Here is a 115,343-nt window from a genome sequence, read left to right on the forward strand (position 1 = left end):
CAGCGTGCAGGTCATCGACATGCGTCCGACGGTCTCGGAGTCGACGGTCCAGCCGCCGCCCGCGAAGTCACCGATCGTGAAGGTCGGGCGCGTGTCGAACTTCCAGGTCACACCGGAGGGGGTGAAGCCGGTGTCGTTGCGGATCTCGAAGGGGCACCCCTCCGGGGCGAGCTCCGTCGCCGCACCGCAGCCGTCGATGTACGCGTTGACGGCCTCCTCGACGGCGGTCGTCCCGGCGTCGGTGAGGGCGACGGCGAGCGTCGCGGGTTCCGCGGCCTGACCGAAGCCCACGGCCGTGGTGGTCGTCGCCTCGGCGGTGTACCAGTCGCTCTCGCTGAGGGCGACGTCGTAGGTGCCCGGGAGGGCGCGCAGCTGGTACGAACCCTCGGCGATCGGTTCGACGTCGGTGAGGTCGACGCCGCCGACCGTCGCCACCGCGTCCTCAGGGGCGACCACGTCGACCTGGACCGTGCTGAGTTCGGGAGCCTCGAGCTTCCACTTGTCGAAGAGCACGGCGTCCTTGCCGACCTTGGTGAGCGTGAACTCCTGGTCGACGCTCTCGCCGCCCTGGGTGAGACGGGCCTCGACGGTCGCGGTGTTCCCGCTGGTCGTCGTCTTCCCGATCGTGTAGCCGGAGACCTTGCCGGACGCCGCCTTGTACGCGTCGTCGGTCAGCAGCACGTCGGCCGCCGACACCTCGGTACCGGAGAGCTTGAGCGCTTGTTCGGCGTCGCCCGACTTGAGGGCGTCGAGGTAGCTCTTGACCGTCACCTCCGGGGCGTGGAGGGCGTTGCCGACGCTGACGCCGACGATGCCACCGACGATGATGAGGAGGAGGGCGCTCCCGCCGGCGATGATGCCGGTGAGCCCCTTCTTCGAGAGCTTCTTCTTGGGCGGCTGCTGGCCGCCGCCGTACCCGCCGGCGCCCTGCGCGTAGGGCGCCTGGCCGTACTGCTCGGTGGGCTGCTGGCCGTACTGCCCCGTGGGCTGCTGGCCGTACTGACCGGTTCCCTGCTGACCGAACTGCTCGGTGGGCTGCTGGCCGTACTGCGCCGTCTGACCGTAATGACCGGTCTGTTGGCTGTACTGACCGGACTGCTGCCCGTACTGGCCCGTCTGCTGGTCCTGCTGGCCGGACGACTGCTCACCGTACTGGCCGGACTGCTGCCCGTACTGCCCAGACGGCTGCCCGTACGGCGACTGCTGTCCGTACTGCCCCGTCTGCTGCTGGCCTGAGCCCGACTGCTGCGGGCCGTTGCCCTGCCACCCCTGCTGCGGGTCGGGCTGAGCGGGTGGTCGCTGCCACTGGGGCTGCTGCGGGTTCTGATCTCCGGGATCGGTCATGGTGTTGCGCCCCCAATGAGCATGGATCGTGCTGATGACAAGTGCTCGAAAGTATAGTGACGGGTGTCGGACAGCACGATGGGGAGATCTCCCCTCCTGCGTCCAGGTGAACCCCGACGGCTACCAGGGCGAGGTGGGGGAATCCAGCTCCAGCGCGAGGTCGTCGAGGAGCGCGGTGACCTGCGGTTCGACGTACCGCTCCACGGCGTCGTGGATGGCGAGGCGGTGCCCGACGAGGAGTTCGCAGATGCGGCGCCCGGTCTCGTTCGCGCACTGGTCGGCGAGGGCGATCTCGGTGCGCAGCGCCTCCTTCGCGTCGTCCGACAACGGCGGAGGTGGCGGGACCGTCCTCGCCTGGGATTCGCCGAGCTCCGCGAGGGTGAAGAGGTAGGGCTGCTCGGGATCCGGGTCGGGGTCGAGCTGCAACCCGTCGAACTCCGGGTCGAGCCCCTCCCCGGGGCGGTAGGAGCGTTGCGCCTCGCGCAGGTCCGCCGCGCGCAGTTCGGCGCGGAGGACAGGGAGGTTCCGCTCGGTGTACTCCGCCACCGCGTGGTCGACGATTGCCTTCATCCGGGTGGCGAGGCCGTGCTGCACCTGGTGCGGGACGTCGTCCACGAGGCCGGCCGCCCGCAGGATCGGCGACCCGATGCACCGGCGGCAGATCCGGGTGCGTCCACGGTGGGCGGCGGGGTGCCAACGCGGCAGCCACCGGAGCCAGGCGTCGACGGCCTGGCTCACGCTGGTCTCGAGCGAGCGCTCCATACTCACCGAGGGTAGCGCCTCGGCGGCTGTATCGGCCTCAGCGACCTCCGGTGGCGCGCTGGTCGCGTGCTGCTCGCCGGGCGAGCGAACCGGACGGCTGCAGCCGACTCACGAGACTACGCTTCGCGCGGTAGCGGAAGCGGCTCCGCTGGCGGGCGAACCAGCCGAGCGCTCCCTGCGCCCGGGAGGCCTCGGCCTCCGACCGCTGCCACAGCTCGTCGGCCGTCGTGTCGTCCACGTCACGACCGGAGAAGACGACATCGTCGGTCGTCCCCGCGAGCGCGGTGAGCGTGGTCGCGCCCTCCGGTTCCTGGGCACCGAGCATGGACGCCGTGGCCGACCGCGTGGCGGCCGGGGGCACCATGTACCCGAGTTCGGCGTAGCGGTCGATCAGCTCGTCCCACGCACCGGCGGCGCTGCGGTCACCACTGCCCGCGCGGCGACGCTTCGTCCGCCGACGCTTCGCGCCGGAGATGGCGAGGAGCGGGATGAAGTACAGCGACACCGGGACACCCACGATCAGCGCGAGCCACCAGACCCACTCCGGGATCACGAGTCCGTCGTTCTTGTCCTTGTCGTCGCCATCGTCGATCGAGGCCTCGGTGAGGAGGCTGTCGTCGAGGTTGTCGCTGCGCGGCGGCTGACGCACCTGCGGCTGCGGCTCGGTCTTGGGCTTCGGGTCCTGGTCCTGCGGGATCTCGGTCTCATCGGGGGTCGGTGAGAACGCCACCCAGCCGTAGCCCTCGAAGGGCACCTCGACCCACGCCGTCACGTCGTCTCCGACGACCTGCACCGAACCCTGGCCCTCGGTCACCTCGGGCGCGAAGCCCATGACGACCCGCGCGGGGTAGCCGAGCGAGCGGGCCATGAGCGCGAACGCCGACGCGTACTGCTCCTCGTCGCCGACCATCGGTGTGCGGGTGAACAGCTCCGACATCCGGTCGGCGCCGTGGCCGGCGCGCGACGGAGAGCTGTCCGAGGCGAGTCCGTGGCTGAGGAACCCGGTGGTGCGGAGCGTCTGCTCGATCCTCCGCAGCTGGGCCATGGGCGTCGTCTCGGTGCCGACGAACTCCGAGGCCTTCGCGACGACGATGTCGGGGATGTTCGTGACGGGCGGCAGCTCGACCGCTGCGGTCGGTGTCGTCGCGAGGGCCGTGTCGCTCGGGACGGCCTGCGTCGTGGTCCGCTCCTCGTAGTCGTCGCCGGTGCCGATCCCCGAGGTGACGACGGCCGCGCCGCTCTCGGCGTTGTAGCGGATGTCCTCGGATCGCTCCGCCGCCTTGCCGTCGAGGGTGAGCGCGCTCGGATATCCGACGCTGGGCACCCAGATGTCGTCGTAGCCCGTGATGTCGATCGACACCCGGCGGTCGCCACCGGCCGTGATGAGCTCCGGTCCGGGCAGCTGGTCGCCGACGAGTTCGAAGGCACCGGAGCCGTCGGTCGCCGTGGACGGTCCCGAGACGGTCCACAGGCGTCCGTCGTAGCTGTCCATGGCCGCCAGACGGATCCGATCCCCCGGCTCGAGACCGGTGGCGGTGAAGAGCTTCGTCTCGGCGAGGTCCTTCGTGTACTCGCGGAACCCGGCGAGCGGGCTCGGGTACTCCAGGGGGTCGAACGGCGGGGTGACGACCTCGCGGAGGACGAACCGGGAGTCCGCGGGCGGCGAGGCGACGACGGCCGCGCCGCCGCCGACGACGACCGCGACGGCGGCGAGGACGGCCGTGCCGATGATCTTCTTGCGACGGAGGACGGCGGTGGTCGACGCCGCAGCGTTCTCGCCACGACCGGCGCCCGGCCGCCACCCCAGCCAGAGGAGGGCGATCAGCGCGAATGCGATCCCGCGGACGGCCGCCAGGAACGGCGTCTGCGTGCCGAGGAGCACACCGAGCGCGTACAGTGCGGTCGGGCCGACGAGCAGGACGGCGCAGCGCACGGCGACCTGCGGACGGCGCGGGAGCCAGCGGACGGCGAGCACGGCGGAGACGACCCCGACGAGCATCCCCGCGACGTAGGGCAGGGTCATGATGTAGGCGGGCGCGCTCAGCGGGGTCTGCAGGGTGACGAAGTCCTTCCACCCGAACACCGCCCCGATGCTGATCCCACCGAGGGTCCGCAGGTTCGGGAGGACCGCGAACGTCGCGACCGACGGCATCGCCAGGGCACTGCCGAAGACGTAGAAGACGAGGACGGTCGAGAGACCGGTCAGGAGGGCGTTCAGCCGGAGCGCGTGGGAGGCGACACCGACCGCCATGCCGAGCGCGAGACCGCCGAGGCCGGCGAGGAGGAAGCCGGTGCCGCTGAGCGCCGCACCGAAGCCGAGCAGGCCGAGGGCCGCGAGGACGAAGACGACCACGAGGTCGATCCAGGAGCGGCCGGGCAACGGCCACGGCGCGACGAAGGTCGGGACGATGCCCTGGACGTCGACGTCCGCGGCCGAGCCGGCGGGAACGCGTCCGGGGCGCACGGTCGTGCGCTCGTCGACCCCGCTCACAGGGCCCTCGACATGACCTTGGCGAGGTCGCTCAGTGCCCCGACCGTCATGACGTTCATCCCGGCGACGTCCTTGATGCCGGCCCGTGCACCGCGTTCGACGCGGATGCCGAACACGTTGACGTCGGGACCGAAGAGGCGTTGGATCCCCCGGTACTCCTGTGCCTCGAGCCGCGAACCGGCGACGATGATGACGACACTCGGTGCAGGCAGACGCTTCGTGGTCTCCCGGGCGAAGGTGCGTGGGGTGTCGAAGGTGCCCTCGGCGAGCTGCAGCCTGCAGCTGTCGTCGAGGAAAGAGGTCACGGTGTGGGTCCGCAGCGCGAGCCGGTCGGTCACGACGCTGATCGGCACCTGGTCGAGGATCACCTGGGTCGCGATCGACGCGGTGAGCGACACCGCCAACTCGAACTCGTCCTCGTCGTCGGCGTAGTAGCGGGAGTCGGTCGTCATCACCATGGTGAGCTGCGACCGCCGAGTCTCCTCGAACTGCCGCACCATGAGCTGGCCCGTCTTCGCGGAGGACTTCCAGTGGATGTAGCGGCGGTCATCACCGGGGACGTACCCGCGGAGCGCGTGGAAGGAGATGTCGTTGTTCGTGATGGTCTTCGTGACGAGGCCCTCGAGGTCGCGGATGAGACCGGCGGCCGTCGGGTGGAGCCGCGTGGTCTCAGGGTGCACGAAGAGCTCGACCGGTTCCGTCCAGCGCACCTCGCGGCGCAGCAGACCGAGCTGATCACCACGGACCGATACGGCAGGCCCGGCCGGGATGACGGCTCGCCGGTTCGTCGGGACGGCGAACAGCTCCTCGTGCTCGCCGTCCTTCGGGATCGCCGGGATCGCGAACTCCGCGAGGCCGTAGCCCACGGGGACCTCGAGGCGCGTGGGCGTCGTGGCGCGGTTGCCGGGGTTGGCGATGAGGACCTGCCCGATCGCGCGCTCCCCGACGGTGACGCGGCTGGGGTTCAAGTGGATGGAGATGCGGAAGGTCGACCGCCCGAAGAGGTACGCGACGGAGGCCAGCAACGCGGCCAGCGGCACGAAGCCGAGGAAGACGAGCTCCGCCCACCCCAGGATGAAGCCGGCGACGGTCGCGATGACGCCGATCGCGAGCACGACCCAGCCGAGGCCGCTGACGACAGCGAGCACGGGCTGCGCAGCCGACCAGACGACCCTGGCCCAGGGCACGACGACGGCACCGACGCCGTCGAGCGCGCTGCGGAACGGGTTCGGCCGTCGAGCGGGAGCCGGCGCGCCATCGATGTGCGCATCGGGACCCTCGGGCCCCGCCTCGGCAGGCGCGCCGACCGTCGCCGTGCGGACCGGATCGGATCCGTCCGGCGCGGCGGCGGCGCGCTGCTCGAGGGTCTCGCTCATGCTGCGCGGTACGCCGGCGGAGCGATGCTGACGAGGACCCGGGCGACGACGTCCTGCGCGGTCACGCCGGCGAAGTCGGACTCGGGGTCGATGATGATGCGGTGCGCGAGGACGGCCTGCGCGAGGTCGTTGACGTCGTCGGGGGTGACATAGGTGCGTCCCTGCGAGATCGCCCAGGTCTTCACCGCGCGTACGAGGGCGAGCGCACCACGCATGCTCACGCCGAGCGCGACGTCCTGGTCGTCCCGCGTCGCCGCGACGACGTCGGCGACGTACTCGAGGATGCTGCCGTCGACGTGCACCTCGGTGGCGAGCTGCGCCATGGTGATGACCGCGCTGGAGGCGATGATCGGCTGGACCTTGGTCGCGCGCGCCCGGTTCGAGGCGTCGAGGAGCAGGTTCACCGAGGTCTGGCGGTCGGGGTAGCCGAGCGTCGTCTTGATGAGGAAGCGGTCGAGCTGCGCCTCGGGCAGTTTGTACGTCCCGGCCTGCTCGATCGGGTTCTGCGTCGCGATGACCATGAACGGCTGGCCGGCCTCGTAGCTCGTGCCGTCGATCGTGACGATGCCCTCCTCCATGACCTCGAGGAGTGCCGACTGCGTCTTCGGCGAGGCACGGTTGATCTCGTCCGCGAGCACGATGGAGGCGAAGATCGGTCCCTTGTGGAACTCGAAGATCCCCTTGCCCTGGTCGTAGATCGTCACACCGGTGACGTCGGACGGCAGGAGGTCGGGCGTGAACTGGATCCGCGAGCTCGTGCCGTCGAGCGTGTTCGCGAGGGCCTTCGCGAGCACGGTCTTGCCGGTGCCCGGGTAGTCCTCGAGGAGCACGTGGCCCTCCGAGAGCATGGCCGTGACGACGAGCTTGATGACGTGCTCCTTGCCGAGGATGGCCTGCTCGACGTTGCCGACGAGCTTGCCGAACGCGTCGGCGAACCAGGTGGCCTGTTCCTGCGTGACAGTCATGGAGGTGTTGGATGCTTTCGTGTAGGAGGGAGAGGTGGAAGGTCGAGCCGCTACATCGCGTTCCATGCGGCTGCTGAGGTGGCCCCGATGCTGAACGTCTCGCCCGTCGCCGTGTTCCGGAAGAACGCGGTGATCGTCTCACCGGCGGGGATGACGCCCAGGTGGTTGTTGTGGACGAAGCTGCCCGTCCCGCTGGCGTTGATGTTCGAGGTCGAACCCACCGCCGAGCCATTGCGCTGGATCTGCACGTCGTAGTTGCCGTTCGGGACGTCGGCGTAGCGGACTCCGACGTCGTAGCAACCGGTACCGCCGCTCTGACACGCGTGCGGTTGACCGGACTTGTACAGCGATCCGCTCGGCTTCGGCGGTGGTGGGTTGTTCACCGTCACCTCGGCCGGCCCGCCTTCGGGTCCGGTACCTCCGGGACCCTCCGCGGAGACGTAGACCTGGTAGGTGCCGGCGCCGATGCCGCCCACCGAGTCGCTGGTGCCACCCGTCGTCCCGGTCTGCACCGTGCTGGAGCCGCTCATGATCCGCCAGTGGTACTTGTCGACCTGTCCGCCGGTGTCGGCGGGAGCGTTCCACCGCATGGTCAACGTTGCCGGCGCATCGCCTGACGACTTCAGTGAGACGTTCTGTGGCGCACTCGGCACGCCGTAGGCGGTCGCAGCGATCCCATTCGAACCGGCACTCGGACCGACGGAGTTCTGCGCATAGGCGGTGAAGGTGTAGTTCTGCCCGTTCGTCACGTCGAAGGTGCAGTCGTTGCCGGGGGCGCACTGCTTCTCCCCGCCGCCGCTCCACTTCACCGCGTGGTACTCGATGGGTGCGCCGTTGCTCGCCGGCGAACCGCCGACGACGACGGTGATCTTGCCGCTCTTCGCACTCTTCAGACTGAGCGACGGTGGATCGGGAACGTCCTTCACGACGACCGTGATGCGACCCTGGACCTTCCGGTTCGGGTCGTTCGTCGCGTCCTGGACCGTGTAGATGACGCTCACGGTCCCGCTCTTCGACGAACCGGGGGTGACCGTGACCGTGCCACTGGAGAACGTGGCCGTCGCCCCACCGGCCGGCGCGCTCTCCACGGTGGCGTCGACGATCTTGAGCGGGGTGTCGGGGAACGGGTTGTAGTCGTTCGCGAGCACGCTGATCGACTCGGCCTTGTTCTTGCGGCCCTCTTCGACACGGTCGTCGATGGCACGTGGGAGCGGCCTGGTCGAGGAGACGACGCGGACGTTGATCGACCCCGGGACGGAGTACTCCTTGTAGTTCACGGTGAACGTCAGCGTGGCCGAGGTGCCGGGTTGCGTCCCCTGCGGAGCGGAGATCGAGACCTGAGAACCGGAGAGGCTGCCCTGGACGCCCGCGGTCGTGCCGCCGAAGCCCTGGTAGGTGAGCGCGGCGAGGATCTTCGGGTTCGGGTGGTCGCTCGACGCCCGCAGGTCGACGGTCACCGGCGCCTCGCCGGCCTCGATCGTCACCGTCGGCGGGGTGAACGTCGGCGGGACGTCCTCGAGGTTCGGGTCGCCGACCGTGATCGGCAGCGTGAGCAGCTTGCTCTCTCGGCCGTCCGTGGCCTCGAAGCTCACCGAGGCGGGTCCGCGGTAGTCCTTCGCCGGGGTGAAGGTGATCGTGGCGTCGTCGACGTAGCTCGACGTGCCGTTGCTCCGGAAGTTGACGACGCTGCCCTCGGAGGCGATCGTGACGGGCTTGCCGGACGGCGCCTCGGTGATGTCGGAGAGCTTCCAGGTGCGCGTCTCGTTGACCTTGACGATCTGCTCCGGCAACGGACTCTTCATCCGCGGCGGCTCGCCGTCGGTCGCAGCCGGCACGATGATGAACGCGGCGCCGCTCAGCTGCGTGACCGGGTCCGTCAGGCGGTAGGCGATCGCCTGGCGTCGGTCGGTGAGGGTCACCCGGATGGTGCCACCGTCGCGGACCTCGCCGGAGGCGGCGTTCACACCTTCGAGGCTCGGCTGCAGGTCGTCGATCAGCCCACCGGGGTTCTGCGCGCCGTCGAGCACGTCGATGTCGATGGTCTTCTTGCCGACGATGTCGGCGTCCTCGAGGACGTGATCATCCGCCTCGGGGAACTGCGGCTTCGCGTCCTTCGTGACCTTGACCTGGATGTAGGCGCTGTCGATGCCACCCTTGCCGTTGGTGATCTGGTACCGGACCGTGAAGAACGCCTCCTCCTCCGGCACTTCGATAACGACACGGCTTTTGCTGACCTCGGCGGTGAGGCCGTCGTCCACCGAGAGCAGCTTCGGTTCGAGTTTGAGCTTGTACCCGTTCGGATCGGAGTCGTTCGAGAGCACCGGTACGGACGCGACCTTGCCCGGGAGGACCTCGATGTAGTCGTCGACCGCGTTCGGCTGGCCGTCGACCTCCGGGCGTCCGATGACCCCGATCTTGATCGTGCCGACGGCGACCGCACCGTAGGTGTCCTTGACCCGGTACTGGAACGTGTCGGTGCCGGAGGAGTCCGGAGCCGCCTCGTAGACGAACCAGGTGCTCCCCTGCTCGATGACGCGACCGAGCAACGGTGCCGAGGCGATGTCGTCGACGACGACGGAGTCGCCGTTCGGGTCCAGGCCGTCGAGCGGGACGTCCACGCGGACCGTCGCACCCGCGAACACGCGCGAGGTCAGCAGCTGTGGCACGGGCGGCTGGTTGTTCTTCTTGTCCTCGCCGACCACGTTGAAGGTGACCGTCGCCGTGTCGGCCTCGCCGAACGTGTCGTACACGCGGTACGTCGTCGTGTAGGTGCCCGGTTCGCTCGGCGCCTGGAAGCGGACCTCGTCGTCGTCGACGAAGGCGAGGCCGGCGGTCGGGTCGTCGACGAGCTGGCGGTCGACGAGCATGACCGCCGCGTCCGGGTGGTAGTCGTTCTCGAGCACCGCGACGTTGGCGATGTCGCCCGCGCGGACGACGACCGCATCGTCGGTCGCGACCGGTGCCTGATGCTTCGGCAGCGGTGGCACCGGGACGACCGTCACGGCCGCCGTCGCGGACGAGGTGCCGTCGGACACGACGTAGGTGAACTGCAGCTGCTGTTCGATCGGCGCGGACGAGGAGACGCGGATGACCGCGCTGTCGAGGACCTCGACGGACAACGAGGTCGACTCGTCGGGAACGGAGACGGACTGCACGGCGAGCACCTGCCCACCCGGCGACTCGTCGTTCGCGAGGACCGGGATCGTGATCGTCTCGTTCGGACGCAGATAGCCTTCGTCCTTGACGGCGACCGGCGGCCGCACATCGGTGGGCTTCTCGAGGACGTCGACGCGGATGAGCCCGATGCTCGAGGCGATGCCGGCACCGAGCGTGTACTTCAGGTAGTAGGTGCCGGGCTCGTTCGAGGACACAGTGACGGACTGCTTCTCGAGGCTCGGTGAGGACACGAGACCGCCCTGCAACGCGTCGACGCCGATGAGCCCGAGCGGGGCCCCACTCGGTGACTGATCGTTCGCCAGCGGCTGGACGAGAGCCGACTCGCCGACGAAGGTCGAGACGAAGTCGGGTGTGCCGATCGGACTCAAGGCTCCGGCGGGTTGCACGTCGACCTTGAGGGTGCCCTCCGCCGAGTTGACTCCGTCGGACACGACGAACTTGACGTCGCGCGGGCCCATTTCGGGCGAGGCGTGCGTGAACGTGACGAAACCGTCCGGGGTGAACCGGACGAGGTCGCTGGACGCCGGTGAGGCCGACTGGAGGAAGATGTCGTCGCCGTCGGGATCACGCCAGTCGGCGAGCACGTTGTAGGTGACCGTCTGCCCGGCCTCGACCGAGACGGCGGCCTCGCGATGGGACGTCGGCGGCTCGTTGACCTCGGGCGGTTTGATGGCGATGCTCACGTTCGCTTCGGCCACGCCGCCTGGTCGTCCATCGTTGACGGAGTAGCGGAACGACGTCGTCCCGGCCACGAAGCCCTCGGCCGGGGTGAACTGGAGCGCGCGCCCGCCGTCGATGGATTCGAGCTTGCCCGTCTCCGCGGCGAGCTCCGGCGGGTTCTGGATCGTGAGGACGTCGCCGTCGGCATCCGAGTCGTTGTCGAGCAGCGGCAGCACCGTCGCGCGACCCTGGCGGACGCCGAACGCGTCGTCGCGGGCGATGGGCGGGCGGTTCTCGTCGGTGCGCTCGGCGAGCGTGTCCTCGAAGGACTGCTCGGAGGCCTTCTCGTCGCCGTCCTCGCCGTCCTCCTCCTGCGGAGGCGTCACCTCGTCCCAGTTGTCGACGAGGCGCATGTTCGCCTGCACGAGCCAGGAGTTGCCGGTCTGGACGTTGTTCAGGGCGATGACCGAGCGGTTGACCCGGAAGACGAGCTGCTGGCCGATGGTCTCCGGGTTGATGTCCTCGATGACGGGCTTCTTGTCGGCGCACTCGGCGGCGTACCGACTGGAGGAGGCCCAGGCTCCGTGCATGCAGCCGTCGAGGTTGACCGGTGCCGTGACCTCGGCCGCGGTCGTCGCCGCCGTCGTGACGTCCGCGTCGAGCACCTCCGGGTCGCCGCCGCCGAGCGGGACGCGGACGAGCGAGTCACCGGTGGCGATGACGGCGGCGTCGTCCGACGCCGACGGCTCCTGGATCTTCAACGGCTTGCCCGGCAGCTCGACGACGGAGCCGTCCTGCTTCACGAGGTCGCCGGACTTCAGGTCGAGGATGACCGCCTGCTCACCGGCCGCACTCAACTGGTAGTCGTCGAGCTTCGGGAGCTTCGACTCGGTCTTCGTGCCGTCGGGCAGGATGCGGTAGAGCCGCCCCTTCGCGGGTGCGACCGCGAGGATGGTGCCCGTCGAGGTGACGACCGCTTGACCGGCCTTGCCGATGGAGACGATCGGCTTCGTCTCCGTGGGGTCGAAGCGGAGCTCCCCCGCGGCGTCGACGGACCAGAGCTTGCCGGTCTCCCCAGCCACGACCGAGAGTCGGTCGCCGCCGTAGTGCACCGTCGCGCCGGTCGGCAGCGAGACACGCTGGATGAGGCTCGTGAAGGCCGGGTCGATCCGTTCGAGCGAGGAGAGCGCCTTGTCCTGGAGGAAGACGTCGTCGCCGTCCTGCAGCACGTCGGCGTTGTTGGAGGCCGTCGACACCGCTCCGTCGAGTTCGGAGATCTGATCGTTGAGACGGCCCGCGAGGAGCGATTCACCGTTGGTGACCCAGACGTCGCGGGACTCGAGGTCGACCTCCGTGACCGGGAAGCCCTGGTGGATGAGCGCGGCGGTCACCGGTACGGCGACGAGGACCGACAGGGCCGTGATCGAGGCCGCGGTCTTGCGTTTGCGCAGCCAGGCACTCCAGTTGCTCACGGTCCCCCAGGTGATGTTCGGTCAAGCATCGGTCGATGCGCCACGCTGCAAACGCGGAGTCACTCTAACAAAGAAGTCCGTCATGGAAAACGGTTGCGAGGGTCAACCACGAACCGGTTGTCCCCCGTCGACGTCCGCCTGATCGGCGTGGTCGAGGAGCGGGAGGTCACTGGCGTCCACGAGTCGGGTCGAGACCGCGTACTCGACCAGCCGTGCACGACGGCCGGTCGCGAGCTTCCCCGGCCCACCGCGGAGCCCCTGCACCCCGAACTTGTCGAGCTTGTCGCAGACGTTGTCGAGCTTGCGGTTGAAGGTGGTCTGGCTCCAGCCGAGGCGGGCGGCAGCGGCGGCCGACGCCGGGATCTCGCCGCGACCGGGCGACGCCTGGCGCAGGACGTCCTCCGCCAGGGCGACGATGAGGAGGCGCTGGCTGCTCGTCAGGTGGATCGGCCCGACCGTCGTGGTCCCGGCGGTGGTCGTCGAGAGCTGCGACGGACTGAAGTACTCGAGGTCCGAGGTGATCGTGAAGTCGTAGGTCGTCGTCCCGGCACTGAACAACACCTGCAGCTCGGGGAACACGATCGGGAGCCGGGCACCGGGCGCGAGCCACGCCTGCACGTTGCCGGTCGTATCCGTCACCGTCGCGGAGAGGGTGTTCCCGATGTTCGTGAGCCACCAGAGCCCGGCATCGAAGGTGACACTGAGGAAGGTGCGATGCAGGAAGGGGTTCTCGTCGACGACGAGGTCGCCCTCGCGCCCGATCAGGAACGGCTTGCGTGCGTCCACGGCGTACTCCTCGCCGCAGAACTCGACGCGCACCGCCGTCTTCGTCGTCGCCGTGTCCGTCGCCTCGTCCGTGGTCATCGTCTGGTCCCCCTGTGGTCGGTCATCGTCTCGCTCCAGCTACTGCTGCGAGCACATCTCGAGTGGATCGGGTGAGGTGACGCCGCCTCGGACGATCACCACCTCGATGCACAGCTGCGCACCCGGAGCGCTCGGCTTCAGGTCGACCGCGTACGTCGAGGTCGGTACCTTCGGCGAGTTCTTGCCGCTGCTCGTCACCTGGTAGATGTACGAGTCGCCGTCCTGCGGATCCGGGTTGTCCCAGATGAACGTCACGACGCTGCCGTCCTCGCTGATGTTCACCCCGAACGGCTTCGGCGAGGGGACGTCGCTCAGTTGGATGGGCGCCCCGGTCGCCGCGGCCGTCGGCTTCGGGTCGGCGGCGGCGCCCTGCCAGATGATCCCGGCCGCGATACCGCCGACCGCAAGCACCGCGACGCCGCCCGCGACGAGGAGGCGGGTCAGTCGGCGACGTCTGGCCCGTCCGGCGGCGTCGGCATCGGGATCCTCCGTGGGAACTGCAGCCGCGGTCTCGAGGCGGTCGCGGCGGATCGTCTCGGAGGGCACCGAGGCCGCTCCGACGGTGATCGGCGCCGACGGCTGGATCGGTTGGACGAGCGGTCCGGCCGAGCGCACGACCGTCTCGTCTCCGATGGACGGCTGCACACTCGGCACGCCGGGTCGGGGCTGGGCCTCGACCGTCGGGACCTGCCGGACCCGCGTCTCGTCCGACGCGCTGCTGGACGTGTCCGGTCGGGGGGCCTGCGACTGCGGCTGTACGAGGTTCGGGATGTCGATGGGCGTCGGCGCGTAGGCCAGCTCCATCTCGACACGCTGCAGCGCCCGCGCGAAGTCGACGGCGCTCTCGAAACGGTTGGCGCGGTCCTTCGCGAGGCCCTTCTGCAGCGTCGCGACGAGGGACGCCGGTGCGTCGTCGCGCCCGAGCGGGGTGACGGTCCCGCGCTCGATCCGGCTGATGAGGTCGGCCGCACCGTTCGACTGCCCGGGAATCTCGAACGGCGTGCGTCCGGCGAGCAGCGTGTAGACCGTCGCGGCCAGGGAGAAGACGTCGGATCGGACGTCGGGATGCGGCTCGTCCTCGAACATCTCGGGCGGTGACCAGGGGATGGAGAGACCCACCGTCTGGGTACCCGAGGCGCCTGTCGAGCCGACGTCGCCCGGCCGCCCGGGGCCGGGCGTCGACGGCACCTCGAGTTCGACGGCCTGCGAGATGCCGAAGTCGGTCAGCGCCGGCCAACCGTACGCGTTCGTGAGCACGTTGGCCGGCTTGATGTCGCGGTGGAGGATGCCGGCGGCGTGTGCGGTCGCCACCGCACTGGCCAGGCGGACGCCGGTCCGCAGCGCGTCGGCGACGGCGAACCGCCGCAGCTTCGCCTGCTCTGCGAGGCTCGGCCCCGCGCAGTACTCCATCGCGAGGTACGGTCGGCCGTCCGGGGCGACGTCCGCCGTGTAGATCGTGACGATGTACGGGTGCGCCGAGAGCTGCGCCATGAGGTTCGCCTCGGCGACGAAGGCCTCGCGGGTCTGCTCACTGAGGTGCTCGGCGAGAAGCACCTTGACGGCGACCTGACGCCGCGGCAACTGCTGCTCGTACAGGAAGACGTCGGAGAACCCACCGGCTCCGAGCTGTCGTTCGAACCGCAGCCCGGGGATGGCCGGCGGTTGCGAAGGTGAGCGGCGCACGTCAGCCCTCTCGGACGCGCAGCGCGACGCCGCCGCCGAGGTCGATGACGGTCCCGACGATCACCGGTGTCGGCTCCCCCGGTCGCAGGGACTGCGGCGCCTGACCGGGCAGGACGACCTGCGTGCCGTTCCGCGAGTGGAGGTCGGTGACGACGACCGTGCCGCCCTCGACCGCGACGCGCACGTGGCTCCGCGAGATGTCGTCTCCCGTGAGCGTGACGAGTGTCGGGACGACCGACGCCGGGACCTGCGAGACGCTCGGCGCCCGGCCGAGCACGACGGGCGAGGCGAGCGACTGGCGAGTCCCGCCGGGGAGCTCGAGGTAGGTGAGCGGCGTGGCCGACGGGGTGGACGACCGTGCGGGCGGGGTCTCGGCCGCGCGACGCGCACGCAGCGCGGCGAGATCCTCGGCGAGGATCGTGTGGCCGTCGTGGTCGCCGAGGTCCGATGGTCCGGCTGCCGCGGGTTCCGGTGCGGCGACCGCGGTGGCTGCCGCCTGCTGGTGCGCCGACGCCTCGGCCGCCGCGCGTTCGGCGTCGCCCGCCTCGTCGACCGCCGCCGCACCGACCGGACGGAGCACGGTCTGGCCGAACAGGAAGTCGTAACCCTCGTCGACGGGCTCCTCCGGGGTCGACGGGGTCTCGTCCGGGTCGTCCTCGTCGTGGAAGAACTGGGTGTCGGAGACGGACGGCACGACGTGGAGCGGCTGAACGGGCTCGACGTGCGCAACCGGGGTCGCCTCGTCGCCGTCCGTCTCGTCGTCCGCATCGTCCGAGGTCGCCGCGGATGCAGCGGGCTCGGCGGGGGCCGGGACGGGCGGGGCCGCGAGCTGCTCCGCCGCGGTCGGCGTGCTCGTGGACGACTCGGTCGGCCGGCGCTCGTCGGTGGTCGGAGTGGCGAGGGAAGCCGTGGCCTCCTCGTCGAGGGTCGCCGTGATGGAGGTCGTCCAGACGGCTCCCGACCCGAGCGGGAGGCGCACGCCGGACGGGTTCGGCTGGTCGCTCCGGAGCGTGACGCTCACCGCGTCGGCGTGGTGTTCCTCGACCCAGGTGGTCGCGCGGGCGCCCAGGACCGTCTCGGTCCCGGCGGCGCTCGTCACGACGGCGGCCGCGAGCCCGCGCACGATGACCGTCGCGCCCGATCCGTCCCAGACGGCCGCGGCGAACGCGGGCGTGTTCGAGAGACCGCCGGCCGCGAGGCGGTCGACGATCAGCGACAGCGACGCGTCGCCCGGGAGGTCCGCGGCGAATGCGGCAGCGGCGGTGTCGTCTCCCTGGGCGTCGACCAGCACCAGTCTGCCGGGCCCCGCCACAGCGAGCCAACGGCGGACCTCGGCCGGTTCCATTTCGTACGAGTACACGGCCACTCCTCTAGCCTCGCGGCATCGTCTCTTCAAGATACCCGAGACCACCCGCGTCATCGTAGCCGGGGCCGCTGGACATCAGCGAGGTCGACACGACGTCGACGACGAGCGCGGTCACGTTGTCCCGTCCGCCGGCGGCCAGCGCGAGCTCCACGAGGCGGTCTGCGGCTCCCTCGAAGCCCTGCGACAGGACCTCGGCGATCCGTTCGTCGGACAGCTCACCGGTGAGCCCGTCCGAACACAGCAGGAAGCGCTGCCGCCCGGCGACGGGGAGGAGCCAGACGTCCGGGTCGATGCCGGCCTCGACGCCGATCGCCTTCGTCACGATGTTGCGGTCGGGGTGTTCGCGCGCCTCCGCCTCCGTGATGGAGCCGGCGTCGACGAGTTCCTGGACGGCCGAGTGGTCGACGGTGATCCGACGGAGTGCGCCGTCGGCCCAGGTGTAGACCCGGGAGTCCCCCACGTTGAACACCATCCAGTGGAGGTCGGTCTGCGGCGACAGCGCCACGAGCGCGAGGCCCGCGACGGTCGTGCCGATGACCCCGTTCGGCGTGGGGATGCTGCGGATGACCGCGTTGGCGGCGACGATCGTGGTCACGACCGCCTCGGTCGTCGTCGGCATGCCGATCGGGATGCCGCGTTCGAGCGCCGCCGCGACCTCACGGCTCGCGACCTCGCCGCGTTCGTGCCCGCCCATGCCGTCGGCGACCACGAAGGCGGGCGCGCCGGCGTAGAACGCGTCCTCGTTCAGGCGTCGGACCAGCCCGGTGTCGGTCCGGCCCTCGCTGCGCAGGGTGTGCGTGGACCGCGCGGTCTCGATCGTCGTCATCCCGCACCGCCCAACGCGGCGGGGAGGGTCGGTACCTCGCCCGGCCAGCTTCCGTACCTCGCGTCGAGGTCGGAGCTCGAGAGCTCCACGGAATCGCCACCGGCGTACTGCTCGGAGGCGATGTCCAGCGTCGCGAGGATGGCGATCGTCGACTCGACGGTCTGCCCGGGGGCGTCGAAGGCGAATCGCACGAAGCGCCCGCGGTCGACCTCGTCCTGGGACGCGAGCTGCGCGAGGGAGTAGTCCACGAGGGCACCGGGGTCGCCGGTGAAGGCGTCGGTCGCCGAGAGCGTCGCGGTGACGTACGCCGTCGTGCCGTCCCAGGCGCGGGCGGCCGTGAAGTCGGCCCCGGGGATCTCGGCGACCGCTTCCTCGACGGCGGCCAGCGTCCGGTCCGAGGTGCGGGCCGGGGTGCGTTGCGCCGTCGGCGCTGCGGTCCCGCAGGCGGTGAGGAGCCCCAACAGGACGACCGACACGGCGCCGGATCGGACGATGGTGCTGATGCGCATGGAAGGCCTCACGGTCGGGAACGGGCTGTGGACGGGCGACCCGGTGTCGGGCCGCGGTCGATCATCTCCGCGTAGGACTGTAGTCGGTCACCTGTTGATCACCGCTGAAGAAGCCGCTCGCCGAGTCCAGGTAGGCGTCGACGCTCGGGTCTCCCGACGACGACGTCTCGTCCGCCATCATCTCGTACCGCTGCGCGTTGTGGGCACTCGCGATCCCCGGATCCTGCTGTTCCGGGTTGACGCCGCCCAGTCGCGGGGCGTCACCCTGGACCGTCGTCCAGTTGGCCGAGTCCGGGTTCCCCTGTCCGTCGAGCCGGGCGACCGGATCCTCGTTGAACTCCATCGAGAGGACCTGCACGTCGTCGGGGATGTCGAACCGTGCGATCGGCGAGCCCGCCGTGACGACGTGCGTGACGTTGTAGCCGAAGTCCGGGTCCGAGGCCAACGACCCGGCGGTGATCCCGCCGAGGCTGAAGCCCTCGAGCATCACCGGGTCCGTCGGAGGGATGCCGGCGGCGGCCATCGCGTCCTTCACCGCCTGTCCGAGCGCCGTCTGTTCACCCTGCATGGCAGCGATGTCCGAGGTGAGGTCGTTCGAGATCGCGCCACCGTGCGGATCCCAGACCTGCGTGCTCGGGATCTGCACGATCCAGCTCGGCGGCGGTCCGGCCGACTGGATCACGCGGATGTTGCTGAGCTCGTCCTCACCCTTGTCGATGTCCGCCGAACCCTGCAGGAGGTCGCCGAGGTCGGTGACGGTTCGGTCCCGAGGCACGGCGAGCGGCTGTGAGGGGTCGTCGGGATCCATGGCGAGGCCGCCCTGCCCGTCGTCGAAGAGGCCGAACCGGCCGCCACCGGTGGCGATGGCGTCGATCGCCTGCTCATAGGTGAGCGGCGGCCAGCCCTGGCCGGTGACGACCGACATGAGTCCGTTGAAGCCGGGCAACAGCCCGGGGAGGAAGGTGAGGCCGGTCAGCAGGCCTGGGGCGCCGTCCGTGAGGATGTCCTCGATCCACGCGTTGTCGCCCAACCATTCGTTGGCCGCCTGACCTGCGATCGGAGCGAGTTCCTGCAGTCTCGCGAGTGCGTCCGCATACGTCGCGGCGGTCCGGTCGATGACCTCCTGCGGTGAGTAGGCGGCGATCGAGTTGGCGGTGAACAGTCCCGCGACGCCGGCCGGCGAGAGCAGCAGCCAGGGGTTGTCGCCGATCTGGTCCAGCGTCTGCTGGGCGCCCTCGACGAGCGAGTCGACACCCTCGACGACGACGTTGACGCCTGCCACGGTGAGCATCCACGCCCCGCCCACCACCGCCACGCCCGCCGCTGCGACGAGGCCGACCGGCACCGCGAGGACGCCGATGACGAAGGCGACCCCGTTGTGGAGTGCGACGGTCGCTGCGGCGATCAGCTGGTCGGCGGTCTCGTAGGCGACCACGGCGCCCTCGAGGAAGACGGCGGAGACGCCGGTCTCGGTCGCCACGAGGAGCAGGGAACCGGAGGCGAGGACGATGGCGCCTTCCGCAGCCGCCCCCGTCACCGGCGACAGGATCATGGATTCGAGCAGGTCGCCGTCGACCGCTTTCGCAGCGGCCGTGCCCGAACGCCCGATCAGCTCGGTCGACAACGTGGCGAGTTGCTGCGCCTGCAGTCGCATGTCGTCGAGCCTCGCGCCGACGCCGCCGGCTCCACCGGAGACCGTGATGCCGCTCATGCCCGTGCTCCCTGGATGGTCGCGGCGATCGCCAACACCTCGGCGACGATGTCCGCGCGACGGACGGCCCGGAGCGAGACCCGGGTCCCCTCGGCGACGGTGGACGGGTCCATACCCGCCGCTTCGACGTCCGGAGTGTCGACCGCCACGGCGACCCAGCCGTCGGCACCACGGAGCCACGTGTCCGTCCAACGTCTCATGGGCTCCCCGCTCCGGGAGAGTGCGTCGAGCCGGAAGCCGCCGTCGATCCGCTGGGCGACGCCGCCGAGGAGCACTGCGGCCTGCGGGCTGTGGAGCTGTTCGACGACCGCGCCGACGACGTCCGGTCGGTCCTGGCGGAGCGCGAGGACGAGCGCCTCGGCGTCCGCGAGCGGGAGGACGACCACGTCGGTCGAACGACCCCGCGCGTCGGGGACGTCGTGGAGCGCGGAGAGGGGTCGCAGGAGTTGCTGGGCCAGCCCGGCGGTGTCGAAGGCGCGGATCTCGACGGCGTCCTCGTCGCGCGCGGCCGTGCCGTGCTCGGCGACGGACGCGTCCGAGTGGTCGACCCGCTGCGTCCGCAACAGCGCCAGGGCGTGCGCGCCGATCACGGAGACGGACTGGATCGCCGTCCGGTCGAGGGTCCAGCAGGAGGCGTCGACGGCCGCCGTCGCGAACTGCGGCATCGACAGGAAGGCGGCGAAATCGGGATCGACGTCAGCGGTGAGGTCGTCCGGGAGGCTGTCGTCGCCGCGGGCGAGGAGTCGCCGCTCCCGGAGCCGCGCGACGGCTCGCTGCTCGCGCTCACGGACGTCAGCGGGCGACACGTCCGAACCCCATTCGGTGTGGAAGGCGGGCGGCAGCACGATGTGCGGGGTGCGGTGCTCCAGGACGTGGAGTTCGTCCGCGGTCAGCAGGAAGGCTGCCGTGGCCGGAGCCGGGCGGGTACGGGTCATGGGCATCAGGGGGTCCATCCTCGGCTGCGGTAGAGGTCTGCCAGGTCCAGCCAGCTGCGGTCACCGGGTGTCGGAAGCGATGGCGTGGAGGCGACGATGTCCTTGGCCTGGTGCACGAGGAAGTCCGGGACCTCCTGGCCGAAGAACTCGAAGACCTTCGCGGCGCCGTCCTTGACGGTCTCGACCGCGCCGGAGACGAGGTTCACGGCGTCGTTCCAGCGGTCGCCCACCCAACGGGCTGCGTCCTCGATGAGCTGCTTCACGTGCTCGACGGCGGTCGCGTGCGCGTCGAGCTTGTCGGCCGCGTCGTCGAGCTGCGTCGCCGAGTTCTCGAGCGAGACCGCCCGGGTGCCGAGCTGCTCGATGAAGGTCTCCGCCGCGGTGGAGGTCCACGCGAGCTCGGCGGCCGAGCGGAGGTCTCCGGCACGGCTACGGACCTCGGTCGCGAGCGTTCGTAGCTCCGTCGCGCGGAGGCGGATCTGTTGGGTGTCGCCGTACACTGCTCGCTCCTCGTCGCGTGGTGCTGCGTCGCTGTCGCCGTGGGTCGCCTTCGCCGGAAAACCCGCGCGCCCTCACCGACACCTGGTCGGGAGGGCGCGCAGAGCGAAGCCGACGGTGGTGACTACTGGCCGGCGCCGGCAGCGAGAGCTGCGTCGGTCTGCTCGAGCGTGGTCACGGCGTTGTTGAGGTAGCCCGACAGCTTGTCGAGGTGCTGAATCGTGACCGTCGCGCTCTGCGTGAAGGCCGTGTAGGTCTCGTTGAAGGTGCCGGACGCGGTGTCGGTCTGGAACCCGGAGGACACGAGGTTGTTGATGAGGGTCTGGAGGCGGGTGAGCGTGGTCTCGACCTCGCCCTTACCCGTCGTCAGGTTGACGGCGGCCTGCTTGATCTCGCTGTAGTTGACGTTGATGTTGGCCATGAGTCTTGCTCCTTCGTTGTGGTCACCGGCACCGTCGGTGCCTTCATCATGTAACCACAACGCCTCGCGGGAGCACATGGGGAGCACTCCCCATGCAGTCCCCATCCGGGGACGACGCCGCTCAGGAGACGGGGAACTCGGGCGCGATCGGCAGCTGCACGCGCGACAGCGCACCGCGGTTCGCGTACATTCCGCGCCCCTGCGGGAAGTCCTTGCGTGCGAGCCGGGGGAAGGTCGTCCGGAGGACGAGGTCGCCCTCCATCTGCTCCGGCTGCAACAGGATGCCCCGCCTGGCGCTCTTGATCTCGCCCATGAGCGGCCAGGACGACGACCAGCCCGACACCTCGTTCTCGGCGATCACGAGATGGTCGCTGCGCTTGATGGCCTTGATGAGCTCCACGAGCGGTGGGTCGGCGATGCCGTTGAGGTAGTCCGACAGCGTCTCGATGACGACGACCGTCCGGCCGGTCACCGTCTCGGCCGCGATCGCCGCGGACAGCGCCTTCGCCTGCTCGGCGATCGTCTCGGGGGTGACGGCCGACTCGTCGAAGCGAAGCTCCCGCAGCAGTTCCGAGCGCTTGGAGCCGAAGTAGACGAAGCGCGTCGCCGGATCGAAACGTCGCATGGCACCGACCAGGGATGCGACGGCGTTCGTCCGACCGCTGCCGGGAGGGCCGCCGACGAGGAACGCGCCGGTCGGGTCGAACCCGATCGGTGCGAGGTCGGCGTCGCCGATGCCGAGTACGGGGCGGTCGCCGACCCGCTCGGGCAGTTCGCGCGCCTCGATCTCCTTCGGCAGTGCGCCGATCGGCGGGGCCGTGATCGTGGCTCCCGCACGGGACATGGCCTCCGCGAGCCGGACCGTCGCGACCGACTGGTCCGACAGCACCGGAGAACCACCGAGGATCGCGACCTGGACCTCGAGTCCGTCGACGATCGCCCGGCCGGCGGGCGACTCGGGGCCGAGGATGTCCTTGGGCACGCCGAGGAGCTGGTAGCCGGTCTCGTCCGCGAGGCGCAGCACCACGCGTCGCTGCACACCGGAGCTGATGTTCGTCGGGACGGAGCCCGGGCGGTCGGCCGAGAACGCGATGTTCACGCCGAGCTGCCGGCCGTCGGTGATGAGCTGCTGGAACAGCGTGTACCAGGAGGACAGGCCGAGCGTCGTCTCGTACTCCTGCCGGAAGGACTGGAAGCCGTCGACGAGCAACAGGATGCGGCGCTCGTCGTTGCGACCCGAGACGCGGCGATAGTCGGTGATCGAGGACGCGTTCGCCTCGGCGTACCGGACGCTGCGCTCGTCGACGATCTCCTTGATCCGGCGGAGCAGTCGGATGACGCGCTCCTGGTCGTCGCCGGGGATGATCGAGCCGACGTGCGGCAAGGCCTCCAGCATGCGGAGGCTGCCCGCGCCGAAGTCGAGGCCGTACACCTCGACCGGACCGCCACGCGGCGTGATGCCAGCCGCCGTGGCGAGGGTGCGCAGGACCGTGCTCTTGCCCGATCCGCCGGTGCCGAACACGGCGATGTGGCCGTCGACGTCCGGCCGGAAGTAGACCGGGCGCTGCTCCTGCGAGTCCGGGAGGTCGGCGACACCGATGAGCAGTTCGGCGTCGGACCGCTGACGGAGCTTGCTGAGGTCGTAGACGGGCGCCAGCTCGTCGAGCCAGGGCCGTCGTGGCGCCGGGATCGATGCCCGGTCGGCTGCGGCGATGATGCTCGCGACGAGCCGCTGCTGGTCGGTGGGGCCGAGGTCGCGCTCCTCCTCGGCGTCGGCAGCGCGGGGCTCCTCCCAGCGCGTCTCACCGCCGAAGCGCAGCTCCCGGACCTCGATGTCGGAGCGCTTGGGCTCGTCGCTCGTCCAGCCGCCCGCATAGCCGGACTGGAAGATGCTCAGGCGGCCGGGACCGGTCTTCGCGATGCCTCGCCCGGGGACACCCGGATCGAAGTGCGCCGCGTCCTTGACCCCGACCACGTCCTGGCTGTCGGACTCGTCGGCCATGCGCAGCGCGACGCGGAGGTTGGTGTTGGCGCGCAGGTTGTCCTTGATGACGCCGGCAGGCCGCTGGGTCGCCATGATGAGGTGGATCCCGAGCGAGCGACCACGCTGGGCGATGTCGACGACGCCGTCGACGAACTCCGGGACCTCGCCGACGAGGGCCGCGAACTCGTCGATGACGAGGACGAGGGCGGGCGGCGAGTCCGGGTCGCCCCGCTTCTCGAGCTCGAGGAGGTCCTTGGCCTTCTTCCGGTTGAGCAGGTGCTCGCGGAAGTGCAGCTCGGCGCGGAGGCTCGTGAGCGCCCGCCGGACGAGGTGCGGGCTGAGGTCGGTGACGAGTCCGACGCAGTGCGGGAGGGTCACGCAGTCCGCGAAGGCCGAGCCGCCCTTGTAGTCGACGAAGAGGAACGAGACGCGGTCGGGGCTGTACTCGGCCGCCATCCCGAGCACCCAGGCCTGGAGGAACTCGCTCTTACCGGCACCCGTCGTCCCGCCGACGAGGGCATGGGGGCCCTGGGCGCGGAGGTCGAGGTGCATGGCGTCGACACCGCCCGATCCGACGGTCGCGCGCAGCTGGCCGGCCCGGCGAGGCTTCGGCGGGAGGCCGGGCGTGCGGTCGTGGATCGAGGAGTTCTGTCGCCAGCGGTCGACCACGGCGTCGCTCGAGGTCGTGAGCTCCGGGCCGAGCAGCGTCACCATGGACACCGACCGCGGGAGGTCGCTCGAGTCCTCGACGAGGGCACCGGCGTCGATCACGGACGCCATGCGTCGCGCGTAATCGAGGGCCGTCACCGGGTCGACGAACTCCGGGCGCGCGTCGTCGACGGAGTAGCCGAGGCGGACCATGCCGACCGTCGCCGGTGCGTCCACGCCGGCCCCGGACTCCGGGACCTGCAGGAAGGTGCGGCAGGCGGCGGGGAGTGAGACGACGTCGTCGGCGATCCAGATCGGGAAGACACCCGCGTCCGCCGCGATCTCGGCGAGCTGGACGAGGCGTGCGCGGTCGACGCCGACGTCGTCGGAGATGAGCAGGACGATCGCGGGGATCGGGGACTTCGTGCCGGTGTCATTGGAGCTCTTGGTCCCGATCTCCGCGCCGCGCTCCTGCGCCGCCTGCTTCTCGGAGATGGCTCCGCGTCGGGCGTCGCCGGCCCGGGCCGCCTGCAGGCGGGTCTGGACGAGTTCCTCGATCGCGGCCAGCAGTAGGTTGCCGCTCGACACGCTGTCGGCGAGGTGACCGACGTCGAGCGGGCTGTTTGGCGACGACGCGTGCGGGAGCCACTTGACCCACGAGAGGGCGTTCGACCACGCGGGCGAGACGATCGCCGAGACGACGACCTCGGCCGGCGAGTGGAGGGCGGTGAGCTGGACGAGGATGCCGTTCACGGCTCCCCCGGCGGTCTGCGGTGAACCGGCGATGCCGAGCGCGCCGGCGTCGTAGAGGTTGTCGATGATCGGCACGTCGGCGACGGTGGCGTACTGGTCCTTGAGCTGCTCGAGTCGTTCCTGGAACTCCGGCAGGAAGCTGTCGCGGGCCTTCGCCGAGACCTCGTTGCGCGACGGCATCGTGCCGACGCCGAGCCGGAGGTTCAGGAAGGACCAGTGCTCCGGGCGCCTGGTCCACAGCAGCGGCCCCCGCGTGAGCGCGTGCTTGAGCGCCTCCGAGGTGGACGGTGCCTCACGCATGCGGACGTCGTGCTCGATCTCCCGCTCGGCCGCGAGCTGCTTCCCGAGGGACTCGAGCCGTTCGTCGAAGATCTTGATCTGCTGCTTGAGCTTGCGCTTGTTGCGCCCGCGACCGGTGAAGTAATTGCCGATGAGCATGAGCGGCGTCATGGCGATGAAGATGAGCGACAGCGGGTTCTTCGTGAAGAAGTACATCGCGCCACCGAGGAGCATGGGCGTGAGCATGCCGAGGAGCGGGAACGGCTGGTTCTCGCGCTCGGTCGGCGGCTCGGGGGCGGGGAAGGTCTCCCCCGCGTAGCGCTGTTCGACGCGCGGCGAGCGGTTGAAGTACACCGGTCCGGCCTTCGGGACGACGCCCGCGCGACCGACGGTCCCGGCGAAGCCGATCTCGACCTCAGTGTCGCCGATGAGCACGCGCTCCGGCTCGATGACCTTGAGTCGTGGGACGATGCCGCCGTCGACGACGATGCCGTTGGCCGCGCCGAGGTCGACGAGTTCGATCTCGCCGCCGACCTCGAGGCGTGCGTGACGCTTCGAGACGAGCGGATCGTCGAGGACGATGTCGCAGCTCGCCTCGCGACCGATGGTCCAGCTGCCGGCCGGCAGGGTGAACTCACGGCCGGCGTCGTCGCCGGAGAGGACCCGCACGACGGCGACGGCAGGCGCCTGGCCGGTGCGCGCCGCGGAATAATACACACCCGCGTCGGCGAGCTCGATGACGGCACCCGAACCGACCCACGCCTCGCCGATGGGAGCCTCCGGCGGGAGCGGCAGGGTCTCGGTCGAGCCCGGCAGACGCGCGTGCAGCGTGAAGTCGGCGTTCGCGGAATCGGGCCCCTGCGGGTCGACGCGCGCGATGGTCGACGCGACCTCGGCGATGCTCGCCGCCGCGTCCGTCGTCACGACGATGTCGGCGGACGACCCCGACGGCCTGGTCAACGTCAGCTTGATGCGCATGCAGGATCCCCTTGGAAGTGCGGGCCGCTCGACGCGACCTCGATCAGCCTAGCGACGACGGAGCGAGCCAGGATCCGGAGTGCGCCGTGTCCGACGTCCGACCAGATCAGTCGGTCTGTGGGCGGACGATCTGATCGACATCCGTCACAGAAGACTCCTTCGGGGCCGGATCGAACAGCCCGACGGCGGGATCAGCAGTCGCGCAGTCGAGGTTCGGCAAGCCGACGATGGCGTCGAGGACGGTCCGGCCGTCCTCGGTGCGCTCGAGGCGGTACTCCGCTCCGGCCGTGTCGAAGGATTCCGGAGGAGTGCCCTGGGGCGACGACCAGTCGAGCGCGACGCATGCCTGGACGCTCGCACTTCGACCGTCCGCCGACACCTCGACGCTCTGCGGTTCCAGCGGCTGCGGTCCGGGGTGCACGTCGGTCCGCTCTCCGGCCTCGACACGATCCCGCGCGCCGCGCCAGGCGGCCGACCGCACCTCGTACGTCGTGGATTCGACCAGCTCCGGCAATTCGAAGTCGTTGCGGTTCTGTGCCACAGCGAGGGCGGTCAGCGCCGACCGAGCCGCTTGAACCCAAGCATCCTGTTCGAATTCGCCCGAAGGCTCTCCGTCAGCCCAGACGACATCCGGGAACGGTTGTCCGGACGTCGATGGCGCGGTCGGTGTGCACCCGGTCAGCGCGATGAGGATGGCGGTGAGTCCTCCGACAGCAGTCAGGCGCAATCGAATCGTCACTCCGGATCCTCCGGTCCGCCGGCCCCGCGATAGGCGTCGCTGTAGCGGCTGGCGAAGCCGTCGATCTTGAACCCGCCGTCCTGCGAATCGAGCGCCGCATTGATCTTCGTCTCGTTCTCCTGGAACCAGTCCTCGAGCGCCTCCGTATCGAGTCCGGACGGGTCGGGCACGCCTTCCGGGCGCTGTGATTCCCACACGATCTGAGCGACCATGATCCGGATCGCCTGCCGGTTGTCGGCCGCCTCCCCACCGAGTTCCTCGGCCAGGGTCGCGTGGTTGTTCGCGAACGCGGCGACGTCATGTGCCTCGGCGGCACCGATCAGTTGTCCGAGCACATAGCCCTGTGCGATGTCCGCGGCACCGCCGAGTCCAGGCACGGGGATGAGACCGATGGCGTCGGAGAGCATCCCGAGTGCCGCCTCGATGGCCTCGTCCTGGCGGGTGGCCTCGCCGAGTGCAGCGCCGTCCGCCGCGCCGTCGAGCAAGCCTTGGAGGACGACGACACGCTGCGTGAGGCCGGGCACGGACGCGTTCTCCGCCGAAGCGGCCTCCGTGAGAGCGACCTGGTAGCTCGACACCACGTCCCGCAGCGCCTCCGCACCGGCGGGGTGGTCACCGACCGCTCCGAAGATTTCGGCGAGGACCGACTTCGAGACGCGGGCGTACTCTCTCGGATCTCCCGTGCCGAACACTTGCGACACCAGCGTCGAGCCGCCGTCATCGCCCTCCGCGTTCAGCGGATCCTCGACGAAGCCCGGGATCTGCGGTGTCAGGGCGGCGACCATCTTGATCGACGCGATCTCGCTGATGTTCTCAGTGAGGAACTGGTCGTTGCCGGCCAGCGCGTTCATCACGTCGTGAGTCAACGTCGCGGCACGCCCCCACACTTCCGGGGAGTAAGCACCACTCCCGTCCGCCGGCCCACCGGTGGCGTTCTGGGCGCCTGCCCAGAGGCCGGCCGGGCCCTCGAACTGGTCATACGTCGACCAGTCGCGCTCGCCGTACCAGTAATCGACCCGGTTCTCACCGAGCGTCCCTTCACCCGTGACGCCGTCCGCCTCAGTGCTCGTCAGCCAGTCGAGCGCCTCGTCCGGGTATTGACCCAGCGTGTCGAGCACACGGCCGGCGAGGTCGACGACCCGGAGACCGGAGAGACCGGTCTGCTCCTCCTCGAGCAACGCGAGCGTCGTGCCACCCGGCATGGGCGAGCCGTCCTGCCAAATGTGGTAGTTCCCGCGCTCCTCCTGATCGATCATGTCGGCGAGCGCGAGCGTGGTGGTGACACCGATCGGGGCGTTCGTCGGGTCGCCGAACAGGAAGCCGATCGCCGCGGGGTCACCGCCGACGGTCGTGCTGGCGTTCGCCATCATCTCTTCGGCGAAGGTCTGACCGGTCAGGGGCGACCAGCGTTCCGAGCCGACCGACAGGCCGCCACGCACGCTCTGCGCCAACGCGAGAGCTGCGGCGGCCGGGATGCTGCCGTCGAACGCGCCACGGCCCAGCTCGTCGACCAGGCTCACGACGTTCTCGCCACCCATGGCGAGGTTCATCTGCGCCATCACCTGCGGGTTCTTGCCGTACAGGTCGTAGAGCGTCTGCAGGTTCGAGACGTCCGCCTCGGAATAGTCGCCGGAGGCGATCTGGTTCCCGAGCTCGGCCATCGCCTGTGCCACTGCGGTCGGCGTCAGCGAGCCGGAGTCGGTGATGCCGATGGCGGCGAGTGCCTGACGCTGTGCCTCCCAGGCGGTCGCGTTCGGTGGGGTCAATGCGAGCACCAGAGTGCTGTCAGCCAGGGTGCGCTCATCGGCCAACCCCTCGAGCGCGTTGCGGGCCAGCGTGAGGTCGCCCATCGCCGCCTGCTCCTGCAGCTGGCGGTGCTGCGCCTGCTCCGGAGTCGGGCCACCTGCGGGGTCCGCGTATTGGCGGTTGATGACCTGGTTCGACTCGAACATGGTCTGCTTCACCGACGTCGCACGCGTGGCGATTCCGGATACGGTCTCGGAATACGCGCCGATGGCCGTCCGAGCTGCGCTCAGGGCGGTGGTGACCGCATCGATCGTCGCGGCCGGGGTGTCGAGCGAAGCGATCCACGTGGTCGAAGCATCCCCGCCCCACACCTCGGGCGTCACACCCGCCTGCGCGTTGGTCGCGGCCGTCCGAGCCTCGCCGAGGGCCGTCTCCACGGTCTGCAGGCCGGTCGCGGCCGTTCCGAGCGATCCGGCGTCGAAGAGTCCCGGATCCTCCCTCGTCCAGTTCCCCATCAGTTGGCTCCTTCTGCCATCAGTGCCTCGGTCTCCTGCCACGTGGCCGCGGCGTCCCTGGCGATCTGCGCGGCGTTCGTGATCTGACCCGACGCGAGCATCGTCTGCACGGTCGCCCACATGGCGAAACTCTCGGCGGCGCCTGAGACAGTCGAGCTGGAGCTTCCACTCAGGTCGACGGCCACCTCGGTCGGGAGGGCGTAACCGCTCGTCTCCAGTCCGGACGCGATCGTCCGAATGGTGTCGACGTCGACTCTGAGCTGATCCCCGGCCATAGTTCCCCTTGGGTCGTCACGGAACCGGCGACCGTTTGACGGTCACCGACAGCGGGTTTCGCCCCGCCGGCCACCAGCGTATCCGAGAGCTCGGGAGGCGACGATGGGGAGCACTCCCCATGCCCGACGACGTTCTCAGCCGACGACGACGCGGATCGGGAACTCGCCGATCCCGATGGTCGAACCGGCTTCCGCGACGTAGGCCTCGCCTGGCTGGCAGACGGTGACCGCGCCGGACGCGTCCGTGATCGTCGTGCCGTTCGTGGAGTGCAGGTCCGTCACGCGGAGCGACCGTCGTCCGGGTACGACGACCGTGTGCGTCTTCGAGACGGACATGCGCGGGTCGACGAGCGAGCGCAGCTCGGCGTCGGGCTGTTCCGGCCGCGCCGCAGGGTTGCGTCCGAGCAGGATCGGCCCGCGGAGCGGGATGCGCTCGCCGTCGGGCAGCTCGAGCGCGAAGTCCCCGGCTCGCAGCGACGCCGAGACGACGGTGGCACCGAGATCTGCTTCCGGCGTCGGGATCACGGCGTCCGCCACCGGCCGCGCCGGCGCCGGCGCGTTCGGCTCCGGCGCACCCGGGGATGCCGGTGCACCGGCGAACAGTCCCGGGGGAACGGTGATCTGCAGCTCCGGTGGGACCGAGGACGTCGATGCGGCCGGGGCGCGTGTCTGAGCGGGTGCGACCGGCGGCTCGCGGAACTGCGGCTCGGCAGCAGGTGGCGTGACGACGACCGGGGTCCCTTCATGCGCGGAGCCCGCGGGAGCCCACGTCGGTTCGGGAGCCGGAGCTGCGGGAGCCGGGGCCCCAGGGACCGGAGTCTCGGGAACGGCACGCTCAGGAGCCGACACCTGGACCGCCGGAGCCTCGAAGACCGGAGCCGGCTCGGCGGACGTCGGTGTCGAGACGGCAGGGGACGGTGTCGGCGCATCGGCGGTCATCGGACCCCATCCCGGGGCGACCGGTCCGTCCGTGACGGGGACGTATGTGGGCGCACCTGCAGGAGACGCTTCTGCGCTCGTCGGCGCCGCTGCGGGACGCGGAGCGAGGACGGTCCGAGCACCGTGCACGCGCAGAGTGGCCGAGGCGTCAGGATCGGACTCGCTCACCAGCTCGGCGAGCGCGCGCAGGAAGGTCAGGAACGGCTCCTGTCCGAGCAACGAGCGCTGACGCCGGCGCTTCTGGACGCCGTGCTGCATGATGAACGTCGCGGCGGCCGTTCCCCGTGCGGACGGGGCGGTCGTGATCGCGAAGGCGAGCAGTGGAGCCGGATCGTCGACCGAGACGACCCGCAGGCGGATGTCCGCGCTCGTCCCACCGTCGATCGCGACGTAGTGCCTGGTCTGCTGCGCATCCTCACCGGAGGCGGCGACCGCACGTTGGACGAGCGCGACGACGTCGTCGGCGGTCCCCGCGAGGTCGAGATCCAGACCGGTGTCGGTCAGGTCGGGTGATCTCATCGGTGGTTCCTCCCCAAGCGCCGTCGGCCGACGACGGCAACGGCAACGGCAACGGCAACGGCAACGGCAACGGCAACGGCAACGGATCGATTATCGCCTACGCCGTCGCCCTCGTGGGGAGGGACGAGAGGCGCACCTCGCGCGAACCGGGGCGGACGTCGCATCGGCTCACCGCGCGTCGTGCTCCCACGGCCAGCGCGGGGTCGGACGTCGGCCGGTCGACGACGTCGCGACGGCGGCGGCAGCGAGGACGATGACGACCGCCAGCACCCCGACGGTGACCGAGAACGGCCCGGTCAGTGTCGTCACGGCGAAGGCGGCGGCGTCCGCTCCGTCCCGGCTCGCGATCGCGTCGAACACGCCGCCGCTCAGGCCGTACGCGAGCCAGGCGAGGAGCCCCGCGAGGACCGCGGAGCCGACCGAGACGCGCAGCGGTGTGCGGCGCGTCTCACGGATGATCGCCCAGAGGACCACGATCGTGGCGACCACGACCATGAGCGGACCGGTCAGCGGGCCGGCATCCCGGTCGGTCACGACGTCGAGGTCCGCCAGCAGGCTGATGAACCCGAACGCGCAGACGACGAGCGCCACGTAGGTGACCGCCGCGAACGGGGCGATCCACCAGGGACCGCGCGCTCCGTCCGCGTCACCGGTCATGCTCAGCGGGCGGTCGTCGGTCCGGCCTCGAGGACGCGCTCGTACTCGGCGCGGGCCTCGAGGTTCGCCTCGCGCACCTTGCGGCCGCGGGCGGCGATCCAGCCACCGAGCCAGACGGGGATCTCGCGGGCGACGACGAAGGCGAGGACCGGCCCGAAGGTGAAGGCGACACCGGTGACCTCGGCGAGGATCTCGTCGACGCTGAGGGTCCACGCGCGCTCCTGGATCAGGAACCCGCCGACCCACGCGAGGAAGACGACCAGGCCGATGATGAAGCCGCCGAGCACCCAGTGCACCCAGCCGGAACGGTTCACGATGGTCGCCGTGACGACCCAGGCCAGGAAGAAGCCTGCGGCGGCCATGAGGAACGGCCAGCTCGTGGCGATCTGGATGAGGTTCTCGACGAACGTGCCGTCGCCTTCCAGCACCAGCTGAAGGCCCGCGACGGCTGCTGCGTAGAGGGCGGCGAAGATGATGGTGCCGAGGAGACCGATGAGGATGCCGAAGCCGCGGTTGCCGCGGACCTCCGGCTCGGACGGCGCCTGGACGTACAGCGGGAAGGCCTGCTGCTGCTCGGTCTCCGCTGCGGTGGCGGTCTCGGTCGCGCCGGAGCGGGCGACCGGCTCGTATGCGGCGGCGGGGTACGGGTGGGCACCGGTGTCGGCCTGTCGGGTGGTCGCCGTCGACGTCGGGGTACCGGAGGTGTCGTCGTCGTCGAAGTCGATGTTCGAGTACGCGCGCTGCGGCGTATGCGGCTGGTACGGGCGGGTCTCCCGCACGCCGGCATCCGACGCCGTGTCGTCGCGGTCGGCGACCCGACGGTCGTCGACGACCGGGTCCGCTCCGACGCCGTCCGCCGTGGTGATGATGTCCTGCTGCACGGTGTCCTCGGAGAGGATGTCCCGCTCAGCTCCGGGCCGCTCGGCCACGGACTGCTCGGACGCGGTCGCCGGACGCTCGGAGCCAGCCGCGGTCTGGGCAGCCGCCGGAGTGCTCGGGTCGGTCGGCGATCCGGGCTCGGGGTTCTGGGTGCTCATCGCGTACTCCTTCGGCGGAAGCCAGTTCAGGAGCGCCCTCACGGCGCTCCGCTCGCCACGGTAGCAAGCCGGGGCACCGATGCCCGGCAAGCTCGCCGGGACTCGCGCACTCCCGTCGACGCGATTCAGGTCTGATTCATATCCGGAGGAAACGGTCTCCTCAGCTCCGCGCGCTTGAGTGGGAGCGATAACAGACACCTGTCGGATCACTGCCGATCCCGCGACGCCGATCCCCCGACGGCGCATCCCCCGGAAAGGCCCCATGCCCGAGCAACTCCCCCACGACCGTCACGTCGAATCCCGCTCCCCCTTCAAGCGGCTCTCCTCCCGCTACCGCGCCCTCCCCCTGCGCGGGCGACGCGTGGTCGCCGGTACCGCTGCCGGAGCCGTCCTCCTCCTCGCCACCGCGGTGATCACCCCGGTCGCGCTGCAGCACTCCGACGCGACCGGATCCGAGCCGGCCGCGCAGGCTCTGGACGGGACGACGTCCACGGTCCCTGCCTCCACGGTCAACGCCACGGCGGTCACCGCGATCTCCGCCACGACCGGATCCGTCGCAGGCGGGAGCACCCTGACCGTGAGCGGTGTCGACGTGGACGGCGTGACCCGCGTCGTGTTCGGCGAGGAGGAAGCCCGGATCCTGTCGGCGACGAGCACCGAGGTGACCGTCGCCGTGCCGGCAGCCACCGGCTTCTCCCCCGCCGACGTCGGCATCGCCGTCTACGCGGACGATCTCCGGGTCGACGGTGATGCGCTGAGCTACAGCTACGACATCACGAGCCCCGTCGACGCGCAGATGGCCTACGTGTTCACGCACTGGAACGACTACAACCTGGCTGAATACGGCTCACTGGTCGACACCGACTGCGCGAACTTCGCCAGCCAGAGTCTGCTGGAACGCGGGTGGACGATGGACGAGGACTGGTGGGCCGAAGGGACCGGCGACGACTTCGACTTCTCGAAGACCTGGGTCAGCTCGACGTTCTTCATGAACTACGTCGAGGAGCACCCCGAGCTCGCCACCGCCCTCGACGACACCCAGCGCGACCAGGTCAAGGTCGGCGACATCGTGCAGTTCGACTGGGACAACAGCGGCGACCGCGACCACACGGGCATCGTGTCCAAGGTCGAGACCACGGACGCCGGCACCCAGGTGTACTACGCGGGGCACACCGACGACACCGACTACCGAACCGTCGACGAGGCGATCACCGTCATCCACCCCGGCGCCTCCGTGTACTACTGGAGCATCGCCTAGCCCGCTGTTCGGTGTCAGGCGGGGAACAGCGTCGAGACGATGGTCTGCGTCCAACCGGTGATGGCGACATTCGCCCAGCGGGTGGCCACCCAGGTGCCGTCACGCAGGAAATGGCGCTCACCGACGGTGTTCCCTGAGGGGTCGGCACGTTCCGTGAAACACATCGTCCCGCCGGTCTCCTCGGAACAGGTGAACCCGGCTTCGGACATCCTGGCCACCGCCGCCGCTTGGACGTCCCCCTCCACCTGGGCCACGTTCGTGAGAATGAAGACCTCACCGGCACCACTCGCCTTCGTGAGGTCACACGTGAGTCGGTCCGTCGGGGTGAGCAAGGCCACCAGGGCCTCGTCGTTCGACCCGAAACTCTCGGACAACAGCGGCTGCGACCAGGCGGGATTCAACTCGAGGAAACCGTCAGCGGTCAGTGACTCGATGTAGCCGGCGGGGAAGAGCTGTGTGCACTCGGTCGGACGCACCGGTGCAGCAGGGGTCTCGGCGGCGTCCGTCGTGGTCGGAGCAGGAGTGGAGCCGGCGGTCGCCGTCGCGCTCGGTGTGCGGGTCGAATCGGCTGCGGGAGTGCCGCCTGGGCCGACGACCAGGAGCCCGATGACGACGATGAGCGCGATCGCCAGCACGCCGGCGAGCACGCTCAAGCCGATCACGACCGGATTGCGCTTCCGCTTGGGTGCCGGAGCGCCGTAGCGGACGTCTGGCTGCACCGGGGTCGCGTCCGGCTCCAGCGGCTGGAACTGGCCGGTGGGCTGCTCGGGCTGATCACTCATCGGACCAGCATGTCGTGCAGAGACCCGCCACACAACTCACCGATGCCCGATTCGTTCGCCCATTCCGGGGCGAACGGGCATTCGCTCGCCCCGGAATGNTTCAGCCCTAGTTGTAGTTACCGGGGGTGAAGTCGTCGGAGCTGAAGCTGTCGAAGTCGACGAAGCTCAGGTCGGACTCGTTGAACGCGCCGTCCTCACCGAAGATGCGGTTCGGGTAACGCTCCGCCTTCGCCTCCTCGGTCGCCTCGACCGTCACGTTGCGGTAGCGCGCCAGGCCGGTACCGGCCGGGATGAGCTTACCGATGATGACGTTCTCCTTGAGGCCGACCAGCGGGTCGCTCTTGCCTTCCATGGCGGCCTGCGTGAGGACACGCGTGGTCTCCTGGAAGGAAGCGGCCGACAGCCACGACTCGGTCGCGAGGGACGCCTTGGTGATACCCATGACCTCCTGGCGAGCCGATGCGGTGCGACGACCCTCCGACACGGCCGAGCGGTTGAGCTCGGCGTAGCGCAGGCGGTCGACGAGCTCGCCGGGCAGCAGGTCGGTGTCGCCGTGGTCGACGACGGTCACCTTCCGCAGCATCTGGCGCACGATGACCTCGATGTGCTTGTCGTGGATCGGGACACCCTGCGAGCGGTACACGCCCTGGACGCCACCGACGAGGTGCTTCTGGACCTCGCGGACGCCCTGCACGCGCAGGACCTCCTTGGGGTCGACCGCACCGACGTGGATCTTCTGACCGAGCTCGACGTGCTGTCCGTCCTCGACGAGGAGGACCGCACGCTTCAGCACCGGGTAGACGACCGGCTCGTCGCCGTTGTCGGGCGTCAGGATGACCTTACGAGCCTTGTCGTTCTCGTCGATCGTGATGCGACCGGCGGCCTCGGCGATCGGGGTCGCACCCTTGGGGGTACGAGCCTCGAACAGCTCCTGCACGCGGGGCAGACCCTGCGTGATGTCGTCCGCCGATGCCGAACCACCCGTGTGGAAGGTACGCATCGTCAGCTGGGTACCGGGCTCACCGATCGACTGGGCCGCGATGATGCCGACGGCCTCGCCGATGTCGACGAGCTTGCCCGTGGCGAGCGAGCGGCCGTAGCAGGCTGCACACACACCGACGGTCGACTCGCAGGTCAGAACCGAGCGCACCTTGATGTTCTCGACACCCGCGGAGACGAGCTTGTCGATGAGCACGTCACCGACGTCCTCGCCGGCCTCGGCGACGACCTCACCCTTCGGGTTGACCGCGGCAGCGGCCAGCGAACGGGCGAACACGGAGTTCTCCACGTTCGGGTCGCGCACGAGCTCACCCGAGCTGTCGGCGTTCGCGATCGCGAGCTCGAGACCCTTGGTCGTGCCGCAGTCGTCTTCGCGGATGATGACATCCTGCGAGACGTCGACGAGACGACGCGTGAGGTATCCCGAGTCGGCGGTACGGAGCGCCGTGTCGGCCAGACCCTTACGAGCACCGTGGGTCGCGATGAAGTACTCCGCGACCGACAGGCCCTCACGGTAGGAGGAGATGATCGGGCGAGGGATGATCTCACCCTTCGGGTTGTTCACCAGGCCTCGCATACCCGCGATGTTGCGGATCTGCAGCCAGTTACCACGAGCACCCGACGACACCATGCGGTTGATGGTGTTGTCCGCCGGGAAGTTCGCGCGCATGGCCTCGGCGACCTTCTCGGTGGCCTCCGTCCAGATCTTGATGAGCTCCTGACGACGCTCGGCATCCGTGGTCAGACCCTTGTCGAACTGGCTCTGGACCTTGGCGGCCTGCTTCTCGTAGCCCTGCACGATCTCGCGCTTGTTCGGCGGGGTCAGGACGTCGCTGAGCGCAACGGTCACACCGGAACGCGTCGCCCAGTGGAAACCGGCGTCCTTGATGTTGTCGAGCGTGGCGGCGACGACCGTCTTCGGGTACCGCTCCGCGAGGTCGTTGACGATCGAGGACAGCTTGCCCTTGTCCGCCACGTCTTCCACGTAGGGGTAGTCCGCCGGCAGCGCCTCGTTGAAGAGTGCGCGACCGAGGGTCGTCTCGACGAGCGCGACACCCGAACCCTCGTAGCCCTCGGGACCCGTGCCCTCGGCGAACGTCACGTCGGTCAGACGGATGCGCACCTTGGCGTTGAGGTCGAGCGAGCCCTGGTCCTTCGCGAGGATGGCCTCGGCGACGGACGAGAAGGCACGGCCCTCACCCTCGACACCCTCCTTGAGGGTGGTCAGGTGGTGGAGACCGATGATCATGTCCTGCGTGGGCAGGGTGACCGGACGGCCGTCGGACGGCTTCAGGATGTTGTTCGACGCGAGCATCAGGATGCGCGCCTCGGCCTGGGCCTCGACGGAGAGCGGGAGGTGGACAGCCATCTGGTCGCCGTCGAAGTCCGCGTTGAACGCGGCACAGACGAGCGGGTGCAGCTGGATGGCCTTGCCCTCGACGAGCTGAGGCTCGAACGCCTGGATGCCGAGACGGTGCAGCGTTGGCGCACGGTTCAGCAGCACGGGACGCTCGCGGATGATCTCCTCCAGCACGTCCCAGACCTCGGGACGGCTGCGCTCGACCATGCGCTTCGCGGCCTTGATGTTCTGAGCGTGGCTCAGGTCGATCAGGCGCTTGATGACGAACGGCTTGAAGAGCTCCAGCGCCATCTGCTTGGGCAGACCACACTGGTGCAGCTTCAGCTGCGGGCCGACGATGATGACCGAACGGCCCGAGTAGTCGACGCGCTTACCGAGCAGGTTCTGACGGAATCGACCCTGCTTCCCCTTCAGCATGTCGCTGAGGGACTTCAGGGCACGGTTGCCGGTACCGGTGACGGGGCGACCACGACGACCGTTGTCGAACAGTGCGTCGACGGCCTCCTGCAGCATCCGCTTCTCGTTGTTGACGATGATCTCGGGAGCCCCGAGGTCGAGCAGACGACGCAGACGGTTGTTGCGGTTGATCACACGACGGTAGAGGTCGTTGAGGTCGGAGGTCGCGAAGCGGCCACCGTCGAGCTGCACCATCGGGCGGAGCTCCGGCGGGATGACCGGGACCACGTCGAGCACCATCGCGGCCGGCGAGTTGCCGGTGATGAGGAACGAGTTGACCACGCGCAGACGCTTGATGGCGCGGATTTTCTTCTGACCCTTGCCCTCCGCGATCTGGTGGTGGAGCAGCTCGGACTCGGCCGCGAGGTCGAAGGACAGCAGGCGCTTCTTGACCGCCTCGGCACCCATGTAGGCCTCGAAGTACAGGCCGAAGCGGTCCTGCAGCTCGTGGAACACGGAGTCCTCGGGCTTGAGGTCGCCGACCTTGAGGTTGCGGAAGTCCTCCCAGACGCGCTCGAGGTGAGCGATCTGCTCGTCGTAGGACTTGCGGGTCTGGCTCATCTCCTTCTCAGCGGCGTCCTTGGTGCGACGCTTCTGCTCGCTCTTGGCGCCTTCCTCCTCGAGGGCGACGAGGTCGTCCTCGAGCTTCTTCAGGCGGTCTGCGATGCGCGAGTCGCGCTGGTCGCCGAGCGTCTTGATCTCGAGACGGAGCTCGTTCTCAAGGCCGGGCATGTCCTGGTGACGTGCGTCCTCGTCCACATCGATGACCATGTAGGCCGCGAAGTAGATGACCTTCTCGAGGTCCTTGGGCGCCATGTCCAGCAGGTAGCCGAGGCGCGAGGGGACACCCTTGAAGTACCAGATGTGCGTGACCGGGGCGGCGAGTTCGATGTGGCCCATGCGCTCACGGCGCACCGACGACTTCGTGACCTCGACACCGCAGCGCTCGCACACGATGCCCTTGAAGCGGACCCGCTTGTACTTGCCGCAGGCGCACTCCCAGTCGCGGGAAGGACCGAAGATCTGCTCACCGAACAGACCGTCCTTCTCGGGCTTGAGGGTGCGGTAGTTGATGGTCTCGGGCTTCTTGACCTCTCCGTGCGACCAGGCACGGATGTCGTCTGCGGTGGCCAGACCAATGCGAAGCTCGTCAAAAGTTGTGACGTCGAGCAATGTATCTCCTATGAAAGGTTTCGTCAGTCTCTACAGTGGTCAGGCTTAGATCTCGTCGATGGACGACGACTCGAACCTGGAGGAAATGTTGATCCCGAGCTCCTCGGCGGCGCGGAACGCGTCGTCGTCGGTGTCGCGCAGGCTCACCGCGGTGCCGTCGGCCGAGAGGACCTCGACGTTCAAGCACAGCGACTGCATCTCCTTGATGAGCACCTTGAAGCTCTCGGGGATACCCGGCTCCTGGATGTTCTCGCCCTTGACGATGGCCTCGTACACCTTGACGCGGCCGAGGATGTCGTCGGACTTGATGGTCAGGAGCTCCTGGAGCGCGTACGCGGCTCCATAGGCCTCGAGGGCCCAGACCTCCATCTCACCGAAGCGCTGTCCACCGAACTGAGCCTTACCACCGAGCGGCTGCTGCGTGATCATCGAGTAGGGACCCGTCGAACGCGCGTGGATCTTGTCATCCACGAGGTGGTGCAGCTTGAGGATGTACATGTAGCCGACCGAGACCGGCGCCGGGAACGGCTCGCCGGAGCGGCCGTCGAACAGACGGGCCTTTCCGGAGGAACCGATGAGGCGGTCGCCGTCGCGGGTGACGTTCGTCGAGTCGAGCAGACCAGCGATCTCCTCCTCGGAGGCGCCGTCGAACACCGGGGTCGCGACCTTGGTGTTCGGCTCGGCCGAGTGCGCGGCAGCCGGGAGCTTCTTGGCCCAGCTGGGCTTGCCCTCGACGTTCCAGCCCTGCTTCGCGATCCACCCCAGGTGGATCTCGAGGACCTGACCGAAGTTCATTCGACCGGGGATACCGAGCGGGTTGAGGATGACGTCGACCGGCGTGCCGTCCTCGAGGAACGGCATGTCCTCGACGGGCAGGATCTTCGCGATGACACCCTTGTTGCCGTGACGGCCGGCGAGCTTGTCGCCCTCGGTGATCTTGCGCTTCTGGGCGATGTAGACGACCACACGCTGGTTGACGCCCGAGCCGAGCTCGTCGTCGCCGTCCTGTGCGTCGAACACCTTGACGGCGATGATCGTGCCGGCTTCACCGTGGGGAACCTTCAGCGAGGTGTCGCGGACTTCGCGGCTCTTCTCGTTGAAGATGGCGCGGAGCAGGCGCTCCTCGGCGGAGAGCTCGGTCTCACCCTTCGGCGTGACCTTGCCGACGAGGATGTCGCCGGGGCGGACCTCGGCACCGATGCGGATGATGCCGCGCTCGTCGAGGTCCTTGAGCAGCTCCGGGCTGACGTTCGGGAGATCACGGGTGATCTCCTCCTTGCCGAGCTTGGTGTCGCGGGCGTCGACCTCGTACTCCTCGATGTGGATCGAGGAGAGGACGTCGTCCTTCACCAGGTTCTGGCTGAGGATGATCGCGTCCTCGAAGTTGTGACCCTCCCACGTCATGAAGGCGACGAGGAGGTTCTTGCCGAGCGCGAGCTCGCCGTTCTCCGTGGCGGGGCCGTCGGCGATGACCTCGCCGGCCTCGATGCGTGCACCCTCGGAGACGATGACGCGGTTGTTGTAGCTCGTGCCCTGGTTGGAGCGGTCGAACTTGCGCAGGTAGTAGGTCTGCGTGCCACCCTCGTCGAGCTGGACGGTGACGGACTCGGCCGACACCTCCTGGACGACGCCGGCCTTGTCGGCGGTGACGACGTCACCCGCGTCGATGGCTGCGTAGCCCTCCATACCGGTACCGACGAGCGGCGAGTCCGACATGAGGAGCGGGACGGCCTGACGCTGCATGTTGGCACCCATGAGTGCGCGGTTCGCGTCGTCGTGCTCGAGGAACGGGATGAGGGAGGTCGCGACCGACACCATCTGGCGCGGGGAGACGTCCATGTAGCCGATCTCCTCGGACGGGATGAGGTCGACCTCGCCGCCCTTCTTCCGGGCGAGGACGCGGTCCTCCTGGAAGTGGCCGTCGCTCTTCAGCGGAGCGTTGGCCTGCGCGACGATGTAGTTGTCCTCTTCCATCGCGGTCAGGTAGTCGATGTCCTCGGTGACCCGGCCGTCGACGACGCGACGGTACGGGGTCTCGATGAAACCGAACGAGTTGATCCGCGCGAACGATGCGAGCGAACCGATGAGGCCGATGTTCGGGCCTTCCGGGGTCTCGATCGGGCACATGCGGCCGTAGTGCGACGGGTGGACGTCTCGCACCTCGACGCCTGCACGCTCACGCGACAGACCACCGGGGCCGAGCGCCGAGAGGCGACGCTTGTGGGTCAGACCCGCGAGCGGGTTGTTCTGGTCCATGAACTGCGACAGCTGCGAGGTCCCGAAGAACTCCTTGATCGCGGCGACGACGGGGCGCACGTTGATCAGGGTCTGCGGCGTGATGGCCTCGATGTCCTGCGTGGTCATGCGCTCGCGGACGACGCGCTCCATGCGGGACAGACCGGTGCGGACCTGGTTCTGGATGAGCTCGCCGACGGCGCGGATGCGACGGTTGCCGAAGTTGTCGATGTCGTCCGTGTCGAGACGGAGGTCGACGGGCTTGCCGTTGCGGACACCCGGGAGGGTGGCCGTGCCGCGGTGCAGGGCGACGAGGTACTTGATCGTGGCGACGATGTCGTCGGTCGTCAGGACGGAGTCGCTGAGCGGCTTGTCGAGACCGAGCTTGTTGTTGATCTTGTACCGGCCGACCTTCGCGAGGTCGTAGCGCTTCGAGTTGAAGTAGAAGTTGTCGAGGAGCGCACGCGCGGCCTCGGCTGCGACCTGCTCGCCCGGACGGAGCTTGCGGTAGATGTCGCGGAGCGCGTCCTCCTTGGTGAGGATCGTGTCCTTCTCGAGGGTGAGCTCGATCGACTCGTAGCCCTTGAACTCCTCGAGGATCTCCTCGCTCGTCATGCCGAGCGCCTTGAGGAACACGGTGACGGACTGCTTGCGCTTGCGGTCGATGCGGACGCCGACCTGGTCGCGCTTGTCGATCTCGAACTCGAGCCAGGCACCGCGGCTCGGGATGACCCGAGCGGAGAAGATGTCCTTGTCGGAGGTCTTCTCCTGAGCCGACTCGAAGTACACGCCCGGGCTGCGGACGAGCTGCGAGACGACGACACGCTCGGTGCCGTTGATGATGAAGGTACCGCGCTCGGTCATGAGCGGGAAGTCGCCCATGAAGACCGTCTGCGTCTTGATCTCACCGGTGAGGTGGTTCATGAACTCGGCCTCGACGTAGAGCGGGGCCGCGTACGTCTTGCCGCGTTCCTTGCACTCGTCGATGGAGTACTTCTCGGGCTCGAGGTACGGGTTGGCGAAGGAGAGCTGCATCGTCTCGCCGAGGTCCTCGATGGGCGAGATCTCCTCGAAGATCTCGTCGAGGCCGCTCTTCGTGGGCAGGTCCTGTCGGCCGGCCTGGGTGGCTTCTGCGACGCGTGCCTTCCACACGTCGTTGCCGACCAGCCAGTCGAAGCTCTCGGTCTGCAGAGCCAGGAGGTCTGGAACCGTGAGCGTGTCGGTGATCTTCGCGAACGAGAGGCGGGATGCTCCGCGGCCGTTCTTGGGTGAGTTGGTGGTTGCGTTGCGCGCAGCAGCCAAGGGGATAACCTCCGGAGGCCTGTTGGGGGCCGAGTTACTGGTCGTCAGTGGAGTTACTCACCAGAAAGAGAACATGTGGCGGGTTGGACCCGCACACCAGCCGACCGCAATATGAAGGCATAGAGATTCTGGGAGCGCAAAGAACAACTATAGGACGGAATCTTCGGCGTGTCTACTCTTTCCTTGACGAGTTTTCGACTTTCCGGTATAACCGCCGCGTCGCCCCCGGTGTTCCCGTCAACCCGTGCTGAACCGCAGGCGCTGACCGGGCCGGAGTTGCGCCAGGAGGTCGCGGTCCGCGACACGCACGACCGCGACGACCGGATACCCGCCGGTGACGGGGTGGTCGGCCGCGAGGATCGTCGGCAGACCGCTCGGCGGCACCTGGACCGCCCCGGCGACCATGCCCTCACTCGGCAGTTCACGACCGGGATCGAGTCGCTCGAGCGGCGTCCCGTCGAGGCGCATCCCGATGCGATCGGCGTCGGCCGTCACGATCCACGGCTGCTCGACGAGACGCTGCAGGGAGGCGGCGTCGAACCAGTCCCGGCGAGGTCCCGGCGAGACCCGTATGAGCCGCTCCCCGGTGACGGGCCGCGTCCACGGTGCGATGTCGAGCGGAGGGACGCGGCGGCGCGGGGTGGGGAGGAGGACGAGTCGATCGCCGCCGACGACCGGTGCCGGGCCGAGGCCGGCCAGGGTGTCGGTCGACCGCGAGCCGAGGAGCTGCGGGCCGTCGAAGCCGCCGCGGACGGCGAGGACGTATCGGAGCCCGTGGGTCGCCACGCCGAGTTCGAGCCGGGAGCCGGCCGCCAAGCGGACGGCGCGGTGTCCGTCGACCGGTCGGCCGTCGACGGTGATCGGACCCCAGGCGCCGGTCACGGCGATCCAGAGGTCGACGTCGGGGACGGCCATGAACGGGCCGAGGACGACCTCGAGCGCCGCACGGCCCTCCGGGTTGCCGACGAGACGGTTGGCGAGGCGCAGGGCGCCGCGGTCGAGCGCGCCGGACGGGCTGACCCCGAGGGCCGCGGCGCCCGGTCGACCCAGGTCCTGCACGGTGGTCGCCGGTCCCGCCGCCTCCACGAGCAGGGTCCCGCCCATCATGCGGCGACCTGCACGAAGCGGACCCGACCGCCCGGGACGAGGAGGGCGGGCGGGTCCGCTGCGTCGTCCCACAGGACGGCGTCGGTCGTCCCGATGATGCGCCACCCGCCCGGGGAGGCTCGCGGGTAGACGCCGCTGAACGTCCCGGCGAGCGCCACCGAACCGGCGGGGACGGTCGTCCGCGGCACGCTCAGGCGCGGGATCTCGAGCGGCGGGCCGATCGCCTCGTCCTCCCGCTCCGGCACGAGGTACGCGAATCCCGGCGCGAAGCCGCTGAAGGCGACGGTCCAGGCGTGAGCGGTGTGCCAGGCGATGAGACCGTCGGCGTCCATGCCGAGCAGCGCCGCCGTCTCGGCGAGGTCCTGGCCGTCGTAGCGGACGTGGATGAGGACGTCCGGCCGCCCCACCTCCTCTTCGACAGGGCCCGTCGAGCCTCCCGCGCCGGGTGCGAGCGCCCGTTCCGCGGTCGCGAGCAACCAGGCCCCCACTGCGGCGAGCGCCGGGCCCCGCGCGTCCGTGACGGCGAGCACGGTCCGGGCTGCCGGGACGAGGTCGACCAGGCCCGCCGGGCGTGAGGCGGCGAGCGCCCGGTGCACGAGCAGGACGTCCTCGAGCGATGCGAGTTCGAGGAGTACGGCCTCCTCCCCCATCGCTCGGAGCAGGGGTCCGGTGGAGGTGTCCGCATTCACCACGGCGCGACCAGCTCGACGCCGGCGTCCAGCAGGGCGGCCCTGACCGCCGTGGCGAGCGACACGGCTCCCGGGGTATCGCCGTGCACGCAGAGCGAGACCGCGTCGAGTTCGACGTCTGGACCGTCGACGCTGGTGATGCGTCGGTCGAGGACGAGGGAGACGGCCCGGCGGACGGCCGCCGTCTCATCGGTCAGCAGCGCCCCGGGCGCGTCGCGCGGGACGAGCGAACCGTCGGAGCGGTAGCCGCGGTCGACGAAGGCCTCCGCGACGAAGCGGAGTCCGGCGGCGAGGGTCTCGCGTTCGATCACGGAGCCGGACATCCCGAGCACGGGAAGTGGTCGCCCGAGCTCCTCGGAGGCCGTGACCACCGCCCGGACGACCGCGCGCGCCTGGACCCGGTCGTGCGCGATCCGGTTGTAGAGGGCACCGTGCGGCTTCACGTAGGCCAGCCGTGCGCCGGCCCCGTCGGCCTCGCCGACCTCGTCGACCTCGTCGACCGCTCGCTGCAGGGCGCGGAGCTGCTCCAGGACCTCGGCCTCGAGCACCTCGGCCGGTACGTCCTGGTCGCGTCGACCGAAGCCCGCCTCGTCCCGGTAGGAGGGGTGGGCGCCGAGCGACACCCCGTGGGCCGTCGAGCGGCGGACGGCGTCGCGCATGGACGCGTCGTCCCCGGCGTGGAAGCCGCAGGCGATGTTCGCGCTCGTGATGAGGGCGAACATGGCGTCGTCGTCGGCGGTCGGCGCACCGCGCCAGACCTCGCCGAGGTCGCTGTTGAGGTCCGCCTGCGCCACGGCCGCACCCCTTCCGCTCCGCCTCCCACCACTGCGGGAAAGTCTAGGGTGGGGGTATGGACGAGGCACAGGTACGACTCGGCGTCAGCGGATACCTGGCCAGGATCGAGGCCGACCGCTTCGTGCCGGGCACCTATCAGCTGGTGGTCGACGGCACGCCGCAGTCGCACGTCAACCTCGATCAGCCCGAGGAACTCTTCTTCGAGTACATCCAGCGGATCGGTCACATCATCGACGAGATCGCCGATCCCGGTCAGCCGATCACGGCGGTGCACCTCGGTGCCGGCGCGCTCACCCTCCCCCGCTACGTGGAGGCGACGAGGCCGGGCTCGCGGCAGCAGGTCGTCGAACTCGAGCGCGAACTCATCGATCTCGTGCGCGAGCACCTCCCCTGGTCGAAGCGCGCCCAGATCCGCGTCCGCTACGGCGACGCCCGCGAGATCGTCGCGAAGCTGCCGCCAGGCCTCCGCGGCACCGTCGACCTCGTCGTCGTCGACATCTTCAGCGGCGCCAACACGCCGGCCCATGTCACGAGCACCGAGTTCTACGCCTCGGCGGTCGAGCTGCTGTCGCCGACCGGCGTCATCGTCGTGAACGTCGCCGACGGCCGCGGACTCGCGTTCGCCCGCGGACAGGCCGCGACGCTCGCCGACTCCGTGTCGCACGTCGCCGCCCTCGCGGAGACGCAGATCCTGAAAGGCCGCCGCTTCGGCAACGTCGTCCTCGTCGGATCGAACACCGCCCTCCCACTCGACTTCCTACCGAGGCTCCTCGCGGCCGGACCCCACCCCGCCAAGGCGGTGGCGGGCGCCGAGCTGCGCGCCTTCATCGCAGGGGCACAGGTCGTCACGGACACGACCGCCGTCCCCTCCCCGAACCCCGCCCAGGGCATCTTCCAGACGAAGAGCTGACCATGGCCACCACGCAGACGCCGCGACGACGGGGCTTGCGTGCGCCCGCCTCGCTCACCACCCTGCTCGCCGCCACCGCCCTGGCGCTCGTGGCCTGCACCGACGGGGAGCCACGATCACCGGGCACAGCCTCCCTTTCACCTTCCCCCGCGCCGAGCGCGTCCGCGTCGACGCCTACATCCGCGATTCCAACCGGACCGGTCGCCCCGACCGGTGAGGCCACCACGGTCGTCGGCGGCCTCGACGCGCCCTGGTCGATGGTCCGACTCGCCTCGGGCAGCACGCTGGTGAGCCAGCGCGACGCGGGCGACGTCCTCGAGGTCGTCAGTGGCGGCGCGGTGCGGCAGGTCGGCGTGGTCCCCGGGGTGGCCGCGGGAGGCGAGGGCGGGCTGCTCGGGCTCGCCGTCCTCGCCCCGGCGGGATCGGAGACCACGGAAACCTGGCTCTACGCCTACCTGACGACCTCGTCCGACAACCGCATCGTGCGGTTCCCGCTCACGGGAGCGGCCGGGTCGTACGCGCTCGGCGGCGTCGAGGAGGTCCTCGTCGGCATCCCCCGGGCCGGGAACCACAACGGCGGACGCATCGCGTTCGGACCGGACGGCATGCTCTACGCCACCGCGGGTGACGCCGGTGACCGCAGCCTGGCTCAGGACGTGGACAGCCTCGGCGGGAAGATCCTGCGGCTCACACCCGACGGTGCGGTGCCGGGCGACAACCCGTTCCCGGGGTCGCCCGTCTACTCCCTCGGCCACCGCAACCCGCAGGGCATCGCGTGGGATCGCGACGGCGGCCTGTGGGCGAGTGAGTTCGGGCAGAACACCTGGGACGAGCTCAACCGGATCACCCCCGGTGGCAACTACGGCTGGCCGGTCGCCGAGGGCATCGCCGGAGCACCGGGCATGATCGACCCGGTCGCGCAGTGGGCAACGGAGGACGCGAGCCCGAGCGGTCTCGCGATCATCGACGACACGATCTTCATGGCCTCGCTCCGTGGCGAGCGCCTGTACGGCATCACCGACGGCGTGCACGTGCCGGCGGGGAGCAGCGCGCTCGTGGGCGTGATCGACGCGGTGCCCTACCTCGTCGGCGAGTTCGGACGGATCCGCGACGTCGTGGCCGGCCCGGCGGGGACCGCCTGGATCCTCACGAACAACACCGACGGCCGCGGTTCGCCCGGAACCGAGGACGACCGGATCGTCGAACTCCCCCTCGCCCCGCTCGCAGCCCGCTGAAGGTCCACCGCCACACCTGTGGGTCATCCCGCGCCTGCGGTCCGGTGTCGGTCGCCGGGAGTACCATCCAGGCATGGCAGAACTCAGTCGGGTCACGGCGTGGGCACAGGCGCTCATCGTGCTGCACCTCGACCCGACGGTCTGGACCTTTGGCTTCGACAACGCCAAGCGACGCGCCGGCCTGTGCAACTTCACGACGAAGCGCATCACCGTCTCGCGCTATCTCGCTGCACGCTACGACGACGACGAGATCCACCAGATCCTCCTCCACGAGGTCGCGCACGCCCTCGCAGGGGCGCGCGCCGGGCACGGACCCAAGTGGCGCAAGGTCGCCGAGGAGATCGGCTACGAGGGCTCGCGTCTCCACGAGGGCCAGACGGCCGACGAACTCGCCCCGTGGGTCGGCACCTGCCCCTCGGGCCATGTCCTCTACCGGCATCGGCGCCCGAGCCGGGCGACCTCCTGTGGCAAGTGCTCGCGCTCCTGGGACGAACGCTTCCTCCTCAGCTGGGTGCACCGGGAGGTCACGCCGGCCATGCGGCGTCGGGCGGCCGCGTTCGACGGCTCCACCCAGCCCGAACCGGGCACCGGGTCATGACCGCCGGAGCGGTTCCCACCGACAGCTGGATCGCGCTCCTGCGCGGGGTCAACGTCGGCGGCGTCACGATCCGCTCCGCCGACCTCGCCGAGGTGTTCCGATCGGCCGGGTTCTCGGGAGTCCGCACCGTCCTCGCGAGCGGCAACGTCGTCTTCGACGACCCCGAGCACGTGCCCGGCGAGACGTCGCACGATGCACGCGGTGCGCTGAAACGGCGCATCGAGCGGTCGCTCGCGGAGGCCTTCGGTTACGAGGCGTGGATCGTGCTCACGCATCAGCGCGCACTCGCCGACGTCATCGAGGCCTACCCCTGGCCGGAGGCCGAGCAGGTCCAGCCGTACGTCATGTTCTCCTCCGAGCAGAGGTCGCTCGACGCCCTGCTCGCGTTCTCGGCGGGAGCCGGGGAGCAGCCCGACCGCGTCGCACCCGGCGACGGCGTCCTCTACTGGGAGGTCCCGAAGGGGTCGAGCACCGACACCGCCTTCGCGAAGGAGTCCTCGAAGGCCCGGTTCAAGCCGCACGTCACCACGCGCAACCTGCGGACGCTGCGCAAACTCCTCTGAGCAGGCTGTTCCGCGGCACTGGCGCAAGCCCCTGCGAGGTGCTCCACGGTGGCGTACGCTGAATTGATCAGCTAGCTGCACAATTCTGGAGGCACCGTCATGACCGGCACCGATTCACCCACCACCGCGGACCGCGTCCGGCAGATCGCCGTCGCCGTCAGCGCGGTCCTCGCGATCATCGGCTCCTACATCGGGTCGGGAGCCGCCGGGGGGACGCAGGTCCAGAACGCGGCGAACGGCGCATTGAGCGCCTCGTCGACGCCGATCGCACCGGACGGGCCCGCGTTCTCCATCTGGAGCGTCATCTACCTCGGGCTCGTCGCCTATGCGGTCTGGCAGTTCCTGCCCTCGCAGACGACCCGTGAGCGCCACCGTCGTCTCGGCTACTGGGTCGTGGCGAGCCTGCTGCTGAACGCGGCGTGGATCCTCGTGGTGCAGGCGGGCTTCCTGATCCTGAGCGTGTTCGTGATCATCGCCCTCCTGGGTATCCTGGCCCGCATCTTCGTGCTCGTGCTCCGGACCAGGCCGTCCGGCGTGGTCGACACGATCATCACGGACGGCACGATGGGCCTCTACCTCGGGTGGGTGTGCGTCGCGACGGCGGCGAACATCACCGCTGCGCTCGTCGGATCCGGGATCGGGACCGCGGACGGCCCGGCTGCCGGTGTCTGGGCGATCATCGTCCTCGCGGTCGCCGGCGCGGTCGGGATCCTGCTCGCGGTCGTCGGCCGTGGACGGATCGCCCCCATGCTGTCGCTCTGCTGGGGGCTCGCGTGGGTGGCCGTGGGCCGATTCACCGGCGAACTGCTCTCGACCGAAGCCGGGGTCACGGCACTGATCGTCGCGGTCGTGGTGGCCGTCGTCACCGTGGTCGTCCGGGTCTCGCGGGGACGCGACCGAGCAGCGCTCGTCGGCGCCTGACGCTCCGTACGCTCGACGGCCGCGGCGCTACTCGCCGGTGCGGCCGTCGAGCTGTTCGCGGAGGACGTCGAGGTGCCCGAGATGCCGGGCCGTCTCCTCGATCATGTGGAGCTCGATCCACCGCAGCGTGAACCGCTGGTCGTTGCCGAGGCAGACATCGTCGAGCTGATACCGCGACGCCACCTCGCGGGACTCCGCACAGGCCGCCTCGTAGTCGGCGATGATCTCGGCCAGGCTGTCGTCGGCCGTGACGCGCCATTCGCCGTCGGGGTCGTCGTCGGTCCACCGCGCCGGGACGTTTGACTGCCCGTCCATGTCCTCGCGGAACCAGCTGCGCTCGACATCGGCGAGGTGTCGGATGACGCCCGAGACGGTCGTGATGCTCGGCAACAGTCGCTTGGCCGCGAGCTCGTCGGTGAGTCCGCGTGCCTTCCAGACGATGCTGGCACGCTGCAGATCGAGGAAACCCTCGATCGTCTCGCGCTCGCCACCGCGCTCAGGCGGCTGCGGACGGTCGCCCCAGTCGGCCATCAGTCGACGACCTCGACCTCGTTCCCGAAGGCGACGTAGCCGGAGAAGTCCTTGCCGACGCGGTCGAACGCGGTCGGATACGGGGTCGGGTACGACCAGGCCACATCGGGCTTGACCTCGCCGCCGTCGGTGACGCCCCAGTACTGGGCATCGCCCTTCCACGGGCAGTGGTACTGGGTGTCGGTCTCGACGAAGCGCTCGCGGTTGAGGCTCGACGGCGGGAAGTACCAGTTGCCCTCGATCTTGATGAGCTCCGATTCGGGGGCTTCGGCGAGGACGGTGGTTCCGAGGAGTGCGCGCATGCGCCGAGACTACGCCCGGAACACGGCTCCGTCCAGGACCGGGACGACGCTTGACACGTCGACCTCGCGTGCCGCCTGCACGTGCTGTGTGGCACCCGCCTGCGCGAGCTGCTGGGCGGTGGCGGACGCGGACAGCAGGTGCCCGACGCCGTTGCGCAGGCCCTCGTACGCGGCGGCAGCGGCGGCCGCTTCCGGTGAGGTGAAGTCGATGCCGCGGAGCCCCAGCGCCTCGATCACGGCACCGGCCCCGAAGAGGTCCTCGACGGCGAACCGGGTCTCGGCCGTGTCGTCGAGTTCGCCGACCGCGATGACGACGATGCTGGTGCGCCGACCGAGCTCGGCCTGCTTCGCGATGATCCAGTCCGCGACCGCCGACCGGTTGCGCAGGCACCCGGCGACGACCGTCGCACCCGCGTCGGCGAGGAGCGTGGCGATCTGCGCCGTCTCACCGCGGTCGTCCAGCTCGGCGACGGCGACGGTCTCCCCGCCGCTCACGCGCTGCTCGACGGAGGTCGTCGCGTGGAGCACGTCCACGACGACCGCGACGTCCGCCGTCTCGACCCGCCCGGCTCCTGCGACGCCCCAGTCGAACCTGACCTGGTACTTGGTCTGGGCGAACGGCGGGTGGACGGGCGGCGGTGTGGCGGCTGCGGTACTCACCCGTTCATCGTATCCAGGCGCACCCATCCACCCCACGAGTGTTGCGTCCGAAGACCTCCGTGGGGGGTGGTCGCCAGCGCGGTGCGCTGACGCGAGCGCGGGTCATCGGACGTGAGCGCGGGCCTCCGGAGGGGCGCGCTCACGCGCCAGACCCGCGGTGACGTCAGCGCACCGCGCTGGCGCAAGGGCAGGGGGTCAGCGGGAGGCGGTGGGGAAACGACGGTCGTCGGGGTGGGGCGGACGCATCTCGGTGCGGATGAGCTCGAAGTCGTGACGACTGAGCTCGAGGAACCCCCGGCGGAGCTGGACACCCCAGTTCCGGGTGAAGCTCGTGAAGTCGAGGAGCGCGAGCATCGGACGGATGGGCGCCTCGACCGCGTCCGGGTACCAGTCGACACTCCGCCGCCAGGGCCGCCAATCGGCACCGTCCGGTCGCGGCACGGCCGCCTGGTAGACGGTGTCGTCGGAGACCCGCCCGATCGCGGTGAACGCCTTGAGCGGCTCGCCGTCCGGAGTGCTGACCCGCGGCGAGTAGTACACGAAGCCGTCGGACTCGCGCATCTGGTCGAGACCGCCGCGCTGCCCGTGGTTGATCTGCACGAAGCCGTAACGGACGCCGAGGACGACGTGATCCCGCTGGATCACGCCCAGCCAGTACCGGATCGCCATAGGCACAGTCTTCCCTACCGGCGCACCCCCTGCAGCCGCCGAGCCGCACATGCGACACTGAGGCATGCGCGTGATGCTGAAACTCGTCCTGGACTGTGATGTCGACGTCGCCTGGCGGGCACTCCGTTCCCCGGCCGTCCTGCGGGAGCTCTACAGCCCCGTCATGGGACTCGAGGCGCTCGACGCCGACGGGTTCCCGACCATCTGGGAGCCGGGAGCGCACCGCGTCCGCGTGAAGGCCGCCGGCGCGATCCCGGTCGGCGACCAGATCATCGACCTCGAGTTCATCGAGCGCCGCGACGGCACCCGCATCCTCCACGACCAGGGCGACCCGGTCAGCGGGCCGCTCAGCAAGCTCGCCGGGTGGGACCACCAGATGGCGGTCGCCCGCGACAAGCACGACCCGACGAAGACCCTGTACCGCGACCGACTCGTGATCACCGGCGCGATCGCCCCGCTCTACTGGTACCCGCTGTGGGCGACGTGGCAGTGGCGCGGTGCCCGCATCAAGGCGCTCGCGCCGAGCTGGGCCTACGACCCGCCGCTCCCCGGCGATGAGGAGGACGACGAGGTCGGCGCGACGGTCGAGGGCGCCATCTGACGCCTCGCCGTCCGGAAGCCCGGCCGGCCGCGCGTCAGCGCTGAGCCGCCTCGCCCCAGTGCGTCGACTCGCCCGCGGGTGCGACCGTGCGCGGGACACCCGCGGCCGACGACCGCAGCACCTCCGGCAGGAACCGGTCCGGCATGTTCTGGAACGCGACCGGCCGCAGGAAGCGGGTGATCGCGGCAGTCCCCACCGAGGTGCTCGAGTCGTTCGTCGTCGCCGGCCACGGTCCGCCGTGCTGCATGGCGGGCGTGACCGCGACCCCGGTGGGCCAACCGCCGAACAGCACCCGGCCGGCGTGCGCCGAGAGCTGCTGGACGAGCTCCACGAGGTCGTCGCTCGTCTCGTCGGCACCGGCGTGCAGGGTGGCCGTCAGGTTGCCCTCGCAGAACTCCGGCACGAGCGGTGCGAACGCCGTACCGGCCGGGACCTCGACGAGGATCGACAACGGACCGAAGGCCTCGTCGAGCAGGGCGTCCCGACCGGCCCGCAGCGCGTCGAGTGAGACCGCGACGATCGTGGGGGTCGCCCAGCCGTCGCCGTCCTCGTCGACCCGCAGCGAACCCTCGGCGATGACCCGCACGCCGTCGGTGCCGAGGATGGTGTCTCGCCTCGCCTCGTACCCGGCCGTGATGCGGTCGTTCAGGAGTCGGTGCTCGGGGACCGCGGCAGCAGCCTCACGGATCGACTCGTCGAGCCCCGCGCCGTCCGGCAGGTAGACGTAGCCGGGCTTCGTGCACAGCTGACCCGCCGAGCCCGCGACACTCGTGACGAATCCCGTCGCGATGGCCGTTGCGGACTCGTCGAGGGCGGTCTGCGTCACGAACACGGGGTTGACGCTGCCGAGCTCGCCGAAGAACGGGATCGGGATGGGGCGCGCCGCCGCGAGGTCCGCGAGGATCCGGCCGGCCCGCAGGGAGCCCGTGAAGGAACCGGCCCGGACGCGCTCGTCTTGCAGGGCGACGACCCCGGCCTCCTGGCCGATGATCGTCTGGAAGACGCCGTCAGGAGCGCCGGACGCGCGGAGCGCGGCCTCGACGACGGCCGCCGTCGCGAGCGAGAGCCGCGGGTGCCCGTCGTGCACCTTGAGGATCACCGGGCATCCGGCCGCGAGGATCGACGCGGTGTCACCACCGGCGACGGAGAAGGCGAAGGGGAAGTTGCTCGCCGCGAAGTTCACGACCGGGCCGAGCGGCACGAGGACGCGGCGGAGTTCCGGGCGCGCGCCGAGCGCGAAGTCCGGGTCGGCCTCGTCGATCCGGACGTCGAGGTAGGAGCCGCCGACGATCGTCTCCGCGAAGAGCCGCAGCTGCACGGCGGTGCGGAGGAGCTCGCCGCGGAGCCGGGCCTCGGCGAGACCCGTCTCCTGCATGCCGACGGGGACGAGCTCGTCCGCGTGGGCCTGCAGGGCGTCGGCGACGGCGACGAGCGCTCGCGCACGGGCGTCCGCCGGCGTCGCGGCCCACGCGGATGCCGCCGCGGCGGCTCCCCGAAGGACCTCCTCGAGCTGCTCGGGGGTGGTCTCAGCGATGGTGGCGTCGGGGGCTGGCGTGGTCGTCATGTGATCCTCCGGGATCGTGGTGTGGTTCAGAACTGGAAGCCGGTCGGGAACGGATCGGCGGGGTCGAGGAGGTAGGAGCCGATACCGGTGACCCAGGCCCGACCGGAGATGGTCGGGATGACGGCCGGCCTGCCCGCCACCGTCGTCTCGGCGATCAGCCGGCCGGTGAACCGGCTGCCGATGAAGGACTCGTTGACGAAGTCCTGGTCGAGCGGCAGCTCACCGCGGGCCCAGAGCTCGGCCATGCGCGCCGAGGTGCCGGTGCCACAGGGCGAGCGGTCGAACCACCCCGGGAAGATGGCCATCGCATGCCGGGACAGCACGGCGTCGGATCCCGGCGCGATGAACTCGACGTGATGGCAGTGGTCGAGGCCGGCGATCTCGGGGTGCACGGGCGGCGCCTGCTCGTTGATCGCCGCCATGATCCGCAGGCCCGCGTCGAGGATGTCCTGCTGACGGTCGCGGTCGAAGGGCAGGCCCACGTCGTCGAGGTCGACCATCGCGTAGAAGTTGCCGCCGAACGCGAGGCTGTACGGCACGGTGCCGAGGCCCGGCACCTCGATCGTGGCGTCGAGGCGGTCGACGTAGCTCGGGACGTTCTCGATCGTCACGCGGTCGGCGTGCCCGTCGCTGACGTCGACCCGCGCGATCACGAGTCCGGCGGGGGTGTCGAGCCGGATCGTCGTGACCGGCTCGACCACCTCCACCATGCCGGTCTCCACGAGGACCGTCGCGACCCCGATGGTGCCGTGCCCGCACATCGGCAGGCATCCGGACACCTCGATGTACACGACGCCCCAGTCGCAGTCCGCACGCGTGGACGGCTGCAGGATCGCCCCGCTCATCGCCGCGTGACCGCGTGGCTCGTTCATGAGGAAGAGCCGCAGGTCGTCGAGGTGCTCCATGAAGTGCAGGCGCTTCTCGTTCATGGTCGCGCCGGGGATCACGCCGACCCCGCCGGTGACGACGCGGGTCGGCATGCCCTCGGTGTGCGAGTCGACCGCACTGATCATGCGGGAGGACTTCATGGTGTGCCTCTCAGGACTGGTGGTCGTGGTCGGGGTGTCGCGTCGGCCGCCAGGCTCAGCGTGCCGCGAGGTAGTCGAGTGCGCGACGCGTCTGCATCGTGACCTGCTCCGTCTGGAGCGCGTTCAGCGGACCGCGCGGCGGACGCGTCGGACCACCGTAGCTCTCGCCGGCGATATCGATCGACAGCTTGATGGCCTGGACGAACTCCGTCTTCGAGTCCCACCCGAAGACGGGCACGAGCTCGCGGTAGAGGGTGCGGGCCTCGTCGACACGTCCCGAGGTGACGAGCGTGTACAGCTCGACGGCCTCGCGCGGGAAGGCGTTCGGGTAGCCGGCGAACCAGCCGACCGCGCCGGCGACGAGGGACTCGAAGAGGAGGTCGTCCGCCCCCGCGATGACGTCGAGGTCGGTCTTGTCCTGGATCTCGAGCACACGACGGATGTCGGCCGAGAACTCCTTCACGGCGACGACGTGCTCGAGCTTGGCGAGCTCGACGAGCAGGTCGGGCGTGAGGTCGACCTTCGTGTCGATCGGGTTGTTGTAGGCCATGATCGGCAGGCCGACCTCGTCCACGCGGCTGTAGTGCTCGATGACCTCGTCGTCGTTCGCCCGGTAGATGGTGGGCGGCAGGAGCAGGACGCCGTCCGCGCCGTCCTCCTTCGCGTACTCGGCCCACTGCTGGGCCTGGTGCCAGCCGACGCCGTGCACCCCGGCGACGACGAGGCCGCGGTCGCCGACGGTGTCGACCGCGACCTGGATGACCTTGCGACGCTCGGCGTCCGTCAGCGACGAGTACTCGCCGAGCGAGCCGTTCGGGCCGACGCCGCGGCAGCCGTTCTCGATGAGCCAGTTGCAGTGCTCGGCGAAGCGGTCGTAGTCGACGGCGAGGCCTGCGGGCGCCGAGGCGTCCTCCTTGAACGCGAGGGTGGTCGCGACGATGACGCCGCCGAGGTCGAACTGCTTGGCCATGGGTGGTTCCTTTCCGAGGGAGTGGTGCGGAGACCGGTCGGTCATCCTGGGTGTTCGGCCGTCGGGGTCGACGGCGGTTCGTGGGGAGGGTGTCCCGGTGCCTGCGCGGCGAGTTCGCCGATGCGCAGCGGGGAGGCGATGGGCCGGCGGTCGCTCGAGACGCCGTCGATGAGGCCGCTGCCGCCGGATTCGGAGGCGACGCGGTGGAGGAGCTCCTCGACGGTGCGACCGCACATGCGGCCCTGGCAGATCCCGAGCCCGGCACGCGTGCTGAGTTTGAGCGAGCCCAGGCCGGTCGCGCAGGTGGCGGTAGCCGTCGTGCGCAACGAGCCGTAGTCGACCTCCTCGCAGCGGCAGATGGTGGTGTCGTCGTCGAGCCAGTCGCTCCAGCCGGCACGGATGCCGTGGGCGCGTTCGAGCCGGTCGGCGAAGGCGAGGAACGTGTCGCGCCGGCTCACGGCGGCACGGATCCCGGAGGCACCGGGGAGTCCGCCGGCCGCAGCGTGTCCCGCCACAGCCCCTTCCGCGAGCGCAGCGTCGACACCCCCGATCCCGGTGATCTCCCCCGCCGCGAAGACGGTCGGGACGCTCGTGCGCTGCTCGGCGTCGACCTGGACGAACCGGGCGTCGGTGAGCGCGCAGCCGACCGCGACGGGCAGCTCGAGCCGCGGGGTGAACCCGTGGCTGACGCACACGGCGTCCGCTTCGACCGTGCGCTCGGTCCCGGGGATCGGCGACCAGTCGGCGTCGACGGCGGCGATGGTCACACGCTCGACCCGGTCGGTGCCGTGCGCGGCGACCACGGCGTGACCGACGCGGTACGGGATCCGGTGGCGGAGGTGGCCGCCGACGTAGCCGAGCAGCTCACCGGCCTTCCCGGTCACGCCGAGCAGCTGCCAGGGCTTGGGAAGCCAGCCCCGGGCGAGTCCGCCGACGGTCGTGGCCTCGTAGACCCCGAGGACGCGTGATCCGGTCGCGGTCAAGGACGCGGCCACCGGCAACAGGAACGGTCCGGCGCCGGCGACGACCACCCGCTGACCGACGGTGACCCGCTCGCCCTTCGCGAGGGCCTGGGCGGCACCGGCCGAGAAGACGCCGGGGAGGTCCCAGCCGGGGAACGGCAGCGTGCGGTCGTGCGCGCCGGTCGCAAGGACGAGCGCGTCCGGCCGGAGGGTGAGCGGCGTGCGGTCGGCGCCGTCCGGCGGTCCGACCAGGACGTGCAGACGCAGGCCGGTCGCCCCGGAGGTGTCGTCGGAGCCGTGGTCGGTGGCGGCGCGGTCGACGTCGATCGCCCACACCTGCGCCTCGGTGATCACCGTGCAGCCGTCGTCGGCGTCGAGCGCCGCGCGCATGGCGACGAAGCGCTCGAACCCGTGATGCAGCGAGGCCTCGGCCGCGGACGGCCGGCTGGCCGGCAGGTGCCGCCAGTACTGACCGCCGAGCTCGTCCGAGGCGTCGAGCAGCGTGACGGCGGCGCCGAGGGCCCGGGCGGCGAGCGCGGCCTGGAGGCCGGCGGGACCTGCACCGACGACGACGACCTCACGCTGCCGGGCGCTCATGTCCGGTCCCCGAACGGGTCGTTCTCCGTCGTGGGTTCCGGGAGGGCGTCGTGCTGTGTCTCGATGCGGTCGCCGTCCGCGGCGCGACGCTGGCAGGCGCGGACGTCCCGCTGGCCGTTCACCGTGACGATGCAGTCGAAGCAGACCCCGATGCCGCAGAAGACGCCGCGCGACTTCCCGGACCCACTGGTGCGGCGCCAGGCGAGGACGCCGGAGCCCAACAGGACGCCGGCGATCGTCTGGCCGCGGAGTCCGTCGACGGGCGTCCCGTCGAGGTCGATGCGCAGCGCGTCCTCCGTGCCGGGCACGATCCGGTCGTCCGTCGCGGGCAGTCGTCTCGAGACCATCAGGCCACCTCCGCCGGCCGGTCGACGCGCAGGTGCGGGGTGAGGCCCGGGCGGTCGAGTTGGAACGGGGCGTCGTCGAGGTCGGTGGATCCACCGAGCAGGCGGGCGGCGATGAGTTCAGCGGTCGCGAGGGCCAGTCCGATGCCGGCGCCCTCGTGACCCGTCGCATGCCACAGGCCGTCCACGCGGTGGTCGGGGCCGATGACCGGGAGGTGGTCGGGCATGTACGGCCGGAAGCCGCCGTAGCTGCGCATGACCGAGGCGTCGCGGAGGAACGGGAAGAGGCGCAGCGACTTCGCCGCGACCTCGCGGAGCACGTCGACGTCGAGGCGTGCGTCAAACCCGATCTGCTGCCGGCTTGATCCGATGAGGACGGTGCCCGCAGCCGTCGACTCGACGACGCTCGAGGTCTGGAGCGAGGCGTCGCTCGACTGTGTGGCCCCGAAGTAGTCACCGTCGTAGACCTTGTGGTGCACGCGGTGCGGCATGCGGGTGGTGACGAGCACCATGCCGCGACGGGGACGGACCGGGACGGGTGCGCCGAGCAGGTCGCCGAGCTCGGCCGACCACGGTCCGGCGCAGACGAGGACCGCGTCGCCCGAGACGTCGCCCACGGAGGTCCGGACACCCGTGAGGCGTCCGGTCGCGCTCCGGACGCCGCCCGTCACGGTGACGCCGGTGCGCACGACAGCGCCCGCCCGCCGGGCCGAGGCGAGCAGGGCCTCCGTGGCGATGACGGGCTGGACCTGTGCATCCTCGGGATAGTGGACGGCCGCCGTGGACGAGCGGGTGATCGACGGCTCCGCCGCGAGCAGCTCGTCCTCGGTGAGGGGTCTGGCGTCGACACCGGCCGCGCGCTGGGCGGCGGCGAAGTCGAGCAGGGGCTGCGCGCCGGCCTCGGTGGTGGCGACCACGATGCCGCCCTTGCGCTCGAACTCGATGCTCGGGAAGGTCGGTCCCAGTTCGGCCACGAGTTCGGCGGTGACGACGGGCCAGAGGCGCGAGGCGTACCGGGCGAGGTCGAGTTCGGGGCCCGGCCCCTTGTCGGAGACGAGGAGGTTCCCCTCCCCCGAGCCGCTCGTGCCGCCGGCGGCGGCCGAACGGTCGAGCACGACGACCTCGGCACCGCGTCGGGCGAGGATCCGCGCGCAGGCCGCACCGACGATGCCGGCGCCGACGATGACGATGCGGGTCACGTGCGGTCCTCTCGGTCGATGCGGGGAAGGGCTTTCAGTAATGTGTCACACATTCACTGAACAGGCAAGCGTGCACCATCGCGGGTCCTGGTCGAGGTCCGCGCACGCACGCCAGGGGCTACTCGGCGTCGGATTCGGGCTTGCCGGCCCACCAGCCGGTGGTGTGCCCGATGTGTCGGTGCATGAGCTCGCGCGCGGCGACCCCGTCACCCCGCTCGAGGGCGTCGAGGAGCTCGTGGTGCTCCACGGCCGAGCGGTCGAGCTGCTGCGAGTCGAGCATGGCGGCCAGTCCCACGAGCCGGGTGCGTCCGCGGAGGTCCGCGACGAGCTCGACGAGCAGCGGGTTGCCGAGTTTCGCGGTGAGCGCGAGGTGGAACGCCTGGTCGGCTTCGAGGTACCGGGTCAGGTCGCCGTCGCGGGCACCGGCCACGATGTCGTCCGCCTGCTGCCGGAGCTCGGGCAGCGACTCGTGGTCGAAGACCTCCGCCAGGTCCGCCATCGCGGGCGGCTCGAGGAGCTGGCGGATCTGCGCCGTGTTGCGGAGCGAGGCCTCGCTGACGACCGTGACGCGGAACCCCTTGTTCCGGACCGCCTCCACGAAGTCGCGCTTCTCGAGATCGAGCATCGCTTCGCGGACCGGGGTCGCCGAGACGTTGAACTGCACCGCCAGCGTCGGTACCGAGATCATCGTCCCCGGCGCGAGCTCGCCCGAGATGATCGCCGCGGACACCGCCCGCTCCACCTGCGCCCGCAGGCTCAGCCGTTCCTCGGCCGGTCGGATCGCCGACATGCTCATCGCGACTCCCATCCTTCGTCTCCCACCACGGTCCGCTCAGGTTACTGGGCGCGCATCCACGCTTCGATGCCCGACGCGTCGATGGGCAGCGCATCCGACAGCACCTCGGCGCCGTCGGCCGTCACGAGCAGGTCGTCCTCGAGCCGGACGCCGATGCCGCGCAGTTCCGGTGGAACCGTCTCGTCGAAGGCGTGGAAGTACAGCCCCGGCTCGACCGTGAGCACCATGCCGGGCGCCATCGAGCCGCCCTGGTAGGCCTCGTAGGAGGACTTGGCGCAGTCGTGGACATCGAGGCCGAGGTGGTGACCGATGCCGCACACGAGGTACCGCCGATGCTGTTGTCCGATCGGGCTGAGCGCCTCGTCGACGGACACCGGCAGGAGGTCCCAGTCGTGGAGTCCTTGCGCGATGACCTCCATGGCCGCGTGGTGGAAGTCGGTGAAGTCGCGGCCCGGCCGCACGGCGGCCATCCCGGCGCGGTGGGACGCCTCGACGAGGTCGTGGACCCGACGCTGCTCCGGGCTGAAGGTGCCCGAGACGGGGAAGGTGCGGGTGACGTCGGCCGTGTAGAACGCACGCGTCTCCACGCCCATGTCGAGCAGGATCGCGTCCTCGGGGCGGACCGGGCCGTCGCAGCGCACCCAGTGGAGCGTGGGTGCGTGCGCGCCGCTCCCGACGATGGTCGAGTAGCCGGGGCCGTTCCCCGTGGTGCGGGCGTGCCGGTCGAAGGTCCCCTGCAGCCAGCGCTCACCGCCGCCGGCGACGGCCGTCGGCAGCTCTCGGATCACGGCGGAGAACCCGCCGACGGTCGCGTCGACCGCTCGCCGCAGCTCCGCGATCTCCCAGTCGTCCTTGATCATGCGCAGTTCCGAGAGCACGCGGCCGAGTTCCGGCGCGACCGTCAGCGGCTCGAGCGCGCGATGCCGCGAGGTCAGGGTCCCCGCGAGGAGCGGTCGTTCGACGCCTCGGAGCGCGTCGGGCAGCGCGGCGAGCACCTCGACCCGGAGGTCGAGGACTGCCGACCAGTCGGCCGGCCCCGGCGCGGAGCCGACCCAGAGTTCGCCGTGGTTGGCGTCGGCGAAGAACCCGGTCTCGCCCGGGTGCGCCGGTGCCGGGATGTACAACGTCGCGTCGTGACCGGCGCCGCTCGGACGTAGCACGAGGACCGCGTCCTCGGCGGAGCAGCCGGTGAGCCAGAAGAAGTCGCTGTCGGGGCGGAAGTCGTAGTTCGAGTCGTTGGCACGGACGGGCGCGCGACCGGAGGCGACAACGAGCGTCCGCCCGACGAAGGCCTCGCTCAGCCGACGACGGTGCTCGGCTGCGGCCGCGGCGATCCCGGGCTCGACCGGCGGCGTGCGGTCGGGGGTACCCCAGCCGGTGCCGAGGAACTCGCGGAACGCCGGCACCTCTGCCAGGCGGGGCAGCTTCGGGTCCGGGTTCGCCGGGCGCGGCATGGACGTGGCCGGTGCCTCAGTGGTGGCCGGCGCGAGGCCCGCCGTCTGCTCGGGCGCCTGCTGCTGCGTGTCGGTCATGCCTGCTCCTCATCCGCGCGACGGCCGCCGCGCTCGTCCACCATCGAGAACAGGCGGCGCACCACGGCGGCGTCCTGGATCCCGTCGTGCTCGTACTCGTTCGTGACCCAGGCGGTCGCCCCGCCGACGGCGTCGACCGTCTCCAACTGCAGCTGCGCGTCCACGTACATGTCGTCGAAGTACACGGCCGCGGCGAGCGGCACCGTGCTCGCCTGCAGGACCGCGGGGTCGTACAGCGGGTCCCAGTCGGTCTTGGCCGCCAGTCGCTCCACCGCACCCTGGAAGGGCCGGAGCGAGCGGATCTCCTCGAACATCCAGGGGTAGACCATCTCGCCCGTGAACAGCAGCGGCCTGGCCGTCTCGGCGAACGCCGGCCGTGCATCGCGCTCGGTCTGCGCCGCCCACGCGGTCGCCCCCGCGCCGGCGGCACCGTAGATGCTCTCCTGCAGGGCGATGAAGAGGGGGTTGTCGACGTAGGACGTCCTCCCCCAGACCTGCGCCAGGAAAGTGTCGCTCAGGCGGTCGCCGCTGTCGAACGCCTCGTCGAGCAGCCAGTGGAGACGCTCGTAACCGGGCTTCATCCCGAAGTCGATCCCGAGGTTCTGGAAGCGCCGCACGGTGAGTCGGTCGCCGTCCGGCAGGAGCACCTCCTCGGCGGTGAGTCGGTCGGCGATCCGCGCGACGGTGTCGACGTCCTGGGGGTACCGCTCGGCGAAGGCCCGGTTCTTGCGCTCCGTGCGCGGATAGGTGCGGCGGTAGACCTCAGCCGCCGACGGGTGGATGCCCGCAAGACCGCCCGTGACGTAGCAGGCTGCCAGTCCCTCCGAGGCTCGTGAGAGGTAGGTGAGGGTGAGGAACCCGCCGTAGCTCTGACCGAGCGTCGACCAGCGACGGCCACCGAAGACGGTGCGGCGCAGGTACTCGGCGTCGTCGACGATCGAGTCGGCCCGGAAGCGTTCCAGGTACTCGGCCTGTGCGGCAGCGTCACCGACGGCCGCGATGGACCGCCCGTCGATCCTGGTGCTCCGGCCGGTGCCGCGTTGGTCGAGCAGCACGAGGCGGAAAGTGCGGAGGGCCTCGGCGACCCAGCCGTCCCTGGACACCGGACGCGGGCCTTTGCCGCCCGGTCCGCCCTGGAGGAACACGAGGACCGGGAGCTGCTCGTCGCGACGCAGGGGGTCGACGAGTTCGCGGGCGAACACGCTGATCGTGCGGCCGTCGTCGGGCCGCCGCCAGTCGAGCGGGACGTCGACCGTGTGGTCGGTCACGTGGATCCCCGGCAGCAGGGAGGTGGTGGTGCGGTGGGTCATGCCTCTGTCCTTCCGGCGGCCGGTCCGTGCGTCCGCTCCTGTTCGAGCATGGTGGCACGCGCGGCCTCCCAGCTCGGGTCGATCGTGGGCACGGCGGCGAGCAGGGTCTTCGTGTACTCGTCCTGCGGGTGGTCGAAGATCGCCTCGCGGTCACCCTGCTCGACCACCTTGCCCCGGTGCATGACGGCGACGTCGTGCGCGATCTGCCGCACGACGGCGAGGTCGTGTGCGATGAACAGGTAGCTCAGGCCGCGCTCGGCCTGCAGGTCACGCAGCAGGTCGATGATGCGCGCCTGCACCGACACGTCGAGCGCCGACACCGCCTCGTCGCAGATCACGAGCTTCGGGGAGACGGCGAGCGCCCGGGCGATCCCGATGCGCTGGGCCTGGCCGCCGGAGAACTGCCGCGGGTAGCGCTGGAGGTGGTCGGGGTTCAGGCCGACGCGGTCGAGCAGGTCGCGCACGAGCGCGCGCTTGCCCTGCTTCGGGGTGATGCCCTGGTAGTCGAGCGGTGCCGACACGATGCGCTCGACGGTGTGCCTCGGGTTGAGGGAGGAGAACGGGTCCTGGAAGACGACCTGCACCTTCGTCCGGAACGCGGCGAGCGCCGACCCACGCGCAGTGGTGACGTCCTCGCCGTCGAAGGTGATCCTGCCGGCGGTCGGTTCGATGAGCTTCGCGATCATCCGCGCGGTCGTCGACTTGCCGCTGCCCGACTCCCCGACGATGCCGAGCGTCTCGCCGGCGCGGACGGCGAACCCGACGTCGTCGACGGCGCGGAACTGGGTGGTGCGTGCGCGGAACGCCCCGTCACCCTTCGTGGTGAAGTCTTTCGTCAGCCCGGTGGCCTGCAGGAGCACTGGTGCGTCGTTCATGCCTGTCCTTCTCCGGTCGTGGCGGGTGCCGTCGGGCGCTCGGTGAACGGGTCGTCGATCCGTGGGAGGGCGTCGAGCAGCGCCCGGGTGTACGCCGCCTGTGGCCGGGAGAAGATCTGCTCGGCCGTGCCCATCTCGACGGGGTCGCCGCCGCGCATGACGAGCACGTCGTCGGCGACCTGACTGACGACGGCGAGGTCGTGGGTGATGAAGATCATGCCGGCACCGGTCTCCCGTTGCAGTTCGGAGAGCAGGTCGAGGATCTGCGCCTGGACGGTGACGTCGAGCGCCGTCGTCGGTTCGTCCGCGATGAGCAGGTCGGGTTCCAGGCAGAGCGCCATGGCGATCATGATGCGCTGCCGCATGCCGCCCGAGAACTGGTGCGGGTAGTGGTCGACGCGCCGGGAGGCGTCCGCGATGCGGACCCGTTCGAGGGCCTCGATCGTGACCGCCCTGGCGGCCTTCCGAGAACCGCCGCGATGGGCGCGGTACGCCTCCTCGATCTGCAGTCCGACGGTGTAGTACGGGTTGAGCGAGGAGAGCGGGTCCTGGAAGACCATCGCGATCCGGTCGCCGCGCACGCGGCGCATCTCGCGGTCGCTTCGCCCGACGAGCTCGTGTCCGCTCAGTCGGACGCTGCCGGTCGTGCGCCCGCCGTTCGGGAGGAGTCCCATGATCGCGAGCGAGGTCATGGACTTGCCGGAGCCGGACTCGCCCACGATGCCGAGGGTCTGGCCGTGCTGGACCGCGAACGACGCCTTCCGCACCACGTCGATGTCGCCGGAGGTGGTCGGGAAGGTGACCGTGAGGTCGTCGACCTCGAGCAGCGCCGCCCCGGGGACGGGCAGGGAGATGGTCCTGGTGACGGTGGGGCTCATGCGCTCTTCACTCTCACTCTCGGGTCGAGGAACGTGTACACGACGTCGACCACGACGTTGCCGATGACCACGAAGAACGCGGCCAGGAGGGTGACGCCCATGATGACGGGCTGGTCGTTCTTCGCGATCGAGTCGGCGGCGAGCTTGCCGACGCCGTTCAGTCCGAACACCGTCTCGGTGATGAGGGCGCCCCCGAGGAGGCCCGCGAAGTCCATGCCGAAGAGCGTGACGACGGGCGTGAGCGCCGGCCGCAGCGCGTGGCGGCGCAGGATGAGGGGCGCGGGCAGGCCCTTCGCCCGGGCGGTCCGCATGAAGTTCTCACCGAGGGTGTCGATGACGTTCGCCCTGACGAGCCTCGCGTACATCGACGCGTAGCCGAGGGCGAGCACGATCCACGGCATGAGGTAGTTCTGGAACCACCGGACCGGGTCTTCGGCGAACGGCACGGCCTGCGGGAACGGCAGGATCTGCAGTTGCACCACGAGGACGTACTGCAGGAGGAGCGCCAGGAAGTAGTTCGGCAGGCTGATGCCGGCGAGGGCGACCATCATCGCCCCACGGTCCCAGCCGGTCCCCTGCTTGACGGCGCTGAGCAGGCCACCGCTGACGCCGACGAGCAGCCAGAGGACCGCCGCACCGATCGCGACCGTCGCGGTCACGGGGAAGCGCGCGGTGATCATGTCCATGACGGACTCGTTGGTCTGGAAGCTGAAGCCGAGGCACGGCGCCGCGCAGGAGACGGCCGAGGCGCCCTCCCCGTAGCTCCGGCCCATGACGATCCCCCGGATGAACTCGAGGTACTGCTGCCAGAACGGCTGGTCGAGCCCGAGCTGCGCCCGGATCTGGTCGATGCGGTCGGGGGTGCAGGTCTTGCCGCAGATCTGCACCGCCGGGTCAGGCGACAGCAGGAAGAAGATGACGTAGGTGAACAGGCTGATGAGCAGCAGGATGCCGATCGCCGACGCGATCCGGCGCAGGAGGTAGAGGGTCATGAGGCGGCGTCTCCCGAGTCGAGGGCCTTGCGCAGGCGGTCGCCGAGCACGGTGAAGGACAGCACCGTGAGGAACAGGAAGGTGCCGGGGATCAGGAAGTACATCGGGTCGACCGCGTACCAGCCGACCGCGGTCGCGATCATCTGGCCCCAGCTCGGCGTGGGCGGGGTGACGCCGACGCCGAGGAAGGAGAGGCCCGCCTCCGTGCCGATGTAACCGGGAACGGCGAGGGTGGCCAGGACGATGATGGTGCCGCGGAGGTTCGGCAGGATCTCGCGGAAGACGATGCGGATGCCTCCAGCGCCCGACGCGCGCGCCGATTCGACGAACTCGCTCGTCCGCAGCGACATCGCCTGACCGCGCACCACCCGGGCGGTGTACGGCCAGCCGAAGAGGCTCAGCACCACGACGAGCAGGACCGGTCGGTTGCCGGCGGGCAGGGCCGACAGGAGCGCGATCATGAAGATGAGCGACGGGAACGCCATGAGGAAGTCCATGACGCGGGAGACGACCTGGTCGACCCACCCGCCGTAGAAGCCGGCGAGCATGCCGAGCACGACGCCGAGCACGGTCGTGACGATCGTCGCCGAGACGGCGATCGACAGCGACACCTGCGCACCGAAGGCGATGCGCGCGAAGATGTCGCGTCCGTTCCCGGGTTCGACCCCGAACCAGTGCTCGGCGGAGATCCCGCCGAGGTTGCCGATCGGCACGCCGCCGAGGTCGGAGTCCACCGCCGACTTGTCGAAGGTGTACGGACCCCAGCCGCTGATCGCGGTGATCAGCGGGGCGAGGATCGCGAGCAGCACGACGAGCACGATGAACGCGACGCTGAGCAGCACCGGTGGGCTGGAACGGAGGGTGGCGATCACCCGCCGCGCGGGGGTGGGCGCACCGACCGGCGCACCCACCTCCTCGGCGACGGTGGTCAGCTCACTGGGAACGGACGACGACATCTGCGGCTACCGGCTTTCCGACTACTTGCCGGCCGAGGACAGGCCGACGGAGACGTAGTCGATGCCACCGGAGTACCCGGCGTGCGAGTACGCACCGGCGACGTTGGCTCCGACGACCATGACCGTCTTCTCGAACAGCAGCGGCACCGTCGGCACGAGCTTCTGGATCTGCTCGTCGAGCGCGCCCCAAGCGGCGTTGGCCTCGTCGGTGTCGGTCATCGCGCGGATCTCGGCGATGCGCTCGTTGACGGCGGGGTCGTTCAGCTGCGCGATGTTCGAGTTGCCCTTCGGGAAGATCTGCGAGCCGTCGAAGAGCGGCGGCAGGAAGGTCGAACCGGAGGCCCAGTCCGGGCACCAGCCGGTGATCGCGGCGTCGTTCTGCTGCGACGTCGTGCCGATGACCTCGTAGTAGGTCGAGGTGTCGATGAGGTTGAAGTTCACCGTGATGCCGGCCTTCGCGAGCGCCTGCTGCACCGCCTCGGCCTGCGCCTGCATCTTGGGCTGGCTGCGGATGTCGAGCGTGAACGAGAAGCCGTCGGGGAGGCCCGCCTCGGTGAGGAGTTCCTTGGCCTTCTCCGGGTCGCCTGCGTTGTCTTTGCTCGGGTAGAGGTCGAATTCGGTGTGGCCGGCGACGGTGGGCGGCAGCATGGTGGTCGCGATGTCCGCGAGCTGCGATCCGCCCGAGGCGTCCTTCACCGACTCGCGGTCGATGGCGTAGGCGATGGCCTGGCGGACCAGCGGGTTGTCCATGTTCGGCTTGGTCGTGTTCAGGCCCATGTACGTGGTGCAGCCCTGGAGGCCGGCGATGGTCCGTGCCTTGAGTGCCGGCGTCTGGATCCGGGAGATGGAGGCCGCCTGGACGGACCCGGCGATCGCGTTCGCGTCGTCACCCTGGCCGGCGATCATGCGCTCGTCGATGGTCGAGGCGTCGAGGCCGAAGGTGAAGTCGAAGCCGTCCGGGTAGGCCTTGCGGACGTCGTCCGTCTTCGGGTCCCACGAGTCGTTGCGGACGAGCTTCAGCTGCGAACCGCGCTCGTAGCTGTCGACCTTGTAGGGGCCGGAGGCGATCGGCATCTTGTCGAGGCTCGTCGTCGTCACCCGCTCGGTGTCGGCGGGGAAGGGCGTGAAGCTGTTCTGCCCGACGACGCTCGCGAAGTCGGCGAACGGCTCCTTGAGCGTGAAGACGATGGTCTGGTCGTCCGGCGTCTGGATGGACGGCAGGTCACCCGTGATGTACGGGCCCTCGTACGAGTCCGTCCCGGCGATCGTCAGGCGGGCGTAGGGCGATCCGACGGCGATGGCCGGGTCGAAGGAGCGCTCGACGCCGAACTTGACGTCCTTGCTCGTGATCGGCGTGCCGTCCTCGAACTTGAGGTCGTCCTTGAGCGTGAACGTCCACTGGAGGCCGTCGTCGCTCACCGTGCCGAGGTCGGTCGCGAGGTCGGGGACCATCTCGGTGCCCTTGGCGCCCTCGCCCGTGGACTGCGTCGTCAACGTGCGGTAGATGAGGCGGTAGAAGTTGTTCACGCCGCCGTCGAAGCCCTGGACCGGGTCGAGGTGCGAGAAGTCCGCGTTGAGGAGGACGTCGACGGTGCCGCCCTTCACCGGGGTGCTGGACGGGCCGTCACCTCCCGAGCCCGAACCCGCGGAGGTACACCCCGCGAGGAGGAGGACGGCCGCCGCCGCGAGGGCGGGGATGGAGAATCGTTGCTTCATGACGCTCTGCTTTCGTGTCGATCGGGCGGGTCGCCCGCGGGTGGAGAGGGTGGAGCGGGTTCGAGGGGCGGGAGGAGGTCAGCGGGCGCGGAACCAGACGCGCATGGCACCCGGTTCGCGGTTGCCCCAGAGGGCGTAGGGGATGAGGGTCGCGGTGGTCTGCGTCACCGAGGCCGTCGTCTCGGTGTCGGCGAGCGGTGCCGCGGCCGGCTCGGCCTCGGGCGCACCGGAGAGGACCGGGTAGAGCACGGCCGGAGCGGGGGCGTCGATCACCGCCGGGACGAGGAGCGCGACGGCGTCGATCCCCTCCCGGTCCAGGATCCGACGGTGCTCGACGACCGCGCGATCCGCGTCGGCTCCGGAGAACCGCAGGAGGTCGAGGTCCGCCGTCGTGTCCTGCTGCTCGGCGCAGGAGACGATCGGTCCGCGGACGAAGGCGATCGAGCCGCGGAGGGCGTCGACGGAGGGGTGCGCGCCGTGGGCCCGGACCGGCATCGGGAGGTCGAGCTCCACGGTGTCGCCGGCACGCCACCACCGCCGGACACGGATCCACCCGTCGACGGGTTCGAGCGGCGCGGTCGACCCGCCCACGCGGATGGAGCCACCGACGACCCACGAGGGGATGCGGATCGCGAGCTCGACTTCGTCGTCGGCGGCGGTGTCCACCGTCACGGTGACCGCTCCGTCCCACGGATACGCGGTGTCGACGGTGACGGAGAGCCGCTCGGTCGTGATCGACGCCGCGGTGAGGTGGGCGATTTCGACACCGGCGGGGGTCGACGTCGCGAGGTGATCCTGCAGCTCCGCGGTCCAGCGCACGATGTTCGGCGGGCAGCACGGGCAACCGAACCAGCTCCGTCTGAGGAGTTCGCCGTCCGCCTCCGCCCCCGACCGCTGCAGGTGGTCGGGGCGACGCTGCAGCGGGTTGTCGTAGAAGAAGGCCATGCCGTCCGCGGAGAGGCCGGCGGCGTACGCGTTGTAGAGGACGGTCTCGACGGTGTCGAGGACGGCCGCCGACCCGGTCGCGAGGTACAGGCGCCAGCCCCACTGCATCACGGCGATCGCCGCGCACGTCTCGCTGTAGGAGCGTTCGGACGGCAGCTCGTAGCGGTCGCCGATCGCCTCGTCGGAGTGTCGACTCCCGAGGCCGCCCGTGAGGTAGAGCTTCGTCTCCACCATGTCGTCCCAGAGCCGCCGCAGCGATGCGAGCAGCTCCTGGTCGCCGCGTTCGAGGGCGACGTCGGTCGCTCCGGCTGCCAGGTACGCCATGCGGACGGCGTGTCCGGTCACGGAGTCGAGGTCGCGCAGTGGGGCCGAGTCCTGGAAGTACTCGGCGGGGAAGACCCGGAGCTCGACCGTGCCGTGACCACGTCGGTCGACGAATGCGGTCGCGAGCTCGAGGTAGGACCGCACGCCGGTCTCGCGGAACAGCTCGACCAGGGCCATCTCGACCTCGGGGTGCCCGCACACCTGCGGGTCGCCGTCCGGTCCGAACCGTTCGACGGCGAGGTCGGCGAAGGCCCGGGCGACGTGCAGCAGACGGTCGTCGCCGAGACGACGCTTCGCGGCGATCGCCGCCTGGATGAGGTGCCCGAGGTTGTACAGCTCGTGGCCCCAGGCGAGGTCCTCCCAGGGTTCCTTCTCGATCTCCGGAGCCTGGAAGTAGGAGTTGAGGTACCCGTCGTCGCGCTGCGCGGCTTCGATGACGCCGACAGCCTCCTCGTAGAAGTCGCGGACATCGCCGGGTGCCGCCCCGACGAGCTCGTCCTCGGCGAGCAGGTAGGCGAGGCCTTCGAGGGTCTTGAAGACGTCCGTGTCGAGGAACGGGTAGCGCCCGCGGAAGCGCGACGTGCCGTCGCCGGGGTCGGCGATCCGGGCGAGGTTGTCGAGGTTGCCGGCGAGGCGGAGCTGCTCGATCGAGTGCGGGACGGTGGCGTCCCGGTTCCGACGCTGCCACGCACCGAGTTCGCCGTCTCTCAGCGCGACCTGTCCGGCGCCCAGCGGGATGCGGACTCCGGCGATCGGTGCGACGGCGGCGTAACGGCCTCCCGCGTGCACCGCGGTGCTCGCTGCTCGGGCGTCTTCGTCGAAGCTCATGGGCGACAGGCCTTTCTGTACCGTGTGACACAGTACACGGATCCGGGTTTGTGGTGGGTGACACATTACTCACCTGCTCCAGCGGACTGTCAAGCGCCGACGACCGATTCCAGGAGATGGAAACACAGCCGTAACGCGCCACTCCCAGCAGACTCCTCAGCGGATGCGCTACGCTTGATGAACTTGCGTGCGATCGCGCCATCCGGTGCGGTACTCGCTTGCGTCGTAGAACGCTCCCTCTCTCCCCTGCACGGCACCCAGCGGTGCATGCCAGGGTCGATGACACTTCATACGGCGAACGGATGCGCGACCTGCGCCTTCGCCACCTCCCACCAGCGACGACGCCGACGGAAGCACGCCGTACCATCCACGTGAGTCATCACGTGCGTGGTCACCCCGGCAGTGCCCGCTACCGCACACGAGTGCGCCGGCAGCCGTCATCGAAGCTCGTGGCCGTGCCTGAAAGAGACACACACCCATGACCGAAGCAACCATCACCTTCGACGCCCTCGGCGTCCCGGCACCACTCGTCGCCTCCCTCGCGAAGGACGGCAAGACGAGCGCGTTCCCCATCCAGATCGACACGCTCCCCGACACCCTCGGCGGACGCGACGTCCTCGGCCGCGGCAAGACCGGCTCCGGCAAGACCCTCGCCTTCAGCATCCCGATGGTCGCCCGTCTCGGCGGCGCCCTCGCCGGTGGCAAGCGCCGCCCGGGTCGCCCGCTCGGACTCGTCCTCGCACCGACGCGCGAGCTCGCCACCCAGATCGCCGCGGTCATGCAGCCGCTGGCCGACGCCTACTCGCTGAAGACCACCACGATCTTCGGCGGCGTCTCGCAGAAGCGTCAGGAAGAGGCGCTCCGCGCCGGCGTCGACATCGTCATCGCCTGCCCCGGCCGCCTCGAGGACCTCATGAAGCAGGGCTTCGTGAACCTCGACGCCGTGGAGATCACCGTCCTCGACGAGGCCGACCACATGGCCGACCTCGGCTTCCTGCCGGTCGTCACGCGCATCCTCGACAAGACGCCTCGCGGCGGGCAGCGTCTGCTGTTCTCCGCGACGCTCGACAACGGCGTGGACAAGCTCGTCCGCAAGTTCCTGCAGAACGAGGTGCTTCACTCCGTCGACGAGGCGAACTCGCCCGTCGCCGCGATGACGCACCACGTCTTCACGACCCCCTCGGTCGAGTCGAAGAAGGACCTCATCCAGGCCCTCGCCTCGGGTAGCGGCCGTCGCATCCTCTTCATGCGCACGAAGCACCACGCCAAGAAGCTCGCGAAGCAGCTCACCGACTCCGGCATCCCCGCGGTCGACCTGCACGGCAACCTCTCGCAGGTGGCCCGCGACCGCAACCTCGCGGCCTTCAGCGCCGGGACCGCCAAGGTCCTCGTCGCCACCGACGTCGCCGCCCGCGGCGTGCACGTGGACGACGTCGAGCTCGTCATCCACGTCGACCCGCCGACCGAGCACAAGGCATACCTGCACCGCTCGGGCCGCACGGCTCGTGCGGGCAGCGCCGGTGACGTCGTCACCCTCGCGATCCCCGGCCAGATGGAGGACCTCAAGAAGCTCCTCCGCAAGGCCGAGATCAACGTCACCCCGCAGGCGGTCACCGCGACCTCCCCGGCGGTCCTCGAGCTCATCGGCGACGTCGCCGCCTACGTGAAGCCCGCGCCGCGTGCGGCAGTGCAGCAGCAGGGTGGTGGCGGTGGTCGCTCGCAGGGTGCCAACGCGCAGCGCAAGCGTGCAGCCCGCGACGGCAACGGCCTCGGCAACGGTCACCGCGACCGCGACGGCGCACGTGCCGGCGCGAGCCGCGACAGCGCTCCTCGCGAGGGCGGCCAGGGCGGCGGCGGTCGTCGTGGCGGTCGTCCCGCCGGCGGCAACGGCGGTCAGGGCGGACAGCGCTCCGGCGCCGGTCGCTCGGGCGGTGCCCGTGCGGGTGCCGGTGCTGCCACCGGTGGCAGCCGCACGCACTACAGCACCGGCTACGCCGCGAACTCGGGCGCTCCCGCCGAGTCCTCGCGCCCCCGGACCAACCGTCGCGCGTCCAGCGGCAACTAGCAGCGAACCGCTCGAACGAAGCGCCGTCCACCGCAGGGTGGGCGGCGCTTCGCCGTTCGCGGACCCGCTCGATTTCGCGAGACGGGGGCGCTCGGGATACGGTTCCACCATGAACGTCAACGCAGTCGTCCGCCCCGTCCGCGACGTCGATGCCGAGTCCCTGGGACGCGTCCACGCCACGTCCTGGCACGAGACCTACGACCACCTCATCAGCGCTGCGACGCTCGCGAAGCTGTCGCCGCGTCGTATGGCCGAGCTCTGGACGCACTGGGCTGCGCAGGGCCCCGAGTACACGCACTTCGCGGCCCTCGTCGACGGCGAGATCGTCGGGTTCTCCGGCTCGGGTCCGGCCCGCGAGGAGGACGCACCCCGCGAGCGCGAGCTGTACTTCATCTACCTGCTGGACGCGTGGCACGGCACCGGGATCGGTCAGCAGCTGTTCGACGCCGCCATCCCCGACGGTCAGCCGTCGTTCCTGTGGGTCGCCGCGGACAACCCGCGTGCGCACCGCTTCTACCAGCGCAACGGGTTCGTCCTCGACGGTGGGGCCAAGACCGAGCCGTTCCTCGGCGAGATGATCGACGAGGTCCGCTACACCCGCTGACGCGCCCCGGTCCCTGAGCCGCTCCCCCGGTCCCTGAGCCTGTCGAAGGGCTAGCGCAGCCGGCCGACGGAGGCGAGGGCCGCGCGGAGGAGCGTGCCTCGGCCGCCCTCCATCTCGGCGGCGATGGCGTCGGAGGACGCCGCCTCGGGCGTCATCCACGTGAGTTCGAGCGCGTCCTGGCGGGGTTCGCAGGTGCCGGTCACCGGGACGACGTACGCCAGCGCGACGGCGTGCTGCCGGTCGTCGGAGTACGGCGACAGGCCCGGCAACGGGAAGTACTCGGCCACCTGGAACGGCACGGGCGACGCAGGGAGCAGCGGGAACGCCATCGGACCGAGGTCCTTCTCCAGGTGACGGAAGAGCGCGTCGCGGATCGTCTCGCCGTACATGACGCGACCGGAGACGAGCGTGCGCGTCATCTCGCCGAGCGCGGTGGCCCGGAGCAGGACGCCCACCTCGGTGACGACGCCGAAGCCGTCGACGCGGACCGGCACGGCCTCCACGTACAGCAGCGGGAGCCGGCGGCGGATCTCCTCGAGTTCGACGTCCGACAGCCAGCCCGGATTGGAATTGCCGGGGAGATCGGGTTCCGGGTTGGGATCAGGGGTGCGAACGCTCATAGCTCCTTCATACCGTATGGAGCCGAGCGGCGATCCAGGTGGGCGGCGGTTCGACCGGACACCGCGCCCGACCCGCGGCGGGATCATACGGGGCCACGCGGCCGCGCGCGACGCCGGTCGCGGTGTCGGTGGGGTGCAGGATGATGGAACCCATGACCGAGGTGCTCGAGCGCTTCTCCCCCGCGACGCGCGACTGGTTCGAGGGGGCGTTCGTCGCGCCCACGCCGGCGCAGGCGGGTGCCTGGGACGCGATCTCCCGCGGCGCCAACGCCCTCGTCGTCGCGCCGACCGGTTCGGGCAAGACCCTGTCAGCGTTCCTCTGGTCGATCGACCGCCTGCTCTCCGAGGCCATCGCCGAGTACGCCGTCCGGCCGCGCACGGGCGTCCCGCTCACCGGGCTCGAGGCCGACGAAGCGGAGGCCGCCGCCGCCCAACGTGAGCGCTCCCGCGGCACCCGTGTCCTCTACATCTCGCCGCTGAAGGCCCTCGGCGTCGACGTCGAGCGCAACCTCCGCACCCCGCTCGTCGGCATCGCCCAGGCGGCACGCCGCCTCGGCACCGAGCCACCCACCATCAGTGTCGGCGTCCGCTCGGGCGACACCCCGTCCGCCGACCGCCGGGCGATGGCCAAAGAGCCACCGGACATCCTCATCACCACCCCCGAGTCACTCTTCCTCATGCTCACGAGCGCGGCGCGGGAAACCCTCCGCACGGTCGACACCGTCATCATCGACGAGATCCACGCCGTCGCCTCGACGAAGCGCGGCGCGCACCTCGCGGTGTCGCTCGAGCGGCTCGACGCCATGCTCGAGAAGCCCGTGCAGCGCATCGGGCTCTCCGCCACGGTGCGCCCCGCCGAGGAGGTCGCGCGGTTCCTCGGAGGCCGCGCACCGGTCGAGATCGTGGCCCCGCCGGCCGCGAAGACCTTCGACCTGCACGTGGTCGTCCCGGTCGACGACATGACCGACCCCGACGCCGGCATGCGGACACCCGGCGAGGCCGACGACGACGGCAGCGGTGGCGGGTTCACCGGGTACACCCCGAACAGCGACGGCGGCGGCGAAGACCGCGTCGGCAGCATCTGGCCGCACGTCGAGGAGGCGATCGTCGACCGCGTGCTCGCGCACCGCTCCACCATCGTGTTCGCCAACTCCCGTCGGCTGGCGGAGCGGCTCACGGCCCGGCTCAACGAGATCAACGAGGCCCGACTCAGCGACGCCATCCTCACAACCCCCGGTGCCGGGCGTCCACCGGCGCAGCTCATGGCCCAGAGCGGCCAGACCCGAGGCTCGACGAGCGTCGCGGCCGCAGCCGCCCGGCCGGCAACCGAGGAGAGCGACGACGACATCCCCCTCCTCGCACGCGCCCACCACGGATCCGTCTCCAAGGAGCAGCGCGCGGGCATCGAGGAGGACCTCAAGTCCGGACGCCTGCGCTGCGTGGTCGCGACCTCGAGCCTCGAGCTCGGCATCGACATGGGCGAGGTCGACCTCGTCATCCAGGTGGAGTCCCCGCCGAGCGTCGCGAGCGGCCTGCAGCGGGTCGGCCGCGCCGGCCACCAGGTGGGCGAGGTCTCCCGCGGCGTCCTGTTCCCGAAGCACCGCGCCGACCTCATCAGCACCACGGTCGCGACCGAGCGGATGGAGGCCGGGCTCATCGAGGCTATCGAGGTCCCCTCGAACCCGCTCGACATCCTCGCGCAGCAGACGGTCGCTGCGGTCGCGCTCGACGAACTCGGCGTGGAGGACTGGTTCGAGACGGTCAAGCGCAGTGCCCCGTTCGCCTCCCTGCCCCGCTCGGCCTTCGAGGCGACGCTCGACCTCCTGGCCGGACGCTACCCCTCCGACGCCTTCGCCGAGCTGCGCCCGCGGATCGTCTGGGATCGCGACGCCGGGGTCCTGACCGGGCGACCGGGAGCGCAGCGCCTCGCCGTCACGAGCGGCGGCACCATCCCCGACCGCGGGCTCTTCGGCGTCTTCATGGTCGGCGAGTCGGGTGCCGGCGCGCGCGTCGGCGAGCTCGACGAGGAGATGGTCTACGAGTCCCGCGTCGGCGACGTCTTCGCCCTCGGCGCCACGAGCTGGCGCATCCAGGAGATCACCCACGACCGCGTGCTCGTGACGCCGGCGTTCGGCCAGCCGGGGCGCCTGCCGTTCTGGAAGGGCGACGGCATCGGTCGCCCGGCCGAGCTCGGTCGCGCCATCGGCGCCTTCGTGCGCGAGCTCGACACCACCGGAACGGGCTCCACCCCACGTCTCGAAGCGGCCGGCCTCGACGAGCGAGCCATCAGCAACCTCGTCGCCTACGTCCGCGAGCAGCGCGAGGCGACGGGCGTCGTCCCGAACGACACGACCCTCGTCGTCGAACGTTCACGCGACGAACTCGGCGACTGGCGGGTCATCCTCCACTCCCCCTACGGACTCCGTGTGCACGCCCCCTGGGCGCTCGCGGTCGGCGCCCGGGTGCAGGAGCGGCTGGGGGTCGACGGCTCGGCGGTGGCGAGCGACGACGGCATCATCGTCCGCCTACCCGACACCGAGAGCGAGCCGCCGGGAGCGGAACTCTTCGTCTTCGAACCGGAGGAGCTCGACGCCCTCGTCACGCAGGAGGTCGGCGGCTCGGCATTGTTCGCCTCGCGGTTCCGCGAGTGCGCCGCCCGTGCCCTCCTGCTCCCGAACTACTCGCCGCAGAAACGCTCGCCCCTCTGGCAGCAGCGCCAGCGGTCGGCGCAGCTCCTCGAGGTCGCGAAGCAGTACCCGACGTTCCCGATCATCCTCGAGACGCTCCGCGAGTGTCTCCAGGACGTCTACGACCTCCCGGCACTCGACCACCTCGCCCGCGAGCTGCAGTCGCGCGCGATCCGCATCATCGAGACCACGACGGATCAGCCCTCGCCCTACGCCCGTTCGCTCCTGTTCGGCTACGTCGGCGCGTTCATGTACGAGGGCGACAGCCCGTTGGCCGAGCGCCGGGCCGCGGCTCTCGCGGTCGACAGCACCATGCTCGGCGAGCTCCTCGGTCGGGTGGAACTCCGCGAACTCCTCGACCCGGGCGTCATCGAGCAGACCGCGCTCGAGCTGCAACGTCTCGACCCCGACCGACGACTCAAGGGGGTCGAGGGCGTCGCCGACGCGCTGCGGATGCTCGGCCCGCTCACCATCGACGAGATCGCGGCCCGGACGACCTTCGACGGCGTCACCGTCTCCGCCGACGGCGAGGCGAGTCGTGGCGACGACCCGCAAGCCTGGGCCCCCGATCCGGCTCGCTCGGCTGCCGCCGTCGCCGAACTCGAACGCTCGAAGCGCGTCATCCGCGTCCCGATCGCCGGCGAGGAGCGCTTCGCCGCGATCGAGGACGCCGGCCGACTCCGCGACGCGCTCGGCACCCCGCTGCCCATCGGCGTGCCGGTCGCGTTCACCGAGCCGGTCGCCGATCCGTTGGGCGACCTCCTCGCCCGCCACGCGCGCACGCACGGGCCGTTCACGACCGGGCAGACCGCCAGGCGCTTCGGTCTCGGGACCGCGGTGGTCCAGCACACGCTCGCCCGGCTGGCCGACGCCGGCCGCGTGGTCAAGGGTGAGTTCCTCCCCGCAGGTCGGCAGCAGGTGGGCGAGGACGAAGATACCGACCGCAGCCCCACCGATGCGACGGAGTGGTGCGACGCCGGCGTGCTGCGCAAGCTCCGCATCCGTTCGCTCGCCGCGCTGCGGCACGAGGTCGAGCCCGTCGAGCAGCAGGCGTTCGCCCGGTTCCTGCCGGTGTGGCAGCACCTCGGCGGGACGCTCCGCGGCGTCGACGGCGTCGCGACGGTCATCGACCAGCTCGCCGGCGCGCCCATCCCGGCGTCGGCCTGGGAGTCGTTGATCCTCCCCTCGCGCGTCGCCGACTACAGTCCCGCGATGCTCGACGAGCTCACCGCGACGGGCGAGGTCGTGTGGTCGGGCAGCGGTTCGATCCCCGGCAACGACGGCTGGGTCGCGCTCCACCTCGCCGACACGGCACCCCTCACGCTGCCGCTGGCTCCGACGCCGCACACCCCCGACGCCCTGCAGACCGAACTGCTCGCGACACTCGGAGGGGGCGGCGCGTACTTCTTCCGGCAGCTCGCGGAGTCGGTCGGGTCGACGGACGACAAGCTCCTCGTCGACGCCCTCTGGGAGCTCGTGTGGGCCGGGCTCGTCACCAACGACACCTTCTCACCGCTCCGCACGCTCGTCGGTTCCGGCTCGGGGAACTCGGCGCACCGGGTGCAACGGCAGACCCCGCGCTCGAAGCTGTACCGCGGGCGCAACCTGCAACGTCCCTCGATGTCGACGCGCGCGAGCCAGACCCTCGGCGGCCGGTGGTCGATCCTGCCGCTGGCCGAGCAGGACGCCACCATCCGTGCCGTCGCCACGGGCGAGACCCTGCTCGAGCGCTACGGCGTCGTGACGCGCGGCTCCGTCGTCGCGGAGGGCGTGACGGGCGGCTTCGCCCTCGCCTACCGCGTGCTGAAGCAGTTCGAGGAGAACGGTCGCTGCCGTCGCGGGTACTTCGTGGAGCGTCTCGGCGGGGCGCAGTTCGCGTCCTCCGGCACCGTCGACCGCCTGCGCGGGTTCATCCGGACCGACGACGAACCACCGCTCGACGCCGTCACGCTCGCCGCGACCGACCCGGCGAATCCCTACGGCGCCGCCCTCGGTTGGCCGGGCCAGGAGGTCACCGGGGTGAAGCACCGGCCAGGACGGAAGGCGGGTGCGCTCGTGGTCCTCGTCGACGGAGCACCGGTCTACTACCTGGAACGCGGCGGCAAGACGGCGCTCGTGTTCTCGGAGGACGACGACCAGCTCCGCGCCGGGGCGCGTTCCCTGGCGGCGACGGTGCGGGCGGGTCGCATCGAGAAACTCGGCATCGAGCAGGTCAACGGCGCCTTCGTGCTCGGCACCCCGACGGGATACGCCCTGCGCGACGCCGGATTCGTCGAGACGCCACGTGGATTGCGACTCCGGCGTGGGTGAACCGGCGCACGGCCGTTCCGCCACGGGTTGCGCCGGACACCGTGCCGGTGGCACCGTATCCGCAACGGACGGAGCGGTTCATGCCAGAGGGTGACACGGTCTTCCAAGCCGCGCACCGGTTGCGGCAGGCGCTCGCCGGCGAGGTCGTCACCGGCTTCGACCTGCGGGTGCCCGCCTTCGCGACCGTCGACCTGCGGGGCGACGTCGTCCACGACGTCATCCCGCGTGGCAAGCACCTCCTGCACCACATCGGCGACCACACCCTCCACACGCACCTCAAGATGGAGGGGCTGTGGCACGTCTACCAGCCGGGCGAGCACTGGCGGCGACCGGCGTGGAAGGCCCGCGCGATCGTGTCGACGCAGCACTGGGTGACGGTCGGGTTCGAACTCGGCCTCGTCGAGGTGTTCCCCTCCCGCGAGGACGAGGAGCGCTTCGGCTGGCTCGGTCCCGACCTCCTCGGTCCGGACTGGGACGAGGAGCGCGCCATCCACAACCTCGAGGCCGACGGCCGCGAGATCCACGTCGCGCTGCTCGACCAGCGCAACCTCGCGGGGCTCGGCAACGAGTACGTCAATGAGCTGTGCTTCATCCGTGGCGTCCTCCCGACGAGGCCCGCCGCCGAGGTCGACCTGCCGGGTGCCGTACGCCTCGGCTACCGGCTCATCAACGCCAACCGCGACCGCCGCAACCGGGTCACGACGGGCGACACGCGGCCCGGCCGGAAGACCTGGGTGTACGGGCGCGACGGCCAGCGCTGCCTGCGGTGCGGCACCCGGATCCAGCGGGGCAAACTCGGCGCCGACCCGACCGCCCTCCGCGACACCTACTGGTGTCCCCACTGCCAGACCTGACCCGACTGCAAGCTGCCGGTCCCTGAGGCACCATCCCCGGTCACCGAGCCCGCCACCACCGGTCACCGAGCCCACCACCACCGGTCACCGAGCCCACCACCACCGGTCACTGAGCCTGTCGAAGTGCAGCCCCACCCCACTCACCCCACCCTTCGACAAGCTCAGGGACCGGAATATGTCCACGAACCAGAAGGTCACTGGTCCCCGAGAGCCACCACCACCGGTCTCCGAGAGCCATCATCATCGGTCTCCGAGAGCCATCATCATCGGTCACTGAGCCTGTCGAAGTGCAGCCCCGCCCGACTCACCCCACCCTTCGACAAGCTCAGGGACCGGAATATGTCCACGAACCAGAAGGTCACCGGTCCCCGAGAGCCATCATCACCGGTCTCCGAGAGCCATCATCATCGGTCTCCGAGAGCCATCATCATCGGTCACTGAGCCTGTCGAAGTGCAGCCCCGCCCGACTCACCCCACCCTTCGACAAGCTCAGGGACCGGAATATGTTCACGAACCAGAAGGTCACCGGTCTCCGAGAGCCATCTTCATCGGTCACTGAGCCTGTCGAAGTGCAGCCCCACCCGACTCACCCCACCCTTCGACAGGCTCAGAGACCGGAAGGTTCCCCGGTCCCTGAGCTTGTCGAAGGGGCGCCCAGGTGCCGCCGGCCACTGATCCACCCGATCGGGAGCGACAGCAGCAGGAGGTACAGCGCCTGGGCGCCGAGCCCCGGCACCGTCGCGGCGAGGACGCCGGCGAGCAGCATCAGGCCGATCGGGAACCACACGAGCACCCATGGTTGGCGTGGCGCGGCTGCCGCCTCGTCGCTGAGCAGCCCGTCGCGCTCGACGACCACCTGCTGGAGCCGTACCGCGACCATCGACACGAGCATCGTCGCGATGTAGAGCGTGGGGGCGCCGCGGTCGTCGCCCGTCCCGTCGAAGAGGAGCACCGTCGGCAGCGGCAGGAACACGATCCCGGCGAGCCAGACGAAGTTCAGGGTCACGAGCCGCGTCGAGTATCCGACGGTGCGCTCGAACAGGCGGTGGTGGTCGCGCCAGAAGTTGGCGATGACGACGAAGCTCAGCGCGGCCGCGGCGAGGCCGGTCCAGTTGTGGCCGAAGAACGCGACCACGGAGCCGTCGTCGTGTTCCTGGGCGAGGTCGACGAGCGGGAGGATGATGAGCGTGATCGCGATCGCGACGACGGCGTCGCTGAAGTTGACGACGCGGTCGAGCCCTCGCTCCGTCGTCGGACCGGGTCGACGGCGGCCCGTCGGACGCCCATCCTCGCCGGCCATCGTCAGCTCACGTCGGCGTCGTCGGTCGCGGTCCCCTGCACCATGGCGACCCAGCGGGCCAGGAAGGCCGCGCCCGCCTCGTCGTGGATGAGCGTCGGGTGGGTCAGCACCGGGTACGGCTTCTCGGGCACGCCGTCGGCGGGGCGGACGTCAACGTGCGCGACCTCGAACCCGTGCTCGAACAACCAGTCGGCCATCGCGTAGTCGCTCCGGGAGTCGCCGACCGTGCGCCAGGCGACCGGGAGCGCACCGCCGTCGGCCTCGAGGAGTTCGAGCGCGCGCTCGGCGCCGAGGTCCTTGCCGAGCCGGACCGACTCGATGTCGGTGGAGATGATCGTGGGATCGATGCGGTACTGCACGAGGCCGGCGTCGTCCGGGTAGCGGCCGGGCGCGTGCTCGACCCCGAACCCGCGTCGGGCGAGCTCGGCCCGGGCGTCGTCGTCGAAGTGCTTCCGCACGACCGCGTAGTCCGCTGCCGGCACCTCGACGTGCTGCTCGACCGAGACCATCGCGCGCTTGGTGTGGTCGAAGAACACCGTCTCGGCGTACCGCTCGTCGACGAGGCGCTCGATGACGTCGCCGTACCCCTCCGGCATGGCGACGTCCTGATCGAGGCTCAGCTCGTCGACCCCCGCCGCCGAGAACCCGAACCACACGGCGCCCTTCTCGCAGATGCCGTAGAGGCGGACGTCGTCCGCGAGCCCGGCGGCCAGGAGCGGTGGGACGACCACCTCGCGGAGGAATGCGTCGCTCCGCCCGGTGTTGAAGGCGATCGGGACCCCGGCGTTCGCGAGCGTCGCGAGGTCCTGCGCGATGCTCGGGACGTTGATCGTCCGAGTGATCGGGCTGGCGATGGGGCCGTCGACGTCGAGCAGGAGACCGAGGATGGGGCGGGACGCGTTCACGGGTTCAGCCTAACGAGCACCCGGCGTGGATAGACTCACTCCACCATCACCGGTGTTCGAAGGAGATCACTCGTGTTCACCAGCCCGCATCCCGACGTCGAGATCCCCGACCTGAGCGTCTACGACACCCTGTTCGGCGGCATCGCCCCGAGCGACCTCGACCGCATCGCCCTCCGCGACGGCACGACCGGCGCCGAGACGAGCTACCGACAGCTCATCGGCCAGATCAACGCCCTCGCCGGCGCCCTCGCGGCGGCCGGCATCGGGGTCGGCGACGTCGTCGCCCTCCACGCGCCGAACGTCCCCGCCTTCGCGACCGTGTTCCACGGCATCCTGCGCGCGGGCGCGACGGCGACGACGGTGAACGGCCTCTACAACGCCGAGGAGATCGAGGCGCAGCTGCGGGACGCGGGCGCGACGATGCTGTTCACCGTCTCCCCGCTGCTCCCCCAGGCCTGGGCTGCGGCGAGCGCCTGCGGCATCCCCTCCGACCGCGTCGTCGTCCTCGACGGCGCGGAGGGGCACGCGTCGCTGAGCGACCTCCTCCTGCGCCGCCTCCCCGCACCGGACGTCTCGTTCGACCCGGCCACACACGTGGCGGTGCTGCCCTACTCCTCCGGCACGACGGGTCGGCCGAAGGGCGTGATGCTCTCGCACCGGAACCTCGTCGCGAACGTCCAGCAGTCCATCCCGCAGCTCGGCATGGTCGCCGACGACCGGATCCTCGCGGTCCTGCCGTTCTTCCACATCTACGGCATGACCGTGCTCCTCAACCTCGCCCTGTCGCGGCGCGCCTCGCTCGTGACCATGCCGCGGTTCGACCTGGCTGAGTTCCTCCGGATCATCCAGGACTTCCGCTGCAGCTACGTGTTCATCGCCCCGCCGATCGCGGTGGCGCTCGCGAAGCACCCGCTCGTCGACGAGTTCGACCTCTCGAGCGTCCACACGATCTTCTCCGGTGCCGCGCCCCTGGACGCGACGCTCGGGCGGGCGGTCGAGGAGCGTCTGGGCTGTCGGATGCGACAGGGCTACGGCATGACCGAACTCAGCCCGGTCAGTCACGCGATCGCGTTCCAGGCCGAGGGGGCGTCCCTCGACAGCGTCGGCACGACGCTGCCGAACATGCAGTGCCGGATCGTCGATCCCGAGACCGGCGCCGAGGTGGACTACCCGGCCGAGGGCTCGGACGAGGAGAGCGCAGCGGGCGAGCTGCTCTGCGCGGGGCCGAACGTCATGCTCGGGTACCTCGGCAACGAGGAAGCCACTCGCGAGACCCTCGAGGCCGACGGCTTCCTCCACACCGGCGACATCGCGACCGTCCGCGGTGACGGCACCGTGCGCATCATCGAGCGGTTGAAGGAGCTCATCAAGTACCACGGCTACCAGGTGGCGCCGGCGGAACTCGAGGCGCTGCTGCTCGGCCACCCGGCGATCGCCGACGCCGCCGTCATCGGGGTGCTCGACGATGAGGGCCAGGAGGTGCCGAAGGCGTTCGTGGTCCTGCAGCCGGGCCAGGACGTCACCGCCGAGGCGCTCATGGCGTGGGTCACTGAGCGGGTCGCCCCGCACAAGAAGATCCGGCGCGTGGCGTTCGTCGACGTCATCCCGAAGTCGGCGTCGGGGAAGATCCTCCGGAAGGACCTCCGGGCCGCGGAGGCACTTCGACAGGCTCAGTGACCGACTGCCGCTCAGTGACCGACGGCGGCGACCATCCGGTCGAAGGCCGCGTCGAGCTCCGGTTCGGCCGGCTGCCAGTGCGGGTTCGCGTCGTGGAAGGCGACCATCTCCGCCGCGCCGTCCCAGAACGGGATGGTGGGCCGGAACTCCGGGACGAGACTGCGGATGCGGGTGTTGTCGAAGACCATCGGGAACGCCTTGTCGCCGAGGAGCGTCGGCCCGAGCGGTGGGTGGACCTCCGCGATGACGTCGGACGGCACGTGCACGATGTCGGCCTCCACGCCGGCCGCCTCCGCGATCCACCGGGTGATGTCGTTCCAGCTCGGTGCGTGGTCGCCCGTGATGTGGAAGGCCTCCCCGAGCACGTCGCGACGACCCAGCAGGCCGACGAACCCGACCGCGAAGTCCTCGGTGTGGGTGATGGTCCAGCGGGTCGTCCCGTCGCCGTGCACGACCACCGGCTTGCCCGCGCGCATGCGGTCGAGGTCGGTGCGCCGGCCCATCGTGGGGATGAGCGTCCGGTCGTAGGTGTGTGACGGGCGCACGATCGTCGCCGGGAACCCCTGCTCGCGGTAGGCGTGGACGAGGACGTCCTCGCAGGAGATCTTGTCGCGCGCGTATTGGGAGAACGGGTTCCGGAGCGGCGTCGACTCGACGACGGGCAGGCGCTGTGGCGGCTTCTGGTAGGCCGACGCGGAGCTGATGAACACGTACTGGCCGATCCGACCGGCGAAGCGGTCGATGTCCGCCTGCACCTGCGGCGGCGTGAACGCGGTGAACTGCGCCACGACGTCGAACTCGCGCGAGCCGAGCGTCTCGGTCACCGCGTCGGTGTCGCGCACGTCCGCGCGGAGGAGCTCGACCTCCTCGGGGAGGGGGCGGACGTGGGACAGGCCGCGGTTCAGGACGGTGACGTCATGGCCCAGCGACACCGCTCTGGCGACCGACGCCGAGGAGATGATGCCACTGCCGCCGATGAACAGGATGCGCTTCGTCGTCATTGGTCCATCCTCGCGCACCGTCCCCCGACTCGCCCAGGCCTTCCCAGGATCGGGAGGTCCGTCGTGGGCACTTCGACAAGCTCAGTGACCGGGAGAGGTCTACCCGGACTGGGTCAGCGCTCGCGCTTGACGAACGCCATGGCGCCGACGACGAGGGCGAGCAGCACCCCGGAGACGAGTCCCCACACGACCGGCGCCTCGGGTCCGAGGACCACGAGCATCAGCAGCGCGGCGAGCGCGAGGATCCCGGCGACGACGAGCGCCGTCGTCCATTCGTTCCATCGCATCCCACCAGCCTAGGCTCCCGTCACCACGACCCGGTGACGCGGGAGCCGCTGCGGTGAACCGGCGGGCCCGCTCAGCGGTGCTCGGCGAGCAGCTCCTCGGTCCGTTCCCAGAGCCCGCGGGCGAGGGCGACGTCGTCGGCGAGCTTGTTCGTGCGTGCGGGCTTCCGCTTCACGAAGTAGCCGCCCGAGGTCCAGTCGAGTCCCGGCTGACTCTCGGCGAGCCAGAAGAGCGTGTCGGCGCCCTCCTCGGGGGTGTTCAGCAGGCGACGCCCGAGCGGGTTCGCATAGAGGAACCGCATCGCGCCGTCGGGCGAGCTGGAGAAGTTCGTCGAGATGACCCCCGGGTGGAACGCCGCCGCGGACAGTCCACGCGGACCGTACCGACGGTCGAGTTCCTTCGTGAAGAGGATCTGCGCCAGCTTCGCGTTGCCGTAGGCGCGCGTGGGCGAGTAAGACCGTTCGGCGTCGAGGTCGTCGAGGTCGAGCTTCCCGAACAGGCGGTTGGCGACACTCGAGGTGTTGATCACCGTCGCTTCGGACTCGACGAGGCGGTCGAGCAGGAGATGGGTGAGGAGCGCGGGTGCCAGGTAGTTGATCTGGAACGTCTGCTCATGGCCGTCCGTCGTGACCTGGCGGTCGGCACCGAAGATGCCGCCGGCGTTGTTGGCGAGGACGTCAATCCGCGGGTACTGCTCGAGGAGCTGTTCGGCGAGGAGCCGCACCTGCGCCAGTTCGGCGAAGTCGGAGATGAACGAGGCGGCCCCGATCCGCTGCGCGACGGCCGCGGTCTTCTCCGGTGACCGCCCGACCACCACGACCTGCTCGCCCGCGTCCGTCAACGCCTTCGCGGCCGCAGCACCGATGCCGTCGCTCGCGCCGGTGAGGACGATCACCCGGTCGCTCACGCGGACGACTTCCGGGGGCGGGGCTCGCTGACGTTGGTGTGGCGCGCCCGCTCAGCGATGTCGGGGACCTCACGGCCGATCGCGAGGTCGCCGGTCTTGTTGGCGTCCTGCATCATCGACTCGAGCCAGCTGCGGTTGAGCTCCGGACGCTCCTCCTGGTCGAACTCGAACTGCAACGAGATCGACGGGTGCACCCAGATCGTCACGCGTCCGCCACCGGTCTCGAGCGAGCGCGGCCAGGAGATCGTGAAGGACTCGTTGCGCCGCAGCTTCATGACCGCGATCGACTTCACGTGCGCGAGCATCCGGTCGTCGAGTTCGAGTTCACGCGATGAACTCCCGTAGATCAGCTTTCCCACCAGATGTCTCCCTCTGTGCCGGTCGTCTCGCGCACCCTCGAATCAGGGCATCACGACGCCCGAGCACACCGGGCGTTGCCCCCATCGTAGGCGACCGAGGGATCGCCGTCGTGCCGGTTGACGAGCGGGCGGCGGCCCAGTTGAGGGGGCCGCGGTGTTGTCCCCCACGGCCTCGCGAATACGTCAACTTCCGCGGAAAATCAAGGGATTTCGGCCCTGTTTCGTGAACCTGGCAAAGCCCTGGGCGGTGTCGCCGCCGACCAAACCGCGGTTGGCGCCGCCCCCGAACGGCGTGCATGACCGTGAAGCCCGAATCTTCCGTCGTGCACCCGAGCCAGCCGTCCGTCCCCGAACGATCCATCGCTCCGGGAACGCGTCCCCACCGTGCACGCCAGCCGTTGCGTCTCCCCAAGCTCGTCTCCCAGCTGGTCACCTTCGGCCTCGTCGGTGGCACCGCGTTCGTCGTCGACGTCGGTGTGTACAACCTCCTCCGGTTCACCGTGCTCGACGACAAGCCGATCGGCGCGAAGGTGATCTCCGTCGCCGTCGCCACGATCGTCGCGTGGCTCGGCAACCGGGCGCTGACGTTCCGGACCGAGCACCGCCGCGCGGTGTGGAAGGAGGGCGCGCTCTTCGCGCTCATGAACGTCCTCGGCCTCGGGATCGCCGCCGGGTGTCTCTTCGTCTCGCACTACGTCCTCGGCTACACCACGCCGCTCGCAGACAACATCGCGGGCAACGGCGTCGGTCTCGTCCTCGGCATGGTGTTCCGATTCCTCGCCTACCGGTTCGTCGTCTTCCGGCCCGCCGAGTCGGCGACCGATCGCCGTCGGAGCACGACGACGCAGGAAGCGCCCGTCTCGAACCCGGCCGCATCGGCACCCGCCGCCGCACCGCGCACCACGACCCCTCGTCGCCCCGCACCGACCCACGCACTGCCGACCTCTGGAGGCCTGTCCTGATGGCACCCGCACTCGCACCGCTGCTCGGAGCGCTCGCGCTCATCCCCTCCCGCCCGTTCGCCGCCGCGGACGAGCCCGCTCCCCTGCTGACCCCGCAGCCCGCGGCACCCACGGAACCGCTGCCGAACCGCGGCACCCTGGTGGACCCGACGTCGGCGGCCGACCCCGGCTCCTGGAGCATCGGTGAGTGGCTCGGCTACGGCACCATGCTGCTGTTCGCCGCCGCGCTGACGATCATCGCCGTCACCACCCTCTACTGGATGCTCCACGCGTGGCGGTCGACCGGCCATCTGAAGAACACCGGGTTCGCCGCAGTCCCGCTGCCCGCCAAGCACTCCTTCACCCTGCTCGTCCCCGGTCGGCATGAGGAGGAGGTCATGGGCCAGACCCTCGACCGCCTCGCCGAACAGGACCACCCCGACTTCGAGATCATCGCGATCGTGGGCCACGACGACCCGGGGACCGAGCGCGTCGTCCGCGAGGCCGCCGCACGGCACCCCGATCTGATCAAGGTCGTCGTCGATGACAGCGTGCCGAAGAACAAGCCGAAGGCCCTCAACCGGGCGCTGCAGATCGCCCGCGGCGACGTCGTGGGCGTGTTCGACGCCGAGGACGAGGTGCATCCGCGCCTGCTCACGCTCGTGGACTCCCGCTTCACCGAGAGCGGCGCCGACGTCGTCCAGGGCGGCGTGCAGCTCATGAACTTCCAGTCGAGCTGGTGGTCGCTCCGGAACGTGCTCGAGTACTACTTCTGGTTCCGGTCGCGCCTGCACTTCCACGCGAACTCCCGCTTCATCCCGCTCGGCGGCAACACGGTGTTCGTGAAGAAGACCTGGCTCGACTGGTCGGAAGGCTGGGACGACGGCTGCCTCGCCGAGGACTGCGAGCTCGGCGTCCGACTCTCGAGCGCCGGCGCAACGGTCGTCGTGGCCTACAGCCCGGAGGTCGTCACCCGCGAGGAGACCCCAGGGACCCTCAAGTCGCTCTACAAGCAGCGCACGCGCTGGAACCAGGGGTTCCTCCAGGTGCTGAAGAAGGGCGAGTGGCGCAAGCTGCCGACGTTCCGTCAGCGCATGTTCGCCCGGTACCTCCTCTCGATGCCGTTCCTCCAGGCGGCGACCGGCCTCCTCATCCCCGTCTCGGTCCTGCTGGTGCTGTTCGCGAAGGTCCCCGCGCCGATCGCGCTCCTCACCTTCATCCCGCTCGCGCCGACGATCGTCACCCTCGCGGTGGAGGCCTCCGGGCTCGGTGAGTTCGGCCGCCTCTACGGCCAGAAGGTCCGCCTCCGCGACTACGCCCGGCTGATCCTCGGCACCTTCCCGTACCAGATCTTCCTCGGCCTGGCCGCCGTCCGTTCCGTCTTCCGCGAGTGGAAGGGCGACCACTCCTGGGAGAAGACGGAGCACACCGGCGCCCACCGCAGCGAGGAGGTCGCCGAAGCCACCGAGGCCGCTCCCGTCTCCGTCGACCTGCCCGACCGCGCACCCGAGCTCGTCCTCCAGAACGGAGCAACCCGATGACCGGCATCCTCGAACGACCGGCCGCCCCCGGCCGACCAGAGCTCCACCTGGAGAGCGACCGCCTCGGCTGGCTCACCTCAGGGCCACCGGCACAGCGAGGCCCCGGCGTCGTGCGCCGCTGGCTCTCGCGCCACGGTCGCACCCTGGCCTTCCTCCTGCCCGTGCTCGCCATCGCCGCCGTCGTGCAGGCCATGAATATGGGCGGATCCCCGCAGCGCATCGACGACGAGGGCACCTACACCGCCCAGGCGTGGAGCGTGCTGAAGCTCGGCGAACTCGCCCACTACACCTATTGGTACGACCACCCGCCGCTCGGCTGGCTGCAGATCGCGGCCTACACGGGGCTGACCGGTGCGTTCGACCGCTACGACATCGCCGTGGTCGCGGCACGTGAGGCCATGCTGGTCGCGACGCTCATCGCCGTCGTGCTCGTGTGGGTCCTCGCCCGCCGCCTGCACCTCAGCCGGTCCATGGCCGCCGTCGCCGCACTCGTGTTCGCGATCTCGCCACTCGCGGTGCAGTTCCACCGCACCGTCTACCTCGACAACGTCGCGGTGCCCTGGCTCCTCGGTGCCTTCATCCTCGCGACGAGCCGCAAGCACCAGCTCGTCGGCTTCGCGGGTTCCGCCGCCGCGTTCGGCATCGCCGTGCTCAGCAAGGAGACCTTCCTGCTCGCCCTGCCCTTCCTCGCCTGGACCATGTGGCGCGCGGCTCGGAAGGAGACCCGCCGGTACACGCTGCCGGTCGCCGCGACGATCGTCGTCGTCATCGGTTTCACGTATGTGCTCTTCGCCGCCATCAAGGGCGAACTCATCCCCGGCCCTGACCGGGTGAGCCTCCTCGGCGGCGTCTTCTTCCAGCTCGGATCGCGCGTCGCCAGCGGCTCCCTCTTCGACCCCGAGAGCCTGTCGGCCAAGACCCTGAGCATGTGGTGGCAGTTGGACGCGGCGCTCCTCGTCACCGGGGCGGTGGCCGCCGTCGCCGGACTCTTCATCTCGCGGCTGCGTGTCATCGCCGCGATGACCGTCTTCCTCGGCCTGTTCATGCTGCGCCCGGGCGGCTACCTGCCGGTGCCGTACGTCATCATGCTGCTGCCGTTCATGACGATCCTCATCATGGGGGTGACCGGCGCGGCCATCCGCCGGTTCCGTCGCCGCTCGACCGTCGAGGCCGGTGCACCGCGCCGTCGTCTTCTCGGCGGACGCGCGGCCGGAGCCGTCTGGGTCGCCGCCGTGCTCGCAGCAGCCGTCGTCGCCGTCCCGAACACGGCGACCCAGCTCCGCGGCTTCCTCCTCGCCGACCTCGACAAGCCGGTCCGGCAGGCCCAGCAGTGGGTCCAGACCAATGTGCCGAAGGAGTCCCGCGTGATCGTCGACGACGCGATGTGGGTCGACCTCGTCGAGAGCGGCTTCGATCGCGACAACGTCATCTGGTACTACAAGATGGACACCGACTCGGCCGTCCAGGCTCAGTCGCCCAACGGTTGGCGCGACGCCGACTACATCGTCACGACCGACTCGATGCGGACCTTCCCGACCACTTTCCCCGAGGTGAAGGGTGCGATCGACAACTCCGAGCTCGTCGCGACCTTCGGCTCCGGGACGCAGGCCGTCGAGGTCCGCCGCATCGACGCCGACGGTCTGGACGCTGCGGCCGATCAGGCTGCCGGACGCACGGCGGCTCGGGCGGCGCTCGGCGCGCAGCTCCTGCTGAACCCCTCGCTCAGCGTCTCGGCGGAGGCCGCGCAGACCGTGAGCGATGGCCAGCTCGACTCCCGCGCCCTGCTGGCCCTCGGACAGGTGCTCGCCACGACGCCGGTCCGGCTCGAGAGCACCCCGGTGCTCGACGGTGAGACGGGCGACGTGCGCCGGACGATGGTGCTCCGCACCGGCACCGAGGCGGGCGACAGCCGTCTGGCCGACTCCATCCGCTCGATCCAGGGCGACTACGCAGCCGACCGCGTCGAGCAGACGGCGTCCGGCGTGCGGGTCACCTACTCGGTCGTCGAACCCGACGTCGTCCGCTGACCGGCCTCCCGAGCACCGGCTCGAGCCAAACGCCCGAACCATCCGAACCCCCGAACCACCCGAAGAACAGGAGTTCCACCATGCGAACCACCACCACGAGGCGACTCGCCTTCAGCGGCCTCGCCGCCGTCGCGACGGCAGCACTCATCGGCTTCGGCACCACCGCCGCGAGCGCGGCCACCACCGATGCCGCAGGCTCCGGCTGGATCCGCGTCGGCCACCTCTCGGCCGACACCAAGACCGTCGACGTGAAGTTGTCTGCACTCTCCGGCGGCGCGACCGTGTTCGAACTCGACGACGTCGCCTACGGCCAGGTCTCCCCTTACACCGACCTGGCCGCCGGCACCTACGTGGTGTCGATGGTGCCCGCCGGGGCTCCCGACAGCACGAAGCCGGTCATCAGCACCAACGTGACCATCACGGCCGGGGAAGCGGCCACCGTCGCCGCCTACGGTCCCAACAAGGACCTGCAGACGAAGGTGTTCGAGGACGACCTCACCGGTCCGGCCGAGGGTGCGGCGCGCATCCGGCTGATCCAGGCGTCGACCGATGTGAAGAGCGTCGACGTCAGCACCTCGACGGGCATGCCCATCGCGAAGGGCGCCACCACCGGAACGGCGACCGACTATGCGAGCGTCCCCGCCGGCCCGTGGGATCTCGAGCTGACCGGCGGCAAGCAGGCGGCCGAAGCCTCCGTGAACCTCGCGCCGGGCACCGTGAGCACGCTCTTCGTGCTCGACAACGCCGCAGGTGGCGTCACCCTCATGCCCGTCCTCGACAGCTCAGCGGCCGGTGACGCTCCCGAGGGTCCGGTGGAGACCGGTGGCGGTGGACTCGCCAAGGAGTCGTCGACGCTGCGGGGCGTCCTCGACGACCTCGACGCGAAGCTCGCCCGGCTCGTGCGCGACCTCGGGACGGCGGTGAGCTGACCATGAGCGCCAAGAAGACGATCGGTATCGCTGCGACCGCGGTCGCCGCGGTCACCGCGACCGCCGTGATCGCCTCCCTGGCTACCGGGTTCCCGGCGAACCTCCTCCAGGGCCCGACCGCGGCGTCACCCGGCGCCGCCGACACCGACGGTCAGCCTGGCCCGACCTCGACGGTCACGGACCGGACCACCACCGAGGCCGCAGACGCGTTCCTCGCCGACTGGGTCGACGACGGCCGCGTCGTGCGCCGGGACCAGGGTGACGACACGGTCAGCGAAGGGCAGGCCTACGGACTGCTCGTCGCGGCCGGGGTCGGGGACGAACAGTCCTTCACCGAGATCTGGGACTGGACCGAGCGGCACCTGCAGCGCCCCGACGGGCTGCTCGCCTGGCAGTGGCGCGATGGCGAGGTCGTCGACGACGAACCCGCCAGCGATGCGGACCTCGACGCCGCCCGCGCGCTCGTCATCGCCGGTACCCGCTTCGACGAGCCGCGGTTCACCGATGCCGGCGTCACGCTTGCCGGTGTGATCGCCGACCGCATGACCGCCGAGACCGCCGCGGGCCGGATCCTGCTGCCCGGCGTCTGGGCCGCAGCGACCGAGCCCTACGCGTACAACCCGTCCTACGCCTCCCCTGTCGCCTTCTCGGTGCTGGGTGCGGCGACGGGTGACCCGCGGTGGGCCGAACTGCAGGCGGGTTCCGCTGCGGTCACGACCACCCTGCTCGACGAGAGCCCGCTCCCGCCCGACTGGGCGCAGGTGCACGCCGACGGCACCGTCGACGCCATGCCCGGCGCGGCAGGGACCGGGCAGAGTGTCCGCTACGGCTACGACGCGGCCCGACTCCCGATCCGCTACGCCGAGTCCTGCGACACCGCCGACCGGGCGACGGCCGCCCGCCTCGCCTCGACCCTCGCGCGGTCGAAGGAGCTGCGGGCGGAGACCGACCTCGGCGGATCTCCGCTGACCTCGGACGTGCACCCGCTCGCCCTCCAGGCCCGAGCGGCCGCGCGTGCCGCGGTGGGCAACCTGCCGGAGTCGGCGGACGACCTCCGAGCCGCCGACGAACTCGCGCAGGAGGTGCCGAGCTACTTCGGCGCCGCCTGGGCAGCCCTCGCGCCCATGATGCTCACGACCGGTGAGCTGGACGGGTGCCCGCCGCTCACCGAAGGAGCCACCTCATGATCCGCGCACACCGCCGGACGATCGGCACGCTCGCCGCGGCCGGAGCACTCCTCACGGCGCTCGCCCTCTCGGGCTGCGCCACGACGCACGCCGGGCAGACGCCGACCTCGCCGAACGCCGCCGACGGGCCGATCACCTCCTCGGAGGCGACCGACCGTGGCGCCGCCGGTGCGAAGCAGGACCCGGTCGCCCAGGCGCCGGCCGCCGATGTCAGCGCGCTGAGCGTGAGCCGGGTCCAGATCCCGTCGATCGGGGTCGACGCGGCGGTCGAACCGCTCGAGCGCGATGCGTCCGGTGTCCTCCTGCCGCCCGTCGAGTGGGAGGACGCCGGGTGGTACCGCGCCGGCGTCCTGCCCGGCCAGGTGGGGCCCGCGGTCATCGCCGGTCACCTCGACACGACCCTCCGCGAGGCGGTGTTCGTCCACCTCAAGCAGCTCGTGGCGGGCGACCAGGTGACGGTCACGATGTCCGACGGCTCGACCGCCACCTACGCCGTGGACCGCGCCATCGACGTCGAGAAGAAGACCTTCCCCACCGAGGAGGTCTACGGGCCGACGCCCGACGCGCAGCTCCGGCTCATCACCTGCAACGGCCCCTTCGACGACGCCTCGAACACCTACGCGAACAACTACGTGGTCTTCGCCTCGCTCGTCAGTACGACCCCGTAGCGCCGCTCCCCACCCCCGGTCCCCGAGCCCCATCAGCCTGTCGAGGGGCCGCTCCGCTCCGAACCACTCCCAACGACCCGAAAGGAACCGACGTGAACCGCTCCCTCGTCGTCATCCCCACCTACAACGAACTCGACAACCTGCAGCCGATCGTGAACCGCACGCTCGCCGTCGCCGGGGTCGACATCCTCGTCGTCGACGACTCCTCCCCCGACGGCACCGGGTTCCTCGCCGAGCAGCTCGCCGCACAGCACCCGCAGGTGCACGTGTTCCACCGGGCCGTGAAGGACGGGCTCGGTGGGGCCTACCTCGCGGGCTTCGCCTGGGCGCTCGCCCGCGGCTACGAGGTCATCGTCGAGATGGACGCGGACGGCTCCCACCACCCCGAGGACCTGCCCCGCCTGATCGCGCTCCTCGACGATCACGACCTCGCGCTCGGCTCGCGCTGGGTCCCGGGTGGCGTCGTCGAGAACTGGCCCGCGCACCGACTCGCGCTGAGTCGCGGCGGCAACCTCTACACGCGACTCGCCCTCGGGATCGGTGTCGCCGACGCGACCGGCGGGTTCCGCGCGTTCCGCAGCGAGGCACTGCGTCGCATCGACCTCGCCGACGTCGCGTCGCAGGGGTACTGCTTCCAGGTCGATCTCCTCTGGCGGGCGCTGCAACGCGGGCTCCGGGTCGTGGAGACGCCCATCGTCTTCACCGAGCGGGTGTCGGGCGAGTCGAAGATGAGCGGCGGCATCGTCTCCGAGTCGCTCAAGAAGGTCACGATGTGGGGCGTGCGTCGCCGCCTGCAGGAGGTCCGCGCGCTGCTGCAGGGCCACCCGCTGCCCTCCGTGCGCGTGCTGTCCACCCGCTGAGACCAGGTGGCGCGGGCGACGACGACCACGGGCTGACGAGGGCTGCACATCTTCCCAGGTCCTTCCGGTTCCGCCGCCCTCCCCGGAGTCGTAGCGTGAGGGCATGACCAATCGCACGCGCACCCTGCAGCACCCCATCGGTTCCGGCTTCGGCCACTCGAGCACCGCGGCGGAGGTGCTCGAGGGCATCGACCTCACCGGCAAGCTCGCCATCGTCACCGGCGGCTACTCCGGTATCGGCCGCGAGGCCGTCCGTGCCCTGGTCGCCGCGGGTGCCCAGGTCATCGTCCCCGCGCGGCGCCCGGAGACCGCTCGCGAGGAGCTCGCCGGCATCGACGGCGTGGAGGTCGACGAACTCGACCTGGCCGACCTCACGAGCGTCGAGGCGTTCGCCGACCGCTTCCTCGCCACGGGCCGGGGCATCGACCTCGTCATCACGAACGCCGGCGTCATGGCGGCTCCCGAGACGCGCGTCGGACCCGGCTGGGAACTCCAGTTCGCGACGAACCACCTCGGCCACTTCGCCCTCGTCAACCGCCTCTGGCCCGCCATCGTCAAGGGCGGCTCCTCGCGGGTCGTCGCGTTGTCCTCCAGCGGCCACAAGCGCTCGGGGATCCGCTGGGACGACGTCCAGTTCGAGCACGGCTACGACAAGTGGGAGGCCTACGGGCAGGCGAAGACGGCCAACGCGCTCTTCGCCCTCCAGCTCGACACGCTCGGTGCCGAGGAGGGCGTCCGTGCGCTCTCCGTCCACCCCGGTGGCATCCTCACGCCGCTGCAGCGCCATCTGCCGCGCGAGGAGATGATGGCGCTCGGCTGGGTCGACGCCGACGGCAACCTCCTCGTCTCGGGGTTCAAGTCGCCCGAGCAGGGTGCCGCAACCGAGGTCTGGGCCGCGACCTCACCGTCGCTCGACGGCCTCGGCGGGGTGTTCTGCGAGGACTGCGACATCGCCGGCCCGGCCGAGACCGCGGTCTCCCCGGCCTCCGGTGTCGCCGACCACGCGACCGATCCGGAGGAGGCGGCCCGACTCTGGGCGCTCTCCGGAGAACTCACCGGAGTCGACGCCTTCGCCGCCCGCGACTGATCGGCCGGCGCCACCCCTTGCAGCCACCCGCCCACGGACCTACCGTGAGAGCGGATCAGCGCGACGATGCGCGAGACGGAGACCGCCCAGGCGGATCTCGGAAGGAGCACCCCATGAGTGACCAGAACGCCGACATCAACAACCCGGGCCCACACGACGAGGCCGTCGACGACGCGGCGGCCGAGCGCGTGGCGTCCACGACGAACCCCGGCCCGCACGTCGCCGCCGACGACCCCGCGGCGAGCGGCGAGGCCGACATCACGAACCCCGGTTCGGAGACCGAACGCGACGCCGCGGCCGAGCGCGAGGCGGAGCGCGTGGCGAACATCACCAACCCCGGCCCAAGCTCCTGACCCCACCGACCCTTTCTCAGGAGTTCGCCGGCGCGTCGGTCCGCCCACCGGGCGGCGCACCGGAGGACTCCTGAGAAAAGTCACCCAGCTCTAGCGGTCGGCGCGAGGCAAAGTGCGTCGCGAACATCACCAACCCCGGCCCGAGTTCCTGACCGCAACGTCCCTTTCTCAGGAGTTCGTCGGCGTGTCGGGCCGCCCGCCGGGCGGCGCACCGGAGGACTCCTGAGAACGGTCACCCAGCTCTAGTGGTCGGCACGAGGCGGCCGCAAGCGCGTCTCCTCGATGTCGAGCATCGTCTGCGCCTCGGCGAGGATGCGCGACGGGTACGCACCGCGCGCCCGGGCGTCGAGGAGCCGCTCGCGCTCGGCCTGCACGACGGCGAGGCGCAGCTGCCTGTAGAGCCGGTGCGGCGTCTCGGCGTGCGTCTCACTGGGCGAGACCGACTCACGCGAGCGTTCCCAGGCGGCTTCCGCCCGCAGGAACGTCGACTGCCGGACGCGTTCGAGCAGATCGGGGTCGATCTCCTCCTCGATGCCGACCGCCGACGCCGGATCCTCCAGCACACTGATGCCCGCGTAGCTGATCTCGTCGAGCAGGGTCGCGAGCTGTCGACGGTCCTCGGACTCGTCGATCCCCTGCACCTTGAGCAGCCGGATGAGCCACGGCAGCGTGCCGCCCTGGACGACGAGCGTCACGACGGCGACCGTGAAGGCGATGAGGACGAGCTGCTCGCGGTACGGGGTGCTCTGCGGCAGCGACTGTGCGGCGGCGAGCGTCACGACACCGCGCATGCCCGACCAGCTGAGGATGACGCCACCTCGCCAGTCGATCTGCTCCAACCGCAACTGCTCGAGGTCGGCGCGCTGCCGCTCGTAGGCACGCTCCCGACGCCGCCGTCGATGCCATCGGCGGTTCTGTCTCGGGAACCGTTCCGAGTACCCCATCGACAGCCACCGTTGCAGGGTCTGCCGCTCGGCCCAGCGTTCTCGTGCACGGAGCCCGAGCACCAGTGGCCCCACCCACAGGAACCGCAGCGCGATGAGCGCGGCCGTCGCGACGAGACCGATCCCGATGGACTCCTCGACGGACAGGATCTCGGCGTCGACGGCACCGATGAGGGTGCGGATCTCGAGTCCGATGAGGAGGAACACGGCGTTCTCGAGCAGGAACTGGATGGTCCGCCAGTTGATGCGGTCGCTGATCCGCGCCTGCGCCGAGAACGCGGCCGAGCTCGCGTGCCCCGTGTACAGGCCGGCGATGACGACGGCCAGCACGCCGGACCCACCGAGCGCCTCGGTCGGCATGAACGCCACGAACGGGACGGCGATGGAGATCGCGGTGTCGAGGACGGAGTCGTTGAGCTTCGACCGCAGCCAGACGGTGACGTACCCGGCGATGAAGCCGACGATGATCGCGAGCACGACCGCGTAGACGAAGTCGCCGACCGTCGCCCACGGCGTGAGCATGCCGCCGGCAGCCGCAGCGCTCGCCGATCGGAGGAGCACGAGCGCGGTCGCGTCGTTCACGAGCCCCTCGCCCTCGAGCACCGTCAGGAGGCGGGGCGGAAGGCCGAGACGGCGTCCGATGGACGTCGCCGCGACCGCGTCGGGCGGGCTGATGATCGCGCCGAGGGCGATGGCGGCGGCGAGGTTGAGGTCGGGCAGCAGGCTGAAGAGGAGGAAGCCGGCACCGAACGCGGTGACGATGACGAGCACGACCGACAGACTCGTGATGGTGGCGAGGTTCCGGCGGAAGTCCATGATCGGGACGCTGATCGCCGCGGCATAGAGGATCGGCGGCAGGACGACGTCGAGCACGAGTTCCGGTTCGACCTCGATCTCCGGGACGCCCGGGAGGTACGAGAGCCCGACGCCGACGATCACGAGGATGATCGGCGCGGCGACGCCGAGCTTGCGGGAGAAGGCCGCGACGGCGACGATCACCGCGATGCCGACGACCGCATACACCCCGAGTTCCATAGCGATCAGGCTATCGGTCGCTCGACCGGCCCCACCCCGACGGCTGTCGTGGGTGCCGGGAGACTATTCGAGCAGGCCCCGGATGTCCTCCGCGGTGAGCGCCTGACTGAACACCGCATCGTCGTCGAGGACCGCGGCGAAGAGCTCAGACTTCTTCGCCTGGAGCGCCATCACCTTCTCCTCGATGGTGTCGGCGGCGACCAGCCGGTAGACCATGACGTTCTCCGTCTGGCCGATGCGGTGCGTGCGGTCGATGGCCTGCGCCTCCGCGGCAGGGTTCCACCACGGGTCGAGCAGGAAGACGTAGTCCGCCTCGGTCAGGTTGAGGCCGAACCCGCCGGCCTTCAGGCTGATGAGGAAGACGGGCGCGTCACCGGTGCGGAAGCGGTCGATGACCTCACCCCGACGACGGGTGGACCCGTCGAGGTACTCGTACGCGATGCCCTGCTCCTCCAGCCGACGAGCGGCGGTGCCGAGGAAGCTCGTGAACTGGCTGAAGATGAGCGCCCGGTGGCCCTCGGCGACGACGTCATCGAGCTGCTCGAGGAGTGCGTCGAGCTTGCTCGAGGGGATGCCCGCGTGCTCCTCGGCGTCGATGAGACTCGCGTCGAGGCTCAGCATTCGCAGCAGGGTGAGTGAGCGGAACACGATGAACCGGTTGCGGTCGAGGTCGTCGACGAGTCCGAGGAGTTTCTGCCGTTCGCGCTGGAGGACGAGGTCGTAGAGCTTGCGGTGGGCCGGCGCGAGCTCGATGCGCAGCACCTGTTCCTGCTTCGGCGGCAGTTCGGGCGCGACCATCTCCTTGGTGCGGCGCATGAGCAGCGGTCGGATACGTCGGCGCAGGGTCTGCAACCGACTCGAGTCGAGGCCCTTGCCGATCGGCTTGACGTAGTGCTCGGTGAAGCGCGGCGCCGAGGCGAACAGGCCCGGTGCGACGATCGACAGCAGTGACCAGAGCTCCATGAGGGTGTTCTCGATGGGCGTGCCGGTGATCGCGAGCTTGAACGGTGCCCGGAGGTCGACGGCGCACTCGTGCAGCTTGGCGCGGTGGTTCTTCACGAACTGCGCCTCGTCGAGGATGAGCCCCGACCACTCGACCGCCTGGTACGCCGGTGCGTCGAGCCGGAACAGCGCGTAACTGGTGACCACGATGTCGGCGCCCGTCGCGAGGTCCGCGATCGACGCGCTGCCCTTCGCCTGCGTGGTCGCGATGCTGCGGACGACGAGGTCGGGCACGAAACGCGCGGCCTCGGCGACCCAGTTGGAGACGACCGACGTCGGGGCGACCACGAGGAACGGCGGTGCCGTGGTCCCGGTGGTCTCGCGCGCGTGGGCGACGAGGGCGAGGGTCTGCAGCGTCTTGCCGAGGCCCATGTCGTCGGCCAGGATGCCGCCGAGTCCGTGCTGCCAGAGGAACGCGAGCCAGCGGAAGCCCTCGACCTGGTAGGGCCGGAGGTCGGCGTGGAGTCCCGACGGCAGCGGGGTGTCGGGGACCGCTTCGATCGCGTTGAGTCCGGCTGCGGCCTCGCGCCAGGAGACGGCCTGCTCGGTCTCGTCGGCGAGGTCTTCGAAGTCGGCCCAGAGGCTCGCCTGGTAACGGCTGATGCTCGGCTTCGTCTCCCACTCCTTGAGCGCGGCCGCCTCGGTGAGCAGCTCGCGCAGGCGGTCGAAGGCGGGGTGCTCGAGCGAGAGGTAGGTGTGGTCGACCATGAGCAGCTTCGTGCGCCCCTTCGAGAGGGCCTTGAAGAGGGGCTCGAAGGGGACGCTGTACTCGCCGATGTGGATGACGATCCCGAGGTCGAACCAGTCGCGTTGCTCCGTCTCCACCGTGGTGACCGAGATGTGGGGCGTGCCCGTGAGTTCCCGGTACTCAGGGCGGTCGCCGGACACCTCGACGAGGACGTCGTCGAGCGATTCGAGCACGGGCAGGGTGCGCTCGGTGACGAGTGCCGCGTCGAACTCCGTCAGGACCTGCGGCCTGGGCGGCCAGACGCCAGGGGTCGTGAGCTCGTCGAACGAGCCCGCGGCGAGTGCCCGGCGTTCCGGTTCCGCTGCGGCGGCGATGGCGGCACCGACCCGGTCGAGGATGGCCCGCTCCGAGCGTTCGTCGCGGAGGACCTCGGCAGCGGGACCTCCGGTGGCGGCGTCGGTCGGCACGCCGTGCGGCACCGTCGACACGAGCGGTCGTCCTGCGGCGAGCGCCGGGGTGCCGCCACCGATCGGCACGCGCTGCGCCGGCGCGTACTGCCAGAACCAGGCGAGGCGCAGCGTCTGCTTCGGTTCGAACGAGGCCGTGAGGACGAGGACCGGCGGCACGATCTCGGGCAGGGCCACGGTGCCGTCCGTCGAACTCAGCGAGATGCTGCGGCGGAGTCGTGGGACGTAGTGCTCGAGGAACTCCGCCACCTCGGCTTCGGGGACGACGACGGGCTCGCCCGGTCCGAGGAGTCCGCGGGCCTCGTCCGTCAGCGGTTCGGCGAGGGGCGCGAGCACGATCGCCTGCTGGGGTTCGAGCGTGTAGTGGTAGAGCCCGTGGTCGCCCAGGGCTCCGCTCGTGGCCGCGTCGACGTCGGTGCCGTCGATCGTCACGACGGATCGGAGGACCACGCCCTCGTCGTCGTGCGCGGCGTCCAGCCGGATGGCGGCTGCGGTGCCGAGGGTGACCGTGCCCTTGCGCGTGCCGACGAGTTCGATCCCGAGTTGGGCCGCCTCCTCGAACAGATGCCAGAGGACGGGGCTGCCGAAGTCGTCGAGGACGAGCCAGTCCGAGTCGCCGGCACCGGCGTAGGCACCGGCCGGCGGACGGGTGGCACGCAGGAGCGCCTGGAACTGCGTGAACCACTGCTGGTGCGCCGGATCGAGCGACAGCCGGTGGCCCTGGTGCGTGAACGAGGTCCACGAGATCGTCGACTTCACGAACCCGCCGCCGGCCTTCTTGACGACGGGTCGGACGGCGATCCGGCGGGGGTGCCGCGGCTCGGGCGGGCCGTCGGCCGTGCGGGAGGTCGGTCCGCGCCAGCGTTCGGCGGTGCGCGGGGTGCTCTCGCGGACCTCGAACTGCAGGCCCATGGCGGTCGGTGCCGTGGCGCGACCGGCGTCGCCGGCGAGGGAGTCGAGTCGGTTCCGCCAGCTGGGCGGCGCCGGCGGCGTTTGCGGACTCGGGGTCCACTGTGCTGCTCGTCGTTCCGCCTCCGGACGCCAGGAGGCGGGAAGGTCGTCGAGCTCGTCGAGGGCGTACATCGGCTGGTGCTCGGCCGGTTCGTCGAGCGCGGGGTCGTTGATGGGTGCGGTCCAACGCCGGTCGGAACGCCAGGACGCCTCCTTCACCGAAGGCGGCCGCTGTGGGGCCACCCACCGGTCGGAGCGACCTTCGGCCCGGAGGTGGGCCGCGTTGCTGTGCAGCAGGGTGGCGACGATGTGCTTGCAGTCACCGCGGAGCGGGCAGGAGCACGCGCTGCCTTCGATCCGTGCGAACCCGCCGGTGTCGTCGCCGAGGTCGACGATGCAGGCGTACGGGACGTCGGTGGAGCCTTCGACGATCCCATGGAGCCGACGCTTGTCGGGGTCCCAGTCGGCGGCGGTGACCCGGCCGTCCCTCGCGTAGACCCGGCCGCGGTCGAACGCCACCCGCCCGACGAGCCGGACGAGGTCGGCCACGTCGACCAGTGGTGCGGGCTCGGGAGTCATCGCCCCATGGTCTCACGCACGACGGACACCCTTCCCTCGGGCCAGCGCGGTGCGCTGACGCGAGCGCGGGTCTCCCGCGTGAGCGCGCCCCTCCGGAGGGGCGCGCTCACGCCTGTGGGTCGCGGTCGGTCCAGCGCCCCGCGCTGACCACAGCACCGACCGAGGCACGTCCGGCGGCTCGTAGAATGAAGCAATGACCTCTCTCCCCCACGACGAGCCTGCGAACCACGCTCCCGGCGACGACGCGGGCATCGATCCCACCGATCTCGAGGTCACGCTGCGCGTCCTCCAGACCATGGCGACGATGGACGAGGAGCACCCCGACTACCTGCAGGTGCGCCGCGCCACCGCCAAGATGTTCAAGGCGGTCAAGAAGGAGCGTCGACTCGACCGTCGGGCTCGGATCGCCGACGCCGACCGCGCCGTGATCGCCGCCACCGCGACGGGCGCCCCCGACCGCATCGACGACGAGACGCGAGGCATCCCGCTCGCCACCACCACGACGGCTCCGACCGCCGGCGAGCTGCTGGTGCCGCGCAACTGCTACATCTGCAAGCAGCCCTACACGACGGTCGACGCCTTCTACCACCAGCTCTGCCCGCAGTGCGCGGCGATGAGCCACGCGAAGCGCGACGCCCGCACCGACCTCACCGGCAAGCGCGCCCTCCTCACCGGCGGCCGCGCGAAGATCGGCATGTACATCGCGCTGCGACTCCTGCGCGACGGCGCCCACACCACCATCACGACGCGGTTCCCACGCGACGCCGTCCGCCGCTTCAGCGCGCTCCCCGACAGCGCCGAGTGGCTGCACCGGCTTCGCGTCGTCGGCATCGACCTCCGCGACCCGGCCCAGGTCATCGCTCTCGCCCACTCCGTGGCCGAGCAGGGCCCGCTCGACATCCTCATCAACAACGCCGCGCAGACGGTCCGCCGCACGAAGGGCGCGTACCAGCCGCTCGTCGACGCGGAGCTCGCCCCGCTGCCCGACGGCCCACTGCCCGAGCTCGTCACCTTCGGCCACACGAACGACGCACACCCGCTGTCGCTCGCGGCGTCGGTGTCCGCCCACCCGATCCTCGCCGCTGCGGCCGCCAAGGCCGACGCCCTCACCGAGGCCGCCATGACGGCCGGGTCGTCCTCGCTCGAACGCCTCGCCGCCGGCACCGCGATCGACGCCGGTGGACTCGTGCCCGACGTCGACCACAGCAACAGCTGGGTGCAGAACGTCGACCAGGTCCAGCCCATCGAGATGCTCGAGGTCCAGCTGGCGAACGCGACCGCGCCGTTCATCCTCATCAGCCGGCTGCGTGCCTCGATGGCGGCATCCGACTTCCCGCGCACCTACGTGGTCAACGTCTCCGCGATGGAGGGCGTCTTCGGTCGCGGGTACAAGGGTCCAGGCCACCCGCACACGAACATGGCGAAGGCCGCGCTGAACATGCTCACCCGGACGAGCGCGCGGGAGATGTTCGAGACCGACGGCATCCTCATGACGAGCGTCGACACCGGCTGGATCACCGACGAGCGCCCGCACCCGACCAAGGTGCGGCTGGCGGAGGAGGGCTTCCACGCCCCGCTCGACCTCGTCGACGGCGCGGCACGGGTGTACGACCCGATCGTCCGCGGCGAGGCCGGCGAGAACCTCTTCGGCGTCTTCCTCAAGGACTACCGCCCGAGCTCCTGGTGAGGTTCGACTCGCGGTCGTGGTCGAGGACCCGGCGATGATCGGTCCGGCGGCCGTCCGCTTCCTCCGGGAGGCATCGTTCGGTTCGCGGGTCGTCGTGCGCTTCGCACTGCCCGAGGGCGCCGAGGCGGGTGCGACCGATGCCCTCGGCGAGCTCGTCGAGCGGTCGGACACGGGCTGCACGGTCGAGACCAAGCGCGGACCGGTCGAGATCGCCGACACCGACGTCATCGCGGCGAAGCCCGTCCCGCCGGCACCGGCACCACGGGAACGCCGCCGCTCGCCCTAGGCTGGGCCGATGAGCAGCGAAGCCACCCAGGACCCGTCGCCGACGCAGCATCGCGTCGAAGTGACACTCCGACGTCCCTGGTACGGCGCTTTCCAGCGTCCGACGGTGGTGTTCGACGGGCGCGGCCAGCCGGCGCAGTGGGGCACGGGGAGCTGGCAGGTCGGCGGGACGGACGTCTCCTTCGAGGTCTTCCTCTTCAACCGGGTCTGGCGGTACGGCGCGGCCCGGACCACGTTGACCGCTGGCGTCGACACGTCGCTCGTCTACCGCGCCCCGCTCCTGCCGTTCCTCCCCGGTCGGTTCACAGCGAGCTGAGCGGTGGCTCGGAAGCCCGTCGGCGGCCGCCCCTAGGCTGGCCGGATCGCCCCTTCACGCACGGGCATCGGGAGAACACGGCATGGCGAAACGCACCGGAACGACGGCACCACGGCTCGACCCCGTCCGTCTCATCGGATTGACCGACGGAGACGAGGGCGCCCTCGACGCGCACGACAGCGTCGAAGGCCTGCGGTTCGCCGACCTCGACCTGTCGCACCGCGACCTCTCGGGCATCACGATCTCCGAGTCCTTGCTCGCGGGTGTTCGAGCCGACCAGACCGACTTCCGGGCGGCGTCGTTCCTCGACTCCCGGCTCGAGCGGTGGGACGCGCCCATCCTCCTCGCCCCACGGAGTCGGCTGCGCGACGTCGAACTGGAGGGGTCACGGGTCGGTTCCGCCGACTGCTATGACGCGAACTGGCAGTCGGTGCGGGTCACCGGTTGCAAGCTCGGGTTCGTCAACCTGCGGGGTGCTGTGCTGCAGGACGTCCTGTTCGAGGACTGCACGATCGACGAACTCGACCTCGCCGATGCGACGGCCACCCGGGTGCGGTTCGTCGACTGCGCCCTCAACAGTCTCGACGTCACGCGGGCGAGGCTCACCGACGTCGACCTCCGGACGCTCGAGCTGCGGCGCATCGCCGGCATCGAGCACCTTCGGGGTGCGACGATGACCCCGTTCCAGGTCGGCGAGCTCGCGGCGATGTTCGCCGAGCAGTTCGGCATCCGAGTCGAAGACTGACCTCCGGGGTTGCGCCAGCGCGGTGCGCTGACGTCACCGCGGGTCTGGCGCGTGAGCGCGGGTCTCCGGAGACCCGCGCTCACGCGTGTGCCCCGCGCCCACGCCGGTTCCCCAGCGCTCGCGCCAGCGCACCGCGCTGCCGCCCGATGACCCGCGCTCACGCCAGCGCACCGCGCTGGCACCCGAGCCATCGACACCCGCTACCGGGGCAGACGGACCCCGATGCGCTCCAGGTGTGCGTTCGAGAAGGTCCCGGCCGGGTCCAACTCCTCGAAGAGGTCCCGCGCGTCGGCGAGCCGCGGCACGACCTCGGCGATGCGCTCGGCCGTCAGCAGGTTGAGCTTGCCCCAGTGCGGGCGGGCGGCGAAGGGGGCGAGCGCCTCCTCGATCGCGGGCAGCACGGCCCGGACCTCCTCGGGCAGGTTGCGCCAGGTGAAGTGCACGGCGAGCATCTCCCGGTGGTACGCACCGCTCAGCCAGAGCTTGTCGGGCGCGGCCGTGCGCAGTTCGGTCACGAGCAGCAGCGGGGCGATGCGGTCGCCGAGCGCGCGCAGGGCCGTGATCGCGGCGGGTCCGTCCGCGCGGTCGATGAAGTACTCGGTCTGGATCTCGTCGCCGTTGCTCGGCGTCGACTCGAGCCGGAAGTGCGGCAGTCGCTCCCACCAGTCGCCGGGGACACCACCCTGCAGCGTGAGGTTGTCGGGGTCCGTCTCGACGAGGTTGCCGGCGGTCAGAGAGTCCCGCTGCACGCCGAGCCACGACTCCGGGACCACGGGCAGCTCGTCGTTGCCAGCGGCCAGGCGGGTCTTCCACCAGATCTGCTCGACGGTGTCGCCGAGCCAGTTCGTGAAGATGCTCACGCTGTAGGCACCACCGGTGACGCCCTCGAAGTCGGCGAGGACGGCGTCCCACTGGACGTCACGGTAGACGTCCTGGCGCACGCGGTAGGCGGGCTGCACGTCGACCGTCACGCGCACCACGATGCCGAACGCGCCGAGTCCGACGACGAGGCCGTCGAAGCCGGGGTCCCCGCGACGGACGTGGACGAGTTCGCCCGTGGCGTCGACGTACTCGAGGCCGCTCACCGCTGAGGACAGGATGCCGTTGTCGTTGCCGGATCCGTGGGTGCCGGTCGCGATCGCGCCGCCGATGGAGATGTGCGGGAGCGAGCCCATGTTGTGGAAGGCGAGGCCCTGTTCGGCGAGCCAGGCGGCGGCGATCCCGTAGCGGGTCCCGGCTCCGATCGTCACCGAGCCGGCGGCCTCGTCGAACACCGGGTCGGCGGGGATGTCGAGCACCGTGATGAGCGTGCCGTCGGAGTCGGCGAGGTCGGTGAACGAGTGTCGGGTGCCGAGGGCGCGGACGCGCGTGCCGGTCCTGGCGGCCTCCGCGACGAGTGCGCGGACCTCGTCGATCGACGTGGCGTTCACGATCCGCGGCGCTGCGAAGGTGTGTGTACCGGCCCAGTTGCGTTCAAGCGTCATGAGCGCAAGCTTGCCAGAGCCGGGACGACCCGCAGGCGTTCCCGAAACATTTCCGATCAGGCGGGCGGGGCGGCGTGCTTGTTCTCGAGCAGGATGCCGACGGAGACGAGCACGACCGCGCCGAGGAACTGCGCGATGATCCAAGGGATGCCGCTGAACGGGAGCGGGAGGACCGGGTTCCACACGATCGCGACGAGCAGCGTCGGGATCATCCAGAGCGGCTGCTTGGCCTGCCAGGCGAACACGGCCATGATGAGCGCGAGGATGCTCACCACGAACAACACGATCGTGAAGGCGTCGAGTTCGAGCAGTGCGAGCCCGAGCATGAGCGCGACCGCACCCATGATGCCCGGGATGAGCGCCGGGCGAAGGGCGAAGGGTGCGGGTGCGGGGGTCGGACTCGGCATCCCACGAGTTTACGTGGAGCGGCGGGGCGTCGCCGAGCGGTGCGGCGGGGCCGATGCGGCACAATCGCTGCATGGGGGTTCTCATCTACGGTGCCGGAAGTCACTACGACTTCGACGACCGCGTGCTCGCCCACCTCCGGGCGGCGATCGGCAACAAGCTGCGTCGTCGGGAGTCCTTCTTCGTCGAATGGACGAAGGGGGCTGTGGACGGCGGTGGACGGGTGAGCCTCTGGATCACGAGCGACGTCCCGCTGCAGTTCCGGTTCGCGCAGCCGGAGCCCTCGGTCAACCAGGCGTGGGTCCGCGCCCTGCTCGACTCCTCCTACACCCCGGGTGGCATGATCCTGACGCCCGAACCCGGCACGACGACCGCATGATCAGGACCGCCCACACCCGATGATGACCGGTCAGTCGGCGTCCTCGACGCGGGCGAAGCGCGGTCCCTCGTAGCCGTCGCGCGAGACGGGCTCGACGAACATCGCGAGCGGTCGCACCCACGACGTCGGCGGGGTCGTGGTCGTCCGATAGAAGACGTACGGCTCCTCGGTCTCGCTGTGGCGTCCGACGCCGATGACCTCATACCGCGCGCCCTTGAAGTGCCGGTAGGTGCCGGGCTCGACGCCGAAGGACTCGCCGTCGTCGGTGCTGGCCGTGCTGTCGTCGCTCATGCCGCGATTCTAACCAGCGGGCGTCGCGGAGTCAGTGCTCTCCTCGTCGGCGCGGAGCTCGGACACGTGCTGCACCAGACCCTGCATCTGGCGGGGAAACGCCTCGCCGATGTCGATGCCGAACCGGTCGGCGAGCACGAGACACGACCAGACGGCATCACACAGTTCGTGCTCGAGCTGTTCGAGTCCGATGCCGTCGATGCGACGCGTCCCTTCGAGCGTCATCACGATCTTGGCCAGGTCACCGACGTCGCCGACGAAGCCGAGGGCGACCTCCTGGTTCGTCCACGGACGTCCGATCCGCTTCGTGCTGAGATCGTCGTAGGCGGCGGCGACCTCCATGGCGTGGGCGTTCAGCGTTGCGAAGTCCTGAGTCATCCCCAGAGCCTAGTCAGCGCGCAACGAGGATCCCAGGCACTCACCCGGCGGTCGGCACCACGTCCCAGTGCTCGCGGATGAGCTTGTCGTCGACCCGGAAGATGTCCGCCGCCAGAACCGGGTCGTCGGCCTTCGCTCCAACGCTCTGTGAGAACGTCCACACGAGGTCGCCGTCGCTCAGCGAGATGACCGACTCCTGCGGCGGGAAGGTCGCGGAACCCGAGAAGAAGGACTTGAGCGCCGCCGTTCCGTTCGGTGCGACCGGGTTGTGCTGGAGGTAGGCGGGGTCGAACGCTTTGTCGAGGATCGAGACGTCCTGGTCGCGGAACAGCGTGTTGTACGCGCTCACCGCGAACGTCCGGTTCTGCTCCTCCTGCGACTCCGACGGCGCGACCGCGGGCTTCGCCGGGCTGTAGAGGTCGCTGAACATCGTGTTGGTGTTCCCACTCGCGGGCGTCCCGGTCGCGATCGGCTGATCGAACGCCCAGCGCTCCACGACGGCGCCGTCCCGCACCCGGAACAGGTCGACAGCGGCCTCGCCTGTCCGTTCGTCGGCCGGGTCGGAGGCGACCTGGTAGTGCACGGCGACGAGGTCGCCGTCGGCCGCGGTGTGCTTGACGACCGCCTGCGCCCCGGGGACCCGCGTCCGGTCGGCGGTGAACTCGGCGAGGACGCCGCTCGGACCGGACTTCTGCCCGGAACCGTGCGCGACGGCGTCGGCCGCGACCAGCTTGTCGGTCGTGGCCACCGCTTTCGAGGAGGCGGGGTCAGGGAAGGCGTCGGTGTAGAGCTTGAGCACGGCGGCGAGGTTCTTCTGCTCGGTCCTCGAGTCGCTACGGTCGCCCGTCGAGCCGCCGTCGGCACTTCCCTTCCGCGCCGTCGAGACCGAGGACGACGGATCGGGCACGGCTGCCGAGGTGGCCTGGCACCCCGCTAGGAGCGAGACGCCGGCGAGGACGGCGACGGTGCGGACGAGGGGGACGACGAGGGCGCGTGATCTGGTCATGGATTCACTGTGCGACGGCGTTCTGAACCTCAGGTGAGGTGTCCCTGGGCTTCGCTGGGAATCGGTGTTTTTCAGTTCGACAGCAATGGAGACTTCCCACAGTCTCCTCTCGCAGCTCGCATCCGTTCGATCCGTTCTCTACCCTGGGTGCAACGACCGTGACATCCGGGGGGGGGTGCATCGTGGGCCTGATTCAAGACGTGGGTGGCGGGCTGCTGCTCGCGCTCGGACTCCTGCTCGCCGGGCTCGTGCTCTTCCTCGTCCTCGCGCTAGGCACCCAGTACGTGCGGATGCGCCGCCGACGGCCGCAGGGCAAGGTGGCGCGCGCCGACGCCGAGCTCCGAGCGCAATTGCTTGATGAGGGCTTCACCACGAGCGAGGCCGCGGATGCGATCCGGTCCAGCGATCCTGCCCTGGACTCGGAGAAAACTCACCATGACTGAGTCATGGCTCCTGGTCCTGATCCCCATCTGCAGCGTCCTCGCGATCTGGTCGGCACTGCAATTCCTAGCGGGAAGCAAACGGGTCAGCGTCGGGGTCCTCGTCACCATCGTCTGTGTCTACCTGCTCGGGGCCCTCATCGTGCTGTTCGGTGGGCCGTTTCTGGCGCAGATCGACCCTTCATCGGATGAACTGACGGCTCCCTCCATCGACGGAGGTCTCGTGATGGCGTACCTCGGCCTGGTCGCTGGCGCACCGGCTGTCATCACAGCACTCGTGCTCCTTGCCGGGTACTGGGCTCTGGCACGGCTCTCACAGAGGACCGCTGGGGTTTCGGGTGGGCAGATGTAGCGCGACTCGTAACGCCCCGACGGCGAGACGACCGCGAACTGCTATTCGCGACCTTGGCTGTTGGTATCGTCGCGGGCCCCCCGTTACGGGCGGCACATCGACGAAAGCCCCTCCATCCCAGCGGCCTCATAACCGTCGGAAATCGGAAACGATCGAAGAGCGTCTCAGGTGTGCACATTTTCGCTCGCTGCGCCTGGCTAAGCTCGCCCCAGGTCTTACGAGTTCTGGTACATATCCCTGCCGTCGGGGCAACGGTTCAGGGGTGAGTCGGAGGAAGATGCGGCGAACCGTGAACTACCTGAACTCGTTGACCGTGGGTGGGAGCCGGTGAACGCGACCCGTCCGGGAGCGATTGGACCGATCGGGTTCCTGCTGCGGAAGGAGAAGTGATGAACGATCGCACGCCGCCGGGTGTTCCGAAGGAGAAAGCGAGCCGTCCAGCGAAAATCGTCGCGTGGGTTGCCGTGATCGTGTTGGTGGCACTAGTCGTGTGGATTGCGGTGAACACGGCAGGTTTGGTGTGACATGTCGAGTCGCTCGGAGCAGCACTACCCCGCCGCGCCGCAAGATCTCGGGAGCAGGTCGTCACACACGGAATGTGCGGCCTCGAAAGATAAGAAGCCCCCTCCGTCCCGGTGTTGCTCGGGGATGGAGGGGGCTTCTTCATGGCGGTACCGGTGGGATTTGAACCCACGGTGCTCTTTCAAGCACACAACTTTTCGAGAGTTGCACCTTCGGCCGCTCGGACACGGTACCGGGGTCGAGTGTAATAGAAGACGAGCCCCGACGCGAATTGAGCGATGCCGGTCATCCACAGGCGGCGCGGAGGGCCGGCGGTGTCGGCGGCCGCGCTTAGGCTGGCCGCATGGCCAAGGCACCCTCCCCCGCATTCCGCTGCACCGAATGCGGCTGGACCACCGCCAAATGGGCCGGTCGATGCGGCGAATGCCAGCAGTGGGGCACGGTCGTCGAAGCCTCGGCTCCCACCGGTGTCCTCGGCAAGCTGACCCCGATCCGCGCCACGGACGAACGCGCCGCACGCCCCATCACGCAGGCAAGCGCCGACGAGGCACCACGCTGGTCGAGCGGCATCGCCGAGTTCGACCGGGTGCTCGGCGGCGGCATCGTCCCCGGCGCCGCGATCCTCCTCTCCGGTGAGCCGGGCGTCGGCAAGTCGACCCTGCTCCTCGAGGTCGCGTCGCGCGCGGCGAAGACCGGCGCCCGCGTCCTCTACGTCAGCGCCGAGGAGTCGGTCAGCCAGGTCCGCCTCCGCGCCGAACGCACCGGGGCCCTCCACGACGACCTCTACCTCGCCTCCGAGACCGACCTCGCCACCATCCTCGGCCACATCGACCAGGTGCAGCCCAAGCTCCTCATCGTCGACTCCGTCCAGACCGTCTCCTCCTCGCAGTCCGACGGCCTCGCCGGGCAACCCGGCCAGGTCCGCGAAGTCTCAGCCGTCCTCACCCGCATCGCCAAGGAACGCGACCTCCCGATCCTGCTCGTCGGCCATGTCACGAAAGACGGCTCGATCGCCGGCCCCCGGCTCCTCGAACACCTCGTCGACGTCGTCTGCCAGTTCGAGGGCGACCGCCACACCGCGCTCCGCTTCCTCCGCGCGCAGAAGAACCGCTTCGGCGCCACCGACGAGGTCGGCTGCTTCGAGATGGTCGGCGACGGCATCGCCGAGGTCCCCGACCCGAGCGCCCTCTTCCTCAGCCAGAACGAGCCCGTGGCCGGCACCTGCGTCACCATCGTCATGGAGGGTCGCCGCGCGCTCCCCGTCGAGGTCCAGGCGCTCATCAACAAGACGCAGGCACCGAACCCCCGCCGGGTCACCAACGGCGTCGACCCCTCACGTGTCGCGATGATCCTCGCCGTGTTGCACGGCCGCTACTCCTACGACCTCACCGACCACGACGTCTACATCTCGACCGTCGGCGGCGTGAAGATCAGCGAACCGGCGGCCGACCTCGCGATCGCCCTCGCCCTGGTCTCCGTCATCCGCGACTTGGCCCTCCCCCGCGACCTCGCGGCCTACGGCGAGATCAGCCTCAGCGGCGAAGTGCGTCCGGTGAGTGTCGCGAAGCAGCGCGGCTCGGAGGGCAACCGCCTCGGCTACAAGCTGCTGCTCAACTCCGATGTCAGCAACGACCTCAAGTCGGTGCTGGGCATCGCGAAGACCGCAGCCGAGGCAGCACGCCCCGCCCGACGCGAACGCGAGCTCGACGCCGCCTTCTGAGCTGCCTCGCGCCGCCGCACGCACGTCGGTGCGGGAGTCTGCTCACAACTCCTGCAAATCGGTCTCGTATGCCCCGCGGACGAGACCGGCGTCCGTTCCGACGCGGGAGTCGCAGGAGTTGTGAACCGGGATGCTCCAACAGGGGACATCCGCCGACCGCGACCGGCGCGAGGACTCGTCACCGCACCGGTCAACCGGCATCCCGGGCGTTCCGCGCACAACTCCTGCTGCATGAGCCGCACAGGCTTCGAACCGCGACCCCTCGGCCTCCCGACGACGACCTGCAGGAGTTGTGAACCGCGGACGCCGCCGAGAGCAGGACTTGCGGTCGGGGTCGGGCTATTCGGCGGCCGGCGCCTCGAGCTCGAGCACCCGCAGCAGTTCCTCCGGCGACGCCTGCAGCGAGTGTGGACCGGCGACGTCGAACAGCACCGTCTCGATGTCGTCGCCGTAGGTGCGGAGGAAGCTCGCCAGCCAGGTGCCGTCGTGCAGGCCGACGTAGGGAGGCAGGGCGGCCGGCTTGTTCTTCGCGTCGGAGAAGAGGAGCAGCGCGAGCCTCGCGGTCTCGGGCTGACGGAACATCCAGACCTCACCGGTCTCTGTCGGCTTGTCGGGGTTGCCCGGCTTCATGAGCGGGACGACGAACCGGCCGTTCCGCAACGCGAGTGCCACGGCCACCATGTCGCCGGCGGTGAGGGCCGCGGCCAAAGGCTCGGAACGGAACTCGGGTCGCTTCTGCTTCGCCATGCGTCCATTGTCGCAGGCCGGTGCGGGGCTGCGGGTCGAGCACTTCGACAGGCTCAGTGACCGGGGAGGGAGCGGCTCAGTGACCGGGGCGGCTCGGTGACCGGAGTGGCTCAGTGACCGGAGCGGCTCAGCAAGCAGGTTTCGTCAGTTGAGCAGGAACTGCGCGCTGTCGGCGGAGGCGAAGCCACCGATCGACGTGTTCAGGTGGTACGAGGCGCCACCGGCGGGCACCGGGTCGCGCGGCTGGTCGCAGGTGTCGGGCGCCGACCGCGTGCGGTCCCAGGTGATCGGGGGGTTCGACGAGACCGTCTTCCCCGGCTCGAGGAGCACCTGCTGGTCACTCGGTGCCGTCTGGCAGTCGGTCGACGTCCAGTACGGCTCCTCACCGCTCGACACCGTGAAGACCTGCTGACTTGTGCCGGCGTTCATCGTGCACGCGGCCGAACCGGTGTTCGTCACGCTCAGCGAAAGCTGCGGGAGTTCGTCCGCCGCGAAGCTCGTCCCGTTCACGACCGCCTCGACGCGGATCTGGTCGGCGGTGCACGCGGCCGCCGAACCGGGGTCGGTGGTCGCGGCCTCATCGATCGGTGCGGTCGTCGACGCCTCAGGAGCCGGCGTCGGCGCGGGGGTCGCGGTGGGCGTCGGGGTCGTCTTCGCGGCGGTGTTCTCGGTGCCCGGACCCGACGCGAGCCGGACGATGAGCACGATGACCAGGACGATGACGGCGAGCAGGACGCCGAACACGATCAACCTGCGTCGCCAGTAGACGGCGGGCCGCTCCGGTCCGCGGGGATTCGTGAGGCTCGACATGCTCACAGATTAAGTGCAGTGGCGCGGAAACGCCCGATGCCCCGCCGTCGGTGCGGACCGTGGTCCGACCGATGACGGGGCATCGGGATGATGCTGGGTGGTGCTGGGTGGTGCGAGCGCCTAGAGCTGCTGCGCCGAGCGACGACGGGCGATCACGAGCGCGAGACCACCGACGAGGAGCAGAGCGGCGAGCGCCGCGTTCCCCCACGGCTCGGCACCGGTCTTGCTCAGGCTTCCGTCCTGGCTTCCGCCGGCCGTACCCGAACCGGTCCCGCCGCCCGCACCGGGCTGGGTGCCGGGGTCGACCGCCGCAGCCTGCACGACGATGTCCTGCCAGCCGATGACGTTGCCGTCGGCATCCTGGACGACGAGGCGGTGGGCACCGACCGGGGCGTCCTCAGGAACCGTGACCTGCACGTTGCCATCCGCGTCGACCTGCACGAGGCCGTCGCTGACGAGGATCGGGTCGGAGTGCAGCCAGACGCTGACCCAGGTGCCGGCGTACTCCTTGCCGACGTGGATCGTGGCGAGCTTGCCGATGATGAAGTCGGTGATCGCCTTGATCAGGTCCTTGAGCGCCTGGATGAGCGCGGACTCCGGTGCGGGCGTCGGCGGCGTGACCACCGGCGGCGTCGCGACCGTGAGCGGCACCGTCAGCGTCGTCCCCGACTCGAGTGCCGTGAGGCGTACCGTCGCCGCGCCGTCAGCGGTACCCGCCGGGACGGTGAAGGACACTGTCGCGGCCCCCGCGGTGACCGGGACCGTCCCGATCGGCGAGCCGTTGAGTTCGATCGCCAGCGAGGTGTTCACCGGGCTGCCGGTCGAGGTGAGGTCGAGCTTCGCGACGTCGAACGAGACCGTCTTCCCAGCGGCGACCGCTGCGGTCGGCGCGTTCGTGACCTGCACGCTCTGGCGGGCGAAGTCCGGGGACACCGGGCTGTTCGCCGTCAGGTAGGCGATCCACGCGTCGCGGTCGACGAGACCGGAGTCGCGCGTGTCCGTGCCGTTCGCGAACTCACGGAAGTTGTCGCCACCCTGCAGCAGGAAGCTGAAGGAGCCGATCCGGTAGCTCTTGCTCGGGTCGATCGGCGCACCGTTCACCGTGATGCTCGTGATGCGCTGTCCCTGGGCCTTCGTAGGGTCGAACGTGTACTGCACGTTCGACGACAGTCCGAGCTGCAGGTACGGACGGGACGGCACGTTCCCGGCCGCGTCGAGCTGCCACTGCTGCTCGAGCACGGTCTTGAACTGTGCACCCGTGAGCGAGGTCGTCCACAGGTTGTTGAGGAACGGCAGCACCGCGTTCGCCTCGGCGTACGTGATGTCGCCCGCGAGGATCTCCTCACGCATGCCACCCGGGTTGACGATGCCGATGTCGGCTCCGCCCCGGTCGGCACTCGAGAGCGAGGCGCGGAGCGAGTCGGCGACGAGCGCACCGAGCGTCGACTCGGCGCCGCGGTCGTCCTTCACCCCGTTGTTGAACGCGCGGGTGATGTCGGCCTTCGCCTCACCGATCTTCTGGTTGCCGATCTCCGCCGCGACCGCGAGGGCCTTGTCGGTGATCGTCTTGACCGTCGCGACCGCCGGGAACTGCTTGACCAGGTCGGCCTCGGCCACCGTGGTGCGTGCGACGTTCTTCGCCGTGTAGGCGGTGACGTCACCCGACGCGCGGTCGACGGTCAGCGTGATCTGACCGATGAACTCGCCGTAGCTGCCGGTCTGGAGCACCGGACGGGTCTTGCCGGTCACGCCGGGGATCGGAGCGTCCCACGCGTACTGCTTGTGCGTGTGGCCGGTGAAGATGGCGTCGACGTCCGCGCTCGTCGTGGTCACGATCTCGGTGAAGGCGCTCTCCTGGGCGAGCTCCTGCTCGAGGGTCGCGCCGTCCGGCGTGCCGGCTCCGGCACCCTCGTGGTACTCGGCGACGATGACGTCCGCCTCACCGTTGGACTCGTCGCCGTCGGTCAGCTGCGCCGCGACGCGGTTCACAGCCTCGACCGGGTCCCCGAAGTCGAGGTCCGCGATGCCGGCGGGCGACACGAGCGTCGGCGTCTCCTGGGTGATGGCACCGACGACGGCGACCTTCACCCCGTCGATGTCGAGGATCGTGTACTCCTTGAGCGCGGGCTTCTTCGTGCCCTTCTCGTACACGTTGGCCCCGAGGTACGGCCAGGCCGCGTTCTTCCCGTCGGCCATGACACGGTCGACGAGGTCGCCGTAGCCCTGGTCGAACTCGTGGTTGCCCACCGCGGACGCCTTCAGTCCGAGTGCGTTGAGCACGTCGATCGTCGGCTGGTCCTGCTGCGACGAGGAGGCGAAGAGCGAGGCACCGATGTTGTCACCAGCGGAGATGAACGCCGTCTGGTCGGGCGCGAACATCGCCTTGAGCTGCTCGATCGTGCCCGCGAACTTCGTCGTGTTGGCGTCGATCCGACCGTGGAAGTCGTTGATGTTGAGCAGGTTGACGGTCGCGGACGCGCTCGCGTCGGCGCTGATGCCGACGATCACGGGGTCGTGGTCGCTCGAACGGAACATGTCCGGCACGTTGAAGTCGGTCACGTTCGCGTTGTATCGGGAGTACTCGAGGGCGATCGACTCGACGGAGTTGATGTTCCACACGTCCGCACCGGTGACGCTCTGGTCGGCCTCCGGCGAAGCGAAGATGTGGTCGAGGGACCCGACCGCGCCTTCGTACGCGTAGGTGTACTCGCCGGTCTTGGCCTCCTGGCTGATGTAGCCGGCGTCGCGGAGCACGTCCAGCGGGTCCTCGGCGTCGTAGGAGTTGAAGTCACCGACGAGGAAGACCTTCTTCGTGCCGACGTCCTTCGAGACCGTGTCCGCGAAGGTCACGAGGGCCTTGGCCTGACGCGTGCGGTCGCCGGTGAAGGCGCCCTGACCGGTGTTGGCGTTGTCACCGGTGGCTGCTGCCGAGGTGCTCTTCGACTTGAAGTGGTTGGCGATCACCAGGAACGTCGCGGCGTCGTCCGCACCCTTGGGCTTGAACGCCTGCGCGTCGGGCTCACGGGCGTTGTCGAAGGCGGGCGAGTCGAGCAGGATGCGCGATTCACCGACGGTCTCGACGGTGGCGGACTTGTAGATGAAGGCCGTGCGGATGACGTCCTCGTCCGCGGGGACCTTCGCGGGCGACGGGACGAACGTCCAGGTGCCCTCGCCGGCATCGGCGTTGAGCGCCGCGGTCAGCGTCGTGAGGGCGTCGTCGCGGTCGAGGCCGATCGAGGCGGAGTTCTGGATCTCCTCGAGCGAGACGACATCGGCGTCCAGGGCGTTGATCGCCGAGACGATCTTCGCCTGCTGGCGAGCGAGGCTCTCGGCCGTCGCCGCACCTCGGACACCGCAACCGGCGGCGTCGGAGTTGTTCACCGTGGTCTTGCCGCCCTGACGGTCGGTGTAGAAGGTGCACCCGGTGCGGGAGTCGCCGGTGGTGGCGAAGTAGTTGAGGACGTTGAAGGTCGCGAGGGACACGTCACCACCGACACCGCGAGGCGAGGTGGAGCGCGTGTTCTCGAACGTGGCCGGCTGCACGGTCGCCGTGTTGGCACCGGTCAGCTGCTGCGTGGGCTGGAACTTCCAGTTGCTGTTGCGGAAGTCGAAGACGACCGGAGCGGTGAAGTCGACGGCGGCACCGACCCGGACGGGCGCGGTGGTCGAGAGGTACGGCAGCGGGGTGCCGGTGTTCTCCGCCTTCGAGAAGTCGACGGTCGCGCCGTCGTCGAGGACGACCTTCTCCGCCGGGACCCGTGCCGCGGCTGCGAGAGCCTCAGCGGAACCGGGCTTGCCGAGGACCGTCGGCGTGACGAACGGCGTCGTCGATGCCGCGAGCGCGATCTCGCC

The 115,343-nt window shown here is 70.2% G+C and carries 92 protein-coding genes, 1 tRNA gene and 2 pseudogenes (1 of these 95 running past the window's edge); 30 read left to right on the top strand and 65 right to left on the bottom strand.

Annotated features, from left to right (window positions below):
* From IFU11_RS08175 to IFU11_RS08280, 22 genes and pseudogenes are all read right to left on the bottom strand, one after another.
* A pseudogene (locus IFU11_RS08175) lies at positions 1-1,344 on the bottom strand (hypothetical protein); the annotation flags it as partial.
* 120 nt (positions 1,345-1,464) lie between these two features.
* Complete coding sequence (locus tag IFU11_RS08180; RefSeq protein WP_192004665.1) at positions 1,465-2,106, bottom strand: spermidine/putrescine ABC transporter substrate-binding protein; 642 nt, start codon at positions 2,104-2,106, stop codon at positions 1,465-1,467.
* Between the two features lie 37 nt (positions 2,107-2,143).
* Positions 2,144-4,597, bottom strand: coding sequence for a transglutaminase domain-containing protein (locus IFU11_RS20745; RefSeq protein WP_192018637.1), 2,454 nt, complete (start codon positions 4,595-4,597; stop codon positions 2,144-2,146).
* Positions 4,594-5,973 (bottom strand): DUF58 domain-containing protein, encoded by a 1,380-nt coding sequence (locus IFU11_RS08190; RefSeq protein ID WP_192018638.1) that lies wholly within the window; start codon positions 5,971-5,973, stop codon positions 4,594-4,596. Before IFU11_RS08190 ends, IFU11_RS20745 begins: the two co-directional genes overlap by 4 nt.
* The gene (locus IFU11_RS08195) at positions 5,970-6,938 is read right to left on the bottom strand and encodes an AAA family ATPase (RefSeq protein ID WP_085510244.1); all 969 of its coding nucleotides are present in this window, start codon (positions 6,936-6,938) and stop codon (positions 5,970-5,972) included. Before IFU11_RS08195 ends, IFU11_RS08190 begins: the two co-directional genes overlap by 4 nt.
* A gap of 50 nt (positions 6,939-6,988) precedes the next feature.
* A complete protein-coding gene (locus IFU11_RS08200) occupies positions 6,989-12,247 on the bottom strand; it encodes an Ig-like domain-containing protein (protein ID WP_192018639.1) in 5,259 nt (1,752 codons plus the stop codon).
* Between the two features lie 102 nt (positions 12,248-12,349).
* A complete protein-coding gene (locus IFU11_RS08205; protein WP_192018640.1) occupies positions 12,350-13,111 on the bottom strand; it encodes a hypothetical protein in 762 nt (253 codons plus the stop codon).
* Between the two features lie 39 nt (positions 13,112-13,150).
* Positions 13,151-14,794, bottom strand: coding sequence for a serine/threonine-protein kinase (locus IFU11_RS08210; protein ID WP_192018641.1), 1,644 nt, complete (start codon positions 14,792-14,794; stop codon positions 13,151-13,153).
* Between the two features lies 1 nt (position 14,795).
* Complete coding sequence (locus tag IFU11_RS08215; RefSeq protein WP_192018642.1) at positions 14,796-16,154, bottom strand: FHA domain-containing protein; 1,359 nt, start codon at positions 16,152-16,154, stop codon at positions 14,796-14,798.
* A gap of 10 nt (positions 16,155-16,164) precedes the next feature.
* A complete protein-coding gene (locus IFU11_RS08220) occupies positions 16,165-16,986 on the bottom strand; it encodes a PP2C family protein-serine/threonine phosphatase (protein WP_137242168.1) in 822 nt (273 codons plus the stop codon).
* Positions 16,983-17,495: a hypothetical protein gene (locus tag IFU11_RS08225; protein ID WP_191940619.1), complete on the bottom strand. Its 513-nt coding sequence runs from the start codon at positions 17,493-17,495 to the stop codon at positions 16,983-16,985. Before IFU11_RS08225 ends, IFU11_RS08220 begins: the two co-directional genes overlap by 4 nt.
* Before the next feature lie 61 nt (positions 17,496-17,556).
* A complete protein-coding gene (locus IFU11_RS08230; RefSeq protein WP_192018643.1) occupies positions 17,557-19,206 on the bottom strand; it encodes a hypothetical protein in 1,650 nt (549 codons plus the stop codon).
* A complete protein-coding gene (locus IFU11_RS08235; protein WP_192018644.1) occupies positions 19,203-20,147 on the bottom strand; it encodes a hypothetical protein in 945 nt (314 codons plus the stop codon). The genes IFU11_RS08230 and IFU11_RS08235 overlap by 4 nt, the downstream gene beginning before the upstream one ends.
* Positions 20,147-20,644: pseudogene (locus tag IFU11_RS08240) on the bottom strand (hypothetical protein); the annotation flags it as partial. The pseudogene IFU11_RS08240 and the gene IFU11_RS08235, both read right to left, overlap by 1 nt.
* 119 nt (positions 20,645-20,763) lie before the next feature.
* Positions 20,764-21,060 (bottom strand): WXG100 family type VII secretion target, encoded by a 297-nt coding sequence (locus IFU11_RS08245; RefSeq protein ID WP_192018645.1) that lies wholly within the window; start codon positions 21,058-21,060, stop codon positions 20,764-20,766.
* A 121-nt stretch (positions 21,061-21,181) separates the two neighbouring features.
* A complete protein-coding gene (locus IFU11_RS08250; protein WP_192018646.1) occupies positions 21,182-25,702 on the bottom strand; it encodes an FtsK/SpoIIIE domain-containing protein in 4,521 nt (1,506 codons plus the stop codon).
* A 106-nt stretch (positions 25,703-25,808) separates the two neighbouring features.
* Complete coding sequence (locus IFU11_RS08255) at positions 25,809-26,243, bottom strand: hypothetical protein (protein WP_137242174.1); 435 nt, start codon at positions 26,241-26,243, stop codon at positions 25,809-25,811.
* 194 nt (positions 26,244-26,437) lie between these two features.
* Complete coding sequence (locus IFU11_RS08260; RefSeq protein WP_192018647.1) at positions 26,438-28,702, bottom strand: hypothetical protein; 2,265 nt, start codon at positions 28,700-28,702, stop codon at positions 26,438-26,440.
* On the bottom strand, positions 28,702-28,977 hold the full coding sequence (locus IFU11_RS08265; RefSeq protein WP_137242176.1) for a hypothetical protein: 276 nt from the start codon (positions 28,975-28,977) through the stop codon (positions 28,702-28,704). Before IFU11_RS08265 ends, IFU11_RS08260 begins: the two co-directional genes overlap by 1 nt.
* 135 nt (positions 28,978-29,112) lie before the next feature.
* A complete protein-coding gene (locus IFU11_RS08270; protein ID WP_192018648.1) occupies positions 29,113-30,435 on the bottom strand; it encodes an FHA domain-containing protein in 1,323 nt (440 codons plus the stop codon).
* A 168-nt stretch (positions 30,436-30,603) separates the two neighbouring features.
* Positions 30,604-31,092 carry a DUF6121 family protein gene (locus IFU11_RS08275; RefSeq protein ID WP_137242178.1) on the bottom strand — a complete coding sequence of 163 codons (489 nt, stop codon included), beginning with the start codon at positions 31,090-31,092 and terminating at the stop codon, positions 30,604-30,606.
* Between the two features lie 2 nt (positions 31,093-31,094).
* Complete coding sequence (locus tag IFU11_RS08280) at positions 31,095-32,129, bottom strand: hypothetical protein (RefSeq protein WP_191940611.1); 1,035 nt, start codon at positions 32,127-32,129, stop codon at positions 31,095-31,097.
* A gap of 262 nt (positions 32,130-32,391) precedes the next feature.
* Between IFU11_RS08280 and IFU11_RS08285 the strand changes: the two genes are divergently transcribed.
* Positions 32,392-33,387, top strand: coding sequence for an amidase domain-containing protein (locus IFU11_RS08285; protein ID WP_192018649.1), 996 nt, complete (start codon positions 32,392-32,394; stop codon positions 33,385-33,387).
* A 14-nt stretch (positions 33,388-33,401) separates the two neighbouring features.
* On the opposite strand, the gene IFU11_RS08290 is transcribed toward IFU11_RS08285, so the two are convergent.
* From IFU11_RS08290 to IFU11_RS08315, 6 genes are all read right to left on the bottom strand, one after another.
* A complete protein-coding gene (locus IFU11_RS08290; protein ID WP_192018650.1) occupies positions 33,402-34,169 on the bottom strand; it encodes a hypothetical protein in 768 nt (255 codons plus the stop codon).
* Between the two features lie 106 nt (positions 34,170-34,275).
* Complete coding sequence (locus IFU11_RS08295; RefSeq protein WP_079705238.1) at positions 34,276-38,157, bottom strand: DNA-directed RNA polymerase subunit beta'; 3,882 nt, start codon at positions 38,155-38,157, stop codon at positions 34,276-34,278.
* 45 nt (positions 38,158-38,202) lie between these two features.
* A complete protein-coding gene (gene rpoB, locus IFU11_RS08300) occupies positions 38,203-41,694 on the bottom strand; it encodes a DNA-directed RNA polymerase subunit beta (protein ID WP_079001671.1) in 3,492 nt (1,163 codons plus the stop codon).
* 237 nt (positions 41,695-41,931) lie between these two features.
* Positions 41,932-42,801 (bottom strand): biotin-dependent carboxyltransferase family protein, encoded by an 870-nt coding sequence (locus IFU11_RS08305; RefSeq protein ID WP_192018651.1) that lies wholly within the window; start codon positions 42,799-42,801, stop codon positions 41,932-41,934.
* Positions 42,798-43,493, bottom strand: coding sequence for a 5-oxoprolinase subunit B family protein (locus IFU11_RS08310; protein ID WP_371742745.1), 696 nt, complete (start codon positions 43,491-43,493; stop codon positions 42,798-42,800). The genes IFU11_RS08305 and IFU11_RS08310 overlap by 4 nt, the downstream gene beginning before the upstream one ends.
* On the bottom strand, positions 43,487-44,284 hold the full coding sequence (locus tag IFU11_RS08315) for a LamB/YcsF family protein (protein WP_192018652.1): 798 nt from the start codon (positions 44,282-44,284) through the stop codon (positions 43,487-43,489). The genes IFU11_RS08310 and IFU11_RS08315 overlap by 7 nt, the downstream gene beginning before the upstream one ends.
* 56 nt (positions 44,285-44,340) lie before the next feature.
* Here IFU11_RS08315 and IFU11_RS08320 point away from each other — a divergent pair, with 56 nt between their 5' ends.
* From IFU11_RS08320 to IFU11_RS08340, 5 genes are all read left to right on the top strand, one after another.
* Positions 44,341-45,195, top strand: a complete 855-nt coding sequence (locus IFU11_RS08320) for a spermidine synthase (protein ID WP_192018653.1) — start codon at positions 44,341-44,343, stop codon at positions 45,193-45,195.
* A 2-nt stretch (positions 45,196-45,197) separates the two neighbouring features.
* Positions 45,198-46,430, top strand: a complete 1,233-nt coding sequence (locus IFU11_RS08325) for a PQQ-dependent sugar dehydrogenase (protein WP_192018654.1) — start codon at positions 45,198-45,200, stop codon at positions 46,428-46,430.
* A 73-nt stretch (positions 46,431-46,503) separates the two neighbouring features.
* A complete protein-coding gene (locus tag IFU11_RS08330; protein ID WP_191940605.1) occupies positions 46,504-47,028 on the top strand; it encodes a SprT-like domain-containing protein in 525 nt (174 codons plus the stop codon).
* Positions 47,025-47,591, top strand: coding sequence for a DUF1697 domain-containing protein (locus IFU11_RS08335; RefSeq protein WP_191940604.1), 567 nt, complete (start codon positions 47,025-47,027; stop codon positions 47,589-47,591). The genes IFU11_RS08330 and IFU11_RS08335 overlap by 4 nt, the downstream gene beginning before the upstream one ends.
* Positions 47,592-47,690: 99 nt before the next feature.
* Positions 47,691-48,512, top strand: coding sequence for a TspO/MBR family protein (locus IFU11_RS08340; RefSeq protein ID WP_192018655.1), 822 nt, complete (start codon positions 47,691-47,693; stop codon positions 48,510-48,512).
* A gap of 27 nt (positions 48,513-48,539) precedes the next feature.
* On the opposite strand, the gene IFU11_RS08345 is transcribed toward IFU11_RS08340, so the two are convergent.
* From IFU11_RS08345 to IFU11_RS08360, 4 genes are all read right to left on the bottom strand, one after another.
* Positions 48,540-49,043: a DinB family protein gene (locus IFU11_RS08345; protein ID WP_192018656.1), complete on the bottom strand. Its 504-nt coding sequence runs from the start codon at positions 49,041-49,043 to the stop codon at positions 48,540-48,542.
* On the bottom strand, positions 49,043-49,345 hold the full coding sequence (locus IFU11_RS08350) for a DUF427 domain-containing protein (RefSeq protein ID WP_085510219.1): 303 nt from the start codon (positions 49,343-49,345) through the stop codon (positions 49,043-49,045). Before IFU11_RS08350 ends, IFU11_RS08345 begins: the two co-directional genes overlap by 1 nt.
* Before the next feature lie 9 nt (positions 49,346-49,354).
* A complete protein-coding gene (locus IFU11_RS08355) occupies positions 49,355-50,005 on the bottom strand; it encodes a 2-phosphosulfolactate phosphatase (protein ID WP_194644069.1) in 651 nt (216 codons plus the stop codon).
* A gap of 195 nt (positions 50,006-50,200) precedes the next feature.
* A complete protein-coding gene (locus tag IFU11_RS08360; protein WP_192018658.1) occupies positions 50,201-50,674 on the bottom strand; it encodes an EVE domain-containing protein in 474 nt (157 codons plus the stop codon).
* 73 nt (positions 50,675-50,747) lie between these two features.
* Between IFU11_RS08360 and IFU11_RS08365 the strand changes: the two genes are divergently transcribed.
* Positions 50,748-51,275, top strand: coding sequence for a hypothetical protein (locus IFU11_RS08365; RefSeq protein ID WP_229940281.1), 528 nt, complete (start codon positions 50,748-50,750; stop codon positions 51,273-51,275).
* Between the two features lie 34 nt (positions 51,276-51,309).
* On the opposite strand, the gene IFU11_RS08370 is transcribed toward IFU11_RS08365, so the two are convergent.
* The 15 genes from IFU11_RS08370 to IFU11_RS08440 form a co-directional block, all read right to left on the bottom strand.
* Positions 51,310-52,839 carry an aldehyde dehydrogenase (NADP(+)) gene (locus tag IFU11_RS08370; RefSeq protein ID WP_192018659.1) on the bottom strand — a complete coding sequence of 510 codons (1,530 nt, stop codon included), beginning with the start codon at positions 52,837-52,839 and terminating at the stop codon, positions 51,310-51,312.
* A gap of 26 nt (positions 52,840-52,865) precedes the next feature.
* A complete protein-coding gene (locus tag IFU11_RS08375; RefSeq protein WP_079705225.1) occupies positions 52,866-53,867 on the bottom strand; it encodes a proline racemase family protein in 1,002 nt (333 codons plus the stop codon).
* Positions 53,868-53,922: 55 nt separating this feature from the next.
* Positions 53,923-54,837: a dihydrodipicolinate synthase family protein gene (locus tag IFU11_RS08380; protein WP_191940598.1), complete on the bottom strand. Its 915-nt coding sequence runs from the start codon at positions 54,835-54,837 to the stop codon at positions 53,923-53,925.
* Positions 54,838-54,878: 41 nt separating this feature from the next.
* Positions 54,879-56,396: an FAD/NAD(P)-dependent oxidoreductase gene (locus IFU11_RS08385; protein WP_192018660.1), complete on the bottom strand. Its 1,518-nt coding sequence runs from the start codon at positions 56,394-56,396 to the stop codon at positions 54,879-54,881.
* Positions 56,393-56,743 (bottom strand): (2Fe-2S)-binding protein, encoded by a 351-nt coding sequence (locus IFU11_RS08390; protein WP_192018661.1) that lies wholly within the window; start codon positions 56,741-56,743, stop codon positions 56,393-56,395. The genes IFU11_RS08385 and IFU11_RS08390 overlap by 4 nt, the downstream gene beginning before the upstream one ends.
* Positions 56,743-57,939, bottom strand: coding sequence for an NAD(P)/FAD-dependent oxidoreductase (locus IFU11_RS08395; RefSeq protein ID WP_192018662.1), 1,197 nt, complete (start codon positions 57,937-57,939; stop codon positions 56,743-56,745). Before IFU11_RS08395 ends, IFU11_RS08390 begins: the two co-directional genes overlap by 1 nt.
* A 118-nt stretch (positions 57,940-58,057) precedes the next feature.
* On the bottom strand, positions 58,058-58,735 hold the full coding sequence (locus IFU11_RS08400) for a GntR family transcriptional regulator (RefSeq protein WP_192018663.1): 678 nt from the start codon (positions 58,733-58,735) through the stop codon (positions 58,058-58,060).
* A 41-nt stretch (positions 58,736-58,776) separates the two neighbouring features.
* Entirely contained in the window at positions 58,777-60,267 is a 1,491-nt protein-coding gene (locus tag IFU11_RS08405; protein WP_371742746.1) for an aminopeptidase P family protein, read from the bottom strand.
* Positions 60,264-61,577 (bottom strand): alpha/beta fold hydrolase, encoded by a 1,314-nt coding sequence (locus tag IFU11_RS08410; protein WP_192018664.1) that lies wholly within the window; start codon positions 61,575-61,577, stop codon positions 60,264-60,266. Before IFU11_RS08410 ends, IFU11_RS08405 begins: the two co-directional genes overlap by 4 nt.
* The gene (locus IFU11_RS08415; RefSeq protein WP_192018665.1) at positions 61,574-62,452 is read right to left on the bottom strand and encodes an ABC transporter ATP-binding protein; all 879 of its coding nucleotides are present in this window, start codon (positions 62,450-62,452) and stop codon (positions 61,574-61,576) included. The genes IFU11_RS08410 and IFU11_RS08415 overlap by 4 nt, the downstream gene beginning before the upstream one ends.
* Positions 62,449-63,330: an ABC transporter ATP-binding protein gene (locus tag IFU11_RS08420; protein ID WP_079705219.1), complete on the bottom strand. Its 882-nt coding sequence runs from the start codon at positions 63,328-63,330 to the stop codon at positions 62,449-62,451. Before IFU11_RS08420 ends, IFU11_RS08415 begins: the two co-directional genes overlap by 4 nt.
* Positions 63,327-64,322, bottom strand: a complete 996-nt coding sequence (locus IFU11_RS08425) for an ABC transporter permease (RefSeq protein ID WP_079705218.1) — start codon at positions 64,320-64,322, stop codon at positions 63,327-63,329. Before IFU11_RS08425 ends, IFU11_RS08420 begins: the two co-directional genes overlap by 4 nt.
* Positions 64,319-65,254, bottom strand: coding sequence for an ABC transporter permease (locus IFU11_RS08430; protein WP_064294392.1), 936 nt, complete (start codon positions 65,252-65,254; stop codon positions 64,319-64,321). The genes IFU11_RS08425 and IFU11_RS08430 overlap by 4 nt, the downstream gene beginning before the upstream one ends.
* Positions 65,255-65,299: 45 nt before the next feature.
* On the bottom strand, positions 65,300-66,994 hold the full coding sequence (locus IFU11_RS08435) for an ABC transporter substrate-binding protein (protein ID WP_124768779.1): 1,695 nt from the start codon (positions 66,992-66,994) through the stop codon (positions 65,300-65,302).
* A 78-nt stretch (positions 66,995-67,072) separates the two neighbouring features.
* A complete protein-coding gene (locus IFU11_RS08440) occupies positions 67,073-69,091 on the bottom strand; it encodes a glycoside hydrolase family 127 protein (protein WP_192018666.1) in 2,019 nt (672 codons plus the stop codon).
* Positions 69,092-69,569: 478 nt separating this feature from the next.
* On the opposite strand from IFU11_RS08440, the gene IFU11_RS08445 reads away from it, so the two are divergent.
* Together IFU11_RS08445 and IFU11_RS08450 are read left to right on the top strand one after the other, a co-directional pair.
* Positions 69,570-71,156, top strand: a complete 1,587-nt coding sequence (locus IFU11_RS08445) for a DEAD/DEAH box helicase (protein WP_192018667.1) — start codon at positions 69,570-69,572, stop codon at positions 71,154-71,156.
* 109 nt (positions 71,157-71,265) lie between these two features.
* Positions 71,266-71,760: a GNAT family N-acetyltransferase gene (locus IFU11_RS08450; protein WP_085511004.1), complete on the top strand. Its 495-nt coding sequence runs from the start codon at positions 71,266-71,268 to the stop codon at positions 71,758-71,760.
* A gap of 50 nt (positions 71,761-71,810) precedes the next feature.
* On the opposite strand, the gene IFU11_RS08455 is transcribed toward IFU11_RS08450, so the two are convergent.
* Positions 71,811-72,380 (bottom strand): NUDIX hydrolase family protein, encoded by a 570-nt coding sequence (locus tag IFU11_RS08455; RefSeq protein ID WP_064294286.1) that lies wholly within the window; start codon positions 72,378-72,380, stop codon positions 71,811-71,813.
* A gap of 152 nt (positions 72,381-72,532) precedes the next feature.
* Between IFU11_RS08455 and IFU11_RS08460 the strand changes: the two genes are divergently transcribed.
* Together IFU11_RS08460 and IFU11_RS08465 are read left to right on the top strand one after the other, a co-directional pair.
* Complete coding sequence (locus tag IFU11_RS08460; RefSeq protein WP_192018668.1) at positions 72,533-77,377, top strand: ATP-dependent helicase; 4,845 nt, start codon at positions 72,533-72,535, stop codon at positions 77,375-77,377.
* An 80-nt stretch (positions 77,378-77,457) separates the two neighbouring features.
* A complete protein-coding gene (locus IFU11_RS08465) occupies positions 77,458-78,231 on the top strand; it encodes an Fpg/Nei family DNA glycosylase (protein ID WP_192018669.1) in 774 nt (257 codons plus the stop codon).
* 607 nt (positions 78,232-78,838) lie between these two features.
* Here IFU11_RS08465 and IFU11_RS08470 read toward each other — a convergent pair.
* Both IFU11_RS08470 and IFU11_RS08475 read right to left on the bottom strand, forming a co-directional pair.
* On the bottom strand, positions 78,839-79,531 hold the full coding sequence (locus IFU11_RS08470) for a TMEM175 family protein (RefSeq protein WP_192018670.1): 693 nt from the start codon (positions 79,529-79,531) through the stop codon (positions 78,839-78,841).
* Positions 79,532-79,533: 2 nt separating this feature from the next.
* Positions 79,534-80,436: a hypothetical protein gene (locus IFU11_RS08475; protein ID WP_192018671.1), complete on the bottom strand. Its 903-nt coding sequence runs from the start codon at positions 80,434-80,436 to the stop codon at positions 79,534-79,536.
* 72 nt (positions 80,437-80,508) lie between these two features.
* Here IFU11_RS08475 and IFU11_RS08480 point away from each other — a divergent pair, with 72 nt between their 5' ends.
* Entirely contained in the window at positions 80,509-82,113 is a 1,605-nt protein-coding gene (locus tag IFU11_RS08480) for an AMP-binding protein (RefSeq protein WP_371742747.1), read from the top strand.
* Between the two features lie 11 nt (positions 82,114-82,124).
* On the opposite strand, the gene IFU11_RS08485 is transcribed toward IFU11_RS08480, so the two are convergent.
* The 4 genes from IFU11_RS08485 to IFU11_RS08500 all read right to left on the bottom strand — a co-directional run bounded on the left by IFU11_RS08485 (position 82,125) and on the right by IFU11_RS08500 (position 84,665).
* The gene (locus IFU11_RS08485; protein WP_192018672.1) at positions 82,125-83,114 is read right to left on the bottom strand and encodes an SDR family oxidoreductase; all 990 of its coding nucleotides are present in this window, start codon (positions 83,112-83,114) and stop codon (positions 82,125-82,127) included.
* 113 nt (positions 83,115-83,227) lie between these two features.
* Positions 83,228-83,401, bottom strand: a complete 174-nt coding sequence (locus IFU11_RS08490) for a hypothetical protein (protein ID WP_191940584.1) — start codon at positions 83,399-83,401, stop codon at positions 83,228-83,230.
* A 71-nt stretch (positions 83,402-83,472) separates the two neighbouring features.
* The gene (locus tag IFU11_RS08495) at positions 83,473-84,306 is read right to left on the bottom strand and encodes an SDR family NAD(P)-dependent oxidoreductase (RefSeq protein WP_191940583.1); all 834 of its coding nucleotides are present in this window, start codon (positions 84,304-84,306) and stop codon (positions 83,473-83,475) included.
* Positions 84,303-84,665 carry a DUF7882 family protein gene (locus tag IFU11_RS08500; RefSeq protein ID WP_192018673.1) on the bottom strand — a complete coding sequence of 121 codons (363 nt, stop codon included), beginning with the start codon at positions 84,663-84,665 and terminating at the stop codon, positions 84,303-84,305. The genes IFU11_RS08495 and IFU11_RS08500 overlap by 4 nt, the downstream gene beginning before the upstream one ends.
* Positions 84,666-84,961: 296 nt before the next feature.
* Between IFU11_RS08500 and IFU11_RS08505 the strand changes: the two genes are divergently transcribed.
* The 9 genes from IFU11_RS08505 to IFU11_RS08545 all read left to right on the top strand — a co-directional run bounded on the left by IFU11_RS08505 (position 84,962) and on the right by IFU11_RS08545 (position 94,258).
* On the top strand, positions 84,962-85,627 hold the full coding sequence (locus IFU11_RS08505; protein ID WP_137242205.1) for a GtrA family protein: 666 nt from the start codon (positions 84,962-84,964) through the stop codon (positions 85,625-85,627).
* Positions 85,627-87,147 carry a glycosyltransferase gene (locus IFU11_RS08510; RefSeq protein WP_228501517.1) on the top strand — a complete coding sequence of 507 codons (1,521 nt, stop codon included), beginning with the start codon at positions 85,627-85,629 and terminating at the stop codon, positions 87,145-87,147. Before IFU11_RS08505 ends, IFU11_RS08510 begins: the two co-directional genes overlap by 1 nt.
* Positions 87,144-89,174, top strand: a complete 2,031-nt coding sequence (locus IFU11_RS08515) for an ArnT family glycosyltransferase (protein ID WP_192018674.1) — start codon at positions 87,144-87,146, stop codon at positions 89,172-89,174. Before IFU11_RS08510 ends, IFU11_RS08515 begins: the two co-directional genes overlap by 4 nt.
* Positions 89,175-89,254: 80 nt before the next feature.
* Positions 89,255-90,103, top strand: a complete 849-nt coding sequence (locus IFU11_RS08520; protein WP_137242207.1) for a DUF4397 domain-containing protein — start codon at positions 89,255-89,257, stop codon at positions 90,101-90,103.
* A 2-nt stretch (positions 90,104-90,105) separates the two neighbouring features.
* Positions 90,106-91,290 (top strand): glycosyl hydrolase family 8, encoded by a 1,185-nt coding sequence (locus IFU11_RS08525; protein WP_192018675.1) that lies wholly within the window; start codon positions 90,106-90,108, stop codon positions 91,288-91,290.
* Entirely contained in the window at positions 91,287-91,958 is a 672-nt protein-coding gene (locus IFU11_RS08530) for a class F sortase (protein WP_192018676.1), read from the top strand. The genes IFU11_RS08525 and IFU11_RS08530 overlap by 4 nt, the downstream gene beginning before the upstream one ends.
* Before the next feature lie 92 nt (positions 91,959-92,050).
* Positions 92,051-92,818 (top strand): polyprenol monophosphomannose synthase, encoded by a 768-nt coding sequence (locus IFU11_RS08535; protein WP_137242210.1) that lies wholly within the window; start codon positions 92,051-92,053, stop codon positions 92,816-92,818.
* Positions 92,819-92,921: 103 nt separating this feature from the next.
* Positions 92,922-93,905 (top strand): SDR family NAD(P)-dependent oxidoreductase, encoded by a 984-nt coding sequence (locus IFU11_RS08540; RefSeq protein ID WP_192018677.1) that lies wholly within the window; start codon positions 92,922-92,924, stop codon positions 93,903-93,905.
* A 113-nt stretch (positions 93,906-94,018) separates the two neighbouring features.
* On the top strand, positions 94,019-94,258 hold the full coding sequence (locus IFU11_RS08545) for a hypothetical protein (RefSeq protein ID WP_086474520.1): 240 nt from the start codon (positions 94,019-94,021) through the stop codon (positions 94,256-94,258).
* A 242-nt stretch (positions 94,259-94,500) separates the two neighbouring features.
* Here the strand turns inward: IFU11_RS08545 and IFU11_RS08550 are convergent, their stop codons facing one another.
* Both IFU11_RS08550 and IFU11_RS08555 read right to left on the bottom strand, forming a co-directional pair.
* Positions 94,501-96,237, bottom strand: coding sequence for a cation:proton antiporter (locus IFU11_RS08550; protein WP_079705195.1), 1,737 nt, complete (start codon positions 96,235-96,237; stop codon positions 94,501-94,503).
* Between the two features lie 63 nt (positions 96,238-96,300).
* Complete coding sequence (locus IFU11_RS08555; RefSeq protein WP_192018678.1) at positions 96,301-99,924, bottom strand: DEAD/DEAH box helicase; 3,624 nt, start codon at positions 99,922-99,924, stop codon at positions 96,301-96,303.
* A 193-nt stretch (positions 99,925-100,117) separates the two neighbouring features.
* Between IFU11_RS08555 and IFU11_RS08560 the strand changes: the two genes are divergently transcribed.
* The 4 genes from IFU11_RS08560 (at position 100,118) to IFU11_RS08575 (ending at position 102,957) form a co-directional block, all read left to right on the top strand.
* A complete protein-coding gene (locus IFU11_RS08560; RefSeq protein WP_192018679.1) occupies positions 100,118-101,611 on the top strand; it encodes an SDR family NAD(P)-dependent oxidoreductase in 1,494 nt (497 codons plus the stop codon).
* 34 nt (positions 101,612-101,645) lie between these two features.
* The gene (locus IFU11_RS08565) at positions 101,646-101,897 is read left to right on the top strand and encodes a putative acetyltransferase (RefSeq protein WP_191941260.1); all 252 of its coding nucleotides are present in this window, start codon (positions 101,646-101,648) and stop codon (positions 101,895-101,897) included.
* A 9-nt stretch (positions 101,898-101,906) separates the two neighbouring features.
* On the top strand, positions 101,907-102,212 hold the full coding sequence (locus tag IFU11_RS08570; RefSeq protein WP_192018680.1) for a hypothetical protein: 306 nt from the start codon (positions 101,907-101,909) through the stop codon (positions 102,210-102,212).
* An 82-nt stretch (positions 102,213-102,294) separates the two neighbouring features.
* Positions 102,295-102,957: a pentapeptide repeat-containing protein gene (locus IFU11_RS08575; RefSeq protein WP_192018681.1), complete on the top strand. Its 663-nt coding sequence runs from the start codon at positions 102,295-102,297 to the stop codon at positions 102,955-102,957.
* Between the two features lie 200 nt (positions 102,958-103,157).
* On the opposite strand, the gene IFU11_RS08580 is transcribed toward IFU11_RS08575, so the two are convergent.
* Both IFU11_RS08580 and IFU11_RS08585 read right to left on the bottom strand, forming a co-directional pair.
* Positions 103,158-104,441 (bottom strand): FAD-binding protein, encoded by a 1,284-nt coding sequence (locus IFU11_RS08580; RefSeq protein WP_192018682.1) that lies wholly within the window; start codon positions 104,439-104,441, stop codon positions 103,158-103,160.
* Positions 104,442-104,497: 56 nt separating this feature from the next.
* Positions 104,498-104,848: a DUF6804 family protein gene (locus IFU11_RS08585; protein WP_124768760.1), complete on the bottom strand. Its 351-nt coding sequence runs from the start codon at positions 104,846-104,848 to the stop codon at positions 104,498-104,500.
* 71 nt (positions 104,849-104,919) lie between these two features.
* Between IFU11_RS08585 and IFU11_RS08590 the strand changes: the two genes are divergently transcribed.
* Positions 104,920-105,225, top strand: coding sequence for a DUF7882 family protein (locus IFU11_RS08590; protein WP_192018683.1), 306 nt, complete (start codon positions 104,920-104,922; stop codon positions 105,223-105,225).
* A 30-nt stretch (positions 105,226-105,255) separates the two neighbouring features.
* On the opposite strand, the gene IFU11_RS08595 is transcribed toward IFU11_RS08590, so the two are convergent.
* Genes IFU11_RS08595 through IFU11_RS08605 form a run of 3 tightly spaced genes read right to left on the bottom strand, consistent with a single transcriptional unit; the run spans position 105,256 to position 106,900 of the window.
* On the bottom strand, positions 105,256-105,516 hold the full coding sequence (locus IFU11_RS08595; RefSeq protein WP_192018684.1) for a DUF1653 domain-containing protein: 261 nt from the start codon (positions 105,514-105,516) through the stop codon (positions 105,256-105,258).
* Between the two features lie 9 nt (positions 105,517-105,525).
* Positions 105,526-105,894, bottom strand: a complete 369-nt coding sequence (locus IFU11_RS08600) for a nucleotide pyrophosphohydrolase (RefSeq protein WP_199862232.1) — start codon at positions 105,892-105,894, stop codon at positions 105,526-105,528.
* A gap of 40 nt (positions 105,895-105,934) precedes the next feature.
* Positions 105,935-106,900 (bottom strand): nuclear transport factor 2 family protein, encoded by a 966-nt coding sequence (locus IFU11_RS08605; protein ID WP_192018685.1) that lies wholly within the window; start codon positions 106,898-106,900, stop codon positions 105,935-105,937.
* Positions 106,901-107,082: 182 nt separating this feature from the next.
* Between IFU11_RS08605 and IFU11_RS08610 the strand changes: the two genes are divergently transcribed.
* The 3 genes from IFU11_RS08610 (at position 107,083) to IFU11_RS20530 (ending at position 108,216) form a co-directional block, all read left to right on the top strand.
* A complete protein-coding gene (locus IFU11_RS08610) occupies positions 107,083-107,343 on the top strand; it encodes a hypothetical protein (RefSeq protein ID WP_137242223.1) in 261 nt (86 codons plus the stop codon).
* Positions 107,336-107,692, top strand: coding sequence for a hypothetical protein (locus IFU11_RS08615; protein WP_137242224.1), 357 nt, complete (start codon positions 107,336-107,338; stop codon positions 107,690-107,692). The genes IFU11_RS08610 and IFU11_RS08615 overlap by 8 nt, the downstream gene beginning before the upstream one ends.
* Positions 107,693-108,081: 389 nt before the next feature.
* On the top strand, positions 108,082-108,216 hold the full coding sequence (locus tag IFU11_RS20530) for a hypothetical protein (protein ID WP_255528001.1): 135 nt from the start codon (positions 108,082-108,084) through the stop codon (positions 108,214-108,216).
* Positions 108,217-108,358: 142 nt separating this feature from the next.
* On the opposite strand, the gene IFU11_RS08620 is transcribed toward IFU11_RS20530, so the two are convergent.
* A tRNA-Ser gene (locus IFU11_RS08620) sits at positions 108,359-108,448 on the bottom strand.
* A gap of 109 nt (positions 108,449-108,557) precedes the next feature.
* Between IFU11_RS08620 and radA the strand changes: the two genes are divergently transcribed.
* The gene (gene radA, locus IFU11_RS08625) at positions 108,558-109,934 is read left to right on the top strand and encodes a DNA repair protein RadA (protein WP_192018686.1); all 1,377 of its coding nucleotides are present in this window, start codon (positions 108,558-108,560) and stop codon (positions 109,932-109,934) included.
* Positions 109,935-110,273: 339 nt separating this feature from the next.
* Here radA and IFU11_RS08630 read toward each other — a convergent pair whose 3' ends face one another.
* From IFU11_RS08630 to IFU11_RS08640, 3 genes are all read right to left on the bottom strand, one after another.
* On the bottom strand, positions 110,274-110,681 hold the full coding sequence (locus tag IFU11_RS08630; RefSeq protein WP_137242226.1) for an SseB family protein: 408 nt from the start codon (positions 110,679-110,681) through the stop codon (positions 110,274-110,276).
* Between the two features lie 144 nt (positions 110,682-110,825).
* Entirely contained in the window at positions 110,826-111,491 is a 666-nt protein-coding gene (locus tag IFU11_RS08635; RefSeq protein WP_137242227.1) for a hypothetical protein, read from the bottom strand.
* A 120-nt stretch (positions 111,492-111,611) separates the two neighbouring features.
* On the bottom strand, positions 111,612-115,343 hold the 3' portion of the coding sequence (locus IFU11_RS08640) for an ExeM/NucH family extracellular endonuclease (RefSeq protein ID WP_192018687.1). 1,170 nt of this gene lie beyond the right edge of the window; 3,732 of the gene's 4,902 nt are visible here — the last part of the coding sequence; its start codon lies off the right edge, out of view; the stop codon is at positions 111,612-111,614.

The organism is Plantibacter sp. CFBP 8804 (assembly GCF_014841225.1).
In the GTDB taxonomy this organism is placed as follows: Bacteria; Actinomycetota; Actinomycetes; order Actinomycetales; family Microbacteriaceae; genus Plantibacter; species Plantibacter auratus.

Bases quoted from the DNA above. Each gene is read 5' to 3' on its own strand.
- IFU11_RS08180 (WP_192004665.1), bottom strand. From the start codon at position 2,106: ATGGAGCGCTCGCTCGAGACCAGCGTGAGCCAGGCCGTCGACGCCTGG.
- IFU11_RS08190 (WP_192018638.1), bottom strand. From the start codon at position 5,973: ATGAGCGAGACCCTCGAGCAGCGCGCCGCCGCCGCGCCGGACGGATCC.
- IFU11_RS08195 (WP_085510244.1), bottom strand. From the start codon at position 6,938: ATGACTGTCACGCAGGAACAGGCCACCTGGTTCGCCGACGCGTTCGGC.
- IFU11_RS08205 (WP_192018640.1), bottom strand. From the start codon at position 13,111: ATGACCACGGACGAGGCGACGGACACGGCGACGACGAAGACGGCGGTG.
- IFU11_RS08220 (WP_137242168.1), bottom strand. From the start codon at position 16,986: ATGACGACGATCGAGACCGCGCGGTCCACGCACACCCTGCGCAGCGAG.
- IFU11_RS08225 (WP_191940619.1), bottom strand. From the start codon at position 17,495: ATGCGCATCAGCACCATCGTCCGATCCGGCGCCGTGTCGGTCGTCCTG.
- IFU11_RS08230 (WP_192018643.1), bottom strand. From the start codon at position 19,206: ATGAGCGGCATCACGGTCTCCGGTGGAGCCGGCGGCGTCGGCGCGAGG.
- IFU11_RS08235 (WP_192018644.1), bottom strand. From the start codon at position 20,147: ATGCCCATGACCCGTACCCGCCCGGCTCCGGCCACGGCAGCCTTCCTG.
- IFU11_RS08245 (WP_192018645.1), bottom strand. From the start codon at position 21,060: ATGGCCAACATCAACGTCAACTACAGCGAGATCAAGCAGGCCGCCGTC.
- IFU11_RS08250 (WP_192018646.1), bottom strand. From the start codon at position 25,702: ATGCGCATCAAGCTGACGTTGACCAGGCCGTCGGGGTCGTCCGCCGAC.
- IFU11_RS08260 (WP_192018647.1), bottom strand. From the start codon at position 28,702: ATGGGGAACTGGACGAGGGAGGATCCGGGACTCTTCGACGCCGGATCG.
- IFU11_RS08265 (WP_137242176.1), bottom strand. From the start codon at position 28,977: ATGGCCGGGGATCAGCTCAGAGTCGACGTCGACACCATTCGGACGATC.
- IFU11_RS08270 (WP_192018648.1), bottom strand. From the start codon at position 30,435: ATGAGATCACCCGACCTGACCGACACCGGTCTGGATCTCGACCTCGCG.
- IFU11_RS08275 (WP_137242178.1), bottom strand. From the start codon at position 31,092: ATGACCGGTGACGCGGACGGAGCGCGCGGTCCCTGGTGGATCGCCCCG.
- IFU11_RS08280 (WP_191940611.1), bottom strand. From the start codon at position 32,129: ATGAGCACCCAGAACCCCGAGCCCGGATCGCCGACCGACCCGAGCACT.
- IFU11_RS08285 (WP_192018649.1), top strand. From the start codon at position 32,392: ATGCCCGAGCAACTCCCCCACGACCGTCACGTCGAATCCCGCTCCCCC.
- IFU11_RS08290 (WP_192018650.1), bottom strand. From the start codon at position 34,169: ATGAGTGATCAGCCCGAGCAGCCCACCGGCCAGTTCCAGCCGCTGGAG.
- IFU11_RS08305 (WP_192018651.1), bottom strand. From the start codon at position 42,801: ATGATGGGCGGGACCCTGCTCGTGGAGGCGGCGGGACCGGCGACCACC.
- IFU11_RS08320 (WP_192018653.1), top strand. From the start codon at position 44,341: ATGGACGAGGCACAGGTACGACTCGGCGTCAGCGGATACCTGGCCAGG.
- IFU11_RS08325 (WP_192018654.1), top strand. From the start codon at position 45,198: ATGGCCACCACGCAGACGCCGCGACGACGGGGCTTGCGTGCGCCCGCC.
- IFU11_RS08330 (WP_191940605.1), top strand. From the start codon at position 46,504: ATGGCAGAACTCAGTCGGGTCACGGCGTGGGCACAGGCGCTCATCGTG.
- IFU11_RS08335 (WP_191940604.1), top strand. From the start codon at position 47,025: ATGACCGCCGGAGCGGTTCCCACCGACAGCTGGATCGCGCTCCTGCGC.
- IFU11_RS08340 (WP_192018655.1), top strand. From the start codon at position 47,691: ATGACCGGCACCGATTCACCCACCACCGCGGACCGCGTCCGGCAGATC.
- IFU11_RS08345 (WP_192018656.1), bottom strand. From the start codon at position 49,043: ATGGCCGACTGGGGCGACCGTCCGCAGCCGCCTGAGCGCGGTGGCGAG.
- IFU11_RS08350 (WP_085510219.1), bottom strand. From the start codon at position 49,345: ATGCGCGCACTCCTCGGAACCACCGTCCTCGCCGAAGCCCCCGAATCG.
- IFU11_RS08360 (WP_192018658.1), bottom strand. From the start codon at position 50,674: ATGGCGATCCGGTACTGGCTGGGCGTGATCCAGCGGGATCACGTCGTC.
- IFU11_RS08365 (WP_229940281.1), top strand. From the start codon at position 50,748: ATGCTGAAACTCGTCCTGGACTGTGATGTCGACGTCGCCTGGCGGGCA.
- IFU11_RS08370 (WP_192018659.1), bottom strand. From the start codon at position 52,839: ATGACGACCACGCCAGCCCCCGACGCCACCATCGCTGAGACCACCCCC.
- IFU11_RS08375 (WP_079705225.1), bottom strand. From the start codon at position 53,867: ATGAAGTCCTCCCGCATGATCAGTGCGGTCGACTCGCACACCGAGGGC.
- IFU11_RS08380 (WP_191940598.1), bottom strand. From the start codon at position 54,837: ATGGCCAAGCAGTTCGACCTCGGCGGCGTCATCGTCGCGACCACCCTC.
- IFU11_RS08385 (WP_192018660.1), bottom strand. From the start codon at position 56,396: ATGAGCGCCCGGCAGCGTGAGGTCGTCGTCGTCGGTGCAGGTCCCGCC.
- IFU11_RS08390 (WP_192018661.1), bottom strand. From the start codon at position 56,743: ATGGTCTCGAGACGACTGCCCGCGACGGACGACCGGATCGTGCCCGGC.
- IFU11_RS08400 (WP_192018663.1), bottom strand. From the start codon at position 58,735: ATGAGCATGTCGGCGATCCGACCGGCCGAGGAACGGCTGAGCCTGCGG.
- IFU11_RS08405 (WP_371742746.1), bottom strand. From the start codon at position 60,267: ATGACCGACACGCAGCAGCAGGCGCCCGAGCAGACGGCGGGCCTCGCG.
- IFU11_RS08410 (WP_192018664.1), bottom strand. From the start codon at position 61,577: ATGACCCACCGCACCACCACCTCCCTGCTGCCGGGGATCCACGTGACC.
- IFU11_RS08415 (WP_192018665.1), bottom strand. From the start codon at position 62,452: ATGAACGACGCACCAGTGCTCCTGCAGGCCACCGGGCTGACGAAAGAC.
- IFU11_RS08420 (WP_079705219.1), bottom strand. From the start codon at position 63,330: ATGAGCCCCACCGTCACCAGGACCATCTCCCTGCCCGTCCCCGGGGCG.
- IFU11_RS08425 (WP_079705218.1), bottom strand. From the start codon at position 64,322: ATGACCCTCTACCTCCTGCGCCGGATCGCGTCGGCGATCGGCATCCTG.
- IFU11_RS08435 (WP_124768779.1), bottom strand. From the start codon at position 66,994: ATGAAGCAACGATTCTCCATCCCCGCCCTCGCGGCGGCGGCCGTCCTC.
- IFU11_RS08440 (WP_192018666.1), bottom strand. From the start codon at position 69,091: ATGAGCTTCGACGAAGACGCCCGAGCAGCGAGCACCGCGGTGCACGCG.
- IFU11_RS08445 (WP_192018667.1), top strand. From the start codon at position 69,570: ATGACCGAAGCAACCATCACCTTCGACGCCCTCGGCGTCCCGGCACCA.
- IFU11_RS08450 (WP_085511004.1), top strand. From the start codon at position 71,266: ATGAACGTCAACGCAGTCGTCCGCCCCGTCCGCGACGTCGATGCCGAG.
- IFU11_RS08455 (WP_064294286.1), bottom strand. From the start codon at position 72,380: ATGAGCGTTCGCACCCCTGATCCCAACCCGGAACCCGATCTCCCCGGC.
- IFU11_RS08460 (WP_192018668.1), top strand. From the start codon at position 72,533: ATGACCGAGGTGCTCGAGCGCTTCTCCCCCGCGACGCGCGACTGGTTC.
- IFU11_RS08465 (WP_192018669.1), top strand. From the start codon at position 77,458: ATGCCAGAGGGTGACACGGTCTTCCAAGCCGCGCACCGGTTGCGGCAG.
- IFU11_RS08470 (WP_192018670.1), bottom strand. From the start codon at position 79,531: ATGGCCGGCGAGGATGGGCGTCCGACGGGCCGCCGTCGACCCGGTCCG.
- IFU11_RS08485 (WP_192018672.1), bottom strand. From the start codon at position 83,114: ATGACGACGAAGCGCATCCTGTTCATCGGCGGCAGTGGCATCATCTCC.
- IFU11_RS08490 (WP_191940584.1), bottom strand. From the start codon at position 83,401: ATGCGATGGAACGAATGGACGACGGCGCTCGTCGTCGCCGGGATCCTC.
- IFU11_RS08505 (WP_137242205.1), top strand. From the start codon at position 84,962: ATGACCGTGAAGCCCGAATCTTCCGTCGTGCACCCGAGCCAGCCGTCC.
- IFU11_RS08510 (WP_228501517.1), top strand. From the start codon at position 85,627: ATGGCACCCGCACTCGCACCGCTGCTCGGAGCGCTCGCGCTCATCCCC.
- IFU11_RS08515 (WP_192018674.1), top strand. From the start codon at position 87,144: ATGACCGGCATCCTCGAACGACCGGCCGCCCCCGGCCGACCAGAGCTC.
- IFU11_RS08520 (WP_137242207.1), top strand. From the start codon at position 89,255: ATGCGAACCACCACCACGAGGCGACTCGCCTTCAGCGGCCTCGCCGCC.
- IFU11_RS08525 (WP_192018675.1), top strand. From the start codon at position 90,106: ATGAGCGCCAAGAAGACGATCGGTATCGCTGCGACCGCGGTCGCCGCG.
- IFU11_RS08530 (WP_192018676.1), top strand. From the start codon at position 91,287: ATGATCCGCGCACACCGCCGGACGATCGGCACGCTCGCCGCGGCCGGA.
- IFU11_RS08540 (WP_192018677.1), top strand. From the start codon at position 92,922: ATGACCAATCGCACGCGCACCCTGCAGCACCCCATCGGTTCCGGCTTC.
- IFU11_RS08545 (WP_086474520.1), top strand. From the start codon at position 94,019: ATGAGTGACCAGAACGCCGACATCAACAACCCGGGCCCACACGACGAG.
- IFU11_RS08550 (WP_079705195.1), bottom strand. From the start codon at position 96,237: ATGGAACTCGGGGTGTATGCGGTCGTCGGCATCGCGGTGATCGTCGCC.
- IFU11_RS08555 (WP_192018678.1), bottom strand. From the start codon at position 99,924: ATGACTCCCGAGCCCGCACCACTGGTCGACGTGGCCGACCTCGTCCGG.
- IFU11_RS08560 (WP_192018679.1), top strand. From the start codon at position 100,118: ATGACCTCTCTCCCCCACGACGAGCCTGCGAACCACGCTCCCGGCGAC.
- IFU11_RS08565 (WP_191941260.1), top strand. From the start codon at position 101,646: ATGATCGGTCCGGCGGCCGTCCGCTTCCTCCGGGAGGCATCGTTCGGT.
- IFU11_RS08570 (WP_192018680.1), top strand. From the start codon at position 101,907: ATGAGCAGCGAAGCCACCCAGGACCCGTCGCCGACGCAGCATCGCGTC.
- IFU11_RS08575 (WP_192018681.1), top strand. From the start codon at position 102,295: ATGGCGAAACGCACCGGAACGACGGCACCACGGCTCGACCCCGTCCGT.
- IFU11_RS08580 (WP_192018682.1), bottom strand. From the start codon at position 104,441: ATGACGCTTGAACGCAACTGGGCCGGTACACACACCTTCGCAGCGCCG.
- IFU11_RS08585 (WP_124768760.1), bottom strand. From the start codon at position 104,848: ATGCCGAGTCCGACCCCCGCACCCGCACCCTTCGCCCTTCGCCCGGCG.
- IFU11_RS08590 (WP_192018683.1), top strand. From the start codon at position 104,920: ATGGGGGTTCTCATCTACGGTGCCGGAAGTCACTACGACTTCGACGAC.
- IFU11_RS08595 (WP_192018684.1), bottom strand. From the start codon at position 105,516: ATGAGCGACGACAGCACGGCCAGCACCGACGACGGCGAGTCCTTCGGC.
- IFU11_RS08600 (WP_199862232.1), bottom strand. From the start codon at position 105,894: ATGACTCAGGACTTCGCAACGCTGAACGCCCACGCCATGGAGGTCGCC.
- IFU11_RS08605 (WP_192018685.1), bottom strand. From the start codon at position 106,900: ATGACCAGATCACGCGCCCTCGTCGTCCCCCTCGTCCGCACCGTCGCC.
- IFU11_RS08615 (WP_137242224.1), top strand. From the start codon at position 107,336: ATGACTGAGTCATGGCTCCTGGTCCTGATCCCCATCTGCAGCGTCCTC.
- IFU11_RS20530 (WP_255528001.1), top strand. From the start codon at position 108,082: ATGAACGATCGCACGCCGCCGGGTGTTCCGAAGGAGAAAGCGAGCCGT.
- radA (WP_192018686.1), top strand. From the start codon at position 108,558: ATGGCCAAGGCACCCTCCCCCGCATTCCGCTGCACCGAATGCGGCTGG.
- IFU11_RS08630 (WP_137242226.1), bottom strand. From the start codon at position 110,681: ATGGCGAAGCAGAAGCGACCCGAGTTCCGTTCCGAGCCTTTGGCCGCG.
- IFU11_RS08635 (WP_137242227.1), bottom strand. From the start codon at position 111,491: ATGTCGAGCCTCACGAATCCCCGCGGACCGGAGCGGCCCGCCGTCTAC.